This is a genomic window from Parabacteroides sp. KHUB-03 (assembly GCF_056640975.1).
In genome coordinates this window covers 1,823,871-1,939,213 of the sequence record NZ_CM153257.1, presented here as the reverse complement: position 1 = coordinate 1,939,213, position 115,343 = coordinate 1,823,871, and the positions used below count along the sequence as shown (strand labels likewise).

106 protein-coding genes, 1 pseudogene and 1 riboswitch (2 of these 108 cut by a window edge) are annotated in these 115,343 nt (G+C 38.9%); of the genes and pseudogenes, 67 read left to right on the top strand and 40 right to left on the bottom strand.

Annotation, left to right across the window (positions count from 1 at the left end; genetic code table 11):
* Window positions 1–511 carry the 3' portion of a glycyl-radical enzyme activating protein gene (locus ACYIB7_RS08435; protein WP_103982516.1) on the top strand. 395 nt of this gene lie to the left of the window's left edge, so 511 of the gene's 906 nt are visible here — the last part of the coding sequence; its start codon lies off the left edge, out of view; the stop codon is at window positions 509–511.
* Between the two features lie 36 nt (window positions 512–547).
* On the opposite strand, the gene ACYIB7_RS08430 is transcribed toward ACYIB7_RS08435, so the two are convergent.
* Entirely contained in the window at window positions 548–997 is a 450-nt protein-coding gene (locus tag ACYIB7_RS08430) for a NanQ anomerase/TabA/YiaL family protein (protein ID WP_103982515.1), read from the bottom strand.
* 118 nt (window positions 998–1,115) lie between these two features.
* On the opposite strand from ACYIB7_RS08430, the gene ACYIB7_RS08425 reads away from it, so the two are divergent.
* The 4 genes from ACYIB7_RS08425 to ACYIB7_RS08410 are packed head-to-tail and all read left to right on the top strand — an operon-like array spanning window position 1,116 to window position 6,662.
* Window positions 1,116–3,329, top strand: a complete 2,214-nt coding sequence (locus ACYIB7_RS08425) for a heavy metal translocating P-type ATPase (protein ID WP_480336755.1) — start codon at window positions 1,116–1,118, stop codon at window positions 3,327–3,329.
* A gap of 20 nt (window positions 3,330–3,349) precedes the next feature.
* On the top strand, window positions 3,350–3,559 hold the full coding sequence (locus ACYIB7_RS08420; RefSeq protein WP_099465315.1) for a heavy-metal-associated domain-containing protein: 210 nt from the start codon (window positions 3,350–3,352) through the stop codon (window positions 3,557–3,559).
* Between the two features lie 5 nt (window positions 3,560–3,564).
* On the top strand, window positions 3,565–4,215 hold the full coding sequence (gene trhA / locus ACYIB7_RS08415) for a PAQR family membrane homeostasis protein TrhA (protein WP_455627795.1): 651 nt from the start codon (window positions 3,565–3,567) through the stop codon (window positions 4,213–4,215).
* A gap of 50 nt (window positions 4,216–4,265) precedes the next feature.
* A complete protein-coding gene (locus ACYIB7_RS08410; protein WP_480336754.1) occupies window positions 4,266–6,662 on the top strand; it encodes a S9 family peptidase in 2,397 nt (798 codons plus the stop codon).
* A gap of 343 nt (window positions 6,663–7,005) precedes the next feature.
* On the opposite strand, the gene ACYIB7_RS08405 is transcribed toward ACYIB7_RS08410, so the two are convergent.
* The 4 genes from ACYIB7_RS08405 to ACYIB7_RS08390 form a co-directional block, all read right to left on the bottom strand.
* Window positions 7,006–8,325, bottom strand: a complete 1,320-nt coding sequence (locus ACYIB7_RS08405; protein ID WP_103982511.1) for a TldD/PmbA family protein — start codon at window positions 8,323–8,325, stop codon at window positions 7,006–7,008.
* Between the two features lies 1 nt (window position 8,326).
* Complete coding sequence (locus tag ACYIB7_RS08400) at window positions 8,327–9,859, bottom strand: TldD/PmbA family protein (RefSeq protein ID WP_480336752.1); 1,533 nt, start codon at window positions 9,857–9,859, stop codon at window positions 8,327–8,329.
* Window positions 9,860–9,865: 6 nt separating this feature from the next.
* Entirely contained in the window at window positions 9,866–11,101 is a 1,236-nt protein-coding gene (locus ACYIB7_RS08395) for an anaerobic sulfatase-maturation protein (protein ID WP_480336751.1), read from the bottom strand.
* A gap of 96 nt (window positions 11,102–11,197) precedes the next feature.
* On the bottom strand, window positions 11,198–12,199 hold the full coding sequence (locus ACYIB7_RS08390; protein ID WP_103982532.1) for an N-acetylmuramoyl-L-alanine amidase family protein: 1,002 nt from the start codon (window positions 12,197–12,199) through the stop codon (window positions 11,198–11,200).
* 154 nt (window positions 12,200–12,353) lie between these two features.
* Between ACYIB7_RS08390 and ACYIB7_RS08385 the strand changes: the two genes are divergently transcribed.
* On the top strand, window positions 12,354–12,584 hold the full coding sequence (locus ACYIB7_RS08385; RefSeq protein ID WP_099465309.1) for a hypothetical protein: 231 nt from the start codon (window positions 12,354–12,356) through the stop codon (window positions 12,582–12,584).
* Between the two features lie 64 nt (window positions 12,585–12,648).
* Here the strand turns inward: ACYIB7_RS08385 and ACYIB7_RS08380 are convergent, their stop codons facing one another.
* Together ACYIB7_RS08380 and ACYIB7_RS08375 are read right to left on the bottom strand one after the other, a co-directional pair.
* Window positions 12,649–13,218, bottom strand: a complete 570-nt coding sequence (locus ACYIB7_RS08380; RefSeq protein ID WP_480336748.1) for a 3'-5' exonuclease — start codon at window positions 13,216–13,218, stop codon at window positions 12,649–12,651.
* Window positions 13,219–13,419: 201 nt separating this feature from the next.
* Window positions 13,420–14,691: a type IX secretion system plug protein gene (locus ACYIB7_RS08375; RefSeq protein ID WP_103982507.1), complete on the bottom strand. Its 1,272-nt coding sequence runs from the start codon at window positions 14,689–14,691 to the stop codon at window positions 13,420–13,422.
* Window positions 14,692–14,823: 132 nt separating this feature from the next.
* On the opposite strand from ACYIB7_RS08375, the gene ACYIB7_RS08370 reads away from it, so the two are divergent.
* The 7 genes from ACYIB7_RS08370 to ACYIB7_RS08340 all read left to right on the top strand — a co-directional run bounded on the left by ACYIB7_RS08370 (window position 14,824) and on the right by ACYIB7_RS08340 (window position 21,237).
* The gene (locus ACYIB7_RS08370; protein ID WP_103982506.1) at window positions 14,824–16,173 is read left to right on the top strand and encodes a Na(+)-translocating NADH-quinone reductase subunit A; all 1,350 of its coding nucleotides are present in this window, start codon (window positions 14,824–14,826) and stop codon (window positions 16,171–16,173) included.
* A gap of 22 nt (window positions 16,174–16,195) precedes the next feature.
* Entirely contained in the window at window positions 16,196–17,407 is a 1,212-nt protein-coding gene (locus tag ACYIB7_RS08365) for an NADH:ubiquinone reductase (Na(+)-transporting) subunit B (RefSeq protein WP_480336746.1), read from the top strand.
* A gap of 8 nt (window positions 17,408–17,415) precedes the next feature.
* Complete coding sequence (gene nqrC, locus ACYIB7_RS08360; RefSeq protein WP_103982505.1) at window positions 17,416–18,228, top strand: NADH:ubiquinone reductase (Na(+)-transporting) subunit C; 813 nt, start codon at window positions 17,416–17,418, stop codon at window positions 18,226–18,228.
* 3 nt (window positions 18,229–18,231) lie between these two features.
* Window positions 18,232–18,861 carry an NADH:ubiquinone reductase (Na(+)-transporting) subunit D gene (locus ACYIB7_RS08355; RefSeq protein WP_099465303.1) on the top strand — a complete coding sequence of 210 codons (630 nt, stop codon included), beginning with the start codon at window positions 18,232–18,234 and terminating at the stop codon, window positions 18,859–18,861.
* 23 nt (window positions 18,862–18,884) lie between these two features.
* Entirely contained in the window at window positions 18,885–19,502 is a 618-nt protein-coding gene (gene nqrE, locus ACYIB7_RS08350; protein WP_099465302.1) for an NADH:ubiquinone reductase (Na(+)-transporting) subunit E, read from the top strand.
* Window positions 19,503–19,530: 28 nt separating this feature from the next.
* Window positions 19,531–20,820: an NADH:ubiquinone reductase (Na(+)-transporting) subunit F gene (nqrF, locus tag ACYIB7_RS08345; RefSeq protein WP_103982504.1), complete on the top strand. Its 1,290-nt coding sequence runs from the start codon at window positions 19,531–19,533 to the stop codon at window positions 20,818–20,820.
* A 198-nt stretch (window positions 20,821–21,018) separates the two neighbouring features.
* Window positions 21,019–21,237 carry a hypothetical protein gene (locus ACYIB7_RS08340; protein WP_103982503.1) on the top strand — a complete coding sequence of 73 codons (219 nt, stop codon included), beginning with the start codon at window positions 21,019–21,021 and terminating at the stop codon, window positions 21,235–21,237.
* A 414-nt stretch (window positions 21,238–21,651) separates the two neighbouring features.
* Here ACYIB7_RS08340 and ACYIB7_RS08335 read toward each other — a convergent pair whose 3' ends face one another.
* Entirely contained in the window at window positions 21,652–22,107 is a 456-nt protein-coding gene (locus tag ACYIB7_RS08335; RefSeq protein WP_103982501.1) for a type I restriction enzyme HsdR N-terminal domain-containing protein, read from the bottom strand.
* A gap of 46 nt (window positions 22,108–22,153) precedes the next feature.
* Between ACYIB7_RS08335 and ACYIB7_RS08330 the strand changes: the two genes are divergently transcribed.
* From ACYIB7_RS08330 to ACYIB7_RS08310, 5 genes are all read left to right on the top strand, one after another.
* Window positions 22,154–22,930, top strand: coding sequence for an AMP nucleosidase (locus ACYIB7_RS08330; protein WP_099465297.1), 777 nt, complete (start codon window positions 22,154–22,156; stop codon window positions 22,928–22,930).
* Window positions 22,931–22,942: 12 nt separating this feature from the next.
* On the top strand, window positions 22,943–23,965 hold the full coding sequence (holA, locus tag ACYIB7_RS08325) for a DNA polymerase III subunit delta (protein WP_103982500.1): 1,023 nt from the start codon (window positions 22,943–22,945) through the stop codon (window positions 23,963–23,965).
* An 833-nt stretch (window positions 23,966–24,798) separates the two neighbouring features.
* Entirely contained in the window at window positions 24,799–25,248 is a 450-nt protein-coding gene (locus ACYIB7_RS08320) for a helix-turn-helix domain-containing protein (RefSeq protein WP_200817935.1), read from the top strand.
* Window positions 25,249–25,309: 61 nt separating this feature from the next.
* The gene (locus tag ACYIB7_RS08315) at window positions 25,310–26,089 is read left to right on the top strand and encodes a dihydroorotate dehydrogenase electron transfer subunit (protein WP_480336742.1); all 780 of its coding nucleotides are present in this window, start codon (window positions 25,310–25,312) and stop codon (window positions 26,087–26,089) included.
* Window positions 26,077–26,988, top strand: a complete 912-nt coding sequence (locus tag ACYIB7_RS08310) for a dihydroorotate dehydrogenase (protein WP_480336741.1) — start codon at window positions 26,077–26,079, stop codon at window positions 26,986–26,988. Before ACYIB7_RS08315 ends, ACYIB7_RS08310 begins: the two co-directional genes overlap by 13 nt.
* Before the next feature lie 90 nt (window positions 26,989–27,078).
* On the opposite strand, the gene ACYIB7_RS08305 is transcribed toward ACYIB7_RS08310, so the two are convergent.
* The gene (locus ACYIB7_RS08305) at window positions 27,079–27,843 is read right to left on the bottom strand and encodes an exodeoxyribonuclease III (RefSeq protein WP_103982497.1); all 765 of its coding nucleotides are present in this window, start codon (window positions 27,841–27,843) and stop codon (window positions 27,079–27,081) included.
* 125 nt (window positions 27,844–27,968) lie between these two features.
* On the opposite strand from ACYIB7_RS08305, the gene ACYIB7_RS08300 reads away from it, so the two are divergent.
* Window positions 27,969–28,673, top strand: a complete 705-nt coding sequence (locus ACYIB7_RS08300) for an MgtC/SapB family protein (RefSeq protein ID WP_099465290.1) — start codon at window positions 27,969–27,971, stop codon at window positions 28,671–28,673.
* Window positions 28,674–28,678: 5 nt separating this feature from the next.
* Here the strand turns inward: ACYIB7_RS08300 and ACYIB7_RS08295 are convergent, their stop codons facing one another.
* From ACYIB7_RS08295 to serB, 3 genes are read right to left on the bottom strand one after another with little or no spacing between them, the layout of a single operon-like run.
* Complete coding sequence (locus ACYIB7_RS08295) at window positions 28,679–29,152, bottom strand: C-GCAxxG-C-C family protein (RefSeq protein ID WP_103982496.1); 474 nt, start codon at window positions 29,150–29,152, stop codon at window positions 28,679–28,681.
* A 26-nt stretch (window positions 29,153–29,178) separates the two neighbouring features.
* Window positions 29,179–29,481, bottom strand: coding sequence for a Dabb family protein (locus ACYIB7_RS08290; RefSeq protein ID WP_103982495.1), 303 nt, complete (start codon window positions 29,479–29,481; stop codon window positions 29,179–29,181).
* A gap of 18 nt (window positions 29,482–29,499) precedes the next feature.
* Window positions 29,500–30,726 carry a phosphoserine phosphatase SerB gene (gene serB / locus ACYIB7_RS08285; RefSeq protein ID WP_103982494.1) on the bottom strand — a complete coding sequence of 409 codons (1,227 nt, stop codon included), beginning with the start codon at window positions 30,724–30,726 and terminating at the stop codon, window positions 29,500–29,502.
* A 154-nt stretch (window positions 30,727–30,880) separates the two neighbouring features.
* Between serB and ACYIB7_RS08280 the strand changes: the two genes are divergently transcribed.
* Together ACYIB7_RS08280 and ACYIB7_RS08275 are read left to right on the top strand one after the other, a co-directional pair.
* Complete coding sequence (locus tag ACYIB7_RS08280; protein WP_103982493.1) at window positions 30,881–31,420, top strand: hypothetical protein; 540 nt, start codon at window positions 30,881–30,883, stop codon at window positions 31,418–31,420.
* A gap of 551 nt (window positions 31,421–31,971) precedes the next feature.
* Window positions 31,972–32,472 carry a thioredoxin family protein gene (locus ACYIB7_RS08275; RefSeq protein WP_103982492.1) on the top strand — a complete coding sequence of 167 codons (501 nt, stop codon included), beginning with the start codon at window positions 31,972–31,974 and terminating at the stop codon, window positions 32,470–32,472.
* A 73-nt stretch (window positions 32,473–32,545) separates the two neighbouring features.
* On the opposite strand, the gene ACYIB7_RS08270 is transcribed toward ACYIB7_RS08275, so the two are convergent.
* The 3 genes from ACYIB7_RS08270 to ACYIB7_RS08260 all read right to left on the bottom strand — a co-directional run bounded on the left by ACYIB7_RS08270 (window position 32,546) and on the right by ACYIB7_RS08260 (window position 36,366).
* Window positions 32,546–33,919 (bottom strand): aminopeptidase P family protein, encoded by a 1,374-nt coding sequence (locus ACYIB7_RS08270; RefSeq protein ID WP_103982491.1) that lies wholly within the window; start codon window positions 33,917–33,919, stop codon window positions 32,546–32,548.
* 66 nt (window positions 33,920–33,985) lie between these two features.
* Window positions 33,986–34,645, bottom strand: a complete 660-nt coding sequence (locus tag ACYIB7_RS08265) for a hypothetical protein (protein ID WP_480336738.1) — start codon at window positions 34,643–34,645, stop codon at window positions 33,986–33,988.
* A 263-nt stretch (window positions 34,646–34,908) separates the two neighbouring features.
* Complete coding sequence (locus ACYIB7_RS08260; protein ID WP_480336736.1) at window positions 34,909–36,366, bottom strand: MBOAT family O-acyltransferase; 1,458 nt, start codon at window positions 36,364–36,366, stop codon at window positions 34,909–34,911.
* Window positions 36,367–36,985: 619 nt separating this feature from the next.
* Here ACYIB7_RS08260 and ACYIB7_RS08255 point away from each other — a divergent pair.
* The 6 genes from ACYIB7_RS08255 to ACYIB7_RS08230 are packed head-to-tail and all read left to right on the top strand — an operon-like array spanning window position 36,986 to window position 40,833.
* Window positions 36,986–37,330, top strand: coding sequence for a hypothetical protein (locus tag ACYIB7_RS08255; RefSeq protein WP_103982488.1), 345 nt, complete (start codon window positions 36,986–36,988; stop codon window positions 37,328–37,330).
* A gap of 16 nt (window positions 37,331–37,346) precedes the next feature.
* Complete coding sequence (locus ACYIB7_RS08250) at window positions 37,347–37,760, top strand: ATP-binding protein (protein WP_103982530.1); 414 nt, start codon at window positions 37,347–37,349, stop codon at window positions 37,758–37,760.
* Between the two features lie 19 nt (window positions 37,761–37,779).
* Window positions 37,780–39,159 (top strand): [Fe-Fe] hydrogenase large subunit C-terminal domain-containing protein, encoded by a 1,380-nt coding sequence (locus ACYIB7_RS08245; protein WP_480336734.1) that lies wholly within the window; start codon window positions 37,780–37,782, stop codon window positions 39,157–39,159.
* The gene (locus ACYIB7_RS08240) at window positions 39,146–39,484 is read left to right on the top strand and encodes a DRTGG domain-containing protein (RefSeq protein WP_099465536.1); all 339 of its coding nucleotides are present in this window, start codon (window positions 39,146–39,148) and stop codon (window positions 39,482–39,484) included. The genes ACYIB7_RS08245 and ACYIB7_RS08240 overlap by 14 nt, the downstream gene beginning before the upstream one ends.
* Window positions 39,481–40,242: a PHP domain-containing protein gene (locus ACYIB7_RS08235; protein WP_480336732.1), complete on the top strand. Its 762-nt coding sequence runs from the start codon at window positions 39,481–39,483 to the stop codon at window positions 40,240–40,242. Before ACYIB7_RS08240 ends, ACYIB7_RS08235 begins: the two co-directional genes overlap by 4 nt.
* A gap of 60 nt (window positions 40,243–40,302) precedes the next feature.
* Window positions 40,303–40,833: a sensor histidine kinase gene (locus ACYIB7_RS08230; protein WP_480336730.1), complete on the top strand. Its 531-nt coding sequence runs from the start codon at window positions 40,303–40,305 to the stop codon at window positions 40,831–40,833.
* On the opposite strand, the gene ACYIB7_RS08225 is transcribed toward ACYIB7_RS08230, so the two are convergent.
* Window positions 40,830–42,224 (bottom strand): MltF family protein, encoded by a 1,395-nt coding sequence (locus ACYIB7_RS08225; protein ID WP_103982484.1) that lies wholly within the window; start codon window positions 42,222–42,224, stop codon window positions 40,830–40,832. The genes ACYIB7_RS08230 and ACYIB7_RS08225 overlap by 4 nt on opposite strands.
* Before the next feature lie 11 nt (window positions 42,225–42,235).
* Window positions 42,236–43,648 (bottom strand): 23S rRNA (uracil(1939)-C(5))-methyltransferase RlmD, encoded by a 1,413-nt coding sequence (gene rlmD, locus ACYIB7_RS08220; protein WP_103982529.1) that lies wholly within the window; start codon window positions 43,646–43,648, stop codon window positions 42,236–42,238.
* Window positions 43,649–43,834: 186 nt separating this feature from the next.
* On the opposite strand from rlmD, the gene ppdK reads away from it, so the two are divergent.
* From ppdK to ACYIB7_RS08155, 13 genes are all read left to right on the top strand, one after another.
* Window positions 43,835–46,555: a pyruvate, phosphate dikinase gene (ppdK, locus tag ACYIB7_RS08215; RefSeq protein WP_103982483.1), complete on the top strand. Its 2,721-nt coding sequence runs from the start codon at window positions 43,835–43,837 to the stop codon at window positions 46,553–46,555.
* Between the two features lie 162 nt (window positions 46,556–46,717).
* Window positions 46,718–47,662, top strand: coding sequence for a BF2992 family fimbrillin-A clan protein (locus tag ACYIB7_RS08210; RefSeq protein ID WP_103982482.1), 945 nt, complete (start codon window positions 46,718–46,720; stop codon window positions 47,660–47,662).
* A gap of 116 nt (window positions 47,663–47,778) precedes the next feature.
* Window positions 47,779–48,162: a LytTR family DNA-binding domain-containing protein gene (locus ACYIB7_RS08205; protein ID WP_099465612.1), complete on the top strand. Its 384-nt coding sequence runs from the start codon at window positions 47,779–47,781 to the stop codon at window positions 48,160–48,162.
* Between the two features lie 3 nt (window positions 48,163–48,165).
* The gene (locus ACYIB7_RS08200) at window positions 48,166–48,819 is read left to right on the top strand and encodes an FHA domain-containing protein (RefSeq protein WP_103982481.1); all 654 of its coding nucleotides are present in this window, start codon (window positions 48,166–48,168) and stop codon (window positions 48,817–48,819) included.
* A gap of 133 nt (window positions 48,820–48,952) precedes the next feature.
* Window positions 48,953–49,195 carry a hypothetical protein gene (locus ACYIB7_RS08195; RefSeq protein WP_480336727.1) on the top strand — a complete coding sequence of 81 codons (243 nt, stop codon included), beginning with the start codon at window positions 48,953–48,955 and terminating at the stop codon, window positions 49,193–49,195.
* Window positions 49,192–49,710, top strand: coding sequence for an FHA domain-containing protein (locus tag ACYIB7_RS08190; RefSeq protein WP_099465614.1), 519 nt, complete (start codon window positions 49,192–49,194; stop codon window positions 49,708–49,710). The genes ACYIB7_RS08195 and ACYIB7_RS08190 overlap by 4 nt, the downstream gene beginning before the upstream one ends.
* Window positions 49,711–49,724: 14 nt before the next feature.
* Window positions 49,725–50,528, top strand: a complete 804-nt coding sequence (locus tag ACYIB7_RS08185; RefSeq protein ID WP_103982480.1) for a PP2C family protein-serine/threonine phosphatase — start codon at window positions 49,725–49,727, stop codon at window positions 50,526–50,528.
* 43 nt (window positions 50,529–50,571) lie between these two features.
* Window positions 50,572–52,398: a serine/threonine-protein kinase gene (locus ACYIB7_RS08180; RefSeq protein WP_103982479.1), complete on the top strand. Its 1,827-nt coding sequence runs from the start codon at window positions 50,572–50,574 to the stop codon at window positions 52,396–52,398.
* 13 nt (window positions 52,399–52,411) lie between these two features.
* The gene (locus ACYIB7_RS08175) at window positions 52,412–53,353 is read left to right on the top strand and encodes a hypothetical protein (RefSeq protein WP_103982478.1); all 942 of its coding nucleotides are present in this window, start codon (window positions 52,412–52,414) and stop codon (window positions 53,351–53,353) included.
* Window positions 53,354–53,363: 10 nt separating this feature from the next.
* Window positions 53,364–55,511, top strand: a complete 2,148-nt coding sequence (locus tag ACYIB7_RS08170) for a Kelch repeat-containing protein (RefSeq protein ID WP_480336726.1) — start codon at window positions 53,364–53,366, stop codon at window positions 55,509–55,511.
* A 3-nt stretch (window positions 55,512–55,514) separates the two neighbouring features.
* Window positions 55,515–56,402: a serine O-acetyltransferase gene (locus ACYIB7_RS08165; protein ID WP_103982476.1), complete on the top strand. Its 888-nt coding sequence runs from the start codon at window positions 55,515–55,517 to the stop codon at window positions 56,400–56,402.
* A 45-nt stretch (window positions 56,403–56,447) separates the two neighbouring features.
* The gene (gene lacZ, locus ACYIB7_RS08160; protein WP_103982475.1) at window positions 56,448–59,564 is read left to right on the top strand and encodes a beta-galactosidase, LacZ type; all 3,117 of its coding nucleotides are present in this window, start codon (window positions 56,448–56,450) and stop codon (window positions 59,562–59,564) included.
* Between the two features lie 203 nt (window positions 59,565–59,767).
* Window positions 59,768–60,778, top strand: a complete 1,011-nt coding sequence (locus tag ACYIB7_RS08155; protein ID WP_480336724.1) for a hypothetical protein — start codon at window positions 59,768–59,770, stop codon at window positions 60,776–60,778.
* 21 nt (window positions 60,779–60,799) lie between these two features.
* Here ACYIB7_RS08155 and ACYIB7_RS08150 read toward each other — a convergent pair whose 3' ends face one another.
* Genes ACYIB7_RS08150 through ACYIB7_RS08135 form a run of 4 tightly spaced genes read right to left on the bottom strand, consistent with a single transcriptional unit; the run spans window position 60,800 to window position 65,590 of the window.
* A complete protein-coding gene (locus ACYIB7_RS08150) occupies window positions 60,800–61,885 on the bottom strand; it encodes an LptF/LptG family permease (protein ID WP_103982473.1) in 1,086 nt (361 codons plus the stop codon).
* 3 nt (window positions 61,886–61,888) lie between these two features.
* Window positions 61,889–63,019 (bottom strand): tRNA guanosine(34) transglycosylase Tgt, encoded by a 1,131-nt coding sequence (gene tgt, locus ACYIB7_RS08145; protein ID WP_103982472.1) that lies wholly within the window; start codon window positions 63,017–63,019, stop codon window positions 61,889–61,891.
* A gap of 36 nt (window positions 63,020–63,055) precedes the next feature.
* Entirely contained in the window at window positions 63,056–64,654 is a 1,599-nt protein-coding gene (locus ACYIB7_RS08140; protein WP_480336723.1) for a 4Fe-4S dicluster domain-containing protein, read from the bottom strand.
* A gap of 3 nt (window positions 64,655–64,657) precedes the next feature.
* Window positions 64,658–65,590 carry a DUF362 domain-containing protein gene (locus tag ACYIB7_RS08135; RefSeq protein ID WP_103982470.1) on the bottom strand — a complete coding sequence of 311 codons (933 nt, stop codon included), beginning with the start codon at window positions 65,588–65,590 and terminating at the stop codon, window positions 64,658–64,660.
* Window positions 65,591–65,673: 83 nt separating this feature from the next.
* Here ACYIB7_RS08135 and ACYIB7_RS08130 point away from each other — a divergent pair, with 83 nt between their 5' ends.
* From ACYIB7_RS08130 to ACYIB7_RS08065, 14 genes and pseudogenes are all read left to right on the top strand, one after another.
* Window positions 65,674–66,462: a hypothetical protein gene (locus ACYIB7_RS08130; RefSeq protein WP_103982469.1), complete on the top strand. Its 789-nt coding sequence runs from the start codon at window positions 65,674–65,676 to the stop codon at window positions 66,460–66,462.
* A gap of 98 nt (window positions 66,463–66,560) precedes the next feature.
* Window positions 66,561–67,448, top strand: coding sequence for an aldose 1-epimerase family protein (locus ACYIB7_RS08125; protein ID WP_480336722.1), 888 nt, complete (start codon window positions 66,561–66,563; stop codon window positions 67,446–67,448).
* A gap of 60 nt (window positions 67,449–67,508) precedes the next feature.
* Complete coding sequence (locus tag ACYIB7_RS08120) at window positions 67,509–68,801, top strand: L-cysteine desulfidase family protein (RefSeq protein WP_103982467.1); 1,293 nt, start codon at window positions 67,509–67,511, stop codon at window positions 68,799–68,801.
* 105 nt (window positions 68,802–68,906) lie between these two features.
* Complete coding sequence (locus ACYIB7_RS08115) at window positions 68,907–69,305, top strand: (2Fe-2S) ferredoxin domain-containing protein (RefSeq protein ID WP_099465630.1); 399 nt, start codon at window positions 68,907–68,909, stop codon at window positions 69,303–69,305.
* A gap of 26 nt (window positions 69,306–69,331) precedes the next feature.
* Window positions 69,332–71,125 carry an NADH-ubiquinone oxidoreductase-F iron-sulfur binding region domain-containing protein gene (locus ACYIB7_RS08110; protein ID WP_103982466.1) on the top strand — a complete coding sequence of 598 codons (1,794 nt, stop codon included), beginning with the start codon at window positions 69,332–69,334 and terminating at the stop codon, window positions 71,123–71,125.
* Between the two features lie 12 nt (window positions 71,126–71,137).
* On the top strand, window positions 71,138–72,928 hold the full coding sequence (locus ACYIB7_RS08105) for an NADH-dependent [FeFe] hydrogenase, group A6 (RefSeq protein WP_103982465.1): 1,791 nt from the start codon (window positions 71,138–71,140) through the stop codon (window positions 72,926–72,928).
* A gap of 3 nt (window positions 72,929–72,931) precedes the next feature.
* On the top strand, window positions 72,932–73,420 hold the full coding sequence (locus tag ACYIB7_RS08100; protein ID WP_480336720.1) for an NADH-quinone oxidoreductase subunit NuoE family protein: 489 nt from the start codon (window positions 72,932–72,934) through the stop codon (window positions 73,418–73,420).
* Window positions 73,421–73,542: 122 nt separating this feature from the next.
* Window positions 73,543–74,922, top strand: a complete 1,380-nt coding sequence (locus ACYIB7_RS08095) for a cytochrome c peroxidase (RefSeq protein WP_480336718.1) — start codon at window positions 73,543–73,545, stop codon at window positions 74,920–74,922.
* 21 nt (window positions 74,923–74,943) lie between these two features.
* On the top strand, window positions 74,944–75,405 hold the full coding sequence (locus tag ACYIB7_RS08090; protein ID WP_103982463.1) for a septal ring lytic transglycosylase RlpA family protein: 462 nt from the start codon (window positions 74,944–74,946) through the stop codon (window positions 75,403–75,405).
* Between the two features lie 143 nt (window positions 75,406–75,548).
* A pseudogene (locus ACYIB7_RS08085) lies at window positions 75,549–75,963 on the top strand (efflux RND transporter permease subunit); the annotation flags it as partial.
* 44 nt (window positions 75,964–76,007) lie between these two features.
* Complete coding sequence (locus tag ACYIB7_RS08080; protein WP_480336717.1) at window positions 76,008–76,685, top strand: response regulator transcription factor; 678 nt, start codon at window positions 76,008–76,010, stop codon at window positions 76,683–76,685.
* Window positions 76,682–77,860: a sensor histidine kinase gene (locus ACYIB7_RS08075; protein WP_103982461.1), complete on the top strand. Its 1,179-nt coding sequence runs from the start codon at window positions 76,682–76,684 to the stop codon at window positions 77,858–77,860. Before ACYIB7_RS08080 ends, ACYIB7_RS08075 begins: the two co-directional genes overlap by 4 nt.
* A gap of 166 nt (window positions 77,861–78,026) precedes the next feature.
* Window positions 78,027–79,025, top strand: coding sequence for a 2-hydroxyacid dehydrogenase (locus tag ACYIB7_RS08070; protein WP_103982460.1), 999 nt, complete (start codon window positions 78,027–78,029; stop codon window positions 79,023–79,025).
* Between the two features lie 100 nt (window positions 79,026–79,125).
* Entirely contained in the window at window positions 79,126–79,968 is an 843-nt protein-coding gene (locus ACYIB7_RS08065; RefSeq protein WP_103982459.1) for a patatin-like phospholipase family protein, read from the top strand.
* A gap of 63 nt (window positions 79,969–80,031) precedes the next feature.
* On the opposite strand, the gene thiC is transcribed toward ACYIB7_RS08065, so the two are convergent.
* From thiC to ACYIB7_RS08040, 5 genes are all read right to left on the bottom strand, one after another.
* Entirely contained in the window at window positions 80,032–81,735 is a 1,704-nt protein-coding gene (thiC, locus tag ACYIB7_RS08060) for a phosphomethylpyrimidine synthase ThiC (RefSeq protein ID WP_103982458.1), read from the bottom strand.
* A 10-nt stretch (window positions 81,736–81,745) separates the two neighbouring features.
* Entirely contained in the window at window positions 81,746–82,423 is a 678-nt protein-coding gene (locus tag ACYIB7_RS08055; RefSeq protein ID WP_480336715.1) for a thiamine phosphate synthase, read from the bottom strand.
* On the bottom strand, window positions 82,405–83,022 hold the full coding sequence (locus ACYIB7_RS08050) for a thiamine phosphate synthase (RefSeq protein ID WP_103982456.1): 618 nt from the start codon (window positions 83,020–83,022) through the stop codon (window positions 82,405–82,407). Before ACYIB7_RS08050 ends, ACYIB7_RS08055 begins: the two co-directional genes overlap by 19 nt.
* Window positions 83,019–83,864, bottom strand: coding sequence for a bifunctional hydroxymethylpyrimidine kinase/phosphomethylpyrimidine kinase (gene thiD, locus ACYIB7_RS08045; protein ID WP_480336713.1), 846 nt, complete (start codon window positions 83,862–83,864; stop codon window positions 83,019–83,021). The genes ACYIB7_RS08050 and thiD overlap by 4 nt, the downstream gene beginning before the upstream one ends.
* A gap of 20 nt (window positions 83,865–83,884) precedes the next feature.
* Window positions 83,885–83,979: riboswitch (TPP riboswitch) on the bottom strand.
* Between the two features lie 63 nt (window positions 83,980–84,042).
* Entirely contained in the window at window positions 84,043–85,335 is a 1,293-nt protein-coding gene (locus tag ACYIB7_RS08040; RefSeq protein ID WP_103982454.1) for a BamA/TamA family outer membrane protein, read from the bottom strand.
* A gap of 650 nt (window positions 85,336–85,985) precedes the next feature.
* On the opposite strand from ACYIB7_RS08040, the gene rlmB reads away from it, so the two are divergent.
* The 4 genes from rlmB (at window position 85,986) to ACYIB7_RS08020 (ending at window position 91,119) form a co-directional block, all read left to right on the top strand.
* Window positions 85,986–86,726, top strand: coding sequence for a 23S rRNA (guanosine(2251)-2'-O)-methyltransferase RlmB (gene rlmB, locus ACYIB7_RS08035; protein WP_103982453.1), 741 nt, complete (start codon window positions 85,986–85,988; stop codon window positions 86,724–86,726).
* Window positions 86,727–86,759: 33 nt separating this feature from the next.
* Complete coding sequence (locus ACYIB7_RS08030) at window positions 86,760–87,140, top strand: RidA family protein (RefSeq protein ID WP_103982452.1); 381 nt, start codon at window positions 86,760–86,762, stop codon at window positions 87,138–87,140.
* Between the two features lie 156 nt (window positions 87,141–87,296).
* Window positions 87,297–89,360 (top strand): hypothetical protein, encoded by a 2,064-nt coding sequence (locus tag ACYIB7_RS08025; RefSeq protein ID WP_103982528.1) that lies wholly within the window; start codon window positions 87,297–87,299, stop codon window positions 89,358–89,360.
* Window positions 89,361–89,370: 10 nt separating this feature from the next.
* Window positions 89,371–91,119, top strand: coding sequence for an N-acetylmuramic acid 6-phosphate etherase (locus ACYIB7_RS08020; RefSeq protein ID WP_480336710.1), 1,749 nt, complete (start codon window positions 89,371–89,373; stop codon window positions 91,117–91,119).
* Here the strand turns inward: ACYIB7_RS08020 and ACYIB7_RS08015 are convergent.
* Window positions 91,003–91,917, bottom strand: a complete 915-nt coding sequence (locus ACYIB7_RS08015; protein WP_480336709.1) for an ABC transporter permease — start codon at window positions 91,915–91,917, stop codon at window positions 91,003–91,005. The genes ACYIB7_RS08020 and ACYIB7_RS08015 overlap by 117 nt on opposite strands.
* 901 nt (window positions 91,918–92,818) lie before the next feature.
* On the bottom strand, window positions 92,819–94,633 hold the full coding sequence (locus tag ACYIB7_RS08010; RefSeq protein WP_480336707.1) for a YgiQ family radical SAM protein: 1,815 nt from the start codon (window positions 94,631–94,633) through the stop codon (window positions 92,819–92,821).
* Window positions 94,634–94,803: 170 nt separating this feature from the next.
* On the opposite strand from ACYIB7_RS08010, the gene ACYIB7_RS08005 reads away from it, so the two are divergent.
* Window positions 94,804–95,805 (top strand): malate dehydrogenase, encoded by a 1,002-nt coding sequence (locus tag ACYIB7_RS08005; protein ID WP_480336706.1) that lies wholly within the window; start codon window positions 94,804–94,806, stop codon window positions 95,803–95,805.
* Between the two features lie 90 nt (window positions 95,806–95,895).
* Here ACYIB7_RS08005 and ACYIB7_RS08000 read toward each other — a convergent pair whose 3' ends face one another.
* From ACYIB7_RS08000 to ACYIB7_RS07980, 5 genes are read right to left on the bottom strand one after another with little or no spacing between them, the layout of a single operon-like run.
* Window positions 95,896–98,388 carry a S9 family peptidase gene (locus ACYIB7_RS08000; protein WP_480336704.1) on the bottom strand — a complete coding sequence of 831 codons (2,493 nt, stop codon included), beginning with the start codon at window positions 98,386–98,388 and terminating at the stop codon, window positions 95,896–95,898.
* Window positions 98,389–98,399: 11 nt separating this feature from the next.
* A complete protein-coding gene (locus ACYIB7_RS07995; protein ID WP_480336702.1) occupies window positions 98,400–98,978 on the bottom strand; it encodes a class I SAM-dependent methyltransferase in 579 nt (192 codons plus the stop codon).
* On the bottom strand, window positions 98,975–99,784 hold the full coding sequence (gene ispE / locus ACYIB7_RS07990) for a 4-(cytidine 5'-diphospho)-2-C-methyl-D-erythritol kinase (RefSeq protein ID WP_480336700.1): 810 nt from the start codon (window positions 99,782–99,784) through the stop codon (window positions 98,975–98,977). The genes ACYIB7_RS07995 and ispE overlap by 4 nt, the downstream gene beginning before the upstream one ends.
* Window positions 99,785–99,803: 19 nt before the next feature.
* Window positions 99,804–101,237 (bottom strand): MFS transporter, encoded by a 1,434-nt coding sequence (locus ACYIB7_RS07985; protein WP_480336699.1) that lies wholly within the window; start codon window positions 101,235–101,237, stop codon window positions 99,804–99,806.
* A 20-nt stretch (window positions 101,238–101,257) separates the two neighbouring features.
* A complete protein-coding gene (locus ACYIB7_RS07980; RefSeq protein WP_480336697.1) occupies window positions 101,258–102,559 on the bottom strand; it encodes a bifunctional folylpolyglutamate synthase/dihydrofolate synthase in 1,302 nt (433 codons plus the stop codon).
* Between the two features lie 83 nt (window positions 102,560–102,642).
* Between ACYIB7_RS07980 and ACYIB7_RS07975 the strand changes: the two genes are divergently transcribed.
* Entirely contained in the window at window positions 102,643–102,897 is a 255-nt protein-coding gene (locus ACYIB7_RS07975) for a TIGR03905 family TSCPD domain-containing protein (protein ID WP_103982441.1), read from the top strand.
* 12 nt (window positions 102,898–102,909) lie between these two features.
* Here ACYIB7_RS07975 and ACYIB7_RS07970 read toward each other — a convergent pair whose 3' ends face one another.
* The gene (locus tag ACYIB7_RS07970) at window positions 102,910–103,593 is read right to left on the bottom strand and encodes a response regulator transcription factor (protein WP_480336695.1); all 684 of its coding nucleotides are present in this window, start codon (window positions 103,591–103,593) and stop codon (window positions 102,910–102,912) included.
* A 326-nt stretch (window positions 103,594–103,919) separates the two neighbouring features.
* Here ACYIB7_RS07970 and ACYIB7_RS07965 point away from each other — a divergent pair, with 326 nt between their 5' ends.
* The 4 genes from ACYIB7_RS07965 to ACYIB7_RS07950 all read left to right on the top strand — a co-directional run bounded on the left by ACYIB7_RS07965 (window position 103,920) and on the right by ACYIB7_RS07950 (window position 108,565).
* Window positions 103,920–105,245 carry a PhoH family protein gene (locus ACYIB7_RS07965; RefSeq protein WP_103982439.1) on the top strand — a complete coding sequence of 442 codons (1,326 nt, stop codon included), beginning with the start codon at window positions 103,920–103,922 and terminating at the stop codon, window positions 105,243–105,245.
* Between the two features lie 124 nt (window positions 105,246–105,369).
* Window positions 105,370–106,266 (top strand): cation diffusion facilitator family transporter, encoded by an 897-nt coding sequence (locus ACYIB7_RS07960; RefSeq protein ID WP_103982438.1) that lies wholly within the window; start codon window positions 105,370–105,372, stop codon window positions 106,264–106,266.
* 20 nt (window positions 106,267–106,286) lie between these two features.
* Window positions 106,287–107,588, top strand: a complete 1,302-nt coding sequence (gene guaD / locus ACYIB7_RS07955) for a guanine deaminase (protein ID WP_103982437.1) — start codon at window positions 106,287–106,289, stop codon at window positions 107,586–107,588.
* A gap of 173 nt (window positions 107,589–107,761) precedes the next feature.
* A complete protein-coding gene (locus ACYIB7_RS07950; RefSeq protein ID WP_234999274.1) occupies window positions 107,762–108,565 on the top strand; it encodes an endonuclease/exonuclease/phosphatase family protein in 804 nt (267 codons plus the stop codon).
* Window positions 108,566–108,640: 75 nt separating this feature from the next.
* On the opposite strand, the gene ACYIB7_RS07945 is transcribed toward ACYIB7_RS07950, so the two are convergent.
* From ACYIB7_RS07945 to ACYIB7_RS07930, 4 genes are all read right to left on the bottom strand, one after another.
* On the bottom strand, window positions 108,641–109,912 hold the full coding sequence (locus tag ACYIB7_RS07945; protein WP_103982436.1) for a phosphoglycerate kinase: 1,272 nt from the start codon (window positions 109,910–109,912) through the stop codon (window positions 108,641–108,643).
* 93 nt (window positions 109,913–110,005) lie between these two features.
* Window positions 110,006–110,470, bottom strand: a complete 465-nt coding sequence (locus tag ACYIB7_RS07940) for an alanyl-tRNA editing protein (RefSeq protein WP_103982435.1) — start codon at window positions 110,468–110,470, stop codon at window positions 110,006–110,008.
* Between the two features lies 1 nt (window position 110,471).
* Window positions 110,472–111,479 carry a virulence RhuM family protein/type II toxin-antitoxin system death-on-curing family toxin gene (locus ACYIB7_RS07935; RefSeq protein WP_234999276.1) on the bottom strand — a complete coding sequence of 336 codons (1,008 nt, stop codon included), beginning with the start codon at window positions 111,477–111,479 and terminating at the stop codon, window positions 110,472–110,474.
* A 65-nt stretch (window positions 111,480–111,544) separates the two neighbouring features.
* Window positions 111,545–112,081 carry a GNAT family N-acetyltransferase gene (locus tag ACYIB7_RS07930; RefSeq protein ID WP_480336692.1) on the bottom strand — a complete coding sequence of 179 codons (537 nt, stop codon included), beginning with the start codon at window positions 112,079–112,081 and terminating at the stop codon, window positions 111,545–111,547.
* Window positions 112,082–112,263: 182 nt separating this feature from the next.
* Between ACYIB7_RS07930 and panB the strand changes: the two genes are divergently transcribed.
* Window positions 112,264–113,091 (top strand): 3-methyl-2-oxobutanoate hydroxymethyltransferase, encoded by an 828-nt coding sequence (gene panB / locus ACYIB7_RS07925; protein WP_480336690.1) that lies wholly within the window; start codon window positions 112,264–112,266, stop codon window positions 113,089–113,091.
* A 4-nt stretch (window positions 113,092–113,095) separates the two neighbouring features.
* Here panB and ACYIB7_RS07920 read toward each other — a convergent pair whose 3' ends face one another.
* Window positions 113,096–113,242, bottom strand: a complete 147-nt coding sequence (locus ACYIB7_RS07920) for a hypothetical protein (protein WP_234999273.1) — start codon at window positions 113,240–113,242, stop codon at window positions 113,096–113,098.
* A gap of 190 nt (window positions 113,243–113,432) precedes the next feature.
* Between ACYIB7_RS07920 and ACYIB7_RS07915 the strand changes: the two genes are divergently transcribed.
* The gene (locus tag ACYIB7_RS07915; protein ID WP_480336688.1) at window positions 113,433–114,749 is read left to right on the top strand and encodes a cobyrinic acid a,c-diamide synthase CobB; all 1,317 of its coding nucleotides are present in this window, start codon (window positions 113,433–113,435) and stop codon (window positions 114,747–114,749) included.
* Between the two features lies 1 nt (window position 114,750).
* Window positions 114,751–115,317 carry a cob(I)yrinic acid a,c-diamide adenosyltransferase gene (locus ACYIB7_RS07910; RefSeq protein WP_103982431.1) on the top strand — a complete coding sequence of 189 codons (567 nt, stop codon included), beginning with the start codon at window positions 114,751–114,753 and terminating at the stop codon, window positions 115,315–115,317.
* A gap of 3 nt (window positions 115,318–115,320) precedes the next feature.
* On the opposite strand, the gene ybaK is transcribed toward ACYIB7_RS07910, so the two are convergent.
* Window positions 115,321–115,343 carry the final stretch of a Cys-tRNA(Pro) deacylase gene (gene ybaK, locus ACYIB7_RS07905; RefSeq protein ID WP_099465669.1) on the bottom strand. 475 nt of this gene lie beyond the right edge of the window, so 23 of the gene's 498 nt are visible here — the last part of the coding sequence; its start codon lies beyond the right edge, outside the window — the gene reads right to left on this strand; the stop codon is at window positions 115,321–115,323.

Here is a 115,343-nt window from a genome sequence, read left to right as displayed (position 1 = left end):
ACCGCTGATGCATCCCGATTTTTTATTGGAACTATTACAACGTTGTGGAAAGGAAGGTATTCACCGTGCTGTAGATACGACTTTGTATGCACGCCCTGAATTAGTTCGGCAAGTGATGGAACATACAGATCTTTTTCTTATCGACTTGAAACTGATGGATTCTTTTTGGCATAAGAAGTATTGTGGTGTGCCGAATGAATTAATTCTATCTAACCTGCGGATGGTAGCCGATGCCGGTAAAGAGTTCATTATCCGTATACCTTTGATTGAGGGTATAAATACAGATGAAGATAATATTCGTCAAAGCGCATCTTTCCTTGCTTCACTTCCGCAGCACCTTAAGGTTGTAAACCTACTGCCTTACCATGATATAGGTAAAAATAAACATGAGAAATTGGGTTCTGTTTATAATCCGGACCAATTTCCCATGTCAACTCCGTCAGAGAATCTACAACAGAAATGCGTAGAGATATTCCATTCGTACGGAATAAATGCAAAGATAGGGGGTTAATCGGTTACATCTTCTTTTTTCTTTAGCATACAGCCGTTATAATACTGGTATTTTAATCACTACTTTGCGGATGTTGCCTTGGCCGATGCCTGGCGCGTGGCCGTCTTCAGGAAAATAGATAACAAATTGTCCCGGATAAATCTTGGTGAAAGCGGTAGGACGATCTACATAAAAGGCAATGTCGTTGTCTTCGTTATAAGGAATCGACTCTTCTTTTAGCTCGCATCCGGCTTTCCATCCTATTTTCTCAACACCAAGCAACGGAGCTTGTATGTCGATATATTTTTTATGGGTTTCGATGGCGGCTTCTGCCTTTTCTTTGCCGAAAAGGCTTGCTATGGATGCTGTTATTTGCTTACCTTCCAGTTCATATTTGCCATCTTCTACTTTCGAAAAATCGGTTGATTTCAGGTAATCGAAAGCTTCTTTGAATAAAGGATGAAGACTTTCAAACCGTGCTGAATTACATAATGAATCTAGTATCATGGTATAATTTTTGTGTTTTTGTTTTTGGTAATTTTGTTGCCAAAGGTAACCATTTTCGGTGTACCTTTGTTATACATAATATAAATAAGGTGTAAAAGGTTATAAAGGATATTATATAATGAAAGACTTGGAAACAAAAGTTCTTCCGGTGTTGGAGATGAGTTGTGCCGTATGTGCCGGTAATGTCGAGAATACCGTAAAAGATTTGGTCGGCGTGGAGAAAGCTACTGTCAACTTTGCTGCCAATACGTTAAATGTAACTTACCATCCCGCTATAATCGATCTTAAACAGATAAGGGCTGCCATACAGGCGGCAGGATATGATCTGGTAATTGAAGAAGGAGATACAGAAGCTATACAGGAAGAAATGTCTCGTAGGCATTATTATAAATTGCGTCGTAATACGATAGGGGCGTGGTTGCTTTCTATTCCTTTGGCTTTGCTCGGTATGGTGTTCATGCATATGCCTTATGCCAACTGGATAATGATGGTACTGGCATTAACAATTATGCTCTTTTTCGGACGGTCATTTTATATAAATGGTGTCCGTCATGCGTTGCACGGGAGTGCCAATATGGACACTTTGGTTGCTTTAAGTACCTCTATAGCATTTGTATTCAGTTTGTTTAATACGGCCTATCCGCAATTCTGGTATGATAGAGGATTGGAACCGCATGTATACTATGAGGCATCCGGTGTAATTATCGCTTTTGTTCTTTTGGGGAAACTATTGGAAGAGCGGGCAAAGAATAGCACTTCTTCGGCCATTAAGGGATTGATGGGACTACAACCTAAAACGGCTCGTCGTGTTATAGACGGGAAAGAGGAAGAAGTACCTATTTCTTTGTTGCAGATAGGAGATGTAATTAGTGTCCGTCCGGGTGAAAAAATTCCTGTAGATGGTACATTGGTACAAGGGGCATCCTCTGTGGATGAAAGCATGCTCAGTGGAGAACCTATTCCTGTGGAAAAAACAAGCGGTGATCGGGTTTTGGCGGGAACTATCAATCAGAAAGGAGCTTTCACGATGGAAGCTACCGGCGTAGGTGGAGCTACGGTTCTGGCTCAGATTGTACAAATGGTGCAGGCAGCTCAGGGTAGTAAAGCTCCGGTTCAACGGATTGTCGATAAGATAAGTGCAGTCTTTGTGCCTGTAGTTGTAGGACTGGCGGTCGTAACGTTTGCGTGTTGGTTGTTGATAGGCGGCAGTAATTATTTCTCGTACGCTTTATTGTCGGCGGTCTCTGTATTGGTGATTGCTTGTCCCTGTGCATTGGGTTTAGCTACTCCAACAGCTCTGATGGTAGGTATAGGCAAAGGTGCCGAGCGGCATATTCTTATTAAAGATGCTTTTGCCTTGGAGAATATGTGTAAAGTGAATACCGTTGTATTGGACAAGACTGGCACTTTAACGGAAGGCATTCCCGAAGTAACGGATTCATTTTGGCCGGAAGGTTCCACACAACGATATTTGGATGTTCTATATACGGCGGAATTGAAGTCGGAACATCCTTTAGCTTCGGCTATTGTGCGTTCTACAGAAGCTTCCGGAGCGCAGACTTGTGATGTGGACAGCTTTGAAAGTATAACAGGCAGAGGAATCCGTGTGAATGTGGATGGCATGACTTACTGGGCTGGCAGTGCGGGGTTCTTGGAATTATTTGGTGCAACCGTATCTCATTTTACATCTGTACATATTGATAATTGGCAACAAGAGGGTAAAAGTGTTGTATATTACGGACGGAATGACGAAGTTCTGGCTGTAATGGCAATTGCCGATCGTATTAAACCGACTTCGGCTGCTGCTGTGAAAGAATTGACTAGGATGGGTATAGAAGTCCATTTACTTACCGGTGATAGTATCAAGACTGCAGAATCTGTAGCGTCTGCTTTAGGTATACGTTATTATAAGGCGGAAGTATTGCCTAATGACAAGGAGGAATATATAAAAGATTTGCAGAAAGCAGGTAAGCAGGTTGCTATGGTGGGTGATGGCATTAACGATTCGCAAGCCCTGGCACGTGCAGACGTTAGTGTTGCTATGGGGAAAGGTACTGATATAGCAATGGATGTAGCTATGGTTACTTTAATAACTTCAGATCTGCTGTTGTTGCCGGAAGCAATCCGTCTTTCCAAAAGTACGGTAAGGCTTATTCATCAAAACCTGTTCTGGGCCTTTATTTATAATTTGATCGGTATTCCCCTGGCTGCCGGAGTTCTGTTTCCTATAAACGGCCTGTTGCTGAATCCGATGCTGGCAAGTGCAGCTATGGCATTTAGTTCGGTATCGGTAGTGCTTAACAGCCTTCGGCTGAAGTGGAGTAAAATATAAACTTAAAAACAAATCGTATTATGTCTACATTGAAATTTAAGACGAATGCCAAATGTGGCGGTTGTGTGTCTGCCATTGGTGATAAGTTAAATAAGATTTTGAACCCGGGCAATTGGTCGATCGACCTGACGAAGCCGGAAAAGTTACTCATTGTAACAACCGAACTTCCTGCTACTACTATTATAGCTGCGGTAACTGAAGCAGGATTTAAGGCCGAACAGCTATTGTAAACGAGATGGTAAAACAACGACAAACCTACGGAGAAGAGCTAGCCAATGTGCTTACCCATGGTGCTGGTATGGTATTTGGGATGATAGCACTTGCTGTCTTAATATATAAAGCCGTTTATAGTGGCGATACATGGGCTATAGGGAGTGTGGCCGTGTATGCTGTATGTATGACGTTATCGTATGTTACTTCTACGCTTTATCATGCATCTGCCCATGCACGGCGTAAACGCCTGTTGAGGCGGTTCGATCATAGCGCTATTTATCTTCATATAGCCGGGACATATACTCCGTTTACATTGCTGGCTTTGCGTAATGAAGGATATTGGGGATGGAGCCTTTTTGCTACGGTTTGGATTGCTGCAATAATAGGAGTGTGGCTTAGCTTCCGCAAGATGAAGAAGAAAGACCATTTGAAAACCGTTTGTTATCTGGCAATGGGATGGGTAGTGGTTATTGCGTTCAAGCCGCTGGTAGATGTTTTCAGGCAAACCGGTTCTATGGATGTATTATACTGGCTTATTGCCGGAGGATTATCGTATACGGTTGGAACCATCTTCTTTTATTTGGATAGCCATAAGTATATGCACTCTATCTGGCACGTGTTTGTGTTGGGCGGATCTGTATGCCATTTCTTTGCTATATACAGCCTGATATAAATATTATTCCGTACTTTTGAGGTACGGAAACTTAAATCTGTTATAATATCATGAAAAAACAATTACTATTCGTGCTGCTTGCTGCCGGTATGTGCTACTTTCAGGAAGCAAAGTCACAAGAATTGCCCTCCGATGTAACGCCAAACTATACGTTGGCCCAACGTTTCACCGAAGATAAACTGAAGAATATGCTTTTCTCAACTACGGTGGATCCGCATTGGTTTCAGAAAGGAAATAGTTTTTGGTATGAGTATAAGACAACCAACGGCACAAACTGGTATGTAGTCAATCCTGCAACGAAGACAAAGCATCCGTTGTTTGATCTTGATAAGCTGGCTTCTGAAGTTACGGAAATAATGAAAACCCCGTTTACATCCCAGCACCTTCCCATACAAAAACTGGAAGCCCAAGCGGATGGTTCTACTTTTACGTTCCAGGTAAAGACCCCGAAAGACTCGGCCTATTTCTCATACAATTATAATACACGCAAACTGACAGAACTGAAAGATAAAAAAGAAGACAAATACCCTGAATGGGCTTCTATTTCTCCGGATGGCAAAACGGTGGTCTATGCCAAGGATATGAATCTGTATCGTATGTCGCGTGAGGATTATGAGAAAATAAAGAAAGACGGGAACGATAAATCCATTACAGAGATTCCTTTGACTACGGATTGTGTAAAGAGTTTCGGCTTTGGCGAACCTCGCAGCTTATTGAATACAGATACGCTTTGTAATGGCAAACGCCGTTATCCGGATGATTTGGTTTGGTCTCCCGACTCCCGCCATTTTGCCATTACACTGACCGATAGCCGTGCCGTTAAGGAGCTTTGGGTTATCAACTCCGTGGCAGAACCCCGTCCTACATTGGAAACCTATAAGTACCAAATGCCGGGAGAGGCAGAAGCTCCTGTTGAATACCTGCTTTTGTTTGACATGGATAATAACAGCTATAAGCAGATTGCTACATCTGCCTATAAAGATCAGACATTGCAGATTGCCCGTAAGCCTTTATTGGAGAAACAACGTGATATGAAGGAACAGTCCCGCTGCTGGGTGGGAGACAATAACCGTTTCTTCGTGACACGTTCGAGCAGGGATTTGCACCGTATTGATATATGCTCATATACGATTGGTGAAAGCGCTATCCGTCCTATAATAGAAGAACGTATGAATACCTATATCGAAGTCCGTCCGCTGGCCGCTATCAACAACGGAAAGGAATTGGTTCATTGGAGCGAACGCGATGGATGGGCGCATCTTTATTTATATGATGATCAGGGTAATCTGAAGAAACGTCTCACTTCCGGCCCCTGGCATGTAGACCAGATATTAAAAGTGGACGAAGCTAAACGCGTAGTCTATTTCCTGGCTAATGGAAAGGAGAAAGACGAGAATCCATATTACGAACATCTCTATCGTGTGAATCTGGATGGTAGCGGATTGCAGTTGATCTCCGCCGGCGATTACTTCCACGAAACCCGTATGGATGACGATTGCCAATACTTTGTAGATAACTATTCACGTGTTAATACTGTTCCGTCTTCCGACTTGTACGACAATACGGGACGTAAAATAATGTCGTTGGAACAGAGTGATTTCTCGCAGATGTTTGCTGCCGGCTATCAGTTTCCGCAACCTTTCAAAGTGAAGGCCGACGATGGCATAACCGACTTGTACGGGGTAATGTACAAACCTTTCGATTTTGATTCGACAAAAGTATATCCTATTATTGATTATGTATATCCCGGTCCACAGGTGGAGGCTACCGTGTACCCGTTTAAGGCCATGACGCCGCGTACCGACCGTTTGGCTCAGGCAGGCTTTATCGTTATCTCTGTTGGTAATCGTGGTGGACATCCCAGTCGCTCCAAATGGTATCACAACTATGGCTACGGCAACCTGCGAGACTATGGACTGGCCGATCAGAAGGCTGCTATCATGCAATTGGCCGACCGGTATAAATTTATTGATATCCATCGCGTAGGTATTCACGGTCATTCGGGTGGCGGATTTATGTCTACGGCGGCTATCCTGCAATATCCGGATTTCTTTAAGGTGGCAGTATCATGTGCCGGCAACCACGACAATAAGATTTACAACCGCTGGTGGAGCGAAACGCATCACGGCGTAAAGGAGGAAGTGACGGACAAAGGCGACACTGCTTTTGTGTACAATATCAAGAGCAACCCTGAAATAGCTAAGCAGCTAAAAGGCCATTTATTGCTTATTCACGGGGATATAGACAACAACGTACACCCGGGTAATACGCTTCGTGTGGTAAATGCTTTGATTCGTGCCAATAAACGTTTCGATATGCTTATTCTTCCGCAGCAACGCCACGGTTTTGGTGATATGAACGAGTATTTCTACTGGCGCCTGGTGGATTATTTCTCGCAGCATTTGCTGGGTACGTCTGAGACATCGGTAGATATACCGAACAGATAACAGACGGCTTACAATTCCAAACTCTTTGGAGTTATAAGTGCAGAGTCTTTGGAGTTATGGGTGCAGAGTCTTTAGAGTTATGGGTGCAAAGTCTTTAGAGTTATGCCTGCAGAGTGTTTGGAATTATGCCTGCAAAGTGTTTGGAATTATCAGTCGAAAAGGAAGGGGGTGTGTCAAAAGTCGGAATTAAGGAACGCAGACTACGCAGACGGAGCGCAGAGAAACGCAGACCGTATTGATTATTAATAAAATCAGTCTGCGTTTTTCTGCGTGTTCTGCGTTATCTGCGTCCGGTAATAGCGTTTTGACACACCCCCTACCTTTTCGTATAAGAAGTTCTTTTTTACAGTCCGCTAAAGTCTACCCCTTCAAATACCAGCGATGGTATCCTCCAGCTTGAAGATGTGCGCGGATCATTGCCTGCCTCTGCCAGATTGCTCCACAAAGTAAGCATGTTTCCTGTAACATTCATTTCGGAAACGGGTTGTGCAAGTTTCCCTTTTTCGACCAGAAAGCCTTCTATACCATATGAGAAATCTCCGGTTGTACTGTTACAGTTACCTCCGTTGAAACCGGTCACAAGGATTGCCTTATCTGCGGATGCAATCAATCCGTTTAAATCTTTGTCACCCGGTTGCAGAGCCAGAATGGAAGGAGAAGCAATAGTTGGTTCCATATCCATCTTGTTTGCCGTGTAGGTATCGATATAATATGTTTTAAGAATACCGTTTTCGAATACAGGCAGTTTCTTGGTTGCCACTCCTTCGCCGTCAAAGTAACGCGCCCCCGATGCCCGGATAAGATGTGGTTCATCCATTAATGTAATCTTTTCTCCGATTACTTGTTGATTCAGTTTATCAAGTAAAAAAGAGTTGCGTTGCTGGATAGAAGAACCATATAGTGCGTCAATTACGGGAGATAGGAGACGGGCCGAGTTCATGTTGTCTACAATCATCGTGTACTTGCCTGATGCTATCTTTTTCTGTCCCAGTTTCCGGAAAACACGTTCAAGGGCTTTTACTCCGATTCCTTCCTTCATTAAAGTATCGTAATAGAGGGAAGAATCATACCAATATGATTCGGGGCGGGCATCGCCTTCGCCGCGGATACTTACGCTTGCCACCAAACTAAAAGACGAACCGCATGCGTCTCCTTCAAAGCCGTTGCTGGCAACCATATATTTAAAGTCCTTTTCATCGCTGTACGAAGAATTGGCAGAGATAATGCGGTCGTCTTTTCCCATCATTTCTTCGCAGGTTTTCATAGCCAGGGCAACTTTGTCGTCCGGTTGGATAGAATCGAATTTGGGATCCAGCAACTGTAAGTCTGCACTGCCTCCTTTATAATAGAGGGAAGCATCCGGCAGGGTGCGTGCTTTATCTTCTGCCAGATAACGGGTAGAGTCGATTCCGTTACGGATAAACTTTTCCAATTCCTGCTTGTCCAGACGGTTCGTAGAAAATGAACCATAACGGCCGTCTACAAACAGGTGGATCACCAAACTGTTTTCCGAAGCCTGTTGCAGGCGGTCTATTTTCATGTCGCGAATTTCGAAAGAGCTGCTCGAACCATTGTACAGACTTACGCGCGATGCCTGGCAACCATTCTTTAACGCATATTCCATAGCCCACTGGGCTAGCTTTTTATTTTCTTTAGTTATCATATTAATTTTCTCCTCCTACAGTAAGTTTGCTAACTAAGGCAGACGGCATGCCACAGGTTACCGGACACGACTGGCCGTCCTTGCCACATGTCCACGTTCCGTTATCCATCTTGTAGTTGTTGCCAACCATTGTGATATTGGCTAGAGCTTTAGGCCCGTTGCCAATAATGTTGATATCTTTGATAGGTTGGGTCAGTTTTCCGTTTTCAATCAGATATCCGTCTTTTACGAAGAATGTAAAGTCGCCGGCGCCAATCTGTACTTGCCCGTTTGTAAAACTGGAAGCGTAAATACCTTTCTTGATTGTAGAGATCATCTCTTCCTCCGTTACGTTTCCGGCTTCCATGTAAGTGGCACGCATACGGGGAATAGGCATCTGACGGAACGATTCGCGACGGCCATTGCCTGTAGAACGGATTCCATAGTGCTTGGCACTGATGCGGTCGTGCAGGTAGCTTGTAAGAATACCTTCTTTTACGATGTATGTCTTTTGCCCTTCTATGCCTTCATCGTCTATATTTACAGAGCCGCGGTTAAACGGAATGGTTCCATCGTCTACCACATTGATATGCTCGTTGCATACTTTCTTATTTAGTTGATCGGAGAAGATGGATGTATTCTTCCTGTTGAAATCGGCTTCAAACGCATGTCCTATCGCTTCATGCAACAAGATACCTGAACCTCCGGCTCCCATTACAACGGGCATTTCTCCACCTTTAGGCTTGATGGCCTGAAAGAGTATAGACGTTTTATCTACTGCTTCTTTGGCTACTTCGTTAATAATATCATCTGCAAGGAATTCTGCTCCCATGCGGAATGCACGTGAGGCATACGAGTTTTCAATCTTACCATTGTCTTCCATAATACATACGGCTCCCAATGTTACCATAGGACGATAATCATAATACATCTGTCCTTCGGAGTTGCAGAACAGTATGTGTGAAGTCATGTCTCCTAATGAAGCCATTACCTTTTGCACCCGTTTGTCTAAAGCAAAAATAGCATCGTTCAGTTTTTGCAGGTAAGGCGTTTTCTCTTTAACAGCAATTTCGTCCCAGGGTGTTTGCACGCCGTAGAAATTGTTGACAATAGGTTCTTCTGTGAGTTTGACAGGACCTTTGGTAGCTGTACTATTTGCAATCCTGGCTGCTGTTTGGGCGGCTTTCAACATATCGTCAAGCGAAATGTTTTCTACGTATGCATAACCTGTCTGATCTCCGGAAAGTACACGTACACCCATTCCAAAGTCTATGTTGGAATAAGCACGGTTTACTGCTCCATCCTGCAAACTGATATTATTGCGGTAAGAGTGTTCAAAGAAAAGATCTGCATAATCTCCTCCTTTTTCCAATGCTGCGGACAGCACTTTTTTCATGTCGTTTTCACTTAAACCGAAATGGTTTAATGCAAATGAGATACCGGCCGCTTTATCAGCAGTGTTACCGGTACAACTTCCTAGAAAAGAGGGGGTCGCTAAAGAGCCAAGCATAACCATACCTCCTGTTTTAATAAAATCACGTCTGTTGTATTTCATATTGTTTTATATGTTACGTTCTTTTGCCCATTTCATTACATTTGCCGGCGGACGTTGTGCTAACAGTTCTTTTTTCATGAAGTCCATATAAGGAGCTACATGGTGGAAGAATTTCTTATAGCCTTTACACAAATAATTCAAGCCGGGTTCGCCGGATGTCGTATGCATGAAGCGGTTTTTGGGACATTCGCCATTGCAGGCAAAGAGGTACTCGCATTCTTTGCATTGTAATGGCAGCTTATCGTGTTTATCTGTTCCGAACTTTAGCTGGCGTTGGCTGTACATCATTCCTGTTAATGTCTGCGTTTGGATATTACCCAATTTATATTCGGGGAAAACAAAGTGGTCGCAGGCATATACATCGCCATTGAACTCCATTACGCCTGCATGTCCACAGTTCTTGGCAAGAGTACAGATTCCGGGTTGCTCGCCTATCCAGTTGGCTAGTGTGGAATCGAACAGTTGGATGTAGTATTTACCCACATCTTCTTTGAGCCATTCATCAAAAATGGTACACAGGAAGTTGCCCCACTTACCGGAGTCTACCGAGAATGATGCTAATTTGATATTCGCATCCTGCTGTTCGGGAGAAGTCAGTTGCGTGCCATCTGCGTGTTGCGAGAGGCGTTCTACAATGGGGGCAAACTGTATGTAACGGCAGTCTATTTCTTTAAAGAAATTGTAAAATTCAAGCGGGTAATCTACATTATAGTCGTTTACCACTGCCATTGCGTTGTATTCCACTCCGTGTTTTTTCAGCAATTCGATGCCTTTCATCACTTTGTAAAAGGAGGGAAGACCTTGCCGGTTTCGGCGGTATTCGTCATGAAACTCCTGTGGCCCGTCGATAGAGACACCTACAAGAAAGTTGTTCTCTTTAAAGAAGCGACACCATTCATCGTTCAGCAACGTTCCGTTTGTCTGGATACAGTTGTCTATCTGCCGGCCGTGGGCATACTTTCGTTGTAGTTCTAGTGCTTTTTTATAGAAGCTGATCGGACGCATTAATGTCTCTCCTCCATGCCAGGTGAAAAGGACTTGCTGCATGGTTTGACATTCCAGATATTCTTGGATAAACTTTTCCAGAAGTTGGTCTGTCATAATATGATTTTTAACTTCAGGGTACAACTTCCCTTTCTCCAGATAGTAACAATACTTACATGCTAAGTTACAAACTGAACCAACCGGCTTCAACATCACGTATACAGGTTTCGCAAACGGTGATATATAGGGATTATCCATAGGTGTTTTTATACGAATATGTATTGAATTACAAAGTTATGAAAAATATTAGATTAGCCTCTCATATACGTAATAAGTTAACCGAAAACAGTGGAATCATTTCTTTTTTATGGTTCGTTTGTAATCTGTTACAAATCCTTCGCATAACCAGTTGGCTAATGCCTGACGGTTGTCGCTAAGCACAAGGCGCTTTTGATCGTCACTGTTTTGTATATTACCCAGTTCTACAAACGCTGATACAGGAACCGTATGGTTGAGTACGTATAGGCTTCGTTTCTCGACTGTCCCTTTAAAACCTCGTCCCGGTTGATGCTTGTTGTACTTGCTGTTGAAAGTGGAACGGAGAGTTTTTGCCAGTTGTTTACTTTGTTCGCTTTTTAAAGAATGATAGAAAAATACATCGGTTTGTTTTCCCTTATGACGACTATCCACATGAATAAAGAGTGCCCGTCGATAAGATTCTTTATCTTTTTTATATAGTCCGTTAATCTTATTGCAACGTTGTTCCAGTCTTCTGAATTGGCTGAAAGGGATTGTGCTGCCCATACAAGTTTCTCGCTTGCTGTTGTTCAGGTATTTGGCGTTGCGTATGCCATCTTTGGGGTCTTGTATTATGATGTGTACTTTTGCTCCTTTCATTAATAAATTTCTGGCTAGCCGGAGCATGATATCGTAGGCATATTCATCTTCATGCAGCTCTGTTTTCCCGACTTTGCCAATAGCGCCCGGATCGGGACCTCCATGGCCGCTTACCAAATAAAAACATGCGTCTTTTAGTTCAGACGATGTTACGTTGTATCGTGCCAGTTCTTTACCGAATAACGGTTCGTAATTTTTGCGCCTGGTAACGGCTGTGTTCTTTTGTAGTGGAGGCAAGGTGTATTTTACACCCATACGCAGGGTGTTACCTTTCCCTAATTTGTTTTTATTTAATTCAATGAACTGTTTGTAATGCTCTTTGCCGGTACGGTTGTGTCGTTTGAGGAATAAAGTAATCCCTTCTCCTGATTTAGGAACTGCTTTCTCTTGTGCGCTTAATGTATATGCTGATATTAAAAATAGAACGATTAATACGAATGTTATCTTTTTAAAGGCCATACCCTGTTTTTTTTGTGCAGTAAAGATACGTATTTCTGTGTTAACAGGAACCAAAATGAATTATTAAAAGGAAAAAGCGCGGAACTATCTTACTGGCTTTTCTGTTTCATAGATATAAGAAATAATTATATTAATCATTTAAAATAAGTTGGTTATGAAAGATTTACTTTTAGGCTTAGGGCTTGGTGTTATTGTTGGGTATATGATCCGCCGTATGGAAGATCATGGTGATTTTGATTGTTTGCATGATGATCTGGATAAATTTGCCGATAAAACGAAACGAGCTGTTAAGAATGCGGTAGATGCCGGTAAAAATCAGGTAGAATATGTTAAAGATAGGGTTGAACATGTTACAGGTGCTGCGAAGAATAGTACATCAAATTAAGTAACGTAATAAATTGTTTTGTGAAGAGAATGCAGGAAGGATACTCCTGCATTCTCTTGTTTCCTTAAAATAGGGTAGTTAGTCTCTTGTATATCTCTTTGGTGATATAAATATCATACGAAGCATCATGAAGTTTTGTAGGGTCAAGCTTTATTCCTAATGTACGTGCTACGGTTTCTTGTTTGAAATCGGTCATGCTTGGACGTTTATCCAATAAGTGCTGGCTGGCTAATACCATTACATCTATCGAGTTTACCCAAAACCACGAATAAAAGAAATTGTCCCCGTTCTGAACGAAAAAAGCTTTTAGAAAATAATTGTCAAAAGAAGCATTGTTATAACCAACAAGGAAAAATTTGTCTTTCTTATCATACTTATCTACATATTTGGACAGCAAGCCTACAAATTTACTATATATTTCCCCCATTGGGGGATAAGACAGTATTTGTTCTTTGGTTACATTGCATATTTTCAGAGCTTCTTCTTCTATATCGCATTTCGGATGGGGGCATACATTGAAGTTGAAAGATTCTTTCGTAACGCCATCTATGATAATTTCTCCACTTAGTTGATGGATTCCGTTACGCCAGTATTTGATACCTGTTGTTTCCAGGTCGAAAAATAGTAGTTTCATAGTATTTGTGCCATGTTAGAAAATATAAATTTTCCGTAAAGGTAAGAATTTTATAGCATCCAATATGGTGCGGCGGGAAAATACAATGATATTATCTGCTACTTTGGTTATAGACAGGAGCGGAAACAACAATGATTTAGAAAAGATCCCGATGGTTTCGAAAAAACATCGGGATCTTTTTATAAAATCATCGGGACGGTTTTAAAATACCTGCATAGCGTTTTTAACTGATGTTACACCAATCAAACGATCATATCTTGTCCCCATCGGGTGATAATATACATAAATTGAATATTCGTTTTCCGTTTGATAGAAATTTCCTTCGATAGGAGCGGTTTCTCCAACAGTTTGCCCATCCGGAACAAACAGATATTGATAGTTGTAACTTCCTTGCTTTAATAATACAGCTTTTTCGTATTGGTTTGTTTCCGGGTTATAGTCCATTTTACTATTGTTGTCTAATACATTATTATATAGCTCTCCGTTTAAATAGACATTCCCTTCAGGGATTTCATCGCAAGCTAATGTGAAGTGAACTATAAAATAATCGGCTTCCGTGTCGGGATCATTACAGTTGCTGCAACGAATAAAAAAGCGTCCGTCCTGATCCTGGTCATACTGGTAACTTTCGCTGGTGCGTTTGTAATCTTTCATAAGTTCCACATTATAATACGGGTTGTGGAAAGTGATATTTTGTATATGCATACCGTTATATTTGTTGCTCAGAAACTCCATACGCCGGTATTCATTTCCTGCTTCAAATATGAGTTTTGGGTTGTTGGAATAGGTGATCTGGTTTTCCAGGATAGACATAGGTTGTAATCCTGTTACTGCATTATCGCGGCGATTGTCTTGGTACACCCATATTTTCAGGTCGGTTTGCGGATAAGGAATTGAAAAGTTTTTGTTGTTGATGGCAAAGCTTACCTGCTGGTGGCTTTGGTTTGTGTCAATGTCAGTGTTGCCACTAACGGAGGCAGAAACCCCAACGATAGGTTCTACAACAGAAAAACAAGCCGTAAATACTATTGCAGCGGGATTATCTTCCTTATATACTGTAAGAGCATAATTCCCTGATACTTTTGGTTGCACATCTTCATTCGGTATAAGAAGACGATAGTTGGTGTATTGTACGGTAGTACCCATTGAATTTGCAAAATCATCGATTGTCATACCTTGAAAACCATTCATGTATTCAATAGGAGAAAGGATAGACTTCGTCCAATCGGCATTACAATGGATCAAAGAATAAGCATAACGTACTCCTCCTGAATTCAATGCATCAAAATTTATTTCTATACGATCTTCTCCATTTAATTCGATACATGGATTAGAAAACATTTCTCCGGCAACCTTTACCTGGAGCGTTTTTATTTGCTTGTTGCTAACGTTTGTATAATACGTCGTTTGTTGTGCTTTCACCGGTATTCCGATGAAGCAGAGTAGCATTATTAGTGTACCAAATACTTTCATTTTCTTTATTATTTCTTTGCCGGTGCAAAATTATGGAATTATTTCTCTAATTATTTCTCTAAACCTGCTTTTAAGCATAAAAAAATGTTTACTTTTGCGGGAAAATTACATATAAACAATTTTAGTTGTATCATGGCAAATGTGATAAAGATTAAAAAGGGTTTAGACATTAATCTGAAGGGCAAAGCTTCGGATGTACTGTTAAACGGAGGAAATAGTGCCACGTATGCTATTGTCCCCGATTATTATAACGGTATTATCCCTAAAGTTGTTGTCAAAGTAGGAGATAAAGTCAAAGCAGGTTCTGTATTAATGATTGACAAGAACCGTCCCGAAATCAAGTTTGGTTCGCCAGTAAGTGGTGAAGTAACTGCCGTAAACCGAGGAGAAAAGCGTAAAGTGCTGAACATTGTTGTAAAGCCGGATGCGCAGATCGAATATGAAGAATTCGGCAAAAAGAATGTAGCCTCGCTGAATGGTGAAGAAGTAAGAGATGCTATCTTGAATGCCGGCTTGTGGCCTTGTATCAAACAACGTCCGTATGACATTGTTGCAACGCCTACCGATTTTCCGCGTGACATTTTTGTTTCTGCGTTTTATTCGGCTCCGTTAGCTCCAGACTTCGATTTTATTATAAAAGGACAAGAAGCTGATTTTCAGACAGGATTGGATGCTCTTGCTAAACTTACCACCGGAAAGGTATATGTTGGAATAAGGAGAGGTTCTTCCGTAAAAGCAAATAATGTTGAAATTATAGAAGTGGAAGGTCCGCACCCTGCAGCTAATGTAGGGGTACAGATTAATCATGTTAAGCCTATTAATAAAGGGGAAGTTGTTTGGACCGTTAATCCTGCTGATGTTATTATGATCGGACGCTTATTTAATAAAGGTGTTGCCGACTTTAGCCGCTTGGTTGCGATAACAGGTTCTGAAACGACAGAAAGAGGATATATCAAAACAATAGCCGGATGTACAATCGAAAGTCTTGTAAAAGGTAAGATATTGAATAATAATGAACATGTTCGTATTATCAGTGGCAATGTATTGACCGGTACTAAGGTTTTGAATGACGGCTATCTGGGTGCATACGATAATCAGATAACTATTATTCCTGAAGGTGATGATACTCATGAGTTCCTGGGTTGGGGTGTTCCCGGTTTTGGAAAGTATAGTACAAGTCATTCTTATCTGACCTGGTTGTCTGGCAAAAACAAAGAATATGTTATAGATGCCCGTATTAAAGGTGGTAAACGTGCCATGATCATGTCTAACGAGTATGATAAAGTATTCCCTATGGATATTTATCCGGAATATCTGTTGAAAGCGATTATTGCTTTTGATATTGATAAGATGGAAAACCTGGGTATATACGAAGTAGCTCCTGAAGATTTTGCTTTATGCGAATTTGTAGATACTTCGAAGATAGAAATACAGAAAATAGTACGCAATGGTCTTGACCTGATGTACAAGGAAATGAATTAATAACATTAAAAATTAGAATACATTGAAAGCGTTAAGGAATTATCTCGACAAGATTAAGCCTAACTTTGAGGAGGGCGGAAAGCTGGCGATGTTCCGTTCTGTGTTTGATGGTTTCGAAACATTTTTGTTTGTTCCGAATACAACATCAAAATCAGGCGTACATATTCATGACAGTATTGACTCAAAGCGCACAATGATAGTTGTTGTGATTGCTTTGTTGCCTGCTTTGCTTTTTGGTATGTATAATGTCGGCTATCAGCATAACTTGGCAGTAGGTGCTGATCCCGGATTTTGCATGACTTTTATTTTTGGTCTTTTGGCCGTATTGCCTAAGATCATTGTTTCGTATGTAGTTGGTTTGGGTATAGAATTTGCTGTTGCTCAGGCTAAGAAGGAGGAAATTCAGGAAGGTTTCCTTGTATCCGGTATCTTGATCCCGATGATTGTTCCGGTGGATACTCCACTGTGGATGATTGCTGTAGCTACTGCATTTGCTGTAATATTTGCTAAGGAAGTATTTGGAGGTACAGGTTATAATGTATTTAATGTGGCATTAGTAACCCGCGCATTCTTGTTCTTTGCTTATCCGGCAGCAATGTCCGGCGATCAGGTTTGGGTTCGTACCGCTGATACGTTTGGAATTGGAGGCGGTCAGGTTGTAGACGGATTCTCCGGTGCAACTCCATTAGGTCAGATTGCTGTTGCTCCGAATGATATGGTTGGTTCTTTCCAAGCCGTTGATGTTTTGGGACATCCGCTTACAACTATGGATGCATTTATCGGATTGATACCGGGTTCTATCGGTGAAACTTCTGTTTTGGCTATTTTAATTGGAGCAGCCATCTTATTAATTACAAAGATTGCTAGTTGGAAAACTATGATTTCTGTATTTGTTGGTGGAGCATTCATGGCTGCAATATTTAATATGATCGGTAGTACGGTAGCAATGGCTGTGACTCCTCTTGATCATTTGTTTTTAGGAGGTTTTGCTTTTGGTGCTGTGTTTATGGCAACAGACCCTGTAACATCAGCCCGTACGGAAACAGGTAAATATATCTACGGTTTCCTTGTTGGTGTTATGGCTATTATTATCCGTGCATTGAATCCTGGTTATCCTGAAGGTATGATGTTGGCTATCTTGCTGATGAACGTATTTGCTCCGTTGATCGATTATTATGTAGTGGAAGCTAATATTACCCACAGATTGAAACGTAGTATTACAATGAATAAATAAGAAGGAGTATGGCTACAAAGAAATTTAGATGTAAAGTATGTGGCTATGTCCACGAAGGAGATAAGGCGCCTGACGTGTGTCCTATTTGTGCAGCTCCTGCTTCAGAATTTGAAGAAGTAAAGGCTGAGAAGAAAGGAATAGACCGTAATAGTAATGCTTATACTATAATATATGCATCCGTAATGGTTGTATTAGTTGCAGTTGTGCTGGCTTTTACTTCTCAATCCCTGAGATCTTTCCAGCAAAAGAATGAAGAAAACGATAAGAGACAACAGATTCTTCGTTCTATTAATGTAACGGTTCCTGCTTCTGAAGCCGAAGCCAAATATAATGAATTGATTAAGGAAGCATTCTTAGTTAATGAAAATGGTGAAAAAGTAGAAGGTGACGCATTTAGCGCTGATGTGGTGAAAGCAGCAGCAGAACATGAGTATCCGGTATTTATTGCAAATGTAGACGGTAAAACCAAATATATTCTGGCTTTGCACGGTGCAGGGCTTTGGGGACCGCTTTGGGGTTACATCTCTTTGGACCAGGATAAGAATACAGTTTATGGCGCAGACTTTAGCCACCAGGGAGAAACTCCGGGTCTGGGTGCTGAAATTTCTAAGCCTGCGTTCAGCAAAGAGTTTGTTGGTAAACATATTTTTGTAGATGGTGTATTCAAGTCAATTGCTGTTGTCAAACCAGGAAAGAGTGTTGCCGGTCAGGATTATATTGACGGCATCTCCGGTGGTACAATTACAAGTAAAGGTGTTGATGCCATGTTGTTCAATAGTTTGAATGGCTATGTTAAGTTTTTAACTTCACAAAATCAGTAAAAAATGGGATTATTATCTAATAAGAATAAGGAAACGTTGTTAGGCCCGTTGAGTGCAAACAACCCCGTTATCGTTCAGATGCTGGGTATATGTTCTGCATTGGCTGTAACATCAAAACTGGAGCCGGCTATTGTAATGGGTATTTCAGTAACGGCTGTCGTGGCTTTTGCCAATGTAATTATATCACTGCTTCGTAATACGATTCCTAATCGTATACGTATTATTGTTCAGTTGGTAGTTGTTGCGGCTTTGGTAACAATCGTAAGTGAAGTTCTGAAGGCTTTTGCTTATGATGTCAATAAGCAATTGTCTGTATTTGTAGGTTTGATTATCACAAACTGTATTCTGATGGGACGTTTGGAAGCATTTGCTTTGGGTAATGGTCCGTGGGAATCTTTTCTGGACGGTATCGGTAATGGTTTAGGATATGCGTTGATTCTGATTATTGTTGGATTCTTTCGTGAATTACTTGGTTCTGGTACATTGCTGGGCTTCCAGGTTATCCCGCAGGCATTTTATGACTTCGGCTATGTAAACAACGGGTTGATGATTCTGCCTCCTATGGCCCTGATCGTTGTCGCCGTAATTATATGGGTTCACCGTTCACGTAACAAAGAACTACAGGAAAATTAAGAAACCATTAAACAGAAAATAGAATGGAACAATATTTAAGCACATTTGTCCGCTCAATCTTTGTTGACAACATGATTTTCGCATACTATTTGGGTATGTGTTCGTTCGTGGCTGTTTCTAAGAATGTGAAGACTGCTTTAGGATTAGGTATGGCGGTAACATTCATCCTTGTTTGTACATTGCCTATTAACTATATGCTTGAGAACTATGTATTGAAAGAAGGAGCGCTTAGTTGGTTAGGGGCTGATTTTCAGAATGTAAATCTGAGCTTCCTCTCATTTATCCTCTTTATTGCTACAATCGCTTCTTTTACACAGTTAGTTGAAATGGCTGTCGAAAAATTTTCACCGTCATTATATGCATCATTGGGTATATTTTTACCTCTGATCGCTGTAAACTGTGCTATCTTGGGTGGTTCGTTGTTTATGCAGCAGAAAGCATTCCCTAACGTGGGAGTTGCTACTGTTTATGGCTTAGGTTCTGGTATCGGATGGATGCTGGCTATTGTTGGTATGGCTGCAATCCGTGAGAAATTGACTTACTCAGATATCCCTAAACCATTGAAAGGTCTGGGTATTACCTTTATCATTACAGGTCTGATGGGTATTGCATTTATGTGCTTCTCCGGACTTAAGATCTAAGTATTAACGCATTAAATCAGAAATAAAGATGACTTTATTAATGTCTGGCGGACTTACTATTGCAACAGGGGCAGTTGTATTCCTTTTGGTTACACTGATCCTTGTAGGTGCATTGTTGTACGCTAAAGCAAAATTGGTACCGTCCGGTAATGTGAAGCTGGAGGTAAATGGGGAAAAAGAAATAGAAACTCCTATAGGTGGAACGCTGCTTGGCGCTTTGCAGAGTGGCGGTATTTTCTTGTCGTCAGCTTGTGGTGGTGGTGGTAAATGTGGACAGTGCCGTGCTCAGGTTATTGAAGGCGGTGGTGAAATTTTGCCAACAGAAAAGGGATTTTTCTCTCGTAAGCAGGTGAAAGATAATTGGCGTTTGGCATGCCAGTGTAAAGTAAAGGAAAATATGACTGTTCAGGTTCCGGATGAAGTATTCGGTGTTAAAGAATGGGAATGTGAAGTTATCAGCAATAAGAACGTTGCTACTTTTATCAAAGAATTTATCGTTGCTTTGCCGAAGGGAGAACACATGGACTTTATTCCGGGTTCTTATGCCCAGATTAAGATTCCTGCTTATTCTATGGACTATGACAAGGATATAGATAAGAACTTAATTGGCGACGAATATATGGGAGCCTGGAAAAACTTTGGTTTATTCGGCTTGAAATGTAAGAATGACGAGCCGACTATCCGTGCTTATTCAATGGCTAACTATCCGGCAGAAGGCGATCGTATCATGTTGACTGTACGTATTGCTACTCCGCCGTTCAAACCGAAAGATCAGGGTCCTGGATTCCAGGATGTAATGCCAGGTATCGCGTCTTCTTATATTTTTACCCTGAAGCCGGGTGATAAAGTGACTATGAGCGGCCCTTATGGTGATTTCCACCCGATTTTCAACTCTAAGCGCGAAATGATGTGGATTGGTGGTGGTGCCGGTATGGCTCCTCTACGTGCTCAGATTATGCATATGACGAATACTTTGAAGACTACGGATCGTAAGATGTCGTACTTCTACGGTGCCCGTGCATTGAATGAAGTATTTTATTTGGAGGACTTCCTGTCAATTGAAAAGGAATTTCCTAATTTTACATTCCATTTGGCATTGGATCGTCCGGATCCTGCTGCAGATGCTGCAGGTGTAAAATATACGGCAGGTTTTGTTCATCAGGTAATTTATGATACTTATTTGAAGGATCATGAAGCTCCTGAAGATATAGAATACTATATGTGCGGTCCGGGCCCAATGTCAAAAGCTGTAGAAAATATGCTTGATAATCTGGGTGTTCCGCGTGAGATGTTACACTTCGATGATTTCGGAGCTTAAAGATAAATCACGGTTTATTTATTACGGGGAAAGGAGAACATTCTTTCCCCGTTTTTGTTTCTAAAAAAAGCACATTACCAGATGTTTTTTTGCGGAAAAAGAAAATAAATTACCTTATTCTCCAAAAAACATGAAATATAATGCAGCGTTTAGCGTTATAATTACATCTAAGCTAATGTAGATTTAAAAGAAGTAGACATGAAGCCGTTGATATTATCATTTTTTGTAGTGTTATTGGGTTATTCTTTATTCTTTGATAAGGAGAAAGATATGAAACTACGTACTCCGGAACAGGTTATTACTACTACACCTGAAGCCATGAGATATGAATATAAATCAGATTCTATCGAGTTATATGCAAAGAAAATGAATTTGAATATACTGAAGATGATGGAAAAAAATAGTTTTTTTAATTAAAAACATCTTTTTGGTCAAATATTATTTGCTTGATAAATAAATATTGCTATGTTTGTTGCAATTTAATTAGTAACGTACAAAATATGCAATATTTTTCAACTCAATATATTCAAGATTCTCTGTGGTTTACTGTTTTGTCTATTGTGCAGAGTTTTATTTTGATACTATTCCCTTTCCCCGGACTGGAATTCCAAAATAAAACTTTCTCTTCTGAAACTATTTTCGTTTTTTCCGGAAAAGTAACAATCCGCGTTTTTTTGTCAGATATCTTTTTTAGGAAAAGCTATTTGCCTCCTCCTTATCAATGGTTGGGCTGACGAACCCTTATCCGTCTACAGTTTATGCGTTGAAGGATAAGGGGAGAGTCATTTTATAATGTGAATATTCTGTCTTTTTTTAAGGATAGAAAGTTTTTTATTTCCCCAAATCAGTATATTCGGGTATATCTTCCAGGAAAGTATATGTTTGTGTGTTGTAGTTAATTTTGCAACAGAAGTGGTGTATACCATTACTTACTGTCAGGTATTCTACCTTTAAAGCCATATTGTATCTTGCAATTTGGTCAAATACTTCTTTCGTTATTTCTATGTGAGGAGCTTTATATTCTATGATCATTAAAGGAATTAAAAAACGATTGTAGATTACTGTATCACAACGTTTTGACGTGTTGTTCAGTTTGATGGAAACTTCATTGGCCAAAAGTTCATGTGGAAACCCTTTTGTAGTAAAAAGATAATTAACAAAGTGTTGCCGTACCCATTCTTCTGGAGTGAGAGCTACGTATTTGCGTCTTACAATATCCAAAATCATGCGCTTCCCTTCTTTTTCAGCTATATTGACAGCGAATGTTGGTAAATTTAACGAGAGCATTTACTATATTTGCTAATTGATATTTTACCATCAAAGGTAGTTATTTATGAAAACAAAACAAGAAATCGTAGAAAATTGGTTGCCTCGATATACAGAGCGGAGGCTGGAAGACTTTACTAAGTATATTCTTCTGACGAATTTTACTAAATATGTCGAGATATTTGCTGATCATTTTAAAGTCCCGATTTTAGGATTGAAAAGTTCAATGCCTAACGCTTCGGCAGAAGGTATTACTATCATTAATTTTGGAATGGGGAGTGCGAATGCTGCAACTATAATGGATTTATTATCAGCTATAAAACCGAAGGCTGTATTATTTTTAGGCAAGTGTGGTGGCCTGAAAAAAGCAAATAACTTAGGAGATTACGTTCTTCCTATAGCTGCCATTCGGGGTGAAGGTACTTCTAATGAATATTTGCCGCCGGAAGTTCCTTCATTACCGGCATTTTCCATGTTACGTGCTATTTCATCCGCCATCCGTGATAAAGGGCGCGATTACTGGACGGGGACAGTATATACTACGAATCGTAGGGTTTGGGAGTACGATAGGGATTTTAAGGATTATCTGCGTTCAACACACGCTACAGGCATTGATATGGAAACTGCAACATTACTTACCGCCGGTTTTGCCAATGAAATACCGACTGGCGCTTTACTTATGATTTCTGATAAACCAATGGATGAAGGAGGGGTAAAAACCGAGGAAAGTGACCGGAAAGTGACACAAAGCTTTGTAGGTGAACATGTCTTGTTGGGAATAGAGGCTTTGTTACAGATAATAAATGGAAAGAAAACAATTCGTCATATTCGTTTCAGCTGGTAACATGGTATAAGGATGGCTAAAAAAGAATATAATTTTGAAGAAATCTGTAGGAATATAACTGCAAAAAAGTTTCAACCTGTTTATGTATTGATGGGTGACGAACCTTTTTTCATGGATAGAATTACTGATTTGTTGATAGACAGTGTTTTGGAAGAATCGGAGCGTGATTTTAACCAAATTATTATGTATGGTGCAGATACGGATGCTTCGGCAATAATCAATGCTGCACGTAGATTTCCTATGATGTCTAATTATCAGCTCATCGTTGTGCGCGAAGCACAAATGGTGCGGGATATAGAATTATTGACTAATTATGTAAAAAATCCATTAGCATCTACGGTTCTTGTTATAAATTATAAATATAAAAATCTGGATAGAAGGAAATCTCTAGCTGCAGCAGCGGAAAAAACAGGTGTTTTATTTGAGTCAAAAAAAGTACCGGATTACAAAATGCCTACTTTTATCATTTCATTAATGAAACAGCGGGCTATAGATATCGACATGAAAGCCTCTCAGATGCTCTCAGACTTCCTTGGAAACGATTTGAGCCGCCTGAATAAGGAATTGGACAAGCTGGCAATTTTATTGCCTGAAAAGGGCTTAAAACGCATCACTCCAGAAATGATCGAACAGAACATCGGGATAAGTAAAGAATATAATAATTTTGAATTAATAAAAGCCTTAGCTTCGAAAGATATACTTAAAGCAAATCGTATAGCGCAATACTTTGAAAAAAATCCAAAAAATAATCCGATACAAATGACACTTCCTGTGTTGTTTAATTATTTTTCTAATCTTTTGATTTGTTATTATACAAAAGATCGTTCGGAAGCGGGGCTTATGGCTGCATTAGGTTTAAGAGGTAATTTTCAGGTGAAGGATTATATTACCGGTCTAAGAAATTATCCTGCAATGAAAGTTTTTAATTTGATCGGGGATATACGAACTACCGACGCAAGATCAAAAGGTGTAGAGAATAGTTCTGCTACTGATTCGGATTTACTAAAAGAACTTTTATTTAAAATATTACACTGAGCCTATATTTTATCAATTTGAATAAGGAGGAAAGGGCACTTTTTCCAGAATAAAAGAAATAATTATTCTGAAAAAGTGCCCTTTCTTTTTATATTTCAGTTATTTACGCCATTTTTTACTTCTTGAGAATTTAATATTTACAACGGTCAACATAATTATACAGAAATACTGCCGATAATAGGGTGTTTAGGCTTTTTATCATTGTTAGTCTTATTCCCTTTTTTGTAAATAAGACAATATGACAGTAACTTTAAATAGGAGCATTCTCTTTTTGTTACAAATGTGATAAGGCTCACTCTTGATACAAATGTAAATGCAGTTACAAAAGTAATTCATATGATTGTGACGTTTACATAAATACAATCACACATTTGTGTTACATATGTATAGTGTATATATTAGTAAAGTAAACAGTATAAAAAGTTCAATTATTTATTTACGATATATTAAAGTATAAATAATCAAAAACCAGTATTTTATATAAGTTTATTGATTTTCTTATTTAAACTTTGCCTTTATTACTAATCTAAATGTAAACAAGAAGGCTTAATTACGCCTATTTATATATTATAATTATCACATAAACAATCGTTTATATACTATTCCTTAAGTTTTACTTTATGATATTTTACTAAGCTTTTTTAGATGTTTACAACCGTAGTGTATATCATTGTATATTTTATGTTACTGTTGTATCTGATTAGATTTATAAAAATAAATTGCACAAATGGAAATAATAATATATATTTGTGTCGTTCTACAAATGTGTATATCATTATTGTAAACAAGTCATATTGTCAGTGTTTTCATAACAATAATATCTATCAGAGATAATGAGAGATCGTATATTAAAACTAATGGAACGAGAAGGACTTACCCCTTCTAAATTTGCTGAATCTATCGGGATTCAACGTTCTGCTATGTCACATATTATATCAGGTAGAAATAATCCGAGTTTAGACGTACTTATTAAGATATTGGAGAGATTTACTTATGTAGATTCTGACTGGTTGTTATTTGGAAAAGGCGAAATGATAAGGGAACATGTATTAACAGAGCCGAATTTATTCTCTAATACTCCAATAAATCCGCCCGTAGTACAAGTTGTTCCCGAATATCGCAGGGAAAATGGGGTTGAGATACCTGTAAACACTTGTAAACAAGCTGTTGTTGAACAAGTTATACCAATAGAAAAACCTTCTAAAAATGTAAGTAAAATAATGATTTTTTATTCAGATAATACATTCGATACTTTTGTATCAGAAAAAAATAAGAAAGACTAGCTCAATATTGGGTATATATGCCATATTCATGTATCTTTGTACTCAAATTGAGTGATCATATATGAAGAAGTACATCTTAGATATGAAGGTTACTGAAAATCGTCGCCTTCATAAAAATTACTGCCTGCTAAAGCTAACCTCCGATCAGACTCTACCAGAAATGATTCCGGGCCAATTTGTGGAGGTTCGTGTAGATAACTCTCCTACGACATTTCTTCGTCGTCCTATTTCTATCAATTATATAGATAAGGAAACTAATGAGCTATGGTTGCTTATACAATTAGTTGGAGATGGAACCCGAAAAATGGCCGAATATCGTCCTGGGGATATTATCAACATTATTTTACCTTTAGGAAATGGATTTACCATTCCGGAATGTAATACTGAAAAAGTTTTACTGATTGGCGGCGGTGTCGGAACGGCCCCAATGCTATATCTTGGCGCTATACTAAAAAGTGCAGGATTGGAACCTATGTTTCTTTTAGGTGCTCGCTCAAAGGAAGATGTATTACAATTGGAACAATTTGAGCAATTTGGTACCGTATATGTTACAACAGAAGACGGCTCTTTGGGCGAAAAAGGATATGTAACCAATCATTCTATACTAAAAGCTCAACATTTTGATAGGATTTACACATGTGGACCTAAGCCAATGATGGTTGCTGTAGCTAAATATGCGGCATCTGAGTCTATTACATGTGAAGTTTCTTTGGAGAATACGATGGCGTGCGGTATCGGAGCATGTTTATGTTGTGTTGAAAAGGATAACGAAGGCCATCATGTGTGTGTGTGTACTGAAGGGCCTGTATTTAATATAAATAAGTTGACATGGCTGAATTGAATGTAAATATTGGTAATCTGGAGTTGAAAAACCCGGTTATGACTGCATCCGGAACTTTCGGATATGGTATCGAGTATGCCGATTTAATAGATATTACCCGTTTAGGTGGTATTTTTGTAAAAGGGACAACCATTCAATCTCGTGAAGGCAATAATTATCCGCGTATGGCAGAAACACCTGCAGGTATGTTGAATGCTGTAGGTCTTCAGAATAAAGGTGCTGATTATTTTGCTGAACATATTTATCCTGAAATTAAGGATATTGATACGCACATGATTGTAAATGTAAGCGGATCGTCCGTTGAAACTTACGTGCAATGTGCCGAAAAAATAGCAGAATTAGATAAAATTCCGGCAATAGAGCTGAATATTAGCTGCCCTAATGTGAAACAAGGCGGTATGGCTTTCGGGGTCACTTGTGGTGGAGCTGCAGAAGTAGTTCGCGCAGTCCGTAAGGTTTATCCTAAAACACTGATAGTTAAATTATCTCCTAATGTGACGGATATTACGGAAATTGCCAGAGCTGTAGAAGCTGAAGGTGCAGATTCTGTATCTCTTATAAATACGATGCTGGGAATGGCTATTGATGCGGAAAAGCGTAAACCGGTATTGTCTACAGTTACGGGAGGTTTATCTGGCCCGTGTGTGAAACCTGTAGCTTTACGTATGGTTTGGCAGACTTATAAGGCTGTAAAGATTCCTATTATCGGATTAGGCGGCATTTCAAATTGGAAAGATGCTGTAGAGTTTATGTTGGCAGGATCAACTGCCATACAGATCGGTACTTATAATTTTATAGATCCTACAGTTTCTGTTAAAGTAATTGATGGATTGAATGAATATTGTAATCGCCACGGTTTTAAATCTGCCAGCGAATTGATAGGTGCATTAGATGCTTAAAATAAATCCCATTCGGAAGGAATTTGGATTTCTCTCGAAAGAAATATGAATTTTATCCGAATGGGATCTTTTCTCCTTTTAGCTTTTTTCTTATTCCGTAATCTCCAAAACGGCCGGACAGTGATCTGAATGTACGGCATCATTTAATATGTAAGCATCTTTAAGTAAAGGCTTAACGGAATCTGTAACCATACAGTAATCTATACGCCAACCTTTATTTTTAGACCGCGAATTAAACCGGTAACTCCACCACGTATATTCTTGCTTATCAGGATGCAGAAACCTGAATGTATCGGTAAAACCAACTGATAGGAAGCGCGTCATCCATTCTCTTTCTTCTGGAAGAAATCCACTGTTTCTGGCATTCCTGACCGGATCGTGGATGTCGATAGGTTCATGGCATATATTATAGTCTCCGCATAAAATCAGATTAGGGCGCGATTTTCTCAATTCAACTACATAATTCTGGAAATCTTCCAGCCATATCATTTTAAAACCTTGTCTTTCATCGCCGCTGGTACCGGACGGATGATATACGCTTACAATAGAAAGATTGCCGAAATCAGCACGAATAAATCTTCCTTCATTGTCATATTTTTCTAGACCAATACCATATTCTACATGATCGGGATTCGTTTTTGTCAATAAGGCAACTCCGCTATATCCCTTTTTTTTAGCACTATAAAGAAAAGACTTATATCCCAGGCTTTCAAAGACTTCTGCCGGAAATTGTTCTGGCTGGAGTTTTGTTTCTTGTAGGCATAAAACATCAGGAGCCTCTTTGGCAAGCCATTCGGGCAGACCTTTTCCAACTGCTGCTCTTAATCCGTTTACATTATAGGTTATGATTTTCATATCTTTTTATCTTATAAATAAATATCTTGATCCAAAGATACGAACTTTCATCCATTTTATGTTGTTAGAAATCTGTATACACGATAGATTATTTCTATATATTTGCGTTAATAAAAGAAACAATTATGCTTGATCATTTGCAGGAAATACTTAATAGCACGGTTGTGACGCCTTATACGGCAACCGTACGATTGGCAATCAGCTTTTTTCTGGGCGCTATCATTGGTGTAGAGCGACAATTTAGAAGACGGGATGCAGGTATGCGTACCTTTACGCTGATTTGTATGGGTTCGGCAGCAGCAATGTTGATTTCTATTTGGATTCCACAATGTTATCCTAACTTTCTGAATGGCGATCCGGGACGAATTGCTGCACAAGTATTGACTGGCATTGGTTTCCTTGGTGCCGGCGCTATTATACAAAGCCATGGCAGTGTTCATGGTTTAACAACTGCTGCTTGTATTTGGGTGATGGCTGTTATTGGATTGGCTGTTGGAGCCGGTATGTTTCTGGCAGCAGGAATCGCAACGGCTTTTACGCTATTTGTTTTGGTTTCCTTGGAACGTTTAGAAAGAAAAATGTATCTGGATGGCGTAAATAAAGTGCTGACTATTAATTGCTCTACTTCAACTCCAGACTTAAAAGGCATACGGGAGATCCTTGAAAACAATAACATCTTTATTGTGAGTTTGTCTTACGAACATAATTATGATAAGAATACTTCCATAATTACTTATAAAGTAAATGTAAAATCCAAGTCTTCGTATAGCATTTTATTTGCTGAAATACGAAAACTTGGATATATATCCCAAATCAGATTATTGGCATAAAATGTCTATTCCAGCTCTCCTTTAAGCATCCTTCCGGCTATCCGCGCTGCATCTTCAACAAATTTGCCACACGGACGTTTGCTGTAATATTCGGATGTACGTAAAGAAGGAGTAGGGCTGTTTGATTCGGCTGCTGCTGCCGGAAGCAATTGGCGACAAATAATTGTTTGATGTTTTTCTTTAAACAATTCGGCCATTTTCTGTACCATTGCATAGTTTTTTGTACGTGCAGCCTGGTCAGAAGTATCTAATACCGGATATTTGAATCCAGCTAACATAGACATTGCGCTTACTGTTCCACAAACTTCGCGCATACGTCCCATGCCGCCTCCAAAAGAACCGGACATCATTTTAGCCATATCTAAAGTTAATTCAAAAACATCTGCATAAGCCAGAAAAACCGATTGCGAACAGTTATAACCAGAATTAAAATTTTCTACAGCTTGCTTTACACGTTCTTCAATGTCAAAGTCTTTCATAATAATACAAAATTAAAAGTTGATTATCAGAATTTATAATCAACGCAAGCTCTGTCTTCTTTAACCGGACCTATAATTCCTTTAGATACAGCAACATGTTCCGGATGGTTGGCATATGTGCTTACGTCTTCCAGGGTATCAAGTTCGGTAGTAAGAATTAGGTCCCATGTTTCTGCCGGGTTGATATTGAAATCTACGCGAATCATACGTAAAACATCTATCTTGTTAATCAAAGCTTCTAGTTTTTCTTTGATTTCTTGCATTTTTGCTTGTTTGTCAGCCGGAGTTGCAAACTCTTTTAACTTGAACATAACAATGTGTCTGACCATATCTTTATATTTTAATAGTTATATCTGCTCATCTAAGTATGAATCTTTATATCCCAGGAAATATAATATACCATCCAGCCCTATTGTGGAAATAGATTGCTTTGCCGTTGCTTTTACTTTAGGCTTTGCATGGAAGGCAATACCTAATCCTGCAATACTAATCATAGGAAGATCATTTGCTCCGTCGCCTACGGCCACAGTCTGGCGTATATCTACGTTCTCCACTTGCGCAATCAAACGGAGTAATTCTGCTTTGCGTTTACCATCTACTATATCGCCTAAATAGTTACCTGTTAGTTTGCCATCTGCGACTTCCAGTTCATTGGCGTATACATAATCTATGTTGTATTTCTGTTTCAGGTAGTTACCAAAATATGTAAATCCTCCGGAAAGAATTGCTATTTTAAATCCGACTTTCTTTAAAATATGCATCAAACGATCTACGCCTTCTGTTATAGGCAGGTTTTCTGCTATTTCTTGCATGACTGAAACATCCAATCCTTTCAGTAAAGCACAACGTTGGCGGAAACTTTCACAGAAATCAATTTCACCACGCATGGCTGCTTCTGTGATGGCTTTAACCTGATCTCCAACACCGGCACGTATTGCCAGTTCGTCTATGACCTCTGTTTCAATTAATGTAGAATCCATATCAAAACAAATCAAGCGGCGCATACGGCGGAACATACTTTCTTCCTGGAATGAGATATCTACTTCCTGTTCAGATGATAGCTTCATGAAATCAGCTTTCATTTGTTCTTTGTTTTTGGGCGTACCGCGAACAGAGAATTCTGCACTGGCTTTGGGTGTACGTGCATTTTCATCCAGCGGAATACGTCCGGTAAGTCGCTTGATATCATCTATATTCATATCCTGTTCGGCAACAATGCGCGAAACGCCTGCTATTTGTTTAGCCGTTAATTTACGACCTAAAATAGTAATAATATAACGGTTCTTGCCTTGCATGCCGACCCATTGGTTGTATTCGTCTTCCGTAATTGGCTTAAACCGGATATTCACGTCTAATTCATAACTTTTAAATAAAAGTTCCTTTAGTATTTCTCCGGAATTGCCTTCGGTACTTTGAAACAAAATGCCTAGTGATAAATGACTATGGATGTCGGCCTGGCCGATGTCTAAGATAACAGCATTGTTCTTGGCTAATATTTCAGTAAGGGCGGCAGTTACGCCAGGTCGGTCTGTTCCGTTTATATTAATCAGAATTATTTCGTCTTTTTGTACCATATTAAGATATTATAGCGCAAAGGTACATAAGAATTAGGTAAATATATGACATAGCATCGAACAAATTTCCCTATATTTGTTACATATAGAAAAAGGGATTGTTTAACTTAGAACCTGGCGACCTTAATAAGTCCTGACTGGCAGGCATATGTGTATGAGAATTCAGTTTGAGATAAGAGAGACGCTTCCCGAAATAATTGACGAAGTATTACATTCAGACAAATGGCTTACCCTTGTAAAGGAAGAAAAACATGGCTTGAAACGGGTTATTATAAAGGATCCGTATTTCGACTCGGAGGCTTCAATCGACATTTGGGAAGAAGAGGTCCATGTTACTACTGCCTGGTCTAATTATACCTATCGCATTTATTTACGTGGAAAAACTGTTTGGTGTGAGTATATCGGAGCTTACAGAGGCTTATTGGAGCAAAATCTCCTTCCATCGTTAACGCCAAAAGAGAATATACTCAATTCGGAAGTGCTGAATAGCTCTTTGTTTGGTGATAAAAAAGAAACGTTGAGAAACTATAGTGCGGAAAACTTAAAGTTGAAGAATTTTCGCCGTGATAATTTTGAAGGGGAAAATATTCTGGCCTCACCGCAAGATCATCCGAAGGTTGTATATGATGAATATATTAATGAAGGTGTGCCTTTGCCACCTCCTGAAAACATAAAGAAAAAGCCTGGTAATTAATTACCAGGCTTTTTTGTTCTATTTTACCCATATTTCCTGCCCGTTCAATATGAATTTATCAATGCCGTTTATGAATCTTTTCTCTTTGTTTTTTAATTCCGGACAGGCTATTATTTATCAGTTTCTATAGTATGATTTATTCTTTTGCCTCAGGTAAAAATCAATTTTCACCTGGGGCAAAATTAAATTTTAGCTAGGACAAAATTAATTTTCAGCAGCCCAAAAGAATAAATTATACTGTACTTTTTACTAAAAAGGCAGGAAAAGAAACACATAATATCCGGACTTGTAAATTAGAAATTGCTAAAAATATGCTGCAAAACAGTTAAATTTATGCTGATATATGCGATAAAACATATAAAAAAGCTTGTAAATAAGTAGAAATATATTATATAATTTGGTGGAAACCTATAATTAACTGTATCTTTGCTGCCGTTAAGGGTAAAGAATATGTTTCTTAGCGAAGAAACAGTCTTTATATACCTTCCTGAAAATCAGGAGTCGGAGTTTGTTTTTTCTTCTCCGATTAAGTTTAACGTAAAAATAACATTATGAAGATTAGAACTTATGTTCTCATTGCATCGGTTGCTTTCTTAGGAATGTCTGCCGGTTCAAAAGAAGCTAAGCTCACTGAGGGTGTGAATCCAGGTGATCTTGCTCCGAGAATAGAGTCTTTAGGAAATGAAAGCGATTTCAATTTCCGGAATCATTCAGGACGTTACACTTTGCTCAACTTCTGGGCGGCTTACGATGCTGAATCGAGGGCACGTAACGTGTTATTAGCGAATGAGGTTAACAAATTAGGTTCGGACAAAATTGCGATGCGTTCTGTTTCATTGGACGAAAAGACGTCTATATTTACTGAAACAGTAAAGGCTGATAAACTGGATTTATCTACGCAATTTCATGATGGACTGGGTAAGGAGTCGGAAATGTATCGGAAGTATAATCTCCAAAGGGGACTTAGAAACTTTCTGATTAACGACAAAGGAGTAATAGTAGCAGCTAACGTGACTCCGGAAAAACTTACTGAAGTGTTGAAGAAAATCTAAAGAAAGATTATTATCAAAAAGGCTGTCCTTTTAATTGAGGACAGCCTTTTTTATTTCTATGCTTGTCTAGTCCTTATCGGATAGCTTCTACTTCTTCGGTGTGCAAAGGTATCTTTTTACCTAGCAGGCGTGCGCCGTTTTCGGTAATCAGATAGTCTTCTTCGTTGCGGATACCGCTGAAGTCTTTATAAGTTGCTACTTTTTCGTAATTGATAAATTCGGTAAACTTATTCTGGCCTCTCCATAAGTCAATCAATTCGGGTATGAAGTAAACGCCCGGTTCAATTGTAAGGACAAAACCCGGTTCAAGTTTACGCCCCAGGCGTAAGGACTTGCGTCCGAATTCTGTGCTTTTGGGCTGTCCGTTGTAGCCTACGTATACTTCTCCAAGATTCTCCATGTCGTGTACATCCAATCCCATCATGTGCCCAAGACCACAAGGCATAAATAGTGCGTGGGCACCTGCTTTTACGGCTTCCATCGGATCGCCTTTTACAAAACCAAGGTCTTTCAGACGTTCCATAATTACTTTGCAGGATAATTCGTAGACATCTACAAAAGGAATACCGGGACGAAGAGCTGCAACGGCTGCTTCGTGGGCAGCTACCTGAATGTCGTATATTTCTTTCTGACGCGGCGTAAACTGAGAATCGGCAGGAATAGTTGATGACATATCACCTGCATAGCCCATTTCTGTTTCGGCACCGGCATCGAGCAATAGCATATCGCCGCTCTTAATCATGTGGCTGTGGTCATGATTATGTAACGTCTGTCCGTTTATCGTCGCGATAATAGGGAAGGAGAGTTCGTAATTGTTAGCATAGGCAACTTCGCCTACAGCTGCAGCTACATCACTTTCGCGTATTCCGGGACGTACGGTGCGCATTGCCGTTAAGTGCATATCTGCCGTAACGATACAAGCTTTTTCTATTTCTGCAATTTCTTCTTTACTCTTATAGTTACGCTGATTGACAACTCCATATATAAATGGTACGGATGGTTTTTCAGCTCCCGGACGAATACCTAACCAGGCCAGTAGCTTGATCTGATGTTCTGCACGATAAGGAGGTAAGTAATGAATTGCCTGGCCTTTTTGTTGTGCATCTTTCAGATATGTTTCTATTTCATTGAATGGTCTGACATCTTTGATTCCGGCACTTTCGCTCTTTTCTTTTAAAGTTGGCTGCGTACCCATCCAGACAATAGCATCGATTGTCAATTCGTCTCCGAAGATAATTTCACGATCATTGTCGATATCAATAATTGCTGCTAATCCGGCATACGGAAGTCCGAAGAAATAAAGAAAAGTAGAATCCTGACGAAAGTGATATGTGTTATCTGCATAATTCATTCCACACTCGTCATTACCCAGAAATAATAACAGACCGGAGCCCAGCGTCTGTTTTAATTTTGCCCTGCGGGCCATATAGATTTCTTTGTTAAACATAGTATTACGTTTTATATGTTGTTTTCAAAGATAGAAATAATCTTTTGAATAATTATGCTTTAGTAATCATTTGCGCTTTAAGTCTTCAATCAAACGTTGGGTTCTGATTAGACCACCTTCTTTTGTAAGATGGTACTGAGTGTCATAAAATAAGGAATCATTAAATACATAACGTTCCGGGTTGGATAGAAAAGGAATTCCTTGTTTTTGCAGTTCTTTTTGAATGGACAGAATCCGTTGAGAATCTAAGCTGTAATTATCTGCATGATAACATGGCGGTATTAAATATATTTTTACTCCTTTATGCTCTAGTTGCAAAATGATGCCTTTAATATCTTCAATTACTTTAGGACTGAAAGAGCTTGTGATTGGCGGGGCTGATATTAAATGATGCTTGAACTGCCAGTGTCCTATGTAATCTCCATATTCATTAAATTTTATTCGACTATAACGTTCAGGAGTTGCTTTATTTGTAAAGTGGTAGATTATATCTGTTATGACTCTCGAAATTAAAGAACTTGGAAATGCAACCCAGTCAGTTTGAAACACTAACTCTTTCCATTCTTTTTTAATTTGTAATAATTCAGACAAAGTTTCCTCTCCGTAATAACATTTAGGTGAAAACTGTTCATATTCGGGTATTATGACTAATATGTCTTTTGTTTTTAAATGAGAAATAACTTCTTTAAGCATATATTTCAGTCCTATGCCGGCACTTATACCCATATTAACAGGTTCTATATGTAGAGAATCTTTTATTAGTTCAGAATGTAATCCGAACGCAATGTTAGAACCTCCTATAAATACTATTTTAGGAGAAGAAATTTGAATTAAACGATTATGTTTATCAAAGTCTGACGCTATATAGGAGTCCGTAATATTTTTATTAGTATAGAATATTACTAATAAAATGATAAATAAAACGTAACATAACATAAAGATACAGCTACATTTAACCAAGAATACAAAGAACTTTTTCATAAGCTAAATTAGAATTGAAAATAAATAAAAGCAGATTGATCAAGTTGTCTAAATAAAAGAAGTATAATACCTATTAATATATAAATACATTTTTGGTATGTTTTGTTAGGAAAGAGTATCGCTATACCATAAGGTCTATTCCTATAAGTCCATTCTAAAATAAATAAGATAAAGATTGATAATAATGTAATTGCAGCTTGTGTTTGGGTTATCCCGATTCCTTGCATTTGGGGTACTGTAAATAACGACCAATCACACATCCCCTTCAAATACTCAAAGGCTTGCATAATTGTTTCTGCTCTGAATATAACCCAACCAATAACTACCAACAGGAAGGTTGTTGCCATTTGAATTATCTCTTTGAATGAAGGGAATAGTTTCCCTTCCGCAATTATATTTTTATATTTTCTGTTTTTGCCCAAAAGGAGCAGAGGTAAGAATAGCAACGCATGATAAGCTCCCCAGACAATAAACGTCCAGTTTGCGCCATGCCAGAAGCCGCTAACTAGAAAGATAATCATTGTGTTGCGAAATCCTTTCCATTTACCCGCACGGCTTCCGCCTAAGGGAATATAGATATAATCGCGGAACCAGGTTGTAAGTGAGATATGCCACCTGCGCCAGAATTCGGCGATATCTCTTGAGAAGTAGGGATAATTAAAATTTTGCATCAAATTGATTCCGAACAAACGGGCACAACCGATTGCTATATCCGAATAACCAGAGAAGTCACCGTAAATTTGTATTGTAAAGAAGAATGCCCCCATGAATAAGGCACTTCCACTCATCGTCTGGTAATTCTCGAAAATACCATTGGCAAATAAGGCACAATTATCCGCAACTACCATTTTCTTAAAGAATCCCCAAAGCATCTGGCGCATACCGTCTACTGCCTTGTCGTAGTCGAAGGTACGGGGACGGTTGAATTGCGGCAGCAGATTCGTTGCTCTCTCGATAGGCCCGGCCACCAATTGGGGAAAAAAGCTGATGTAAGCAAAGAAGGCAATCGGATCATGTGTCGCTTTTATTTTGTGTTGATAAACATCGATTGTATAGCTTAAGGCTTGGAAGGTATAGAAACTGATGCCAACAGGTAGAAGAATATCTAGCGTAACAAAGTCCAATTGTATTCCGAATGCTTTGAATAGAATCCCCAGATTCTCAGAGAAGAAGTTGAAGTACTTAAACAAGCATAGGATAAAGAGGTTCAGAGTAATATTGCTCGCACTAATCCATTTCTGTTTATTGCGATCACCTTCGTTTCGTTCAAGGTAAATACCACTTAGGTAGCTGCATAACGACGTGAAAGCAATAAGCACCAGGAACCTCCAGTCCCACCAACCATAGAATAGGTAACTAATAAAGATAACAAACAGGTTTTGCCATTTTAACGGTTTGAACACAAACCAATACCCCAGGAATACCAGCGGCAGGAAAATAAAGAATTCAAATGAATTGAATAACATAAGCAGAGTTGTGTCATATCTTATCTCAATTCCCTGACGATAAGCTAATAGAGTATTATAAATAAAGAGCGTGGGAACTGTCTTTATGTCTTATTTGTCATAGAGGTATCCCCATACCCACCGTACAAATAATAAACAACAGTCCCACGCCGATATGATATAACCCTCTCATCTCTGAGATGTTCATATACCACAGGCGTGAGCTATTTCTGTTGTTATTATTCCCGTACGGCTTCGAAAATTGGGGATTTTCTATGACAAGAATAATATCTTTAGAAACGCTCTTCGTTCTGATTTATGTCCTTCTGTAGCGGCTTATCTCTATAAGTCTACAGAATTAATGCAAAGATAAGCATTATTTATGGTTTGTATATGATGTCTGTTGTAGCATTTGATTCCTAATGGGTAAGAATTTATATTTTTGTACTCTAAAAGAAAACCAGTATATGTCAGACTTTTCTTATTATATGTTGATTGATAATTTAGGTTGGTTGGACAGGTTTACGGTAGTTATTGAGCGCCATCAGGTAAAAGATTAATAAGATTTTCACCGTACCAATCCCAACTAATCGAAATATTTCTTACATTGCCACTATGAATATAACCTTTGATAAGCATTATGAAAATTCAACGGATACAGGAACTTACCGAAGCGATTATTGTGTGTGGCTCAGATAAACCGGCTTGCGAGATAGATTGTGCCTTTGCAAGCGACTTAATGAGCGATGTGCTCACACTCGACTGTTGTGATGTTCTTTTGGTGACAGGCCTTTGTAATTTGCAAACGATTCGCACGGCGGAAGTTGCCGAGATAACCTATATTTTATTTGTGCGCGGCAAGAAAGTTACTCCGGAAATGAAACAACTTGCTGAAGAAAACAATATGGTTTTGCTTGAAACCGGACACTCTATGTATCATACGGTAGGAGAGTTATATGCAGGTGGACTTCCACCTATTTATTGATAAGGAGAAAAGCCGTATGCAATTTAGATTTGAACTGGAAGGAGGTAATTTTTCCAAAGCAGGATATGCTTCAAGTAATATAAAGAAAGTGCTTAAACAATTGTCTATCGATCCAAAAATTATCAAGCGTGTGGTGGTGGCTTTGTATGAAGCCGAAGTGAATATTGTTGCCCACGCATGGCGGGGTACGGTTGTGGCTGACCTGGATGCAGATAAGATTACATTGACCCTGGAAGATGAAGGTCCCGGAATACCGGATATAGAGTTGGCTATGAAGGAAGGATATTCTACTGCATCTTCTGCTGTTCGGGAAATGGGCTTTGGTGCAGGTATGGGATTGCCTAATATGAAGAAGAATGTAGATGAGTTGATAATAGATAGTAAAGTCGGTCGGGGAACGACTGTACGTATGGTTACACATTTCGGCTGAAGAAAGGAGGTTTACCCAAATGGAAGAAGAAAAGTTTTATCATGCACTTAAAATAGATAATGAGCGATGCATTGGTTGTACGCATTGCATGACGAAGTGTCCGACAGGTGCTGTCCGTATTCGTGACGGAAAAGCAATTATACGTAAAAACTGGTGTGTGGATTGTGGCGAATGCCTCAAGGCTTGCCCAACCGACGCAATTTATGTAGAGCAGGATGACTTTCAACGTATCTTTGATTATAAGAACCGTGTTGTATTGGTTCCGTCTGTCTTTATAGGGCAATTCTCCAAATATACAACCGAAAAGGAGATATTCAGTGCTTTATATGAATTAGGCTTTACCCATGTCTTTCAGGTAGAGTTCACTGCCGATATGATATATCGTGAGATGCTCCAACAGATGGAAAATGCTGATGAAAAGCCGGTCATCAGTTCTTTTTGTCCGGCCATAATACGTTTGATACAAGTTAGGTTTCCGGCTTTGGTGGATAACGTGCTTCTTGTAAAGTCTCCGGTAAATGCTACAGCCACTTATTATCATAAAGTTTTAGAGGAACAGGGCATACCATCCAATGAGATTGGCATGTTTTATATTACCCCTTGTGCCGCCAAGATCGCAGCACTAAAAGGAGCTGACGGTTATTCATCTACTATCAAGGGAGTAATTAATATGGACACCTTATATAATAAGGTATATCATATACTAAAAAACCGTCCGCGTGATTATAAACCCGAATGCCAGCTTCCTCCGACACTTACTAAAAAAGAAATGCGTTGGAGTCAGACCGGAGGTGAAGCAAAACACTTCTCCGGTCGCAGCCTTGCTATAGATGAAATACATAATGTAATTGATTTTCTGGAACGGATGGAGACAACCACAGAAGTGCGCAACGTGGACTTTCTGGAACTGAGGGCTTGCGATCGTAGCTGTGCCGGTGGGGTTCTTACATTCGCTAATCGTTTCCTTACGGCCGAACGTATTATGAAACGCTCTATGAAGCGTGACAAAGCACCACTTATATATGCAGCCGAGCAGAAAGAAGCGCTGGCTTATCTGAAACAACATATTACCATTCCACCTCTTAAACCCAATCCTAAATTGCTTTATAATGGTTCGATAGAAGAAATATTGAGTAAGATGGAGCAAGTACGTAAGCTAATGTGTTTTTTGCCAGGGATAGATTGCGGAGCTTGCGGAAGTCCCAATTGCCAGAGTTTGGCCGAAGATATTGTTCGTCACGAAGCACAGTTTAGCGACTGTATCTTTATGCAACGTAATATGGAGAAGCATGGTAAACTGGATCAGGAGCATGCTTTTCGCTTGGTAGAGAAAACATGGGGTAAAGATCGTTTAAACAAAGATTGTTATAAGAAAGGAGCTAAATATGAAGGTCAATGAGTTAGTAAAAGAATTAAGCCTGACTGTGTTTTGTGGTGAAAAAGGCCTCGAAGAAGAAATAACAGGAGGTTATACCAGCGACTTGCTTAGTGATGTGATGGGGCATGTAGACGAAGGCATGATCTGGATAACCATGCAGACACACCAGAATATTCTTGCTGTTGCTACCCTGAAAGATATATCGGCTGTTTTAATAGTAAACGGAGCTTCTCCTGATGAAGAAACGTTGCAAAAAGGTAGGGAAGAAGATGTCCCCGTACTTGGGACGTCGCTTTCCGCTTTCGAAGTAACCGGAAAAATATATCAATTATTGCTTAACGAATGAACCGGTATAAAGTAGATTTGCATATTCATACTTGTCTTTCGCCTTGCGGAAGCCTGGATATGAGCCCTCAGGTTATTGTGGAAACCGCGCTTTCGCGAGGTTTGGATGCTATAGCCGTGACGGATCATAATAGCACGTTGCAATGTCCCGAAGTACAAGCTCTGGGGAAAGAATTGGGTTTAAAGGTTTTTCCCGGGGTGGAAGTTACCACCCGCGAAGAAGCACATTGCCTTATACTCTTTCCATCGGAGGATGCTAGAGCCGCATTTCAACATTATTTGGATTTACATTTGCCGCCAATTCCGAATGATACGGAACGTTTCGGCGACCAGGTGTGGGTAAATCGCCGGGATGAAATCGTCGGAGAAATGCCTTATCTTCTTCTTTCCGCACTTGATCAAAGCATAAACCAGATAACAGCAAAGGCAAAGGCTTTAGGGTGTCTTGTTGTTGCAGCCCATATAGAACGTCCTTCATTTAGCTTGATTAGCCAACTTGGATTCATTGATCCGGCCATTTCTTTAAATGCAGTCGAATATAATGATAAATTGCGTTTTAAGGTTTTGTTAAATCAGCATTCATACTTACATGAATATGTTTGCTATTCTGCTTCGGATGCACATTATCCCGGACAAATAGGAACCAAGCCCTCTTTGTGGCAAACAGAGTATTTAACTTTCAATGATTTACGGAAAACTTATGCCGGAGATAAAGACTATAGTTTGTCTGCATCAGGACAAACCGATGAGATTGCATAGCTTGTTTCTTTCGGTAACACATTTGCTCTGCAGAGGATTAAAATAATTAAAACAGAATGAATGGATAATCTTTCTTTTCATATAACCGATATAACAGCCAATAGCATCCGTGCCGATGCAACCGAAATAGGTCTTTTGATTTCTGATAGCAAAGACGCCATAGAAATATGTGTAAAAGATAATGGTTGCGGAATGGATGCAGAAACATTGGCGCGAGTGACTAATCCGTTTTATACCACACGAACTACCCGAAAGGTAGGCCTGGGGCTTCCTTTTCTGATACAAAATGCAGAACAAACGGGCGGAAGTGTTTCAATAATATCCGAATTGGGGAAAGGGACAACTGTTACGGCCCGTTTTATTTCTACTAATATAGATTGTCCTCCGTGGGGAGATTTGCCGGCAACTGTGGCTATGTTGATTACCGGAAATCCGGATGTGAATATTTGTTTTAGTTACCAGTCAGGAAAAGAGTTTTTCGATTTAAGTACGAATGATATAAAAGAAGCTTTGGATGGTATGCCTGTCAGCCATCCAAAAGTGATGCTGTTCATAAAGGATATGATACGTGAAAATATAGGCGGTAACTAGCTATTTGTTTTCTCTTTGTAGTATTTATACCGTTGCATTACTTCCTGTACGTAATTATAGGTTTCCGAACCACGAAGATAGCCGTGTTTGCAAACCGGATCATTGTAATATTGCGGATCGCTTTTCAGCCGGACATATTCGGCAACATTACCGTCCCATTTATTAGGGTCTTTGCCATATTTTTCAGCCAAACGTTGGGCATCATAAACATGACCGATGCCGGCATTATATGAAGCCAATGTGAATTTCAGCTTTTCTTGTGGATCTTTTATGCTAGAAAAGCCTTGTCTGAACCGTCGTAAACAATCTACCCCGGTACGTATGCCTATTTCCGGATTCTTTAATTCGTGCGGAGTTACGCCTAAAGCTTTTGCAGTGTTTGGCATGATGCCCATAAGTCCTTCTGCTCCTGCCCATGAAACTACGGATGGATTGAAACGTGATTCCTGATAAGCAATAGAAGCAAGCAATTGCCAATCCCATCCGATATTGGCGGCATGCTTTCGGAATAATTGGTCGTATGGAGAAATATGTCCGTTTTTTACTTCCGGCAGTTCTGCCCTGAATGGTTCTTTGCTTAATTCAAAATAGCGTTTGGTCACGGCTTTAAAGGTAAAAGAACCGGATTTGTCGGATGCCCATTCATTGATGGCTTTGGCTAACTCCGGACTATTCTTGCGTACAGCCCATGCGGAGCGCTGCATAAAACTGACTTTCAGGTTTATATTGATATTCCAATAATAAGTTTTGTTTAGCCGGGCAGTGTTATCGTCGCTGATAGTATAGGGGATTTGCCCCTTTGAGACCATCTCTATAAGGTCTTCTGTCGTGACTGTATCTTTTTCAATATCCTTAATGTTTATTCCGCCACCAAGTTCTACGTCCAGATTATGTAGACGTTCGGAATATTTTGTATTGGGTTTGACGTAAATGTCTTTGCCTATCAATTGAGTGACATCGGTAAGTATAGTATCGCCTTTATTGGCTCGTTGCACCAGGACTTGGCTGGATTGTTCTTCGCGTCCGCAGAAAAGTACTTCTTGTTTTAGTTTGTTGGTTATTTGGATGGGATAGGCTACAACATCAGCTTCGCCGGCCTCAAGCATTTCTATTAACCGGGTAGCATTTTCGGCAACTTTGATATTGAGTTTTAAACCTTCGGATTTGGCGAAATCATTGATAAGATCATATTCGTAACCCATAGGTTGCATCTTGTATTGGAAATAGGAAGTAGAACTATACAGAGTAACAGCAGTGATTTCGCCTTTTTCTTTTAATTGTGTCAGATCTACAGGATGTGTATCAATATCCTCTTCTTTCCCTTGTTTGTTACTGTAGCAACTGCCCAAGAGAAACAAAAAGAGCAAGAAGGGGATACATTTTTTATACATTATATATATGTTTATTTCTTTTGAAGCAACACTACGTTTTCCACATGGTGCGTGTGAGGGAACATATCTACGGGCTGCACCTTTTTGACTGCGTATTTTACGCTAAGCAGACTTAGGTCGCGCGCCTGTGTTGCCGGATTACAACTAACATAAACGATTCGCTCCGGTTCGGCAAACAAAATGGTGTTGATCACATCATCATGCATTCCGGCGCGGGGCGGGTCTGTTATAATAACATCAGGACGTCCGTGTTGGTTTATAAAGTCTTGCGTAAGGATATTTTTCATGTCGCCGGCGTAGAATAATGTGTTTTCAATCTTATTCAGAGCCGAATTTACTTTTGCATCTTCTATAGCTTCAGGTACGTATTCTATACCGATCACCTTTTTTGCCTGACGAGAGATGAAGTTTGCGATGGTTCCAGTGCCGGTATAAAGATCGTATACCATTTCATTACCGGTAAGGCCGGCAAACTCGCGGGTTATCTTATATAGATTATAAGCCTGAGCGCTGTTCGTTTGATAGAACGACTTCGGGCCAACTTTAAATTTCAGGCCTTCCATTTCTTCAATAATATGATCCCTACCGCGGAATACAAGTACTTCCTGGTCGGTTATGGTGTCATTACATTTTTCATTGATTACATATAATAACGAAGTTATTTCCGGAAATTGTTCTGCAATATGCGACATTAATGCTTCGCGATGTTCTACATCTTCGTGATAAAAGCAAAGAACGACCATCAAATCTCCGGTAGAGGCAGTACGGATCATGAGAGTTCGTACAAAACCGTCCTGGTTGCGCAAGTCAAAAAACGGGAAACCTTCATGTGAGAGACAATATTCTTTAATACAGAGGCGTATACGGTTGGATATATCGTCCTGCAACCAGCATTTATGGATATCCAGCACCTTATCGAACATTCCCGGAATATGGAATCCGACACCGTTCATACATTCAAATGTAGCACCGGACTTTACTTCTTCTTCAGTTAACCATTTCTTATTGGAAAAAGTAAACTCCAATTTGTTGCGGTAGAAAGTGGTGTTTTCGGAACCCAGGATAGGAAGGATTTCTTCCATTTCTATTTTTCCGATACGTGTTAAATTGTCTATAACTTGTTTATGCTTATATTTAAGTTGTTCTTTATAAGGAAGATGTTGCCATTTACAGCCGCCACATACACCGAAATGTTCACAGAAAGGTTCTGTCCGGTTAGGAGAATATTCATGGAAATATACAGCTTTCCCTTCGGCATAACTGTGTTTTTTACGGGTAAGTTGAATATCTACAACGTCTCCAGGAGCAACAAAAGGAATGAATACTACCATGTCGTTTACCTTTGCAATAGCCTTTCCTTCTGCGGCTACATCCGTTATTGTTACCTTTTCCAGCAAGGGTAACTGTTTCTTATTTCTTGCCAATGTTGTTAAGTTTAAAATTTTCGCCACACAAATGTACATATTTACCTGATACGAATGGTAATGAGTGGTTATAAAACATATAAATTTATTTAACTTTATAAGTATAAGCTACTATTAAATAACATATATTTGTGGTATTGCAATGTTGAGATAGCAAAACTGAAATCTAAAATAATACTGTCGAATATGGAAAGAAAAAGAGTTTATACGTTCGGGAATGGAAAAGCCGAAGGTAAAGCAGATATGAAAAATCTGCTTGGTGGTAAAGGGGCAAACCTTGCCGAAATGAATCTGATTGGCGTTCCGGTTCCTCCCGGATTTACGATTACTACTGATGTTTGTTCTGAATACTATGAATTAGGAAAAGATAAAGTTGTAGAACTACTGAAGAAAGACGTAGAGAAATCTATTGCTAATATTGAAACTTTGATGAATTCTAAGTTTGGGGATGTAGAGAATCCGTTATTGGTTTCTGTTCGTTCCGGTGCACGTGCTTCTATGCCGGGTATGATGGACACAATCCTGAACTTGGGCTTAAACGATGATGTTGTAGAAGGGTTAACCCGCAAGACTGGTAATGCCCGTTTTGCATGGGATTCGTATCGTCGTTTTGTCCAAATGTATGGTGATGTGGTATTGGGCATGAAACCGACCAGCAAGGAAGACATCGATCCGTTTGAAGCGATAATCGAGGAAGTGAAGAAAGCAAAGGGCGTTAAATTAGATAATGAACTGGATGTTGAAGACTTAAAGACATTGGTGGCCAAGTTCAAGGCTGCAGTTAAAGCACAGACCGGACAAGATTTTCCGACTTCATCTTATGAGCAGCTTTGGGGAGCTATTTGTGCTGTATTTGACAGTTGGATGAATGAACGTGCTATTCTGTATCGTAAAATGGAAGGTATTCCGGCAGAGTGGGGTACGGCTGTTAATGTCCAGGCTATGGTATTTGGTAATATGGGTGAAACATCGGCAACAGGCGTATGTTTTTCTCGTGATGCAGGTAATGGAGAAGATTTATTCAATGGTGAATATCTGATTAATGCGCAAGGTGAAGATGTGGTAGCCGGTATACGCACTCCACAGCAGATTACAAAAATCGGTTCGCAGCGTTGGGCTGAACGTGCTGGTATTTCTGAAGCAGAACGGGTAGCTAAATATCCTTCTATGGAAGAGGCAATGCCTTCTATTTATAAGGAACTGGATATGCTTCAGACAAAATTGGAAGATCACTATCGTGATATGCAGGATATGGAATTTACCGTACAAGAGGGAAAACTATGGTTCTTACAAACCCGTAACGGTAAACGTACCGGATCTGCTATGGTTAAGATAGCCATGGATTTGTTGCGTCAGGGAATGATTGATGAAAAAACAGCCCTTTTACGTATAGAGCCTAATAAACTTGATGAATTGCTTCATCCTGTGTTTGATAAGAAAGCAGAGAAGAAAGCTAAAGTTTTAGTAAAAGGTTTACCCGCATCTCCGGGAGCTGCTACCGGGCAAATCGTATTTTTTGCTGATGATGCTGCAAAATGGTATGCTGATGGTAAAAAAATAGTCATGGTTCGTATTGAGACTTCTCCTGAAGACCTTGCAGGCATGGCTGTGGCTGAAGGAATTCTTACAGCCCGTGGTGGTATGACTTCACATGCTGCGGTTGTTGCACGCGGTATGGGTAAATGCTGTGTTTCGGGTGCAGGTGGATTAAACATAGACTATAAAAATAAAACAATGGAAGTGGGTGGTGTAACGCTGAAGGAGGGAGATTACATCTCAATCAACGGAACCACCGGCGAAGTATATCTGGGCGAGGTAGAAACAATGGCAGCCGAATTGTCGGGTGACTTTGCAGCATTAATGGATCTGGCAAATAAATACACCAGATTGCAGGTGCGTACGAACGCAGATACTCCGCATGATGCTTCTATAGCCCGTAACTTTGGTGCTGTAGGTATTGGTCTTTGTCGTACGGAGCACATGTTCTTTGAAGGCGAAAAGATTAAAGCTATGCGTGAAATGATTTTGGCCGATGATGCGGAAGGGCGAAAGAAAGCGCTGGAGAAGATACTGCCATACCAGAAAGAAGACTTTAAAGGTATTTTCAAAGCTATGGCCGGATGTCCGGTGACAGTTCGTCTGTTAGATCCTCCATTACATGAATTTGTGCCTCATGATTTGAAGGGACAAGAAGAGATGGCAAAAACAATGGGTGTTTCTGTTAAGGAAATCCAGAAGCGTGTGGAATCTCTTTGTGAACATAACCCGATGTTAGGCCATCGTGGTTGCCGTTTAGGTAATACATATCCCGAAATTACGGAAATGCAGACTCGTGCTATTTTAGGCGCTGCACTGGAGTTAAAGAAAGAAGGCATTGATACTAAGCCGGAAATTATGGTTCCTCTGACGGGTATTCTATATGAATTTAAAGAACAGGAAAATGTAATTCGTAAAGCTGCAGCCGACCTGTTTAAGGAAATGGATGACAGTATTGATTACAAGGTTGGTACAATGATTGAGATTCCGCGTGCGGCGCTAACGGCTGATCGTATTGCTTCATCTGCCGAGTTCTTCTCGTTCGGTACAAATGACTTGACACAGATGACATTTGGTTATTCTCGTGATGATATAGCTTCTTTCTTGCCGGTATATTTGGAAAAGAAGATTTTGAAAGTCGATCCGTTCCAGGTGTTAGACCAGAATGGTGTAGGACAATTAGTCCGTATGGCTACAGAGAAAGGTCGCACTATCCGTCCTGATTTAAAATGCGGAATTTGTGGTGAACATGGAGGCGAACCTTCTTCCGTTAAGTTCTGCCATAGGGTAGGATTAAATTATGTATCGTGTTCTCCTTTCCGGGTGCCAATTGCGCGTGTTGCTGCGGCTCAAGCAGCGTTGGAGGATTGAAAATAAAAAGAGAAAAAAAGAAAGGCTGTCTCAAATGAGACAGCCTTTTGTGTTTGAAAATTTATTTAAAGTGAAATAGAGTTGAATGCTTAACATTTTCATCGTGAACCAAACAGGGATCAGAAATGTATTATATAATATGAATTCTAAAAATGGTTTATTATGAAAAAGTACAAGATTGTAAGCTTGGTAGTATTTGTTTATATAGTTTTGCTGTTTGCGGGATGTTCTAAAAATACAATTATTTTTGAGGATGGTTGGGAAAATCCAAATAGTAATAACCCCGACGGAAAAGCATTGGTTACATTTAATGCAGCAGTAGAAGATCGTAATTTATTGACCAGGACAATGGCTCCTATGAAAAAGGGGATTCAGAACCAATTATATGCTTTTACTTCAACAAATGGAGATGGAGCTAAAGGAATACCATACGCTGAAGGGTTATATATAACATCTGCCCCCGGTGTGTTAACAGGTAATGATGGTTATAAGATGTATTTGGAATCCGGCATATATGATTTTTATGCTGTGTCTGACAACTTTTCTACAATACCTCCTAAGTTTACGTCTGGTCTGTCTGAGCCTTTGTTTAATGGCATTGACTATTTGTGGTGGCATAGTCCGGAACAAGATATCATGAGTAACCAGGTAAATATACCGATTATGTATTTACATGCAGCTACACAAGTTGTTTTTGAAGTATCGGGTGGCGAAGGAATAATTTTAAATAAGTTGGTCTCGGCCATGATTACTCCGCCGGAGACAGGAGCTCGTATGAATTTGTATACCGGAATTATTCCTCCTGCATCAATATATGATAAAGCGGATAAAATGGGTATAAACGGCTTGTTGGCTCAGTATATTATGCTTCCGCTGAAGACTACATCTCCAATGTCATTGACTTTGGAAGTAATGGTAAATAACGAGAGTACTTCTCGGATCTATAGTGTAAATGTCCCAGTTCCTAATGGAGAGTTACAATCAGGAGATTCTTATTTGTTTAATGCGATAATAGACGAAAACTCGGTGAATTTTTCTCAGGTTTCTATTAAAAGCTGGACAGAAGTGGATGAAACGGGGAAACCTCTTTATCCTACGTTGAAATGATGAATTTGTTTTCAAAGTAATTTGAATAATATTTATTTATTTCAAAATGTGCATGCGAAAGAAGAAAATGACGTATATTTGTTTCTTGATGAAAAAAGAAAAACAATATCTACGTTATGGAGCGGTATTTAATTATTAAGACAAGAGATGAACTGTTACGTATAAAAATAGGACAAATACTGTATTTTGAAGCCGACAGGAATTATACGAAATTATTATTATCGAATGGAATACAATTTACTTTTGCAATAAATATAGGTAAGATAGAAGAAATATTAGGGAAACAGGTTGCCGGGTGCAATGAAATATTGATGCGCGTTGGCAAAAGTCATATTATTAATAAAAATCATATATTGCAAATCAACTTACCTAAACAGAAATTATTATTACTTACGGAAGAAGGTAAGCCTCGGGAGTTAGTTATATCCAAAGATCCTTTGAAAGTTTTGAAAGATTCACTGGAAAAGGAGATGGGCAGGTCTGAAGAGGTTAAAGAATAAGGAATGGTAATTAAGATAGGAAAATCGGATGATAATGATTTTGTTGTTAATGATCCTCATGTAAGCAGGCACCATGCGCGCTTGATACGTGAAGAAGAGGGTTGTTGGCTGTTAGAGGATGCTAATTCGACAAATGGAACTTTTGTTAATGATTGCCAGATTCTAAAAAAACGAATTACACCTACTGATAAGATAAGGCTGGGAGATAGCTATATTGTGGTTCTTTCCGATATTCTGAAATTTAATAATGATTATAGTGAAGAGTTCGCCAAATTAAAGAAAATATATGATGATTATATTCAAGCAAAAGTTAAGATTCAATCATCCAATCAATTTAAAACAAGACTTTTTCAATCATTGCCATTTGCTCTAACCGGGGTTGTGGGAGTAATAATTGGTTTTTTAGGTAAAGGAAATCCAGAATTATTAATGATAAGTTTGTTTGTGACTGTTTGTGCTCCTACGATAGGAATATATTTAGGTGCAAAACAATCATCTAAGATACCTCAGCAATTGCAAGATATCGCCAATCAATTTAAAATAGATTATGTCTGCCCTAAATGCGGAACATTTTTAGGTGAAATACCATGGGAATCTTTAAAAAACAGGAAACAATGTCCAGTTTCAACTTGCAAGGCTAAGTGGGTGAGCAATTAACCGTTTGTATTCTAAATCCAGCTTTTTGTACAGTAAATCCAATCCTTTGATTATAAGAAAGAATTGGATATTTATTAATCCGTTACTTTTCCTACTTTTGTTTCCGGTAAAAACATTAAAAAGGGATAAGATTATGCAGGAAGAAGAATATACATTCGTTACTTTGGATAATAATGATGCCTTATTGGCAGATGCTATTGTAGTGGATGTAGACGGAGACAATGCTGGAATGCTGGATGCAGTAGTAATTGATGATAGTATAGATAGTTCTGATTTTATTACTTTATCGGATGATACTATAATGCTATCTGATGCTGACATGTTGGATATTAATACAACGGATATTGATAGCACAGATATTTCATTTATGATATGATTTCAGTCAAGTGTCCACACTGTCAGGTAGGATTAAAAGTAGACGAGGGGAAAATTCCCCTCGGAATAACTTCTTTTAAATGTCCCAAATGTAAGAAACCCATTCCTATTTCTTTTCTTTCAAAGGAAAATGTTCAGAATAATTTAAATGATTCTGAAACGATACTTGTGCAACCAATAAAGAATAGCACAGGTAAACTTACCATAGTTGCCGATACGGATACGCCGGAACAAGAATTTCTTCTTTATGAAGGTACAACGATTGTCGGGAGAAAATCGAATGCATCAAATGCTACGATTGGCATAATAACTACCGATCGCTCAATGAGCCGGGAACATATTAGGATAGAAGTGAAAAAAGATTCGAAAGGTGGTTATAAACATTATCTTTCAGACAATAATAGTAAAAACCATACGTTATATAATAGCAATTACCTAGGAGATGGAGAAGTTGTCGTACTTAATAATAATGACGAGATTATTATAGGCCGTACAGTTCTCCGGTTTAATGAATAAAACTCATTATTGCTATGAATATAACGATCGGTAAACCATATGCTGTTAGTGAAAAGGGTGGAAGGCTTAATAATGAAGATTCTATTTATCCATTGCCAGAAACAATAACTTCCGGTCAAAAATTATTTTTAGTATGTGATGGAGTCGGAGGTGCCGAGAAAGGGGAAATTGCCAGTTATCTGGCATGTGAGTCTTTCCAAACCTATCTTTCCGCATTTCAAGATGGAGATACTACCGAAGATCTTGTTAAAAAAGCCCTGCAATATACAGAAGCACGTTTTGACGATTATATAGCGTTGCATCCTGCAGCAAAAGGTATGGCAACTACTCTTACTATGCTTTATACAGGAACAAAAGGCGTTGTCATTGCGCATGTGGGCGATAGTCGTATTTATCAGTTCAGAGAAGGGGTAATAGTATATCAAACAGAAGATCATTCTTTAGTGAATTCTCTTTTTAAATTAGGTAAAATTTCAAAAGATGAAGTAAAAACTCATCCTCAAAGAAATGTTATTTTACGTGCTATACAGGGGGCTGATCATCCAACTGAAGCAGATGTTATTGTATTGGATGATGTACAAGCAGGAGATTACTTTTTTATGTGTACGGATGGTGTGCTGGAACATTATACAGATGAATTATTAGCTGCAGTTTTTGCAAAATACCATGATCCCGAAGAAATCAAAGATGCTATTATGGACACTTGCTATGGACGTACCCGGGATAACTTTTCTTTTTATATTATACCCGTTAATAATGTGCAAGAATCTCAAAGTGTAAAGCAAAATATTCTTAGTTTCCTTTATTCTTTTATATAAATAACGTACTTTTGGCAGATTAAAAAGAATTGCATTTGTAGTTATGAATCTGCCTAACGGATATCTTCTTCAAAACGGAAAATATAAACTTTCTCATGTTGTGGGTCAGGGAGGTTTTGGTATAACTTACAAAGGTGTATGGTTTACAGAACTAAAAGGGGCACTAGGAGCAATTAAAACTGAAGTGCCTATATGTGTGAAAGAATATTTCTTCAAAGATTACTGTTACAGGGATAATGATTCCCAAGCAGTAAAAGTTCACTCGGAAACAGGAAAAACTCTTTTTAACAAATTCAAAGAGAAACTTATTAAAGAAGCAAAAATATTATCGGATGTACATCATCCGTATATTGTAAATGTGCTTGAAGTTTTTGAAGAAAACAATACGGCTTATATTGTAATGGAATATATTTCGGGTAATTCTCTGAAATATATGATGGATAAAGAGGGAGTATTGCCTGAACCGATTGTTCTTAAGTATGTTCGTCAAATTGGGGAAGCTCTGCAATTTGTTCATGAGAAAAATATATTGCATCTGGATATTAAACCGAGTAATATACTTATTGACAAAGATGATAATGCACGGCTTATTGATTTTGGAGTGAGTAAACGTTATGATATAGAAGAGCAAGAAACGAGTACGACCATGCTGACTTTATCCAAAGGTTTTGCCTCAATTGAACAATACGATAATGAAGGGACTCAATTATTTTCTCCTTGTCCGGATATTTATTCTTTAGGGGCAACGATGTATAATTTGCTTACGGGAAAAATACCTACGGAATCCATACTTCGTGCTACTCGTCCTTTACAGAATCCTTCAGAAATAAATCCGGCTATAACACCTAAAACAGAATCTGCTATAATAAAGGCTATGCAGATTGTACCGACCGATCGTTTTCAGTCTATCTCTGAGATGCTTGAATCTTTAGACTTACCTGTAATAGAAAAGACAAAAACTCAATTATATTCGTCTCAGCCGGTAATGTCACAAAACGGAGATGAAACAACTGTTCTTTACTCTTCAAATACTATATCAGAAGAAGATGAAGATGCGACTATTGTAAGTGATCAGGCATTAACATCTAATCAGCTTCAGGGAAAGAAAAAGAAGAAGATTTTTTTAATTCCTGCATTTTTTATTATTTTTGCATTAGCAGGTAGTGCTGTTGCATGGTATGTATATAGGAATAAACCTTTGGTAAAAGATTTGACTGCATCAACAGATCAACAATCTGAAGAACAGCCTGTCGTATCAAATAATGTTTTACCTTTAGAAATAACAACGGAAGATAAACAAGAAGGACATAATGATATTTCCATACAAGAAAATCCTGTGAAACAAGAGGAAACTCTTAACCCGATTGTAACAGAGCCTGTCAAAGAAGATCATAATCAACAATTGGTGGTGCAAAAAAATGTAGAAGATGTACCAAAGACAGTTGTTCAGCCATCTGCTGCTGAAATAGATGCTAAATATTTAGCTATGATAGCGGCTGGTAAGGCTAAAATGGATGCTACTGATTATATTGGCGCTAAAAAAGAGTTTTTGAAGGCTAAAGATGTAAAACTTACAGAGGATGTAGTTCGACTCCTGATTGCTTGTGATACAAAACAAGAAGAAAAAGAACTAGCAGAACGTAAGGCTCTGTATCAGGAAATGATGACTTTTGGTAAATATAAAATAGTACGTAAAAAATCAACAGGTAAATATGGTGCCATTGATTCAAATGCAATAGAGCGTATTCCCTGTAAATATTTGAGTGTAGGAAAATCCGATAATGGCCGGGCTTTTGAGCGTATAGATAATTTGTATGATATTTATAATACAGACGGGGTATTGGTCAATGAAGGATTAACTTATTATTAGTTAGAATGATGTTATGAAAAGACTTTTACTATTAATAATATGCATTATATTCCCCTTAGGTTTGTTGGCTCAGCAGCAACAAACAGAATATAATAGGAAAGGAGATGATGCAATGAAGCGTCAGAATTATAGTGATGCTAAAATATGGTATGAAGAAGGTGTATCGCAATGTGACTCATACAGTATTAATCAATTGACCAAAATCTGGCTGAAGAATGAACGAATGCGTCCTTCCATGCGTAGTCTCATGAACAAATGTTTGAATTGTCTTAATGTGATGGCTACAGAGAACGATACGACTGCCATATCAAAATTGATTGTTTTTTATGAGAATGGAATAGGTACTCCGAAGAGTGAAGAATTGGCAACTTATTGGCATGAACGTTTAGAAACAATGCGTATACCGGTTATTTCAGCTACTAATGAACAAGCTCTGAAAAAAAAGAATATCTCTCGTGAACGTATGAAATTTTTCTTTGGATATTCTTATTCTATAGAGTCTCCATACGGACTGACAGTTGGCGGAGTTGCCCGTCGTTTAGGATGGTATGTCCGGTTTAAAACAAATATGTCTTTTAAAGATCATGCATCGGAATGCAACAATAATGGATTAATTGGTTCAATTATTGATTATTATAGTTTTACAAACAAGAAAAAAGTCAATAATTATGCAGGCACAGCGGGTATGGTTGTTAAGTGTACGCCTTGGTTATATACTACTGTCGGTTTGGGATATGGTGATAGGAGTGTTCTTTATGAGTATCAGGTTAAGAATGAGTTTACCGGTGCCGATGAACAAAAAGCTTGGGCTAAAAATATAGATGCTTCCTATAAAGGGATAGCAGCAGATTTAGATTTTATGATCAAATTTAATCATGTTTTTATCAGTGCGGGTTGTAACACGATTAACTTTAAATATATAGACTTGAATGCAGGTTTGGGATTCTTTTTCTAAAATAAATACGATGAAATATCTATATTCTATTATATCATTTTTTTTGATTACTAATATATTGTCAGGCTGTATTGAAGATCCGGATATGGAAACGGGTGTCAAGAATGCAAAGATTCCGACAGTTAATACACTCATTGATGATCAGCATACTATTGAAAAGCTAGCAACTACTGTTTCTTTTTATGCAGAGGTTGTTAGTGGAAACGGTTTACCTGTCGAAAAATATGGTGTATGCTGGGGATTGGAATCGGAACCTACAATAGAGAAGAATGATACTACTGTATGTGGTAAAGGATTGGGAAAGTTTAAAGGTATAGCCCATAAATTGAAACCTAATACTTTATATTATATACGTCCATATGCAATTAATGCAAAAGGGACGAATTATGGTAAAGAAATTACTGTTAATACGACAAAAGGTTTAGGTGTTGTTGCTACAGTTGTAGTAAGTGATAGTATAAAAGCAGAAAGCGTTATTTGTGGAGGTAAGATCGTAAATCATGGAGAAGGAATTATAAAAGATAGAGGGGTTTATTTAACTACACCAACGACTAAAGACTCTGTAATACCGATAATAATGAATGCAGATTCTTTTGTATGTAAAATAACTAAATTAGATACATCTACTATATATATTGTTAAAGCTTATGTAGAGAATGAATTCGGCATATTTGCAGGAGAGCCGCAGACATTTAAGACAACTAACGGGTTGCCTGTTGTAACTTCTCTCAAAGAGGTTGCAATAGGATTTACTGATGGTAGTTTTGAAGCGGAAGTTTCCAATGAAGGAGATTCGGCTGTAACAGTTCGTGGGCTATGCTGGGGATTTGTGTCGGGAACAATGTTGGAGAATGGGGATACCACTATAAATGGTGCCGGAAAAGGTAAATTTACTGGTAAAGCAACAAAACTTAAATCAGATAAGATGTATTACATGCGGGCATATGCAAAAAATGCTTATGGTACAGCTTACAGTAATGAAATATCTTTCTGGACAAAAAGTGATTTGCCACGTTTATCAGCGGTCGAAATAGCACGTACGGATATTGGGGGAACATTAAAAGTCTCCGCAGCAGTGTTGGATGAAGGAGCAATGAATGTTATAGAATCGGGTATATCTTATTCATTGACAAAAGATGATAAAGTAGGAAATACAAAGGTGGAGCTTTCTTCAGGTAAAAATTCTTATGAGGGTGAAATTTCTGGTTTGAAAGGAGGATCTACATATTATATCAGAGCATATGCTATTAATAAAGATGGAGTAATAACGTATGGAGAAGAAACATCATATACAACTCCTGATATATTTTCTGCCAGAAAAGTTTTTGAAGGTAATAACCAAATAGGAGGAGCTGTGGCCGTTACAGCAATGGGCTCTAGCGGATTAATTCTGGGTGGTGACATTGGAGCTGAAGCAACAAATGAATTCTGGGAGTACCGGGCATATAAAAATGAATGGTTACAACGAAATTCATTCCCTGTTAAGAGAAAATGGCAAACTGCTATTAATATAGGTTCTGCAGTGATTGCTTTTGGTGGTGTAGGTTCTGATAATGTAAGTACAAAAGATTTATATCTGTACTCCTTATTTACAAATTATTGGGAGCAAATAACATATGATGAAACGAATGCTCCCGATGCCAGATATCTGTCTGCAGGCTTTGCGTATAAAGACAGTGTCTTTATTGTTGGTGGAATACGTTCCGGTTCTATAACAGACGAAGTATGGTCTATTAAGCCAGCTAATGCAGAAAAATGGGTAAAGAAGAGCACTTTCCCCGAAAAACAATGTCGTGGAATAGCTGTTGTTATAGGAGATAAAATATATGCTGGCCTGGGAAATAAAGATTGGGTTACCCCGTCATACAGTAGGAAATTATATGTATCAACGGATGGGGCTAATACATGGAAGGAGTTAAATTCAATAAATGCAAACGTTCGTTGTGGTGTAGCTTTTGATAATAATATTTACGTAGTAGATGACGTTGGCTATATTTGGAAATATGATATAACCACTAATAGCTGGACCCTGAAATCTCAATTGCCGTCAGGTAACAGAGATATTTATTGCATGTATTCATTAGATGGTCTTATTTATTTGGGACAAGGTACTTCCGGTTCGTCAATCATAAGTTATGACCCCTCATGGGATAATTAATATATGAAAAGAATAGAGGCTTTAGAGCACATACAAAGCAATGTAAAATATCTGTCGGCTTTTGATTTACCGGAATATAAATATATTCCGTTACATCAGAAACCTTCACCTTCCATAGCTTCCGTCAGGGAAATAATGACTTTGTTACGGACTATTATTTTCCCCGGCTTTTTTGGTACCGAGCAGGAAGCACAAGTTGATTCTATCCAGTACTATATGGGGGTGAATCTTGAAAAAGTGTATGATTTATTACAGGAGCAGATATATAACGGACTCTGTTTTGAAGTTGAACGCTGCTGTGATTCTAAGGATCGTGCATCACAAATTGCGGTAGCTTTTATTGATAAAATCCCTCACATAAAGTATCTTCTATCTACTGATGTTAAAGCTATTCTGGATGGGGATCCGGCTGCAAAGAGCATTAGTGAGATCATTTTTTGTTATCCCGCCGTACATGCAATACTTTATCAGCGGGTTGCGCATGAATTACTAAGGTTAGGAGTACCAGTCTTACCCCGAATTATTACGGAAATGGCGCATTCCGATACGGGGATTGATATTCATCCGGGCGCACAGATAGGTGAATATTTCAGTATAGACCATGGTACAGGTGTGGTGGTAGGTCAAACTGCTATTATTGGCAACCATGTCCGGTTATATCAAGGTGTAACATTGGGAGCAAAAAGTTTCACGTTGGATGACGAAGGTTTGCCTATGGATGTACCCCGCCATCCGATTATAGAAGATCATGTAACAATATATTCGAATACTTCTGTTTTAGGAAGGATTAGAATAGGCCAGGGGTCAATTATCGGAGGTAATATTTGGTTAACCTATAGCGTTCCACCTAACTCCAAAATTCTTCAAACAAAAGCTATTAAAGACGAATAAAAAACAATATTTGTCTTTCTATTTAATAACCTATACTAACATTTCATGAAAAAAATTTCAATTATTTCCAGCCTGCTTCTTTTAACTATAGCAATGCAAGCGCAAACTAATTTTTGGGAAAATCCTAAATTAGTAAATGAAGGCGTGGAGAGGCCCCGGGCTACGTTTGTTCCTTATGAAGAAAAAAAAGAAGCTATGACCGGTGATAAATTTTGTACTCCATTTGTCCAATCTTTAAATGGAATATGGCGGTTTAAATTTAGTGCTAAACCTTCTGAACGCCCTATGGATTTTTATAGGACAGATTATAATGATAACCACTGGAGTAATATACAAGTCCCTTCAAACTGGGAATTGCAAGGATTTGGGATTCCGGTCTATACGAATATCCCATATATATTTCCGACAAATCCTCCTTATTTGGATAATGATGATTTACCTATAGGATCGTATCGCACGTCATTTAAACTACCTGAAGGTTGGGATAACCGTGAAATTATTCTTCACTTTGAATCAATTGCCGGTGCTGCAACCATATGGATAAATGGTAAAAAAGTAGGCTATTCCAAAGCTTCAAAAACGGCTGCTGAATTTGATATTACAAAATACTTGAAAATAGGAGAGAATCAATTGGCTGTGGAAGTATTTAAATGGAGTGATGCCTCTTATTTGGAAGATCAGGACTTTTGGCGTTTGGCAGGCATTGAGCGGGATGTCTATTTGATAGCCCGTCCCAAAATTTCTATCGAAGATTTTTTTGTTATCGGAGATTTGGATAAAGCATATAAAAACGGCGTTTTCAGCATGGATGTAAATATTCGTAATTTTACAGAACAACCTGCTGATAATTATAGTGTAGAAGTTGCCCTTTCAGATGAAGCCGGTAAAAATGTTTTTATTAAGAATGTATCAATACCTCAGATAGCAGCAAAAGGAGAGAATAAGGTTACTATTTCCCAGGTAATTAATAATCCGAAACAATGGAGTGCTGAGTTTCCTAATTTGTATGATGTAACCGTTACATTAAAAGATGTTTCAGGAAAAACTGTAGAGCTTACAGCTATTAAAACGGGATTCCGCAAAATAGAGATGAAAAATAGCCAGGTATATATTAATGGCACTCCTATTATTATTCGTGGTACGGATATTCATGAACATAATCCGGAGACAGGGCATACTCTTACAAACGAAACGCGCATACAAGATATTCGTCTTATGAAACAGTTCAACTTGAATGCAATCCGGATGAGTCATTATCCACAAAGTCCTGACATGTTCAAACTTTGCGATAAGTATGGTCTTTATGTTATAGATGAAGCTAATATTGAAGCACATGGTTTGGACGGTTTTGATACTTCCCGTCATCCTTCTTTCAGTAAAGATTGGTTAGGACAGCATATGGACAGGACACAACGTATGGTTGAACGTGATAAAAATCATCCATGTGTAATAGGATGGTCTACCGGAAATGAGAGCGATTTTGGTCCCAATTATATTGAAACATATAACTGGATGAAGGAGCGTGACCATACGCGTACCGTTCAATGCGAACGTGCTCCGGAAAGTGAACTTTATTCAGATATTATTGCCTGGATGTACACTTCCCCCGATAAGCTTCAACAGTATGCAGATCGTACTGATACAAACCGCCCGTGGATTCTTTGTGAATATGCCCATGCAATGGGAAATAGTACTGGAAATTTCCAGGAATATTGGGATATTATTTTGAAATCTCCTAAACTACAAGGTGGTTTTATTTGGGACTGGGTTGATCAGGGTTTGGAAACTACAGATCCAAATGGCCGTAAATATTACTATTATGGAGGTGATTTCGGTGGAGATCGCTGGGTAAATCAGGAAAATTTCTGTGCAAACGGCCTTATTAGTGCGGATCGTACTGTGCATCCGGGGTTATATGAAGTAAAAAAAGCATATCAAGGTATTTACTTTGAACCGATAGAAGTGGAGAAAGGTAAAATTAAGTTGGTTAATTACTATCAGTTCACCGATTTAAGTTATTATGATTATGTATGGTCTTTTCAAATAAATGACAAAATTGTTGCGACAGGAACTTTTGAAGTCTCAGGAAAACCAGGTAGTACAGTTCCCGTAATGATCGCATTACCTTCTTATACACCCAAAGCCGGCGAGGAATATTTTTTGAACTTGAAAGCCCTGCAACGTGAAGGTACAGAATTAATTCCTTCTGGCCACATTGTTGCATCAGAACAGTTGATGTTTCCTAATAGCAACTATTTTGGAAAGGAAACAAGTTCTAAGGGAAATTTAAAGATTCACAAAGTTGATAATATATTAACTTTTGAAAGCGAAGAAATCAAAGGTTCTATAAATTTAAAGAATGGTTTGCTATCCAGTTATAAGAATGGAGATGACGAACTTATTACTTCCGCTCCAGTACCTAATTTCTGGCGTGCTCCGACAGATAACGATTTTGGAGAGAATCTGCAGTTGATTACTAATATATGGCGTACAGCCGGTGATAACCGTAATTTGGTAAATATCGACGTGAAGGAACAAAATGCCAATGGTGTGGAAATAGTAGCTAAATATAAATTAAGATACATAGATGTAGATTACACATTATCTTATCTTATTATGAACGACGGAGCTGTAAAAGTAACTGGAGCTATAGATATGGGAACAAAAGATATGCCGGAGCTTCCTCGTTTTGGAATGAAGATGCAACTACCGGTTACGTTCGAAAATGTGTCATATTACGGACGCGGTCCGTTAGAAAACTATTGGGATCGTCAACGTTCCATGTTTGTGGGGCGCTACAATAACAAGGTAGAGGATATGGGCTTTGAATATATCCGTCCGCAAGAAAATGGTAACCGTACAGGTTTGCGTGTAGTAACTTTTACCGATAATAAAGGAAATGGTATTGAACTTGAAGCCGTAGGTCAGCCACTTAATTTTACGGTCCGTCATAATTTAGATGAAGATTTTGATCCGGGTCTGACTAAAAAACAACAACATATATCCGATATAGATCGTCGCGATATAGTTGCTGTAAATATTGATATGCAACAACGAGGTTTAGGAGGTGATGATAGCTGGGGGGCTAAACCTATGGATAAATATCGTTTACAGGATAATAAATATAGTTACAGCTATATTATACGTCCTGCGAGAAAATAATTAATTGGAATTTGTAAAACAGACGGGGAGTAAGAGGTCCATAAAACCTCTATACTTCCCGTTTTTTATTGAATAAAACGAAAAGATAGTGTTTGTATGTCATGAAACAACGATCAGTATAGTAATGCTATAAGAATTAGGATGATACTTCCGGAATATTTATCTTTACGGCTAGTTTAATATATGATTAAGTTGAAAGACATATGAAAAAAAGTTTGTTGTATTTATTTACCATAATATGTTCGCTATATTTTATTACAGCATGTAGTGATGATGAGAAGCCTGTAACATGGCAGGATATTTCTAAAACATATACAGGCAACCAGTTGGATTTGGGAACGTCTTTGATAGGTTCTGTTGGTTCTGTTAAGTTGGAAGCTGTATCTGCAGATAAAGTAAATCTGGTATTAACCGATATACTTCCCGGAGAAAATGAAGTGACATTATCTGCGATATTAATGAAAGGAGGGGAGTCATCGTCTTTTCCAGGTGATTTTATAATAAAGGGTATGGCTACCACTTCAACTGGTGAGCTTACTGTAAACGGTTATATTCTGAAAGGTATATTGAAATTGGATATTGTTCGCGAGATGACCTCTTCTGTTGTTGGTAATTGGGATCTGACAATACAAGATGGGAAAACGGCTGATGTGTTCATTTCCGTTAAAGGGACACCTTTGGATGATTTATTGAATAGTATGGGACCTGTTGTCGGCCAGTTATTGGCACAAAAAGTAGAAAAGGTCTCTGTTTTATTTGGAGAAAACGGACAATTAGTAGTTGGGTATAAAATGCCGGGATCGGATGCTATAGATCTTCCGCCTGCAGAAATAGCTCCTGTACTTGTAAATCTTTTGACATGGTATGAAAAAGACGGTATAGTATATATTGCTGCCCGTAAGGATATTGTAGATATTATTGTTGCTTTGATACCAAAATTGTCTGAGATTGATATTACTCCTTATCTGTCACTGCTGGAATTGAATGGTAGTTTTTATGTTTTACCTATTCATGCCACGATAGAGGCAAACAATGCCAGGTTATATGTTACAAAAGATTTTGTGCAAAAAGTATGGCCATTGATTAAAACATTAATACCTGCAGACAGTCAATATGCATTTCTGTTACCTATTGTTGATAGTGCTATTAACTCAGCACAGTCAATAGAGATCGGGTTAGGATTTACCACTCCTTGTATAATCCCGGCAGACTAAAACCAAACTCCTTTATTCTGGTTATCTCGGTGCTTTAAGATAGAGGTAAATAGCAATGAATGTATAAAGGATATTAGGAATCCAAGCTGCTACCATAGGACTAACATATCCATTAATAGCAAAAGTGGATGTAATGGTCATAAATAGAATGTATGAAAAACTTAATGCAAGGCCAATACCGATGTTCATACCCATTCCTCCTTTTATTTTTCGCGAAGAAAGAGATGCTCCAATAGTTGTCAGGATGAATGCTGCCATAATGGTAGCAAAACGTTTATGATACTCTATCTGGAAAGTTTGTATATTTCCGATACCGCGCTTTTTTTGACGTTCAATATAAGTATTTAATTCCGGGCTGGTCATTGTTTCGCAATCGTTTACAGATATGAGGAAATCGGAAGGAACAATTGTTAATGTCGTGTCCTTGCGAGTGCCTTGTGTAATATGTTCGCGCATACCGTCAAAATCGCGTATCATATAGTCGATAACTGTCCACTGATATAGAGAATCATACTTAATCGAATTTGCTGTTAAGCGGGATATTAATTTTTTATCATCAAAATTTTCCAATGAGAAACGATACCCCATATTTGATTTTCCGTCATAACGATCAAAATAGGCTATTACACCAGGTTCTACCTCCAATTGCATGTGGCTGACATATTCTTCTTTTTTGTTTCTGATATATTTATTCTGAAAATCGATACGGGTAATATTGGCCGGTGGAATAATAAATGCATTTAGGATAAATGTAACCAATGCAATGATTGTTGCTGAGATGGCGTAAGGGACCATAAGGCGCCTAAAACTCATACCACTAGCCAACATAGCTATGATTTCAGACTTGTCGGCCAGCCTTGAAGTGAAAAAAATTACAGCAATAAAAGTAAATAAAGGACTGAATAAGTTGGCAAAATAGGGTACGAAATTCATGTAGTAATCGAATATAATAGCCTTTAATGGTACGTCCGGATTAAGGAATTTATCGATTTTTTCATTTATGTCGAATACTACCGAGATTGAAATAATCAAGGCTATAGCGAAAATGTATGTTCCCAGGAATTGCTTGATAATATACCAGTCTATTCGCTTGAGTTTATATTTCATATCTTATAGTCTGTTAGATAATTGACGTACCATACCACTTTTCCATGTCGTAAAATCGCCTGAAATTATATGTTTGCGGGCTTCTTTTACCAGCCAAATATAAAAAGCAAGGTTGTGGATGGAAGCAATTTGTAATCCTAAAAGTTCGTTTACTTTTATCAGGTGATGTAAATATGCCCTTGAATAAAGCGTATCAACGTATGAATTTGCATCCGGATCGATAGGAGAAAAATCGTTCTCCCATTTCTTATTTCGCATATTCAATGTACCAAAGCGAGTGAAGATTTGTCCATTTCGCCCGTTACGGGTAGGCATTATGCAGTCAAACATGTCCACTCCGCGTTCAATGGCTTCCAGTATGTTGACCGGAGTTCCGACTCCCATTAGGTAACGGGGTTTGTCTTTAGGCAAAATCTCATTTACAACTTCGATCATTTCATACATTTTTTCTGTAGGTTCACCTACCGCTAGTCCTCCAATAGCATTTCCATCAGCTCCTTTTTGGGCGATGTTCTCGGCAGCACGCCGACGTAAATCTGTATAAACACAACCTTGTACAATAGGGAAAAGGCATTGACTATAACCATATTTAGGATCTGTACTATTGAAGCGTTCAAAACAACGATTCAGCCAGCGCTCGGTTAATTCAAGGGACTTTCTGGCATATTCGTAATTGGCATCTCCCGGACAGCATTCATCAAAAGCCATGATAATATCTGCGCCGATCGAGCGTTGTATATCCATTACCTTTTCCGGACTAAACATGTGTCTGGATCCGTCAATATGTGAACGAAACTCTGCACCTTCTTCATGCAACTTACGGTTATCTGATAATGAAAAAACCTGAAAGCCTCCGCTATCAGTCAGTATAGGACGATCCCAGCTATTGAATTTATGTAATCCGCCGGCTTGCTCCAGAATATGGATGCCGGGACGTAGATAAAGATGGTATGTGTTTCCTAAAATGATTTGTGCATTAACGTCTTCTTTTAATTCTGTCATGTGTACGCCTTTTACTGTTCCTTGTGTACCGACAGGCATAAAAATGGGCGTCTCAATTACACCATGATCGGTAGTAATTAATCCTGCCCTTGCATTTGATTTTGTATCGTTGTATTGTAATTCGAAATTCATGCTGAAAAATTTGTCGGCAAAGGTAGTGTTTTTCTATCAGAATCCGAAGTCTTCTACTTCTACCTTTTTTACCTCTTCCTCTTTAGGTTTTTCTACAAATTTATGTACTGTATTTGACTTTACAATAATAGCTCTCATCGGGCGTACCGGGCAGATGGACTCACAACCGCCACAACCGATACATAAATCAGGGTTTACATCAGGTATAGTCAACGTACCTTTATACGGAATCATGTGTACTGCTTGGGTCGGACAGTGCTCCGAGCAAGCACCACAGTCTGTACCTTCCGTTTTTACAATACAACGGTTAATAAAAAAGGTAGCAATACCTACTTGAGTAGTTGCTTTTTCTTCTTTAGTAAGAGGTTGTATTGCATGTGCGGGGCATACGTCAGCACATACAGTGCATTCATAATTACAGTAGCTGCTTATGTAAGCTAAATGAGGTTTCAGCATATAATCGAAACCATATTCTGTTCCTGCCGGACGGAGTACTTGACTGGGACATTTCACGACGCAAATATGGCAAGCTGTACATTTATCTTTAAACCGCTCCAAACTAAGTGAGCCGGGGGGAGTAACTGGCAGCCATTTTTGTCCCTTTCCGCAAGATGCTCCATTTCTGTTTCGCTTGCGTTTTCTTACTCCATTTGCTATAACGGATATTACAGGAAGACTTGCAGCAACAGTAGTAGCAGTAGCGATAAAAGTACGTCGACTATTAGTCTGAACCTCAGCACTATTAAGAGTTTGTGCTGTTTCTGTCTGGTTTATTTCTTTTTTGAATAAAGACCTGAAGCGATATTGTAATCCTCCTTTGGCACATGATGAAACGCAGTTGAAACAATCTACGCAGCGGGATGTATCAACCGTTAAATCCTGACTGTTGATAGCTTCTGCTTTACAAGTGTGTTCGCAATTTCCACAATGAGTACAAGCGTTTTTGTCGAAAGAGATGCTGAACAACGAGAAGCGGGATACCAAACTAAGAGAAGCTCCTATCGGACATAATGTGTTACAGAATAATCGTCCCCGGAATACAACCATAATTATGAATACGAATAGTGCTATGATTGCAGATATTAAACCGGCCGTGGTGACAGTGCTGATTGTTACATGGTATAATGAATAGTTATCCATCTTCATCAATACATCAGCCAAAAGATTGTTGCTCCACATAATAACAGGCCGGAATAAGTTTGTGGCTATACGTCCGAAGTTACTGTATGGGTCTAACAGTAAACAAAGTTCCATAATGCCCAATGCACCCATAACGATTGTAAATGCAAGTAGCGTATAACGTAAAACGTTTGCCGGTCTATGATATTTGAACCTGCGAACCCCGTTTTTTTTCTTTTTGCCTATACAATATATCCGATTGATGATATCTTGTAAAATTCCGGCAGGGCAAATTGTCGAACAATAAATACGTCCGAAAATCAGGGCCAGTATTAACTGTAATATAACAATTCCTCCCATACCGCTTAATATGGCAGGCATTAACTGAATATGTAATAATTTACCTGTTTTGTCGGGTAGTATGCCTGCAAAATCAATAAAAAACAGAAATATAGGTACGAAAAAGAGGATTGAGAGAAGTACCCGCAATCCTTTTAAGTAATTAGTTCGTTTCATCCTTTATATTTTTATACGTTTAATGGTTACCTTATCCAGATTGGTGGTTCCTAACTTTAGTTTTTCACCTTTTTCCAGATGACTGACGGCAGCCATATCGAGTTGTTTTACCTGATTAAACAATTTTAGAGCGGCAGTATCAACCGCTACTATGTTAGGAGATACAATTAATGATTTCAAAACGGCAACATCGGCAGCAGTTTTGCCTTGAGGGCCATTTTGATGCATGATGCGGTACGCATCTACAATATTTAATACCGGTTTCTTTTGCCATGTGCAGATGTCTGCTATGCATTGTTGTAAATCATTTTGATGGAAAAAGCGCCGGTCCCATACAATACCCATGTAGTTCTTCATGGCGCACGTCATTTTTGCACCTCCATGATTTTTTAATACAGGAACATTAATCCATACATCTGCTTCAAGCAGTGCTTCATGTATTTGAGCATTTTTTAAATTTACCCCGTTAGGTATAGCTACTTCTTTGTAATACTTTTCATCGTTTCCCGGCATTATTATTCCTCCTGCTTCTTTAACAGCAGCAGCGATACCGCTTGTTTCATAACATTTTTGCCAGTTGTCGCATGTATGGTCAAACACTGTCACTTTTTCTGCTCCGGCAGCAAAGCATTTTTTCACCAAAGCTTTTACTAATTTAGGATTTGTATTTCCTGCCATTTCGGGTGTCCTGTCCCAACCGATATTAGGTTTTATAACTACCTTTTGTCCTTTTTTTATATACTTTCCGATTCCTCCCAGGACATCTAATGCTTTTTCAAGCATCACTTCCGGTTCGCCTCCCATTACGGCAACCATATCAGGGACTTGCTCTACAGTTATAGTATTAGTGGAAAGGGCAGCATGTAAACCTTCAAAGTTTAAAGAAAATGCAGTACCTGCTATAACACTGGTCTTTAGGAAATCGCGACGTTTCATCTCTTAATAGTTTAGAATTACTTGAACAAAGGTAGTAATTATCTGATAATAGATTATCTTTGAGTGCAAAAAAATAATGATCTATGATTTTAAACACATATATTCCTTTGAGATCGTTTATAAATGGATGGAGCAGAAATAAGACTGATACAGAACTTATTTTTTCTGCTGTTAATCTGATGCATACATTTTCTTTTGAGGATTATGGTCTGGGGCTTCTTCGTAGAGCAATCGGTTTATATGAACAAAAAATGAATATCCATCCGGATAATAGTAAACAAGCAATTCCTTTTTTTCGGGAAAATAGACGAATGCTGGTTGGCCCTGAGATGGAAATGTATATTATTTCCATGTATGAGAATGATTTGGTACCGCCATACTTGCAGATGGCTGATAGTCCTATCCTGAAAATTTCATTAGACTATGAATCATTAGCCGAATATTGTTTATTGGAAAATTTATATCTGATACGTTGTAAATATGATGAAGAACTGTCTTTGCAGACCTTTGTCAAGCAATTAGAGAGAGAATACGATAAGTTCTTTTTTGACGAAGAACATACGGGATTTACGGCAGACTCCCGTTTCTTTTCTATGCTTTGTAATGCCTGCATGGAAGTAAAAAGGCCGGAAAAAATGGAAGAAAAGGAATGGAATGTTGCTTTATTCCGCCATCCTTCAGAAGCTGAATATGGTTTTGTGGAAGGAAAATTGACGCCTTTTATATCAATTCCTGTTCCTGTAAATTGTATAAAAAGGATTTCTTTGTTAAACAAAGACGGAGATATTTTGTCATTCAGTGCTTTGGCAAGTTTCCTTCAAAGTAAAGGTTTGGCTCCCGAATTATACCTGGAAGGATTGATAGAAGAGTGATATTATAAAATGATCGGGATGATTTTAAAAAAACATCGGGATCATTTTATAATATCATCGGGACGATTTGTTTTTTATAAATTGATAAAAACAGACATATGAAAACATTAACGGATGAACTACTTACAATTCAGGTTGCCGAACGTGGGGCGGAGTTGTCCAGTATCGTATCAAATAAAACGGGAAAAGAATACCTGTGGCAAGCCGATCCCGTTTTTTGGAAACGTCATTCTCCTGTACTTTTTCCGATAGTGGGAAGCCTATGGAATAATGAATACCGTTATCAGGGTATTACGTATAAGCTTTCCCAGCACGGATTTGCCAGAGATAAAGATTTTACGTTGCTCTCTGAATCTGCCACAGAAATTCGGTTTGGACTGGAAAGTAATGAAGAAACTTTGGAATTATATCCATTCCCGTTTATATTGGAAATAGGTTATTTGCTTCATGAAAATAAAATTGATGTATTGTGGAAGGTGAAAAATACCGGACATAAGGACATGTATTTTCAGATAGGGGCACATCCTGCATTTTATTATCCTGATTTTAATTCGGAAAAAGAAAAGAGAGGATATCTTTCTTTTGATAAAAAAGAAGGGGTGGAGTATATTCTTATATCAGAGAAAGGCTGTGTTTCACCGGATAAGTATTCTTTGGCTTTACAAGAGGGGCTGCTACCGTTGGATATCCATACATTTGATAATGATGCTTTGATATTTGAGGATAGCCAGTTAAAAAAAGTGGCATTGTTGGATAAAGACAGAAATCCATACGTGACATTACATTTTACTACGCCTGTAGTAGGATTATGGTCTCCTCCGGCTAAAAATGCACCGTTTGTCTGTATCGAGCCATGGTATGGGCGTTGCGATTCGGTTTATTTTAACGGTGATTATAAGGATAAAGATTGGATACAACACCTATTGCCCGGAGCAACATTTGATGCACATTATACGATAGAGATAGGATTAAAGGATAAATTGTAAAGGTTGCTTCCGGAATATTTGACTACCTTTGTTGCAATTTATTTAATTAATGTCATTACCATGGATCAAAATACTAAATCACAAATTATCGGTTTAATTCATCGTGAAGTTATACCTGCAATTGGCTGTACAGAACCTATTGCAGTTGCTCTCGCTGCTGCTAAAGCTGCAGAAACATTAGGAAAAGAACCTGAGAAAATAGAAGTGCTTTTGAGCGCCAATATTTTAAAAAATGCCATGGGGGTTGGTATTCCTGGAACAGGTATGGTTGGGTTGCCTATTGCAATTGCCCTTGGTGCTTTAATAGGTAAATCATCTTATGGCCTGGAAGTTTTACGTGATCTTAATGAAGAGGGTCTGAAAGCCGGTAAAATGATGGTGGATCGTAAATGTATACATATTTCACTTAAAGAGAATGTCGATAAGCTTTATATAGAAATAAATTGCTTTGCTGGAAATGATTCGTCAAAAGTGATTATTTGCCATGAACATACTCATATTATATATGTAGAAAAAAATGGAGATGTGCTGCAAGATTGCCGCGTTTCAGGGTCATCAAATGAAGATATGTGCAATGATAATGATTTGCGTTTATCTTTTTCTACAGTGTATGAGTTTGCAACAGAAATGCCATTGGATGAGATACGGTTCATTTTACAAACTGCCGAATTAAATAAAAAAGCGGCCGAAGAATCTATTCAAGGGAATTACGGGCATACGGTGAGTAAGACTGTTTCGGGAAAATATGGTAAAAAATATTTGGGAGAATCTACTTATACCCACATGTTAGCCGTAACGGCTGCAGCCTGTGACGCACGTATGGATGGTGCAATGATACCGGTTATGAGTAACTCTGGTAGTGGAAATCAAGGTATTGCTGCGACATTACCTGTTTTATCATTTGCCGAAGATATAAAATGTACGGAAGAGCAGTTGATCCGCTCTTTAATGTTAAGCCATTTAATGGTGATTTATATAAAACAGAGTTTGGGGCGCTTATCTGCTCTTTGCGGATGCGTAGTAGCTGCCACTGGTGCCAGTTGTGGTATAACATGGTTGATGGGCGGGAGTAAAATACAGATATCGTACGCTATTAAAAATATGATTGGTAATATTACCGGAATGATATGTGACGGAGCCAAACCCAGTTGTGCCATGAAAGTTTCCAGCGGTGTTTCTACTGCCATGCTTTCGGCATTGATGGCTATGGAGAATAAAGTAGTAACTTCCGTAGAAGGCATTATAGATGATGATGTAGATAAATCCATATCCAATTTAACAGCTATAGGCTCGCATGGAATGGAGGCTACAGATAAACTTGTATTGGATATTATGACAGGAAAATCTTGTTGATATAATCCTTTTTTTTATCCAAAATATGCATACTATTTAAGGAGAAATCCGTATGTTTGCTACACACCTTCTGTAGGTGATTGTTTCCCTTAAATAGTATGTACTATGAATAAAGTAAAGACATTAGATGATCTTCGTAAAATGCGTGACTCTTTTCGCGCATCTTTAGATTTGCGGGAAAAAAGTGACCATCCTGAAAAAATGATTCAGATAAAAATTTCGATGGCAACGTGTGGAATAGCTGCCGGAGCAAAAGATATAATGAATTATTTTATTGAAGTACTCGATAGGGAACATATAGACGCATTGGTTACTCAAACCGGATGTATGGGGTATTGTTATGCCGAACCTACTGTCGAGATATTGGTTCCGGGGAAAGAACCTCTGGTATTCGGGTATGTAAATAAGGCAAAGGTGGATGAAATTATATCTCAATATATACGATATGGAATATTAGTAGACGGAATCATCCCTGTTTCTTATACAGCTGTTAAACCTGAATAATAAATACATTTCAAATACTAGAAAGAATGGCACAATACACTAATTATATTTTGGTGTGTGGTGGTACCGGTTGCCGCGCATCCCAAAGTGAAAAGATCATAGGAAATCTGAAAGCTGCTGTAGAAAAAAACGGATTACAGAAAAATGTACAGGTAATCCGCACCGGATGCTTTGGTTTCTGTGAAAAAGGCCCCGTCGTAAAAATGATTCCGGATAATACATTTTATGTGCAAGTGCAACCGGGTGATGCCGACGAACTTGTTAAAGAACACCTTGTAAAGGGGCGGAAAGTAGAACGGTTACTTTATGTAAACCCGGAAACAAATGAGCAGATTTTAGACTCCAAACATATTGATTTTTATAAAAAACAACTTCGTGTTGCATTACGTAATTGCGGTTTTATAAATCCTGAGAATATAGATGAATATATAGCCAGGGACGGCTATGTGGCATTAGGAAAAGCAATTACGGAAATGACTCCGGAAGAGGTAATAAAAGAAATTATGGATAGTGGACTCCGTGGCCGTGGTGGTGGTGGTTTTCCTACGGGCTTGAAATGGCAGATAACACGAAAAGTACAGGCTTCTCAAAAATATGTTGTTTGTAATGCCGATGAGGGTGATCCGGGAGCATTTATGGATCGGTCTATATTAGAAGGTGATCCTCATTCGATTGTGGAAGCTATGGCTATTAACGGATATTGTACCGGAGCTAACAAGGGGCTCGTATATATTCGTGCAGAATATCCTTTAGCCGTGGAGAGGTTGATGATTGCTATTAAGCAGGCAAAGGAATACGGTCTGCTAGGAGATAATATATTTGGTAGTGGTTTTTCATTTGATATTGAGATACGATATGGTGCAGGAGCATTTGTTTGCGGTGAAGAAACAGCATTAATTCATAGTATGGAAGGCTTACGCGGTGAAGCTACCGTAAAGCCTCCGTTTCCAAGCGAGCAAGGATATAAAGGTTATCCGACGAATGTCAATAATGTAGAGACGTATGCAAATATTCCGGTTATTTTACTGAAAGGAGCAAAATGGTTCAGTAGTATCGGTACGGAAAAGAGCAAAGGTACAAAAGTATTTGCTTTAGCTGGAAAAGTAAATAATGTCGGTCTGATAGAAGTTCCGATGGGAACTACTTTGAGGGAAGTAATATTTGGAATTGGCGGAGGTATTAAAGATGGTAAAAAGTTTAAAGCTGTTCAAACCGGAGGACCTTCCGGAGGATGTTTGACAGAAAAACATCTGGATCTGCCGATTGACTATGATAATCTGTTGGCTGCCGGTTCTATGATGGGATCAGGAGGAATGATCGTTATGGATGAAAATGACTGTATGGTTGCCATGGCAAAATTTTATCTTGATTTTACAGTAGAAGAATCATGTGGTAAATGTGCCCCGTGCCGTATAGGAAACAAGCGTTTGCATGAGATTCTACAAAAAATAACTTCAGGTAACGGAACGGAAGATGATCTGGATAGATTGCGTAATCTGGCAATGGTTATAAAAGATACGGCTTTGTGCGGATTAGGACAAACTTCTCCTAATCCTGTCTTATCCACTATGGATAATTTTTATGACGAATATCTGGCACATGTACATGATCATCGTTGCCCTTCTCATCAATGTAGAGAGCTTACCCAGTATTATATCAATCCGGAGAAATGTAAAGGTTGTACATTATGTGCCCGCGTTTGCCCCGTACATGCAATTACCGGAGATCGGAAAGTACCACATGTTATAGACTTGCAAGTATGTATCAGGTGCGGAACTTGTATGGACAAATGTAAGTTCGATGCGGTATATGTACATTAAATTCAGATAATCATGGAAACTGTAAAATTAATTATAGATAAGAAACAGGTTGAAGTTTCAAAAGGTACTACAATATTGGATGCGGCTAAAAGCGTAGGCATACAAATACCTACACTCTGTTATATGAAACTGGAAGATTTGCATTATGAAAATAATCCGGGAGCCTGCCGTATTTGTGTAGTTGAGATAGAAGGACGTCGTAATCTGGCTCCGTCCTGTAAAACAGAATGTATCGAAGGAATGGTCGTAAAAACCCATACGCCACGCGTTATGAATGCCCGTAAAACTGTAATGGAGTTAATTTTATCCAATCATCCGGCAGAGTGTCTTACTTGTAGTAGTAACGGACATTGCGAATTGCAGGTTATTGCACACGATTTAGGTATAAGAGAAATACGGTATGCAGGCGAACAATCTAAATTCCAGATAGACCGTTCGCCTTCTATTGTCCGGAATATGAATAAATGTATCATGTGCCGCCGTTGTGAAACGATGTGTAATTCAATACAAACAGTGGGGGCACTGACTGCAGTGAACAGAGGGTTTAATGCTGCTGTGTCTACAGCGTTTGAACGCGATATTGCTGGAAGTACTTGTTCCTATTGCGGCCAATGCGTGTCCGTTTGCCCTGTTAATGCATTAAGTGGTAGAAATACGCAGCAACCGGTGTTGGACGCATTAGCTGATCCTGCAAAAATAGTAATTGCCCAAACGGCTCCGGCTGTACGTACTGCATTAGGCCGGGATTTCGGCTTTGAGCCGGGCACTCTTGTAACGGGAAAGATGGTTTCTGCTCTTCGCCAGTTGGGTTTTGATTATGTGTTTGATACTGATTTTGCCGCCGATCTGACTATTATGGAGGAAGGTACTGAGCTATTACAACGTTTGGGCAAATATCTGAATGGGGACGAAAAAGTAAAGATTCCAATGATGACAAGTTGTTGTCCCGGATGGGTAAGTTTTGTAGAACAACATTTCCCTGAATTAAGAGAAAACCTTTCAACAGCAAAAAGTCCGCAACAAATGTTTGGAGCAATAGCAAAAAGTTACTTTGCTAAAATATTAGGAATAGATCGCAAGAATTTGGTGGTCGTCTCTATTATGCCGTGTCTGGCGAAAAAATATGAAGCCAGTAGACCTGAGTTTTCGGTTGATGGCAATCCAGATGTCGATATTTCTATTTACACCCGCGAATTAGCCCGGCTGATTCGTTATGCCAATATTGATTTTAATGAGTTACCCGATAGTGATTTTGATCATCCTTTAGGAGAGTCTACGGGAGCAGGTATTATTTTCGGGACAACGGGAGGCGTTATTGAAGCAGCCTGTCGTACGGCGTATGAATTATTTACAAAAAAGGTATTACACAAGGTTGATTTTGAAGAATTGCGGGGTATGGAAGGCATCAGAAGTGCTACCATTGATTTTGAAGGCGTACCTGTTAAAATAGGAATTGCACATGGTTTGGGTAATGCCCGGAAGTTAATAGAAGAGGTAAAAAATGGCACTTCACCTTATCATGCGATAGAAGTTATGGCTTGTCCGGGGGGTTGTATAGGAGGAGGAGGGCAACCATTCCATAGAGGACGTATGGAAGTGTTGCGTAAACGTGCAACAGCTCTTTATCAGGAAGACGTAAACAAACCTCTCCGTAAAAGTCATGAAAATCCATATATACAAAAACTGTACAAAGAATTTCTGGGAGAACCATGCGGTCCATTGGCCCATAAATTATTACATACACACTACATTGACAGGAAAGAGATCGTAGGGCTGTATATGCAAACTGATAAAAGAGATTAAGCTATGGATACAATACATTTGCCACAAACGAAAGTTGAAGAATTACATACTATATGTGCAGAACATAACAATGACGCAGGAGAACTGATTAATATACTACATGCAGCCCAGGGACTGTTTGGATATTTGCCAAGAGAGGTACAGGAGATAATAGCTGCGGACTTATGGTTGCCCGTTTCCCGCGTATATGGAGTTGTTACTTTTTACTCATTTTTCACTATGACTCCGAAAGGTAAATATCCCATATCCGTATGTTTAGGTACAGCATGCTATGTGCGTGGTGCTGAAAAAGTGATGGACGAATTTCAGCGGCAGTTGGAAATAAAAGTAGGAGAGACAACATCGGACGGGCTTTTTTCTTTAGACTGTTTACGTTGTGTAGGAGCTTGCGGTTTAGCTCCGGTCGTTACAATAGCAGGAAAAGTCTATGGACGTATGACTCCGGAAAAGGTCAGGGATGTACTTTCTGAGTACTATATGCTGGGTGAATAGTTAATAGACAAAAACAATGACTCGATAGAATTATTCTATCAAGATTTTTTAATATTTATAAAAGGTCTGTTAATAGAATATTCTACCTTTGCGTCAAATAAATCTAAAACAACCAATTAATTATGCGTAACACTATTTTTTGTAAAATTACGGCATTACCGATCGGATTACTTTCACTGGCATTTAGCATTTCCAGTTGTAGTACCACCGATTACAAAAAGTATGCTGGTGATGAAGCTAAGCAAGTAGCATCTATTATTCGCGAAAATGGATGTTTGCAGTGTCATGCAGAAAATGCTCCAGTTCCATTTTATGGAAAATTGCCTTTTATAGGATCAGTAGTTAAAGCTGATATGCTGGAAGGTACACGCTACCTGGATCTTACTGCAATGGTGAATGCCTTGGAAAACGGTCTGCCAGTATCGGAAGTAGATATGGCCAAGGTAGAAAATACAGCTCTTAGTGGAACTATGCCTCCTGCAAAGTATTATACAATGCCCATGCATTGGGGAACGAATCTTGATAGTGAAGAGAAAGCGGTTATCATATCATGGGCAAAGAATGTCCGTAAAAATAGTTTTCTATCACCCACAGTTGCAGAAGAGTTTGCAAATGAACCGGTGCAGCCGTTAATGACTTCTATTCCGACAGACTCTGCAAAAGTAGCTTTGGGATTTGCTTTATATCATGATACACGTTTATCTGGAGATAATACAATTTCGTGTGCTACCTGCCACGGATTAAACACCGGAGGTGTAGATCGTAAACAATATTCGGAAGGGATTAAAGGACAACTTGGAGGCGTAAATGCACCGACTGTATATAATGCAGCTTTAAACTGCCTGCAGTTCTGGGATGGTCGTGCTGTCGACTTAAAAGAGCAGGCTGCCGGCCCTCCGTTAAATCCGGTTGAAATGGGTAGTATTTCTTTTGATGAAATCAGTGATAAACTAGCTGAAGATAAGGATTTTAGTAAAAAATTCTTAGCCATATATCCGGAAGGGTTTAACCAGTCTACAATTACGGATGCAATTGCAGAGTTTGAAAAAACATTGCTTACACCGAGCCGTTTTGATAAATATTTGATGGGAGATAAAGATGCTCTTACTGCAGATGAATTGGAAGGTTACCAACTATTCAAAGACAATAAATGTGCTACTTGCCACGTTGGTATAAATATAGGAGGACAGTCCTTTGAATATATGGGTATTAAAAAGAACTATTTTGATTATCGCGGTACAGGTTTAACAGATGGTGATAACGGACGTTTTGCTGTAACAAAAAATGAGTCTGACCGTCATAAATTCAAAACTCCTACACTACGTAATGTAATGATTACTTATCCGTATATGCATGATGGTAGTATTAAAACTGTAGAAGATGCCATTCGTGTTATGCATCAATTCCAGATAGGCAAAAATATTACTGATCCGGAAATTAAGAAGATTATAGCATATCTGAATACATTGACCGGCGAATATAACGGAACAATGTTACAGTAATGTAATACAAAAATAACAAGTATGCCCTTTCGCTTAGTCTATATCATCTTTTTACTTGCTGCTTATCAGAGCAGTGAAAAAATATGGGGACAAGAGGAGGGGCTTGCTTCTTATTATCATGAGCGTTTCCATGGCCGCAGATCTGCCAGCGGACGTTTGCATGATAGTGGTGAGTTGGTAGCTGCTCATCGTACTTATCCCCTAGGCACTTTTTTGAGAGTGACAAATTTGTCTAATATGAAAAGTGTTATAGTTTGTGTGACCGATCGCGGTCCATTCCGAAAAAAACGTATTATAGACCTTTCACCGGCTGCTGCCGAAATATTGGATTTTATAAAAAAAGGCATCACAAAAGTAAGATTAGAGGTAGTTCCTGCTGCATTAGATTTGAGATACCTTGATTTGATTTATCCGAAAATACCTTATTTGGAAACCAGTCATTTACGAATCAATCCTCCTTATAAAGTAAAATTTACAAAATAGCGTCTAATCAAATTCTAATTTCAACTAAGAGCATTCTAACGTGATAGATAAAGTTGCAGACAAGTATTTTTATAAGTGTCATAGAAATCTACAAACTCAAGAAGACAGATATTACGTTTACGAAAATTTTTATTTATCCCTTTTATGAAGATGAACGTAAATTCAATATAATGGTTCGTTACGAATCTTCATTCCGGAGAAGTGAAGAGGAAATTGGAAAGATTCTTGTACCGGCACGTGATGGTACAATGGTTCCAATAAAAGAACCAGCCGATATTCGAACGATAACAGGACTGCTTATCATATATCGTGAAAATCATACACGTTTCTGTACAGTGAAGTTTTCTGTACGAGGACGTGATATGGGAACGGCTGTTGCCGGCGGCACTTAGCTATGGTATCGGATCGGAGATCCAGCGTCCGTTAGCTATTGTTATCATCGGTGGACTTATAGGCGCAACATTTTTCACTTTGTTCGTCTTTCCTTTGATGGTAGAAGCTTTTTATCGTCGTATGATGTATGATAAAAACGGAAAATTACTGCAACGTAGGTTGTAATATTATATCTTTGCAAAACAGGTAGTTTAAGAAAAGAATTAAATATGGCTAAAATATTATTGGTAGAGGACGAAGTTAATATAGCCTCATTTATAGAACGGGGACTAAAAGAGTTTGGCCATGATGTGCATGTTGCTTATGATGGTGCTACCGGATGGGAATTGATCCAAAAAGAGAGTTTTCAGCTTTTAATTCTGGATATTATTATGCCGAAGATAAATGGATTGCAGCTGTGCCGCCAATACAGGCAATTATATGGATACCAGTCTCCTGTTGTGATGCTTACAGCTTTAGGAACGACCGATGATATAGTCAGTGGCTTGGATGCGGGTGCAGATGATTATCTGGTTAAACCTTTTAGCTTTCAGGAATTGGAAGCCCGTATTAAAGCCCTGTTACGCCGTTCGGGCAATGAAATGCCAACCCATGCTCTTTGCTGCGGTAGCCTATCTTTAGATCCGACAGGTCACCGGGCTTTTCGCGATAATACGGCAATTGATCTTACAGTGAAAGAATTTCGCTTGCTTGAGTATTTTATGCAAAACCAAGGCGTGGTTCTTAGCCGGCTCAATTTGTTAAAGCATGTTTGGGATAAAGATTTTGATACGAATACAAATGTTGTAGATGTATATGTGAATTATCTTCGTGCCAAAATAGATAAAGACTTTGAACATAAGCTTATTCATACGGTTGTTGGGGTCGGATATATGATGGAAGCATGAAAATAGGCAATAAAATAACATTGTTTTATACAGCTATTACTGTAGGCATAATAATGCTGGTTGTCGTTGTTTTCTACTTTGTATCAGCCAATTATATCACACGTCTTTATTACTCGTATTTAACGGAAAAAGCATATGCCACAGCCGCAAAGCATTGGGAAAAGGACGAGGTAGATACAGATAGTTATGCCAGGATTCAACAACATTATGAAGAAACTCTTCCTGTGGCTACGGAAATACTGTTGAATGCAGATAGTATTGCCGACACGCATACAACACTGGAACGTTATCTTTCAGAAAAAGAAATTAAGGAATTATACAATGGTGAAGTAATCAACTTTAGCCATGATTTTAAGGTTGGTACTGCTGTTTATTATCCGGATAACGAAGGCAATTTCATAATTCTTGTAATATCCAATAATCAATATGGAAGTGAAATCCAGAAACGTATAGGCGGATTATTGCTGATCTTATTGCTTATTGGTATTATCCTTATATATCTGGTAGGGAAGCTTTATGCTATTCGTATGGTGGATCGGATAGATGCAGCATATCAGAGTGAAAAATCATTTATCGGCAGCGCTTCCCATGAGTTGAATAATCCGTTAACTGCGATACAGGGAGAATGTGAAATCAGTTTGTTGAAAGAACGCACACCAGAAGAATACCAAGCCGCATTAGAACGTATAGCGGCGGAAACAAAACGGATAATTACATTGATGAAGCATCTTCTATTTCTTTCTCATGGCGATAAAGAAATTGTGAAAAATGCCCGTGAAAATATTCCTTTAGCAGACTTTTTGATGCGATTTGTGGATGGCCGTATAGGTTTTTGCACAGATAATTTTGCATATACATTCCAAGCAAATCCATATCTGCTGAAAATAGCAATCAGCAACCTCTTGAATAATGCGTGTAAATATTCTAAAGATACACCTGTCGAAATGCGTTTAAACGGAGCTATACTTGAAATTACAGATCAGGGCATAGGCATTCCAGCTGAAGAGATAAAGCGTATTTATCAACCGTTTTACCGTGCTAGTAATACACGTGAATATGCAGGACACGGTATTGGTCTTAGTCTTTCCATGCGGATACTGACCACGTATGGAGCAAAAGTTGATATTATTTCAGAAGAAGAAAAAGGGACTACTGTTCGGATTGAATTTCCATAATGGAATCGGAGCTGGTTAAAAGTCCTTTAGCCGGTCCTGCTATTTTTACCGATTCAGGTGTAACGCCTTGTGCTTCTTCCTGGCTAATAAGTCTGCGATCTGTTAAACGTGCCGTAATTACAGAACATTCATATCTGTAAATCAGTTATTATTAAAAACAGATATTATGGCATATAAAATTGCGCTTTTCGGTGCTAAACCGTATGATATAGCTTCGTTTGATAAAATAAACGAACAGTATAACTTTGACATACGCTACTTTAAAGGACATTTAAACAGGAATAACGTGGTCTTGACTCAAGGCATGGATGTGGTATGTATTTTTGTTAATGACACTGCTGATGCCGAGGTAATAAATGCTATGGCTTCCAATGGAGTAAAGTTGCTGGCTTTACGTTGTGCAGGTTTTAATAATGTGGACCTGTCTGCGGCAAAAGATAAATTGCCCGTCGTACGCGTTCCTGCTTATTCACCTTATGCTGTAGCAGAATATACGTTGGCATTAATGTTATCGCTAAATAGGAAGATACATAGGGCTTACTGGCGTACAAGAGACGGTAATTTCTCGTTGAATGGCTTAATGGGATTCGATATGCATGGTAAAACGGCCGGTATTATCGGAACCGGAAAGATTGCAAAGATATTAATCCATATTTTAAAAGGACTGGGCATGCACATTTTAGCCAACGATTTATATCCTGACGAGAAATATGCTGTTGAAGAAGGATTTACTTATGTTCCATTAGATGAATTATATAAACGTGCAGATATTATATCGCTCCATTGTCCGTTGACAGAACAAACACGTTATATCATAAATGATGACTCTATTTCTAAGATGAAGGACGGAGTAATGATTATTAATACAGGTCGTGGACAACTGATCAATACAAATGCATTGATTGAAGGTTTGAAAGAAAAGAAAGTGTCGGCTGCAGGCTTGGATGTTTATGAAGAAGAAGGTGACTATTTCTATGAAGATAAGTCCGATAAAATTATTGATGATGATGTTTTGGCAAGATTGCTCTCATTTAATAATGTGATTGTTACTTCCCATCAGGCATTTTTTACGAAAGAGGCTTTGCACAATATTGCTGAAACGACATTCAAAAATATCGATGATTTTCGCAAGGGGCTTCCTCTAATCAATGAAGTTACAAAGTAATATTCTATAAGGAGATTATTATTTATCGCTGATTTATTATATTTTTGTGGCCATTGTCCGGTGTGAGCCAGGCAATGGCTTTTTAATGAAAATACGATTTATGAAAATAGATAAACAAACCGGTTTAGTCTTGGAAGGAGGAGGGATGCGTGGTATATTCACCGTAGGTGTATTAGACTATTTTATGGATAATAATATCCGTTTCTCTTACACAATTGGTGTTTCTGCCGGAGCAAGTAATGGCATTTCGTATGCATCCTGGCAACGGGGACGATCCCGTTTCAGTAATATAGATTTACTTAAAATATATAATTATATAGGCTTACGCCGTTTACTGCAAGGCAAAGGTTATATAGATCTTGATTTTTTGTTTTATACATATCCCGAAAAGTATTATCCTTTTGATTATGATACATATTTTCGTTCTTCCGAACGCTTTGTTGTGGTTACAAGTAATTGTTTAACAGGAAAAGCTGAGTATTATGAAGAAAAAAAAGATCCTAAAAAACTGCTTGATGTATTAAGAGCATCTTGTTCCTTGCCGGTTATGTGTCCTGTAGCTCACGTAAACGGGATTCCTATGGTAGACGGAGGTGTTTGTGATGCTATTCCGGTTCGTCGGGCTATAGAGGACGGTTACAAAAAAAATGTCATTATTCTAACTCGCAATAAAGGCTATAGGAAAGCTAATAAAGATTTTTATTTACCCGGATTCATTTATCGTAAATATCCGGCAATAAGGGAACAGCTGAAGTTACGTTATCGTAGTTATAATAATGTTTTAGATTATATCGATCAATTAGAAGCGGAAGATAAGGCTATTGTTATTCGTCCTCAAAACCCAATCACTGTTGGACGTACGGAACGGGACGTTAAGAAACTATCTGAATTATATGATGAAGGATATGAATGCGGGCGCATGATAAAAAGAGGTGACTTTTGAAATCAATATTTTTGTCTTGATATTTCAAAAGTCACCTCTTCTAAAGGACAACAAATCTAAAGATTAATCCTTGCATTTGCTATGTACATCCTTGCTAATCCTCATAGCACAGAAATTAGGACCACACATCGTACAATACTCTCCATCAGTTACAGCACTTTCTTTATAGTACTGCAATGCACGCTCCGGATCAAGGGCCAGATTGAACTGGTCTTTCCAACGGAAATCGAAACGGGCTTTACTTAAAGCATTGTCACGCACTTGTGCGCCAGGATGTCCCTTTGCCAAATCAGCTGCATGTGCAGCAATTTTATATGCAATAACACCGTTGCGCACATCTTCTTTATTTGGCAATCCCAGATGCTCTTTAGGAGTAACATAACAAATCATAGCTGTGCCGTGCCAAGCAATCTGTGCACCACCGATGGCAGAAGTTATATGATCGTAACCTGGAGCGATATCGGTCGTTAAAGGGCCTAGTGTGTAAAAAGGTGCACCATGACAGGCATATTGTTGCTCTTTCATATTTTCGTGTATTTTATTCATCGGCACATGTCCCGGTCCTTCAATAATAACTTGCACGAATTGATCCCAGGCTACTTGTGTCAATTCTCCCATTGTATGCAATTCGGCAAATTGAGCAGCGTCGTTGGCATCGTAAATAGAGCCAGGCCGTAAACCGTCTCCTATAGATACGGCAACGTCATAAGCTTTTAATATTTCGCATATCTCAGAGAAATGAGTGTAAAGAAAATTCTCTTCATTATGAATCTGCATCCATTTGGCCATAATTGAACCGCCTCGTGAAACAATTCCGGTCAGACGCGTCTGCGTCAATTCTATGTGTTTTTTTAATAAACCTGCATGAATTGTAAAATAGTCTACACCTTGTTCTGCCTGTTCTATTAGAGTGTCGCGGTAAATTTCCCAGGTCAGATTTTCTACACATCCGTTTACTTTTTCTAATGCCTGGTAAATAGGCACGGTTCCCATTGGTACCGGACAGTTTCGAATAATCCATTCACGTGTTTCATGGATGTTGTCTCCGGTGGAAAGATCCATCAAAGTATCGCCACCCCATTTGCAGCTCCAGACAGCTTTCTCTATCTCTTCATCTATACCGGATGAAAGAGCCGAATTGCCGATATTTGTATTGATTTTGACAAGAAATTTTTTACCAATAATCATTGGTTCTGCTTCCGGGTGATTAATATTGGCCGGAATAATGGCACGTCCGGCTGCTATTTCTTTACGAACAAAATCCGGTGTTATATATGATTTCAGTCCCAATGCTTCAATCTGTTGGTTTTCGCGAATGGCAACATATTCCATTTCCGGTGTTATGATGCGTCGTTTGGCATAATACATCTGAGTGATATTTTTCCCTTCTTTGGCTCGATAGGGCAAATGGCGCTTGGGAAAACGGATTGAGTCGAGTGTTTGGTTTTCTAATCTTTCACGGCCATATTCTGAGGTAAGCTCACTTAACTGGATTAAGTCACGGCGACGTTCATACCAGTCTTCACGAATACGGGGAAGACCGGCATTAATATCAATTGATATTTTGGAATCCGAATAAGGACCGCTTGTGTCATAAACAATCACCGGATTATTCTTCTTGCATATCTTTTCGCCGTTATCGTCTATCGTCACGGTATCTAACAGCTTGATTTTACGCATACCTACCTTAATTTTATTAATCTCTCCCGGAATATATATTTTCTCAGAAGAAGGATAAGATACACGCATGTTTTTCTTTGTTGCCATATATTTAAGTTTAATATTTATCTCCGCAATATTTTTTTATCTCAGATAAGAATTTCCGGGTCGATTCTATAGGATCCGGAGCATTAACAATAGATCCTGATACGGCAATTCCATCGACACCTGCATCAAATAAAGGACCAACATCTTCTAAACGGATACCGCCTACAGCGACAATAGGAATCATACATCCGGATTCTCTGCACTCATTTATTATTTTACGATACCCTTCCAGACCTAAAATAGGACTTAATTTCTTTTTCGTTTCTGTATAACGATAAGGCCCCAATCCTATATATGAAGCCCCTTCTTTATCTGCATGCAATATGTCTTCCAAAGTATTGGCAGTAGCGCCTATATGAGAAATAAGGCTCCAATGACAGCTATCTAAAATTTGCCGGGCTTCAGATAAAGGCATATCCTGTTTACCCAAATGAATAGCCCTGGCGTGACTTTCCATAGCCATCTCCAGATTATCATTCATACAAAAGATATATTCGGGATCCGATATTTTAAGTTGGGAAATTGCCCTGGCAATTTCTATGTCAAATTTATCTTTCATACGGAGTTGCAACCAAGTTCCTCCGCCTTCATAAAACATTTTAGCCTGATCCAATTCTGTATATTTGCCGGAACAATTTGTAATGAGCATCAGACGGTTTGTATTTTTTATCAATGAATAGCCAGACATAATTCTAATGATTTGAATCGTTTTATAATATTATTTACTTCTTTTTCAGAAGGAGATTGGCCCCATAATGCTCCTAATACTGCTACGCCTCCGAAAGCTATATCTTTGAGCTGCGGTATAGTGGAAATGTCAATGCCTCCCAGTGCAATTACTTTCTCATTAATCAGACCTGTTTTTGATGCTTGCCATAGTATGTCTAAAGGAAAGCCATTTCCGTAACCTTGCTTGGATATACTTTGAAAAATAGGGCTGAGAAACCGGTAATCAAATTTTGCATTCTCTGATATTTCCTGCAAACTATGGCATGAACAACTTATGCTTCCCGAAAATCCGTTGGGAATAGTATTGTTTCTTCTATTTAGATGGATTCCTTTAAAATGATAAGGATTACCGTTTGCAACCAGTCCAAATTGATCGTGTAAAACAATATGTGAGTAATATTGAGAAGGTATTTCCAAGATCAACTTCTCTAATGCAGATCGGCTACAATGCGGTTTCCTGAGATGCAAACATCCCATTCCTTCCCTAAACAGATTGGAAAGGATTTCTCCTTCGCCACAGAAGAAATATGGTGTTGTTATAACAAACAATTTTTTCATCCGTGTAATTTTATTTTCTGTAAAGGCACCGGAGAAAAGAAGTGATTCGTTGCACCATGTCCATTACCGACACAGACATCAGCTCCTTCTGCTAAAGCGTTCGTAATGTATATTTTTGCCATACGTACAGATTCCTGTAAATTATTGCCAAGAGCTAAATATGCAGCTATGGCCGATGACAAGGTACAACCGGTACCATGTGTATTATTCGTATGAACTGTTTGAACTTCAAGATGTATTGGAGCCAAATCCGGCATGATAAGAATATCCTTTGTCGTTATACCGGCCAGATGCCCGCCTTTTATAAGAACTGAGCGACATCCCATCTCTTGTAAACAACGGGCAGCTTTTTCCATATCCTTTTCATCTTTAATATTGATACCGGATAAATATGCTGCTTCATCAACATTGGGAGTAACCAAGGCTACGTTAGGAAATAATTCATCGATAAGTACATGTATTGCATTATCTTCCAAAAGCTTCTTCCCACTTGTTGAAATCATAACAGGATCTAATATTGTATAAGCGGGAGCAAAGATTTTTATTGATTCTGCAACAATATGGATGGCTTCTTTATTATGAAGCATACCTATTTTGACAGCATCTATTGTGAAGTCCAGAAAAACGGCATCTATCTGTTTTTTCAATAAATCGGGAGTAACGGCTTGTATTCCGTAAACAGTTTGTGTATTCTGTGCTGTTATTGCAGTGATAACCGATATTCCAAATACACCCAATGCAGAAAATGTTTTCAAATCTGCTTGTATTCCTGCTCCACCACCACTATCGGATCCTGCGATAGTTAGTGCTGTTGGATAACGAAAAATATTGTTTCTATCCATTTTTCTTATCAAAAAGGAGGGAAAAAGCCTCTGTGCTTTCCTACGACGGCATTACCCGTATCAGGTTCGAGGGTATGATCTCAGCCCATACAGTTTGGCACCCCTTTATGTAATACAAAGGTATAAAGATTAAAGAATATTACAAAAAAGAAGTGTTAAATTTAAGAAAGTGTCCTTTTTAGAACGCTTCTGTCATATTCATATAAACGGCCATACCTTTTTGGTTCGGATCTTTACCTACATCCAGCCGGAAATTCTTCCCCGGTTGCATCTGTATACGAAGACCAACTCCGTAGTTAAATTTCCATTTACTCCAATCTACAACAGGAGCATTTCCTATAGTACCTGTTCCTATCCATCCCACGAAACCACATTTTGCCCAAAAGTTTCCGCTTTTGTATTTTTCTACACTACCGAACATGTGACGATATTCAAGTATGGCATAAGCCATTGTCTTATCACGGTATTTCCCCCAGTAATAACCACGTAAATCAAAAGGAGAACCGAATGACGGTAACTCGGTAAACGGAATATCACCCACACTTATCAATGAGCGTGCAACCCATGCTAAAGTACTTCGGGGACGAAAAACCTGCTGGAATTGACGATATTCCAGATCAAACATTCCATAATTGTATGCACCTCCGAAGTATTTGCTGTATACCCTGGCTATACCACTAAGTAACATACCGGAACTAGGGGTTGCAACATCATTCCGGGTATCATATTGTATTAAACCGCCAAGACCTATGTTAACATATTTCAGTTTGAATTTCTGAAAATAAGGATCCGCCTGCATAACCGGATTAATGTCTGTAGATTTCGTATAATTGATATCAAATAAAGCACCTGTATATAAATGGGGTTTGATTTCCCATACAAAGCGGGGATAAAGCTGGAAATAGCTTTTATGGAACTTGGTGGTAGAATCGCTTTTTTCAGTGTGTTCTATGTTTTCATAACCTTTGCCAAAGTAATGGGACGGCTCATTTCTATATCCGTAACTAATATAAATACGGAACTTATTCTCATTAAAAAATAGAGTACCTGCACCGGCAAACACCATTGTCCCGTTTAATGTAATATTGAATCCGGCCGGAATAAAAGAACGTTGTGAAATTGTATCATTCTTATTTAATCTGAAGCTTGCCAATACAGCTCCACCCACACCTAATGACGCTTCAGGTGTATATGACGGGCCGCCAAGTATAGACCACCAGACATTTTTCTTTGCACGTATGGAATCTTTACGCAACTGTTTATAGTAACGGTTACGTTGCTTCTCATTCATTGGCTTACCATCTATCATAAGAGGTTCAGGTGACGGAGGGGCAATGATTGTGTCTTGTGAGGTTGCTGAAATATTGCTGACGGAAGATTGAGACGAATTTATCCCCTGTTGCGCATATAACGATTGCAAAGATATCATCCCGATTATTCCTGCAAAAATGAGAAATCCTTTGTAAAACATTTACTGTCTTTTTATTTTGAGCTGCAAAAATACAAAATAGGAATGATATCTTTATTAGTTTAAATATTTAATAACAAAGTGGGGACACAGAACTTTGTCATTATCCCATACCTGTATATAATAATTTACAGATATGGAATAATTGTAACATATATACCTGTAATTATAGCAGAGGTTATAACCCCGGATATATTAGTTACCCATTCATAGTTATGACTTTTGTAATTTATAGTTATGGTATTAGAAAATCATAACTATAAATTACAAAAGTCATAATACGACAGTCCTGATACATAATTGGAGTGCTTACTTATCCTTTATAAAAGACAAATAGCAATTATTAATTATGGAAATCTGTTTAAATAATAATTTTCCGCAAGACGTAAATCCAGTGGCCTGAACGGATGCGGAGAGAAGAGAATTTTAAAGAGTGGGTTGTTAATAATGTCTCTGATATTTTATTAAGGATACTTTGTTCTTTTTGTAATAACGATTCGAGTTGGTGTGAAGCAATGGTAGAAATAGTTTCGGATATATAACTTTCAAAGAGTAATAAAAGTTAGTGTATTCTTTGTATATTTGCACAACGTTGTGAAATATTATACAACTTGAACCAATAAACATTTGATATTCAATTAAGAATATAATACATGAAAGAGAACGAAATGGTTTTTGGCATACGTGCCGTAATCGAAGCTATACAGGCAGACAAAGAAATTGATAAAATATTAGTAAAACGAGAATTACAAAGCGATCTTTCCCGTGAACTGTTTGGAGTATTAAAAGGACGTGATATTGCAGTACAACGTGTTCCGGCTGAGCGTTTGGATCGTTTGACCCGTAAGAATCACCAGGGTGTGATTGCGTTTATGTCTGCCATAACCTATCAAAAGCTCGAAGATATAATTCCATTCTTATACGAACAAGGAAAAAATCCTTTCATAGTATTATTGGATGGTGTGACTGATGTACGTAATTTCGGAGCTATAGCCCGCACATGCGAATGTGCAGGTGTTGATGCGATTGTTATTCCTGCGAAAGGTAGTGTTACAGTGAATGCCGATGCGATAAAGACTTCGGCTGGAGCCTTACATGTTTTACCCGTATGTAAGGAAAAAAGTATAAACCAATCAATCCGTTTTTTACAGGAAAGCGGCGTCAAAGTTTATGCTGCCAGTGAAAAAGCAACAGAAAATTATACTGATATACACTATGAAGGCCCTGTCGCAATTGTAATGGGAGCCGAAGATACAGGTGTTTCAATGGAGAACCTCCGTATTTGCGATAGCATGATAAAAATCCCTCAGTTTGGAACTATAGGATCCCTAAATGTATCTGTAGCATCCTCTATACTGATATACGAAGTGGTACGTCAACGAATGAAAGAATAGGAGAGAACTATTTATTCTAAATATATATATACAATGAAAAAAGTTATTGCAACAACTAAAGCACCGGCAGCTATAGGCCCTTATAGCCAGGCTATACAGGTAGGAAATATGCTGTTTGCTTCAGGACAGTTAGGCATTGACCCTGCTACGGGAAACTTTGTAGAAGGAGGAGTAAAAGAACAAACTTTTCAGGCATTTAAAAATGTTCACGCTATCCTGGCAGAGGCCGGTTATAGCATTAATGATGTGGTTAAGACTACCGTGTTTTTAGCAGATATGGGAGATTTTGCAGCAATGAACGAAGTGTATGCTTCGCAGTTCGATGGCTCTTTTCCTGCACGTTCAGCCGTTGCCGTTAAAACCTTACCTAAAAATGGTCTGGTAGAAATAGAAGTAATTGCCGTTAAGGCTTAATTATAATTTAGAGGGAGTGCTTCAAGACAATCTGGATGTATTCCCTCTGTTCATTTTAGAATAAACCGCAAAATAACAGTTAGAATGAAATCAAATAACCACAAATTATTACCATACATACTTGTTTTTTTACTAGCCTTTTTAAGCCACAACGTAATGGCGCAAACTGCTATAAATATATGTGCTCATGCGGACAATGATCTTTTTCAGTTACTTACTAAAGAAACGTTTAATGTAAAACGTTTTGACACTCCTGCCCAAGCAATAGAAGAAGCAACAAAAGGAAGCGGTGTTATTATAACCGCAACAGAATATCCCAATCAACCAACAGTTATCAACCAGGATCTTTATAAGCTGGCTAAACAGAAGCAATTAAGGTTATATGTGGAGTTTATCAATGATTATCCAGGTGTGCAGATAACAAAAGATATTTATGCAGGTAAATTGGAACGGGGTGTTATTTCTTCCAAATTCTTTTCTACGTTAAAACCAATGAGCTTGTTGGCATTAAATGATTGCCACATATATAAAGCGGCAGTAAAAGATCCTTATATTTCGTATGCAAAAGTTGCAGGGTTCGATATTGCACAGTACGGTTTGACAGATACGGAAGTTTTTCCCCTTTTATTCAAGGAAAAAAATACGATGATAGCAATGTCGTGCCTGTCTAATTTTAAAACTGCCCGATATGCTCCTAACGCTTCATGGAAATCCGTATGGGAGCAAATACTATCCTGGGTTGCTAACAAAAAAAATATAACTCTGTCAAAGTGGGAGTCTGACCCGCAACCATCTTATTCCGAAGATGCTATATTGCCGGCTGATGCCCGTGCTGTTTCTATACGTAAAGGCACCGAGTGGCTGTATAACGGACGCTTTTTTATACATCCGTCGTGGAAAGCCCGTGCACAGGAAATACAAGGTGACGGGCTAATGCCTGTTGGTCCTCCGGTTCCTCCCTGCGAACTGGTGGGTAATGGTTCCGACGGTATTCTGGAAGGACATGCTTCTACTATTTATTATGATGGTACAGAACAATATCGTTATTGGTTACGAAATGACGTACAAGGAGAAGTCGCCTTTTTACTGGCTTCTGCCGGCAATCTGCTGAATGACAAAAAATATGAAAGAACTTCAGAACATCTGATGGATTATATGTTTTATGAAGCGAACTTCAGGAAAGGTCCGCGTGCAGATAAAAACAGTCCGTCTTATGGCCTTTTAGGCTGGTCTGAAACACATCCGTATGTATTCTATAATGATGATAATGCCCGTTCTTTGTTAGGCGTAATAGGGGCTTCGGCTTATCTGAAAAACGAACGTTGGAATAAGTTTGTGGTAGAATGTATACTTGCAAATTTAAGGATATGCAGCAAGCAAGGTTTCCAGGGAGGACGGTTAGAAGAGCCGGATATATTGGAAAAAGGTTGGAAATATTATGGCGAACGCGACTACACCAATCCGCATCCCCATTTCGAATCGTGGATGTGGGCTTGTTATCTGTGGTTATACGACAAAACCGGATATAAGCCTTTGTTGGAAAAAGCAAAATCAGGCATTCGTATTACAATGGAGTCTTATCCTGATAAATGGGGATGGACAAACGGCATTCAGCAGGAACGTGCACGTATGGTATTGCCATTAGCGTGGCTGGTTCAGGTAGAAGATACACCGGAGCACCGGGCTTGGCTAGATACAATAGTACAGGAAGTATTAAAGAACCAGGTAGAATGTGGTGCCATTCGTGAAGAGTTAGGCAGTAGTTCTACCGGAATGTTTGGCGGTGCTAAATCTAATAGCGACTATGGATTGCATGAAGCTCCTCTGATTGCAAAAAACGGCGACCCTGTAGCAGATATGCTATACACATGCAACTTTGCTTTCTTCGCTTTAAACGAAGCTGCACATGCAACCGGAAATCCTCAATACAAGGAAGCACTTCTGAAGCTGTCGGACTTTTTAATCCGTATTCAGGTAAAAAGCAAGAACCATAAAGATCTGGACGGAGCATGGATGCGTGCTTTCGACTATAACCGTTGGGATTATTGGGCTTCAAATGCCGATGCAGGATGGGGAGCATGGTCTACACTTACGGGATGGATCCAGAGCTGGATTGTCGGCACACAGGTTTTAGTTGAAAAGGACCGGTCGTATTGGGACTTTACACAAAGCATAGATGTCTCAAAGGAAATGAAAGAAGCAATGTGGATGATGGAATAAAATACAGTATATGAAACGCATATATTTAACTTTGGATATTGGAGGCTCCTGGATAAAAGGTCTTGCCGTACCTTATATGAAGTGCATAAAAGAGTACAAGATCGATCCTAAAGAAATAAAAAGGGTAAAAAGTCGTCTGGGAACGGATAAGACTGTTGATGACTTTATTGAAGCTCTTCAGGAATTGATGGATATTTTAGTGTGCCCTGATTGTGAAGTATGTGCTATTGGGATTTCCACTGCCGGAATAGTAGATTATGCAGGAACCCGGGTCTTGTTTTCTGCAGATCATCTGGCTCCGTTGAAAAATAATAAATGGATTGAATGGCTGAAAGATAAATATCAGGTACCTGTTGTGTTATCAAATGATGCGGATGCTGCTGCGGTAGGAGCATCCGTAGCCGGATATCTTGAAGGCTATCGTACTGTTGGCATAATGCCTATCGGTACAGGATTAGGATTCTCCCTTTGGAGAAACGGACGCAGATGGACTCCTTCTTATAGCCAACCGTTATTGGGTAGTATAGAAACACCCGATGGCAGTTATGATCAACTGGCCAGTGCATCTTTGCTTGCATCCGTGCATCCTGATAATAATTTGGTTGCAGTTTTTAAAGAGGCTGCATATAAAGAAAAAACAGATGAATATCTGGAACGTTTGGTACAAATAATACGGACGACCTATTATCTGTTCCGGACAGATCTCATACTGATAGGAGGCGGGTTGGCCCATGCGGTACAAGCAGCAGGTTATCCTTTGGCTGAACAGATTACAACAAGATTACAGGCATCTCCGGTTTTGACCGGAGATATTATAGAAGTCCGTTTAGTGCAGGAAGCAAATGAATTACCTTTACTGGGTGCATTATTAATTGCGGTGGGAGAACAATACGCCCAATCATTACGATGCATTCCCGAATATAAAAATCTTGTTACAGAAGAGCCGTATGATCCTTCTCTTCAATTGCATAAAATGGACACAGCAGATTTAGCATCCCTTTTATGGAAAACCGAGCAGGAGGCCGGAACAGCCTTGTCTGAGTCATTATCGGATATTGCAGAAGTGGCAGACGTAATAGCAGAACGCCTGAACAACGGTGGACGTCTTATATACGTAGGTGCCGGAACGAGCGGACGATTGGCTGCTGTCGATACGGTGGAAATAGCTTGTACTTTTGGTTTCCCACGTGAACGTGTTCTTACATTAATTGCCGGAGGAGTAGCTGATGCTGCTATTGACATCGAGACAAATTTTGAAGAAGATGCCAGTTGCGTACCCGAAATGATATTGGCAAACGTTTCGGAAAAGGATGTTGTTATTGGCATATCTGTTAGTGGAAGTGCATACTTTGTCCAATCCGCATTAGCTTATGCAAAGACTATTGGTGCTTATACGGTCTTTATACAGGAAAAAGAGGTTGTGTCTGTTCCGTTTAGCGATAAAGTTATAGCCTTGCATACCGGTAATGAGGTTATTGCAGGCTCTACCCGGATGAAAGCCGGTACAGCCACAAAGAAAGTACTTAACTTCATCTCTACCATCGCAATGATACGACTAGGCAAAGTATATGGAAGTTATATGACGGAAGTGGAATGTATCAATAATAAGCTCATTAAGCGGGCAAAGAAAATATTACACATCTTATTCCATATGTCGGAAGAAGAAGCTATGCGGCAACTGGAAATCCATAATTACAGATTGAATGATGTGATAAAAAGCAGATTCGCGGATGCGTTGGCGAAAAAGGTCGAGATGTAGATAGCGAACATCGCTCACTGGCATCATTTGCAGTTCTATTTTGGTGTTTGCGTCTAACTGTAACGGAAAATTACGCAGTTGTCCGGCCAACCCATCAACATCTGTATATGGAGGAAGCTTTACATACATTTGCAAAGTAGCAAATGACCATATCTGTTTCACAGAACTTTCAATGAAAGATTTCTGTTTTTGTAAATCCTCGATATATAGTATCGCATCAAACGGAAGATTCGTATTTGGCGGAGGATCTTTCACAACTGCGGTAACTGTATAGGGTGGATGCCAATCAAGTAAGGTACTCTTTATTTGTTTTCCAATAGCTTTTTCCGCATCTCCAAACATACGTACGGCCACCGTTTCCGAAAGGACTATATTATTTGTAATTTGTAGCGGTTGTGGATTACCACAGATAACAGCCTGAGGAAAAACACTGAAAAAAGTATTGTCCGCAAAGATCGTATGCAACCGGATGTACGGCATTTTTTCCGAACTGCAATTATTTTGCTCGACAAAGAAAACGCTCGAAGCTTGCATTGCCGGAAACTGATCTTGCAGTTTTCTCTCTAAAATACCCGAAACCAGTTCGTTTACTTTGCCCGACTGTTTATCCACTGAATAAATGCGGTAAATATGATCCGAACCAGGATAGAAACTGTCGTAGGAAGTCTCATAGCGCATCCAGTAAAGAGCCGGGACAAAACAGGCTAGTGCAAAAGCTAAACTCAGAATGCCGGTAAGCGATTGTGTTTTATATTTCCATAAATTGCGGAATGCGATTTTTAAATATAGTATTACCATAAAGTCTGTTTAAAATTATTTGAAATAAAATTCCAGAGATATACCAGACCGATTTAAAGCAAACAAGGCGACAATATATAATAAAAGTATTGAATTAACAAACTGGATAAAGAATATAATTTGTACATGATAACCCACGACCGGCAAGACTGTTATTCGTACCGGGAAAAACAGTATAATATACCCTCCACTTTGTCACCTTCTGTCACTATCTTCGGGGCTTATTCCTAAATTGCAAAACGATCTGGTATCGGGTGTAAATTACTGATAAATATATTATTGTTCTGTTATTACGGGATTGTATCTGCAACGCTTTAGTGCTTCCGGCGAACACTTTTTTATTACTTTTGGCTTGACCCAAAAGTAACCAAAAGGTCAAGGCTGCACCGTCCGGGCTACTCCGGCAAAAGACTTTGCTTAACCAGCGGAACTCGCTTCGCTCAGACAGCCGCTGGTTTCGTCGCTACGTCTTTTACCTGCGTTTGACGTCCAGCCGCTGATGCCGGAAGTGAGAAAGCAGAGCTTTCTTTTGGGATGGCCGATAGAGCCTGCTCTTTTATGGCTTTAGCCTGGTTTCAATTGCCGTCTGCTTCAGCGGACGGACTAAAAGGGGATATATCTGTATTGGCTTTAGCCAAACCCTTTTCTGGAAATTCTATATTGTCTGTATGCAATAAATTGCTTATTCAGGCATTAGGAAAAGTGTTCGCGGAAGTGTTAAAATGAAATCTGTGGATAATTTTTCGGATTTTGAAACACCCCCCGAAGATAGTGACAGAAGGTGACAAAGTGAACCCTTAAACGACCTTTTATTGAGACCCATATATGACAGTATTTGGGTAGGCAACTGAACTGAATAGGGTAGGTATCCGAATTAAATGAAAAGCAGACAAGGAAAAACTTATCTGCCGAACAGTTTATTAATTAAATCCTTTCTTCCCAGTTTTTGCAATGCTTGAGTTATTTGCCGGCGAAACTCAGGTTTGTACCAGAAAAAGAATTGTCGTTGTGCCAGTTTTTGTTCTTTACTGCGTGCCGTAAAGATTTTCTCCAGCGTATAAGGATGATAGCCGGTGTAATACATCTCGGTAGCCAGCGTCATAGGAGTAGGAGTAAAGTCCTGCACCTGCTCCAACTGAAAATGTAATCCTTTTGTTAAAACTGCCAGTTCGGCCATATCTGTTTCCGTACAACCCGGATGGCTGGATATAAAATAGGGTATAAGCTGTTGTTTTAAGCCCTGTCTTTGATTTACCTTGTCAAATATCTTTTTAAACTGTCCGAACAATTGGAAAGACGGTTTGCGCATTTGTTTAAGTACTTCGTCTTGTGTGTGCTCTGGTGCCACCTTTAAACGACCGGAAACATGACGGGCAATTAATTCTTCCGTATAAGTCTGTGCAGACCGGTTTAAGTCTTCATCCGTATAACGATGTAAAAGCAAATCATAACGTACCCCGCTTCCTATAAAAGAACGTTTGATTTCCGGCAAACTGTCCACGGCTTTATATATTTCCAGTAAAGGCGTATGGTCGGCATTCAGGTTTTTACATACGACAGGGAATATGCAGGACGGTTTTTTACATTGGCTGCATATTTTCTCGTCTTTGCCTTTCATACGGTACATATTGGCCGACGGACCGCCCAGATCGCTCAAATAACCTTTAAAGCCGGGCATTTCCGTTATCGCTTTCACTTCTTTCAGTATGGACTCTTTACTTCGTGAAGAAATAAATTTGCCCTGATGGGCAGATATAGTACAGAAAGCACATCCCCCGAAACAACCCCGATGCACATTCACCGAGAATTTAATCATCTCGAAAGCCGGGATTATTTTTCCTTTGTATTTAGGATGGGGAAGACGCGTATAAGGAAGATCGAACGAAGCATCCAACTCTTCTTCCGTCATTGGTGGGAAAGGAGGATTTACAACAATGGTCTTTTTCCCGACAGCCTGTAAAATACGGGATGCGTTGTATTTATTTGATTCTTCTTCAATATGTTTAAAATTTTTTGCCTGTTTTAATTTATCACGCAGACACTCTTCGTGCGAATAAAGTTCTATATCACCAGGCTGTAGTTCTGCCTTATCCGACAAATAAACGGTTTGACGGATATCTTTTATAGAATGGAATGATTCCCCGGCTTGCAGGCGGCGAACTAATTCCCTTATTGGTTTTTCACCCATTCCATATATCAATAAATCAGCAGGACTGTCGGCCAAAATGCCCGGCCTCAGTTTATCTTGCCAATAGTCATAATGCGTAAGCCGACGCAAAGAAGCCTCTATACTACCTAATACGACAGGAATATCGGGATATAACTCTTTTAATATTTTTGTATAGACAATACTCGGATAGTCCGGTCTCATTCCAGCCCGGCGGTCTGGTGTATAAGCATCATCGCTGCGTAAACGCTTATTCGCCGTATAATGGTTAATCATTGAATCCATCGCTCCGGCTGATACGCCGAAAAAGAGGCGGGGAGTACCCAGTTTCCTGAAATCTCTGTAGTCGCCACGCCAATCCGGTTGCGGAACAATAGCTACACGCAGTCCTTCGGCTTCTAATATCCGCCCTATAACGGCAGCACCAAAAGAAGGATGGTCCACATAGGCATCTCCACTGAATAAGATTACATCCACATAATCCCATCCTCGCAATTCAACTTCTTTTTTGGTTGTTGGCAACCATGCGTCCGGTTTAAATGTTTTCATGATGCAAAGGTACTAAATTGTAGTTATATCTGATCATGGTTATAACTTCTGCTTATGGAGTATTCATTTTTATGATTGGTATACATGATTTAGAATCTTTACATTTGTTGCCGGAAAGAAAATAGCAGGCAAATAAACAGTTATTAATATATAATTTAAAATCAGATCTTATGAAGACGCTAACAGACGAAAAACTCACCATTGTAGGTGCTGCAGGTATGATTGGTTCAAACATGGCACAGACAGCCATTATGATGGGATTAACTTCAAACCTTTGCTTATATGATCCCTACGCTCCTGGATTGGAGGGCGTTGCCGAAGAATTGTTCCACTGTGGTTTTGAAGGTGTTAATATTACATTTACCTCTGATATAAAAGAAGCTTTAACCGGAGCTAAATATATTGTAAACTCAGGTGGCGCTGCCCGTAAAGCCGGTATGACACGTGAAGATTTGTTGAAAGGTAATGCTGCTATCGCAGAAGAATTCGGTAAGAATGTAAAGAAATATTGTCCGGATGTTAAACATATTGTTGTAATTTTCAATCCTGCTGATATTACAGGGTTAATTACGTTATTATATTCCGGTTTAAAGCCGTCACAGGTTACCACTTTAGCTGCTTTGGACAGTACCCGTCTGCGTAGCGAACTGGCCAAACATTTTGGTATTTCTATGGATTTGGTTAACAATTGCCGTACCTATGGAGGTCATGGCGAACAAATGGCTGTTTATGCGTCTACAGCAGAAGTAAACGGTAAGAAACTAACCGATATTATCGGTACTGCCGATTTGACAAAAGACCAGTGGACAGAAATCCAGGCAAAAGTGACTAAAGGTGGTGCAAATATTATTGTTTTGCGCGGTCGTTCTTCTTTTCAGAGCCCGTCTTATGTTTCAATTGAAATGATTGCGGCAGCTATGGGTGGCAAACCATTCCGTTGGCCTGCCGGAGCATACGTGTCAAACGGCAAGTTCGATCACATTATGATGGCTTGGGAAACATCTATAACAAAGGATGGTGTTGCATTGAAAGATGTCAAGGGAACTCCGGAAGAAGATGCGGCTCTGGCAAAAAGCTACGAACATCTTTGTGCTTTGCGTGATGAAGTAATTGCTATGGGAGTTTTGCCTCCGGTATCGGAATGGCATGCATTAAACCCGAATATTAAGTAATACGTTTTTCTTATAATATACTTCACATTGCATTACAATCCTGCCGGTCTCATCTGACTGACAGGATTGTTTTTTATTTCATGCGGAAAGTTATAATTTCCTTTCCGGATACATAGCTGCCCACCATTCCGGTTCATCTTTCAGCCATTTGGCAAACCAGGCAAAGATAGTATTTTGCCATCCTATACGTTTGCTGTAGCCTACAATGCCGTGGTTCTCTCCGTCTACCTGAACAAACTCTACTGTTTTGCCCAGTAGTTTAAGGGCAGCAAACATCTGAATGCTTTCCCCGACAGGAACGTTTGTATCAGCGTTACCATGCAAAAGTAAAAGGGGGGTATTTATCTTGTCTGCATTAAATAACGGACTTTGTTTTGTGAAAAATTCCGGATTATTCCATGGATAAGTACCTTTGTTAGCTACGGAACAATAGCCAAATCCCCAGTAACCTTCACCCCAATAACTGCTTAATGCACTAATACCTGCATGGCTGACAGCTGCAGCAAAGATAGTTGTCTTGGTCTGTAAATACTGTGTCATAAAGCCTCCATAGCTGGCACCAATACAGCCTATTTTCTTTTCATTCACGAAAGCGTGCTGTTTACAAAACTCTTTTGTTCCCTGAATAATTTCATCGGCCGTTTTTATGCCCCAGGCATTAACGTGGCGGGCAGCAAATTCTTGTCCGAAACCAGTAGTACCACTAGGATTTAGCGTATAGACAACATAACCCAAAGCTGCATACATGTGCATTGAATAGCGCATTTCCAACATACGGTTTGTGGGCGATGTACCTCCATAATAGTAAACGATCATTGGATATTTCTTGCCGGGATCGAAATGGGGAGGCAAGTAATAACGTCCTTGAATGGTAGTTCCGTCAGTTGATGTAAAATTCCAGTCATGCACTTCACCCAATGCAATGTCTTTCAGTTTATCGGAAGAAAGATCGTAAACCAAACGGCTCTTTCCGCCTTTCAGATCATAAGTATAGAGGCGGTTTGCATTAGAAACGCTTTGTCCATAGAAGAACAATACAGGAGCGTTATCAGCCAATGAATAGCCTGTAATAATATCTTCGGTTAAAGCAATCTGTTTGATTTTTCCATTAGCCGGATTACAAGAAAAAAGGCGCTGGAAATCCTGGTCTTCTGCCTGGATATAGATTTGTCCGTCATAACGATTCCATACTGCATCTATTACATTAGGATTAAATTCTTTTGTTAAGGGAGTTGCTTTATGATTGGCCAAGTTATAAAGGAAAAGTTGCCCGTCATAATCATTCGACAATTGCCCTTCTTTGATATTTAAGCCTATACCTTCGAATGCATCACCGGAACCGGCCACCAAAAGCTGTTTTCCGTCAGGAGAAAAAGCCGCCTGATTAACATAAGGTTTTTTTTCCCAGATGGTATCAATTGCCATTGTTTGCAAATCCATTCTATATAATGAATTACGTCCGTGAGGCAAAGATGTATATACATTATCGTTGACACTGAACAGCAGATAACGGCTGTCGGCACTTATGTCATTAATATACGTACTTTGGTAACCAAAAGTCAGTTGTTCATAAAGCCCCGTGTGAAGATCATACCGCCAGATAAACGAACGGTCGCGGAAACCAGGCAAACGATCTCTGGGTTCCAACACGCGGATCAATTCGTTACCTTCTTTAGGCCCCTGTTCTTCGATAGTAAAAAAGAGAGATGCTTCATTCGGAGCAACTATAAAATGTCCGTCCGGCAGATCATTTACCAGAATATTTTCTTTCATTGTTGCCGGGTCCACGGTTACAAGCTCTTTACCTTGCAGACCTTTGCGCGTATAATAGAATAAATTGCTCTCAGGCATCCAACGGGCATTGGTAAGAAAACCGTTATCCTGCAACAATATGCGTCCGGTTGAAGCATCCATTAACTGCGTATATGATTCGCTTTTGCCTTCAGGGAAACGATTTACATACTTTACCAAAGCGTATTTACCGTTAGGTGAAACACCTATTCCCCTGAAATCCTGACCTTCCATTATATTGTTCAATGTATAACGCTTTTCAGGGTTTAACGAAGCTGTAACTACTGCATCTTCCTTACTTTTAAATATTGTTTTAAAAGAAGGTTTGCATGTATCAGTTTCTGCAGTCAGGTATTTAATAACAATTTCATAACGGCGCGGCTCCATGACCAGTTCAGAAGTAGACCCTACAGATTTGTTATTGACATATACGTCAAAGGCGCCGTTGCCTGTTACTTCTAGTGTACCTTTCACATATCTGTCACTATTTAAAAAGAAAGAAAACAGATGAAGGGCATATCCTTTTTGCGAGGCCGGGAAAGAAACAGACCCGGCTGTGTCTGCCTGAAGTATTTCGGGAGAAGACAATGCCCGATCGAACGGCAGTGTGGATTTAAGTAGATTTTTTGCTTCAAACGGCTTCCCGTTTACATTTACGGTGTCAACCATAAACGGTTTGTTTACCACAATAGGGCCGGCATATTTGTATTGCATTACCTTTATATTGGTGGCTGCCTGAAGTGTTAGTGCAGCAAACAATAATACCGGAATTAAATAAGTTCTTTTTTTCATATATATTATATTTACAATTTGCGTAAACCGCTTACCAAATAATAGTCATCGGAATCGTATATAGAGTGTATAGTGAAATAAGGTTGCATCCAATCCGCCAATTCTTTTGCTGCTGGTAAACCGAAAGACAATTTGCCGGCATGCTTGTTATGATGACTGTTTATCTTATTACGTCCTTCACTATGGCAAATAACAAGCTCTCCATCCGGAACAAGAAGGTCTGCCAAATGAGAAATTGTTTTTTGCTGGTGTTCAAAATGAGGAAAAACGCTATAAGCAATGATATAATCAAACAATTCTTCCTTCATATCCAATACATTTGCATGGCGGAAGTCTACAATTGAAGTTGCATATTTGCTTTTCGCCATTTCAATCATTTGTCCGGAAATATCTATAGCTACAATACTAGCGGGAGAATAGGGAAGGAGATACTTTTCGAGTACACCCGTCCCGCATCCTATATCCAGAATACGTAAGCCTTTGTGCAGAGTGGTTTGTTCCAGTATCGTGTTAATCTTATCCGCATCATGCGTACAAAGTTCATCCCAACGATCGGCTAAGGAATCAAAAAAGCTTGCTATTTCATTCATTCCATTGCTCCTTCCCAAATATAGCAGTCCTTAAAGTATTCCTTTAAATCCGTTGGAGATTCGAATAATCCGAATACAGATGAACCGGAGCCGGACATAGAAGCATAAACAGCCCCCCTGGCATACAAAGTTTGTTTGATTTTCTCTATTGCCGGATATTTTGGAAACACACTGCCTTCAAAATCATTTTTCATGCTATTTCTCCATTCGGACACAGGTTGTTTGATAATCTCTTTTAATGAAATATCAGGTTCCGCAGGAGTAACCAACGAATAGGCTTCGGGGGTTGATACTGCCACTTCCGGCTTTACCAGGCATAAATAGTATCCTTTTAATGAAAGAGATACATGTTCAAACTGATTACCTGTTCCATTCGCAAACACAGGTGTATTACGAATGAAAAACGGACAATCGGCACCAATATGTGAAGCTATTCTTTCTAACTCATCATCCTGTATATTTAATTTGCAAAAATCATTGATCAGCTTCAGCATAAAAGCGGCATCGGCAGAACCTCCGCCCAATCCTGCACCAAAAGGAATGGCTTTTAGCAAATGAACTTCCAGTGGTGGAATTTCATACTTTCCCTTTAATATATTCAAAGCCTTAACAACCAGATTTTTTTTAACTGGAGCATCAACAGGAATACCGGTTTGATGAAAAGAAAAGGTTTTGGCTATTACTATTTCCAGGGCATCCTTTACAGGAACCGGATAAAATACGGTTTCAATATTATGATAACCGTCCGGACGTTTACTTACAATATTCAGTCCCAGGTTTATTTTGGCATTCGGAAAACAAATCATATTTATTGATATTTTTGTATTATGGTTCTGCAATCATTTCTTCTGCAATGATTTTAGCTTCTTCTTCCGGTTTTTTAATATTGGGTAATTCCAATCCGTAACCTTTGATCCTGTCTTCACGCTTCAATAATAATGCAATCATAAGGGCTAAGATACCGAAACAAGTAAATATCATCATCGGAATAGTGTAATCGTATGTCGGTTTTTTATTTACATATCCGGTAATACAATATTTATCAAGGACTTTGCCGATAAGATACGGAACTCCCATCAATCCCCAGTTTTGTACCCAGAATATCAGAGCATAAGCCGTACCCAGTTTATTTTCGGGGATGATTTTCGGAACAGAAGGCCACATAGCCGATGGTACCAGGGAGAAAGCAATTCCCAACAAAAGAATCAGTCCGAGTGCGATAACCCAGTTGTTTAATGCAGGAATAGAGAACATGAAGTGTATGAATACCAACATGATTGCACCAACAATCATAATTGTAGCGCCTTTTCCTTTACGGTCATACAGGTTACCGAAAAACGGAGTAAGCAGAATATTTCCGAATGGTAATAAAGCGGGAATCACACCAGACCATTCAGGATCGATACCAAACTTATTGATCATTAAACTCGGAGCATATTTCAAAAATGGGAATACGGCAGAATAAAATAGTACGCATAAAAGAGCTACGTACCAGAATCCTTTCATTGAAATAATGGAAAAGATGTCTGAGAAACGGAACGGCTCTTCGGCTTCTTCTTCCGTATTTTCCAGTTCTTCGTCGCGGCGTTTATCCATTACCACAAATACGATGAACGACAACAGACCTATACATAATAATATTAATCCGATTAAAATCGGCATGCTGATAGAGTTGTTGAATGCTTTACATAACAATGGAGTAACACCTATGGCCAACCCTGTTCCGATACGTGCACAAGCCATCTCCAATCCCATGGCAAGAGCCATTTCTTTACCTTTAAACCATTTTACAATAATCTTGGAAACGGTGATACCGGCAATTTCCACTCCAACACCAAATATTGCATATCCCAGTGAAGCTACCAGTAATGTATATCCCCATTCTGTTCCCAAAATAGTTACTGTCGCACCGTCGAAATTATGTGAGATACCAAACCATTTAATGAATACACCAACAATCATAATACAGGTTGCCATAAGGCCGGTAAAACGTACACCCATTTTGTCAAGGATCATTCCCCCGAATATCAACATAAGGAAAAATACATTAAACCATCCGTATGCACTGGTAAATTTACCATAATCATCTCCTGACCATCCTAAACCGCCTCCACCTACAGGCGTTTGAAGTAAATCTTGGAGTGGAGCCATCATGTCCGTAATAAAATATCCGCAAAGCATGGTGAATGCCACAAGCGCCAAGACGCTCCAGCGGGCCGTTTTAGACTCACTTAGTTTTCTTTGAATCTGTTGTGTCATAATATTTGATATGAATTAAGTTATTCGTTTGTTTGAAATAGGGGAATAGCATCGGCAACGATAAAGGTGCTGCCTCCAATAAAAACCAGGTCATCTTTGCCAGCCTTTTTTAAAGCTTTTTCCACAGCTTCCCGAACGGTCTTGCAAGTAATACCAGATAAGCCGTGTATGGATGCTTTCAAAGCAAATTCCTGTGCCGGCATTGCACGTTCTACAGATGCTTGTGTAAAAAAGTAGTTAGCCTCTTTAGGCATCATGGATAATACTCCGTCTACGTCTTTATCGTTTACCATACCTATTATCATGTAAAGATTTTTATAATGTTTGGCTATGCCTTCCAATTGAGAACTCAAATAGTTCCAACCTCCTATATTATGTCCTGTATCACAGATGACTTTCGGTTTGTCTTGCAACTTTTGCCAACGCCCCATTAGCCCGGTTAATGTCGTTACATGGCTAAAACCCTCCCGGATTGCTTCTATCGGAATGTTTATACCGGAACGGGTTAAAAGACTGAGTGCCGCCAATATTGTACGGTTATTTTTGCATTGCGAGAAACCGCCCAATTCTCCGTGCAGTTTCCCGAATTCCAATGAATCAATCTCCCAGCCATCTTCTGTCCGTATCGCATTATTTATTAATTCCACACTTTGAGAAAAGTAAATGGGTGAATTTTGTTTGCGGGCTGTTTCTCTGAATACTTCTGCCACGGAAGAATCTAATCCTTCTCCGATTAAAACAGGAATCCCAGTCTTAATGATCCCTGCTTTTTCTGCAGCGATCTTCTCTACTGTATCACCCAGAAACCGGGTATGATCAAGGCTGATATTCGTTATAATACTTAAGACAGGAGATATTATATTAGTACTATCCAGTCGTCCTCCCATACCAACTTCGATAATGGCATAATCGACCTTTTCATTACGGAAATAATCAAATGCGATAGAGGATGTAAGTTCAAAAAATGAAGGATGGAGAGATTCGAAAAAGGGGCGGTGGCGTTCAACAAAACCGGTTACATATTCTTTAGATATTTTTTTTCCATCGACTCGGATACGTTCCCTGAAATCTACCAAATGAGGGGAGGTATACAAACCTACTTTATATCCTGATTGCTGTAAAATAGCAGCCAGCACGTGACAGACCGAGCCTTTGCCATTTGTTCCTGCCACATGAATCGTCCGGTATGATTTATGTGGATTTCCTAAGTAATTATCAAGAGCTATACTTGTTCCAAGACCCGGTTTATAAGCAGAAGCACCGCTGTGCTGGAATACCGGAATACTGGTATACAAATAGTGTAATGTATCTTCGTATGTCATGTTTTTGTGATTTGTATTGTGCAAAAGTAGTCAATTTTATTTTACCTTTGCCTGCTGTTAATAAAAATGAAGAATAAAAGGAAATGGAACAACAACGTGTTGTGTACGCGCCTCAGGGGGATGTTTGCTCAAAGATGATGCTAATTGATGTCCAGGGCGATGTAATAACCAATGTACAAATTATAGGTGGTTGCCATGGTAATGCCCAAGGGATATCTGCCCTGCTTGTGGGAATGAATGTAAATGAAGCAATCAATCGAATGGAAGGGATAGACTGTCATGGACGCGGTACATCCTGTCCGGACCAACTGGCACAGGCTTTAAAAAAGTGTATTTGAACCATTATATCGTTAGTTTATAATCATTTTATATCCTATTCCGCGTACATTTAATATTTTAATTGACGGGTCGCGAGATAATTTATGCCTTAATTTGGTAATAAATACATGCAGGCTGCGCGAATTGAAAAACGAATCATCTCCCCATAAGTCCAGTAGAACCTCCTTCATTGGTAATATTTGATTGATATTTTCACACAACCGTTTTAATATTTCCGACTCCCGGTTACTAAGCAACTCTTTATCATCACAGAAAGAAAGAGTTTGGGTAATAGAGTCAAATTCATATTGTCCGATACGGAAATATGTCTCTTGTGGCTGCTTTACGGTTATTTTATGCAAAAGGGCTTTTATACGTACGATCAGTTCTGCTATGCCGAAAGGCTTCTTTAGATAATCATTTCCCCCTAATTCAAAACCTTCTACTACATCATTTGCCGAAGAACGGGCAGACAAGAATAATACAGGAATTGTACAATCGTGCTTTCGTATTTCCCGAACCATCGTAAACCCATCCATTTTAGGCATCATGATGTCTGATACGATAACATCCGGTTTAGTTTCCTTGTAACGGGCAATACCTTCTTCTCCATCGGCAGCTAATATGATTTCAAATTCTTTACCATCCAGCGTGTCTTTTATAATCATGGCAAGTGTAGCCTCGTCTTCTACCAGCAGTACTTTTATCTTGTTCATATTCCTGTTTTATTTTTGATTAATGAAATGAAGAGTGAAAGTAGAACCTTTAACCGGCTTGCACCTGTGATTTAATCTCTTCATATCTGTGAGCCGGTTAATAATTCACGAAGAAAAAATAAAACAGACTGTTAATGTCATTAAAATGCCGGCATAATAAGATAAATAAGCTTTATAAGATAGTTTTCTCCTATAAAACTTTTCATTCTAACGAACATTCATATTTTAAAATAAGTATATTTGTAGGGAACGCAGATAATATATGTTCTTTTAGGAACATTCATGTTTTGTCGTTCAATGTTGAATAATCATTAAATCGAAAGGTTATGGGAGCAAAGAAGAATTTTGTGCTGGATACCAATGTTATCCTGCACGATTACAAATGTATTGAGAACTTTCAGGAGAATGATATTTATTTACCTATTGTGGTGCTTGAAGAACTGGATAAGTTTAAAAAGGGAAGCGACCAGATAAATTATAATGCGCGTGAATTTGTACGCGAACTGGATGCATTAACCAGCAACGATCTCTTTTTGAAAGGAGCTTCATTAGGACCGGGAAAAGGAACACTTCATGTTGTAACCGGGGATAAATACCAGGAGAAAATAGCTCTTTCATTTCCGGAAAAGACGGCAGACCACCGCATTCTTTCCTGCACATTATCTATTGCGGAAAAGAATCCGAAGATCAAAACAATACTTGTTACCAAAGATGTAAACCTACGGATGAAAGCTCGTTCACTGGGTATTCAGGTTGAAGACTATATTACGGATAAAGTAATTAATGTAGATATTTTTGAACGTGCCCAGGATACTTATGAGAATATTGATCCCGATTTAATTGATAAAATATATTCTTCAGCAGACGGTGTTGATTCCGATTTACTGGAAATCAAATCAAAACTAGACCCGAATGAATGCTTTATATTAAAGAGTGTACGAAACTCTGTACTAGCTCGTTATAATCCGTTTACGGATAAAATAAAGAAGGTAGACAAAGGTACAAACTACGGTATTCAACCTCGTAACGCGGAACAAAGTTTCGCTTTTGAAATATTGAATGATCCGAATATTAAACTGGTAGGATTAACAGGAAAGGCAGGTACCGGAAAGACTTTGCTAGCTTTAGCTTCTGCCTTAAAACAGGCAAATACATATAAGCAGATATTACTGGCTCGTCCCATAGTGGCTTTAGCAAATAAAGATATAGGATTCCTTCCGGGGGATGAAAAACAGAAAGTAGCTCCCTATATGCAACCTTTGTTCGACAATTTGAATGTAATTAAAGCCCAATTTGCACCCGGAAGCCCGGATACGCGCAAGATTGATGATTTACAAAAGAATAATCAACTGGTCATCGAAGCACTAGCATTTATCCGCGGACGCAGTTTATCTGAGACATTCTGTATTATAGACGAAGCTCAAAACTTAACTCCTCATGAAATAAAAACAATTATTACCCGTGCAGGAGAAGGCACAAAAATGGTATTCACCGGAGATATCCAACAAATTGATTCGCCCTATTTGGATGCCCAGAGTAACGGTTTAGCTTATATGGTTGATAAAATGAAAGGACAAGAATTATTTGCTCACGTCAACCTTATAAAAGGAGAACGCAGCCAATTATCCGAATTGGCATCAGATTTGCTTTAAAAATTATACAGTTGACATGGGAAATGGTTGAGTTGAGAAGCTCTTTTTGCCGTTTACATGTCAACTGTTATTTATTCCCACCTAACTATTCCCTATCTTTGGAGCTCTATTTAATGTCTTTATTATGGAAATTCAAACTCGTAAAAAAGAAATAATGAAGGTGACGTTGGTTGGCTCCGTAGGGAACTTTCTATTAGTTATCTTTAAATTTATTGCCGGATTTGCAGGGCATAGTAGTGCTATGATTGCAGATGCCGTACACTCGTTATCCGATTTTGTTACGGATATGATTGTATTGCTTTTCGTTAATATATCTTCCAAGCCGAAAGATGAAAGTCATGACTATGGACATGGTAAATATGAAACATTAGCCACATCAATTATCGGTATTGTTTTGTTATGTGTAGGAGTAGGGCTCTTTTGGGAAGGAGCCAATAAGATATACGACTTTTATTTCAGAGGCGAAACATTGGAAAGTCCCGGTAACATTGCGTTGATAGCTGCCATTGTTTCAATTATCATAAAAGAAGCACTTTATCAGTATACAATCTTAGTAGGTAAACGCCAGAACAGTCAGGCAGTTATTGCTAATGCATGGCATCACCGTTCGGATGCTTTTTCATCTATAGGGACCATGGTAGGTATTGGTGGAGCAATTCTTTTAGGTGAGAAATGGCGCGTTTTGGATCCATTAGCTGCCGTTATAGTGAGTATCTTCATTGTTAAGGTTTCATTTGAATTGGTAATGCCGGCTATTAATGATTTATTAGAAAAGTCGTTGCCAAAAGAGGTCGAAGACGAAATTCTTTCTATAGTTACTGAATCTCCGGAGGTAAAAAATCCTCACAATTTGCGCACGCGCCGCATAGGGAATGATATTGCAATTGAAATACACATTCGTATGGATGGCCAAATGACAGTTGCACGTTCTCATACAATTATGTGTGAAATAGAAAGAAAGCTTCGCCAACGATTTGGTTCTGCTACTCATATCGGTTTACACGTAGAACCAATAAAATAAAGATTTAGACGAGGTAGAAGATGAATAAAGACATACAGTTATTTCGTGGAGAAGTTTTTTATTTTACAGATTCTCCATTAGAAAGGAAAGATGCTTATTATTACTACCCGGACGGAATACTAGTAGTTTCCGAAGGGAAGATTGTAGAGTCAGGTAATTATGATGTAATACATACCCGTTATCAGGGAATCCCCGTAACAGATTATTCGGGTAAATTGATTATGCCGGGTTTTATCGACTCGCATATTCATTACTCCCAATCAGAAATTATAGGTATGTATGGTTGCCAGTTGTTGGATTGGCTGAATGATTATACTTTTCCGGCCGAAGAAGCATTTTCTTCACCTGAACATGCCGAACAAATAGCTCGTTTTTTCATCCGGGAGCTATTAAAGAATGGTACGACTACATGTATGGCCTATGCAACTGTACATCCTATATCGGTAGAATCCCTTTTTGCCGTAGCATCCGAATACAATATGTGTATGCTGACAGGTAAAGTACTGATGAACCGAAATGCCCCCGAAAACATATTAGACACAACCGGAAAAGGAGAAACAGAAACGCGTTCATTAATAGAATCATGGCATAGGAAAGGACGTAACCGGTATGTCATTACTCCTCGTTTTGCTATCACCAGTACGCTGGACCAATTAGAAAGTGCCGGACGTTTGCATGCCGAATATCCGGATACCTATATACAAACCCATTTATCAGAGAATAAAGACGAGATAGCTTCCGTGCTTTCATTATGCCCGGAACACTCGGATTACCTGGAAGTTTACGAACGAACAGGATTGCTGACAGATCATACGGTTTTCGGACATTGTATTCATTTATCAGCAAAAGAATGTGAACGTTTGGCTTCTGCCAAAGCTATTATAGCTCACTGTCCGACTTCCAATTTATTCCTAGGAAGCGGACTATTCAATATGCCCCAAGCCAATTATTATAATTTGCAAACTACATTAGCCACCGACGTAGCAGGTGGAACTTCCTTTTCAATGCTGCGTACTATGGGCGAGGCCTACAAAGTACAGCAATTAAACGGCTATCCTATATCTTCGTTGGAATTATTATACAAATGTACATTAGGCTGTGCAAAAGCTTTACATCTGGAAAATGAGATAGGAAATTTTAAACCCGGTTGTAATGCCGATTTCATTGTAGTGGATTATGCTTCTACCTCATCCCAGCAATTACGCAAAGAGCATCTGGTACGTATTGGAAAATGGAACATAGAAAATAAACTCTTCGGTTTACAGATATTAGGAGATGACCGCGCTATTCAGGCTACTTATTTAATGGGTGTCCAGGTTTAGCAATCTATTTAAAATATACACCTAACATATTTGCTTTAATAAATAAATTAATTATATTTGTCCGTCTGTTATTGTAAAATGTTTTACAATATAAAAGGTGTTATATTTAAATATAATAGGTTGGTTAGGTTTAAGAATAGATAACTGAATGTTTCAAAAAGGAGAATACTATTATGATTAAATCACTATTCAAAACATTGGCTGTTGCTTTAGTAGGCTTTTCTTCATTGAATGGAATATATGCGCAGGATGTACGTGATAAAGTATCTTATGGCGATATTAAGCCTAAAGCTCCATCTTCATTACGTTTTATGAGTTACAATATCCGTATTGGCATAGGGATGGATAACGAAGTAGATATTGCACGGGTTGCAGAAGTAATCAAACGTGTTAATCCAGACGTTGTTGCTCTTCAGGAAGTGGATAGTGTAACAGAAAGGGTTAATTGGGCAAATCAAATTATGCAATTATCGGAATTAACAGGTATGTACCCAATCTTCGGTCATGCAGTAGACCGTTCCAAAGGCAAATATGGCATAGGTATGCTTACCAGAACCAAACCGGAAAGTATCCGGAAAGTACCTTTGCCCGGCGATGAAGAACCCCGTTTATTAATCATTTCAGATTTTAAAGATTATGTTGTATGCAGTACGCATTTTTCGTTGGTAGAAAAAGACCGTGTAACATCGGCCGGTATTTTAATTAAAGAGTTAGAAGGGATAAAGAAACCAGTATTGATAGGGGGAGACTTCAATGCGAAACCGGGTAGTAAGCCGGTAGAGATCATGAAAAGTAAATTTGATCTATTGAGTAGCGAAAGCTTCATTACTTATCCATCTGACACTCCGAGAGTATGCTTGGATTATGTTTGGGGATTGAAGCAGAAAGGTTACAAATATAACGTTACTCAGAGCGTGTCTATTAATGAACCAATGGCGTCAGACCACTTGCCGCTTGTTACAGACATAAAGCTCTAACAATAGATTTATTAGGGGGAGAAAAAATAAGGGTAGACGTGATGTCTACCCTTATTTTATTTATATGAACTTTTCTTATTTATAAGATTCGCCCTTAACAGCAGCAATACCCGGAAGAACTTTACCTTCGATTGCTTCCAGCAAAGCACCACCACCTGTAGATACATAAGACACACCATCTACCAAACCGAACTTATTAACACATGCTACAGAATCGCCTCCGCCTACTAATGAGAAAGCACCATTCTTAGTAGCTTCTACGATAGCGTTACCTACTGCACGTGAACCGTCTGTGAAGTTTTCAAATTCGAACACGCCTGTAGGACCGTTCCAAAGGATTGTTTTAGACTTTTTGATAACATCGGCATAGATTTCTATCGTCTTAGGACCTATATCAAGGCCTTCCCAACCATCAGGAATTTCATTTACGTTCGCATAAGCAGTTTTAGCGTCGTTACTAAATGAATCGGCTATTTTAGCATCAACGGCCAATACAAGATTCACACCCTTTTCTTTTGCTTTCTTTATCAGATCAAGAGCAAGATCCAACTTATCGTCTTCAACAATAGAATTACCAATCTTGCCACCTTGTGCTTTAGTGAAAGTATAAGTCATTCCACCAGTGATGATCAGGTTATCTACCTTATTCAACAGGTTTTCGATGATTTCGATTTTTGAAGAAACCTTAGAACCACCCATGATAGCTGTAAACGGACGCGCAATGTCGTTCATTACTTTTTCAACGGCTTTCACTTCTTTTTCCATCAAGTAACCGAACATCTTATTGTCTGTATCGAAGTAGTCTGCAATCAATGCCGTAGAAGCATGCGCACGATGAGCTGTACCGAATGCATCATTTACATAGCAATCAGCATAAGAAGCTAATCTCTTTGTAAATTCTTTCTGGCTTTCTTTAACGGCTTTCTTGGCAGCTTTCTTTTCTTCATCGGAAGCATCCTCAGCCAAACCTCTCGGTTTGCCTTCTTCTTCTGCGTAGAAACGAAGGTTTTCAAGCAACAATGCTTCGCCCGGTCTTAAAGCAGCTGCTTTAGCGCCGGCTTCTTCGCCAATACAGTCATTAGCAAACTGAACTTCTACACCTAATAAATCGGAGAGGTGTTTCTGAATATGTTTCAAAGAGTACTTGTCAGTAACGCCTTTTGGACGGCCCAGGTGAGAACCGATAATTACACTACCACCATCAGCCAATATCTTCTTTAAAGTAGGAAGAGCAGCGCGCATACGAGTATCGTCTGTGATGTTGAAGTTTTCATCCAAAGGAACATTGAAGTCAACTCTTACAAATGCCTTTTTTCCGGCAAAATTGAAATTGTCAATTGTTTGCATAACTATTGTATTTAAATTCAGTATTAAAATGTATCGTTTAACCGCGTGCAAACTTACGCAAAAATATTTTATTTAGGTGTTACATTTATATAATTATTCGGTCAGTTTGAATCTCAATCTAAGCCGCCCTTCGGCATAATCATAATTAAGCAATTTAAAATGGCCGATTTCGGATGTGTTGTTTACATGAGTCCCGATACAGGCACAAGCATCATAATCTCCAACCCTTACAATACGTAGTGTTTCGCTTGCTTCCTCGGGCAATTTACTTAAATCTACAATTTTTCCGGCATCTTCACGAGACATATAGTCTATTGTTACAGGCAAATGTTGATCAATTACATTATTGACCTGTTGTTCTACTTCCGCCATCATCTCCGCAGAAGGTTCTTCCGTAAGTTGATAGTCGCATTTACTCTTTTTCCGCTCGATATGTGCATTCTTTGAGCGCGGACACCCAAACATACGCACCATTGTCTGATTTAAAATATGTTCGGCAGTGTGCATAGGTGGATATTCTTGTTTGTTGTGTTCGTTAAGTTGGATCTCTTGTTCCATATTAATTATTTTGATTGATTAAATTTACTACTACTTTTACCATAATGTCTTTTTCTTCTGTACGGCTTTCTGCAATCATTAAGGTGAGGGCGACTAATGTATTATCAACGATACGTTTTTTTCCGCTTGGATGGTAGAGTATTCCGTTGTTTTCCATGAACCAAAGGAATAGCATAGCTGCAATTCGTTTATTACCATCACTGAAAGAATGATTCTTTGTTACCAGATAAAGTAGCATGGCTGCCTTTTCTTCAATACTGGGATAAAGTTCTATGCCATCGAATGTCTGGTAAATGGTTGAAATCGAACTTTTGAATGATTGGTCTTTTTCATGTGCAAACAGTTCGCTTTCCCCGAATTTCCCTTTTAGGCTTCGAATGGCTTCTATTGCGTTTTCATATGTGGCATGAAATCTATCTCCTTTTGTCGTATCCTCGATGATGAGTTGCTGATAATCGTATTTATCTAAAGTATCGAGGGCATAGACATAATCGGTTACGACAGCTAATAAACCTTTGGACTGGTCGGATGTTAGCTGTTCTTGGTTTTTGAGCGTATTACCGAGGATACGAACGATGTCTTTTAGCTCTTGATAATGTTCTAATTTTATCTTTTGGTTGATGGCATAACCTTTAATAAGATAGTCTTTCAATATTTTGTTGGCCCAGATACGGAATTGGGTACCACGTATTGAATTAACTCGATAACCGACCGATATTATCATGTCTAAATTGTAAAAAGGAATATATCGGGTTACTTTCCTTTTCCCCTCTGTACGAACTTGTGCAATTTTTGCACAGGTTGGTTCTATCTCTAGTTCATGGCTCTTGTAAATGTTGTTTATATGACGCACAATAGATGTACGGTCTGTTTGGAATAACTCGCTCATCTGCGCTTGCGTCAACCAAACGGTATCTTTTTCCATTTTAACATCCAGCTTGATTTCTCCATCTTCCGTTTGATAAATGATAATATCGTTTAAGGATGGGTTAAAATCAATGGTGTGCATAGGTGGATATTCTTGTTTGTTGTGTTCGTTAAGTTGGATCTCTTGTTCCATAATTGTTTTCAAAATTATATTTCTCTCTCCAAAATACTATATATGTTTATATCTGCATATTCGCCGGAAGATAATAGTTCTCCATGACGGATGGTACCTTCCATTTTAAAACCAAGGCGTTGGGGGATTGCGTTACTAGGATGATTACCTACAGCACAACATATCTGGACACGGTGCATATTTCGTTCGCGGATAGCCCATCGGCTAAGGTATTTTACACTTTGTGTCATTATTCCCTGTCCCTGATACTCAGGCAACAACCAATAGCCAATCTCTGTCCGGTGATTAACATTATCCGTATTTACAAAACCGATAAGACCGCAAAACTCTTTTCCCTTCTCTATCATAAATACAATATTTCTGTCTTGATATGGAACAGATAGAGTTGCATGCAGAAAAACTGCTTCATCTTCAACCGTATGCAATTTAGGAACAAATGGCAACCATGTTTTCAGATAATCCCTATGCAAATCTATTGCCTGCCAGATTGTTTTTGCATCTTCCAAAGTTGCTTCGCGGATTGAATAGTTTTCATTGATTTTTGCTTTCATATCTCATTCTCATATTATAAAAGCAAAGATATAAGGTTATTTTGTCCGGTAAAAATTATCCCGATGATTTTATAAAATGATCGGGATGATTTATAAAAGTGATACTGATGATTTTTCTTTATTTATATTTTGTAAAAGTATTATCCGTACCTTTGCCGACTGTAACACTAAAAGAAAAAATTATGTCAGTTGCAAAAAGGGACTTAGAGGATAATAGAAAGGTAACAACCCATCGCCTGATGGAAATGAAGCAGCGCGGAGAAAAAATCTCAATGCTGACAGCTTACGATTTTTCAATGGCTACACTTATAGATCAGGCAGGTATGGATGTAATTTTGGTGGGAGATTCCGCTTCTAATGTAATGGCAGGTAACACAACAACCTTACCAATTACGCTGGATCAGATGATCTATCATGGTAAGTCCGTGATGAAAGCGGTTAAACGTGCTCTTGTAGTTGTAGACCTGCCGTTCGGAACCTATCAGGGGAATTCCAAAGAAGCATTAGCTTCTGCCATCCGTGTAATGAAAGAAACACATGCCGATTGTATCAAACTGGAAGGAGGGTCGGAAGTAAAAGAGTCTATTGAACGTATTTTATGTGCCGGCATTCCTATTATGGGGCATTTGGGATTAACTCCTCAGTCCATTAATAAGTTTGGTACTTATACTGTTCGTGCCCGTGAAGAGGCAGAAGCCCAAAAACTAATTGATGATGCTCATTTATTAGAGGAAGTAGGTTGTTTTGCCTTGGTATTAGAAAAAATACCGGCTGCATTAGCTGCTCGTGTAGCTTCCGAACTAACAATTCCGGTTATTGGCATTGGTGCGGGAAATGGAGTAGACGGGCAAGTCTTGGTAATGCATGACATGTTAGGTATAAATCAAGGTTTCTCGCCTCGTTTTCTACGTCGTTATGCAAACCTTGCCGAAGATATAACCCGTGCCGTACAAGCATACATAGAGGATGTGAAAACACAAGATTTTCCAAACGAAAAAGAACAATACTAGACTTTTACCACAACATAACATTAACCGAAGCTCCTAAAGCTAAGGCGTTTAATGTTTTATGAGTTTCATATTGTACTGCTTCTCCTTCCTGGTTAGTCGAATAAGAAACAAACCGGGAAGGAGAACAGTTATAATCTATAAATACTCTCACACCAAGATTTTGCTTGACAATATATATACAGGCCAAAAAAAGAAGGATTACGTTTATAATCGAAAAATTCAAAGCTAAGGTTATTCCTGATAATATCCCTGTCCTTGAAGATCAAATCTGCCAGATAATAGGTAATATAAGGATGTTACTATAAAATGAATTTTGTCTATATTTGCTTAAAATGTACGATATGAAATATCATTTACTAATCGGAGGAGTTTCTTCTGGGAGTGGAAAGACTACTTTTACATTAGGATTATTACGGGCATTGAAGAAACGCCGTATGCAAGTACAACCTTTCAAATGCGGACCGGACTATATCGACACCCAGCACCATACAATGGCATCAGGACGCCCATCTGTAAATCTGGACTATTTTATGATGTCCGAAAAACACATGCAAGAACTATATAGCCGGTATACATCTGATGCCGATATTGCAATAACCGAAGGAGTTATGGGACTGTTTGACGGTTTTGACGGTATGAAAGGAAGCAGTGCCGAAGTTGCACATTTATTGGATATTCCAGCTATTTTAATTGTAAATGCTAAAAGTACAGCATATTCTTCCGCTGCCCTTTTATACGGCTTCAAACACTTTTACAAAGGAGTCAGAGTGGTTGGTGTTGTCTTTAATTTTGTGTCGTCTGATACACATTACGAATATTTGAAGCAGGCTTGCAAGGACGTTGGAGTAGAAGCTCTGGGATATTTACCTAAGCAGCCGGATATAAATATTCCCAGCAGGCATTTAGGACTTTCGCTGGAAAATGATTTCTGTTTTGAATCGTTTGCCGATCAAATAGCTGACATCGTAGAACAACATGTAAACATAGATCGTCTACTTGAGTTAACGCCATGCAATGTACTTTCTGAAATTAAAGAAAATATTGCACCAATAAATGAAAACTTCCGTATTGCTGTTGCTCAGGATGCAGCATTTAATTTTGCATACGAAGAAAACCTCCGGTTTTTGAACCGCATAGGGAATATTTCCTATTTCAGCCCACTAAAAGATATATGTCTGCCAGAAGCCGACTTCGTTTATTTGCCGGGAGGATATCCGGAATTATTTCTTGAAAAGCTCAGTAAAAATTATTCTATGCTGGCGTCAATAAAATCTTATGCTGAAAACGGAGGAAAGCTGCTTGCCGAGTGTGGGGGAATGATGTATCTCTGCAAACATATAGTAGGAATGGATGGAAAAAGCTATCCGATGGCTGACCTATTGCCTCAAAAAGCAACAATGGAAAATATGAAACTAACTCTGGGTTATCGCACTTTACTGTATAATGGATATGAATTAAAAGGACACGAGTTTCACTATTCTCACACATTCCCACTGGCAGATACTTTACATTCGGTAGCAAAAGCTTATACGGCAAAAGGGAAGGAGGCAGATACTCCGTTATATCGTTATAAAAATGTATTGGCCGGTTATACTCACTTATATTGGGGAGATTCATCCTTAAATACTTGGTTTATTAATTATCTGAAAGAAAAATAAAATGAGAATTTATACAAGAGGTGGAGACAAAGGTCATACCGGCATTCATGGTGGAGAGCGGGTGGATAAAGATGACATACGGATAGAAGCCAATGGAACATTGGATGAATTGAACGCCCAGATAGGGATTGTCCGGACATTACTTCCTGGCGAACATGACTGGCAGGAATTGTTGGGAAGAATTCAAAGAGAAATGATGACAGTTATGTCTAATGTGGCAACTCCTTCTACAATCCGGGCAAAGAATCCTAATAAAATATCAGAAGACCTAGTCCTTTTTTGTGAAAAACAGATAGATATGTTGTCAGAAAAAATGGGAGAGAACAGCTATTTCGTATTGCCGGGAGGTACTCCTGTATCCGCACATTTGCATTTGGCCCGTACAATTGTACGTAGAGCCGAACGCCGTTTATGTACATTGAATCGTAAAGATCCGGTTCCTCCTCTTATCATGCAGTTCGTAAATCGCTTATCCGATTTGTTTTTCGCTATGGCACGGTATGACATATTCTGTCAGGGTGGAACAGAAGAACGTTGGCACTCGTTTCTTTATAAACGAGGCCGGTAAAAGCTATTCTTCTTCCGACACAGCAA

Excerpts from the sequence above, each read along its gene's own strand:
- ACYIB7_RS08430 (WP_103982515.1), bottom strand. The coding sequence starts at position 997 with ATGATACTAGATTCATTATGTAATTCAGCACGGTTTGAAAGTCTTCAT.
- ACYIB7_RS08425 (WP_480336755.1), top strand. The coding sequence starts at position 1,116 with ATGAAAGACTTGGAAACAAAAGTTCTTCCGGTGTTGGAGATGAGTTGT.
- ACYIB7_RS08420 (WP_099465315.1), top strand. The coding sequence starts at position 3,350 with ATGTCTACATTGAAATTTAAGACGAATGCCAAATGTGGCGGTTGTGTG.
- trhA (WP_455627795.1), top strand. The coding sequence starts at position 3,565 with ATGGTAAAACAACGACAAACCTACGGAGAAGAGCTAGCCAATGTGCTT.
- ACYIB7_RS08410 (WP_480336754.1), top strand. The coding sequence starts at position 4,266 with ATGAAAAAACAATTACTATTCGTGCTGCTTGCTGCCGGTATGTGCTAC.
- ACYIB7_RS08405 (WP_103982511.1), bottom strand. The coding sequence starts at position 8,325 with ATGATAACTAAAGAAAATAAAAAGCTAGCCCAGTGGGCTATGGAATAT.
- ACYIB7_RS08400 (WP_480336752.1), bottom strand. The coding sequence starts at position 9,859 with ATGAAATACAACAGACGTGATTTTATTAAAACAGGAGGTATGGTTATG.
- ACYIB7_RS08395 (WP_480336751.1), bottom strand. The coding sequence starts at position 11,101 with ATGGATAATCCCTATATATCACCGTTTGCGAAACCTGTATACGTGATG.
- ACYIB7_RS08390 (WP_103982532.1), bottom strand. The coding sequence starts at position 12,199 with ATGGCCTTTAAAAAGATAACATTCGTATTAATCGTTCTATTTTTAATA.
- ACYIB7_RS08385 (WP_099465309.1), top strand. The coding sequence starts at position 12,354 with ATGAAAGATTTACTTTTAGGCTTAGGGCTTGGTGTTATTGTTGGGTAT.
- ACYIB7_RS08380 (WP_480336748.1), bottom strand. The coding sequence starts at position 13,218 with ATGAAACTACTATTTTTCGACCTGGAAACAACAGGTATCAAATACTGG.
- ACYIB7_RS08375 (WP_103982507.1), bottom strand. The coding sequence starts at position 14,691 with ATGAAAGTATTTGGTACACTAATAATGCTACTCTGCTTCATCGGAATA.
- ACYIB7_RS08370 (WP_103982506.1), top strand. The coding sequence starts at position 14,824 with ATGGCAAATGTGATAAAGATTAAAAAGGGTTTAGACATTAATCTGAAG.
- nqrC (WP_103982505.1), top strand. The coding sequence starts at position 17,416 with ATGGCTACAAAGAAATTTAGATGTAAAGTATGTGGCTATGTCCACGAA.
- ACYIB7_RS08355 (WP_099465303.1), top strand. The coding sequence starts at position 18,232 with ATGGGATTATTATCTAATAAGAATAAGGAAACGTTGTTAGGCCCGTTG.
- nqrE (WP_099465302.1), top strand. The coding sequence starts at position 18,885 with ATGGAACAATATTTAAGCACATTTGTCCGCTCAATCTTTGTTGACAAC.
- nqrF (WP_103982504.1), top strand. The coding sequence starts at position 19,531 with ATGACTTTATTAATGTCTGGCGGACTTACTATTGCAACAGGGGCAGTT.
- ACYIB7_RS08340 (WP_103982503.1), top strand. The coding sequence starts at position 21,019 with ATGAAGCCGTTGATATTATCATTTTTTGTAGTGTTATTGGGTTATTCT.
- ACYIB7_RS08335 (WP_103982501.1), bottom strand. The coding sequence starts at position 22,107 with ATGCTCTCGTTAAATTTACCAACATTCGCTGTCAATATAGCTGAAAAA.
- ACYIB7_RS08330 (WP_099465297.1), top strand. The coding sequence starts at position 22,154 with ATGAAAACAAAACAAGAAATCGTAGAAAATTGGTTGCCTCGATATACA.
- holA (WP_103982500.1), top strand. The coding sequence starts at position 22,943 with ATGGCTAAAAAAGAATATAATTTTGAAGAAATCTGTAGGAATATAACT.
- ACYIB7_RS08320 (WP_200817935.1), top strand. The coding sequence starts at position 24,799 with ATGAGAGATCGTATATTAAAACTAATGGAACGAGAAGGACTTACCCCT.
- ACYIB7_RS08315 (WP_480336742.1), top strand. The coding sequence starts at position 25,310 with ATGAAGAAGTACATCTTAGATATGAAGGTTACTGAAAATCGTCGCCTT.
- ACYIB7_RS08310 (WP_480336741.1), top strand. The coding sequence starts at position 26,077 with ATGGCTGAATTGAATGTAAATATTGGTAATCTGGAGTTGAAAAACCCG.
- ACYIB7_RS08305 (WP_103982497.1), bottom strand. The coding sequence starts at position 27,843 with ATGAAAATCATAACCTATAATGTAAACGGATTAAGAGCAGCAGTTGGA.
- ACYIB7_RS08300 (WP_099465290.1), top strand. The coding sequence starts at position 27,969 with ATGCTTGATCATTTGCAGGAAATACTTAATAGCACGGTTGTGACGCCT.
- ACYIB7_RS08295 (WP_103982496.1), bottom strand. The coding sequence starts at position 29,152 with ATGAAAGACTTTGACATTGAAGAACGTGTAAAGCAAGCTGTAGAAAAT.
- ACYIB7_RS08290 (WP_103982495.1), bottom strand. The coding sequence starts at position 29,481 with ATGGTCAGACACATTGTTATGTTCAAGTTAAAAGAGTTTGCAACTCCG.
- serB (WP_103982494.1), bottom strand. The coding sequence starts at position 30,726 with ATGGTACAAAAAGACGAAATAATTCTGATTAATATAAACGGAACAGAC.
- ACYIB7_RS08280 (WP_103982493.1), top strand. The coding sequence starts at position 30,881 with ATGAGAATTCAGTTTGAGATAAGAGAGACGCTTCCCGAAATAATTGAC.
- ACYIB7_RS08275 (WP_103982492.1), top strand. The coding sequence starts at position 31,972 with ATGAAGATTAGAACTTATGTTCTCATTGCATCGGTTGCTTTCTTAGGA.
- ACYIB7_RS08270 (WP_103982491.1), bottom strand. The coding sequence starts at position 33,919 with ATGTTTAACAAAGAAATCTATATGGCCCGCAGGGCAAAATTAAAACAG.
- ACYIB7_RS08265 (WP_480336738.1), bottom strand. The coding sequence starts at position 34,645 with ATGGGTATAAGTGCCGGCATAGGACTGAAATATATGCTTAAAGAAGTT.
- ACYIB7_RS08260 (WP_480336736.1), bottom strand. The coding sequence starts at position 36,366 with ATGTTATTCAATTCATTTGAATTCTTTATTTTCCTGCCGCTGGTATTC.
- ACYIB7_RS08255 (WP_103982488.1), top strand. The coding sequence starts at position 36,986 with ATGAAAATTCAACGGATACAGGAACTTACCGAAGCGATTATTGTGTGT.
- ACYIB7_RS08250 (WP_103982530.1), top strand. The coding sequence starts at position 37,347 with ATGCAATTTAGATTTGAACTGGAAGGAGGTAATTTTTCCAAAGCAGGA.
- ACYIB7_RS08245 (WP_480336734.1), top strand. The coding sequence starts at position 37,780 with ATGGAAGAAGAAAAGTTTTATCATGCACTTAAAATAGATAATGAGCGA.
- ACYIB7_RS08240 (WP_099465536.1), top strand. The coding sequence starts at position 39,146 with ATGAAGGTCAATGAGTTAGTAAAAGAATTAAGCCTGACTGTGTTTTGT.
- ACYIB7_RS08235 (WP_480336732.1), top strand. The coding sequence starts at position 39,481 with ATGAACCGGTATAAAGTAGATTTGCATATTCATACTTGTCTTTCGCCT.
- ACYIB7_RS08230 (WP_480336730.1), top strand. The coding sequence starts at position 40,303 with ATGGATAATCTTTCTTTTCATATAACCGATATAACAGCCAATAGCATC.
- ACYIB7_RS08225 (WP_103982484.1), bottom strand. The coding sequence starts at position 42,224 with ATGTATAAAAAATGTATCCCCTTCTTGCTCTTTTTGTTTCTCTTGGGC.
- ppdK (WP_103982483.1), top strand. The coding sequence starts at position 43,835 with ATGGAAAGAAAAAGAGTTTATACGTTCGGGAATGGAAAAGCCGAAGGT.
- ACYIB7_RS08210 (WP_103982482.1), top strand. The coding sequence starts at position 46,718 with ATGAAAAAGTACAAGATTGTAAGCTTGGTAGTATTTGTTTATATAGTT.
- ACYIB7_RS08205 (WP_099465612.1), top strand. The coding sequence starts at position 47,779 with ATGGAGCGGTATTTAATTATTAAGACAAGAGATGAACTGTTACGTATA.
- ACYIB7_RS08200 (WP_103982481.1), top strand. The coding sequence starts at position 48,166 with ATGGTAATTAAGATAGGAAAATCGGATGATAATGATTTTGTTGTTAAT.
- ACYIB7_RS08195 (WP_480336727.1), top strand. The coding sequence starts at position 48,953 with ATGCAGGAAGAAGAATATACATTCGTTACTTTGGATAATAATGATGCC.
- ACYIB7_RS08190 (WP_099465614.1), top strand. The coding sequence starts at position 49,192 with ATGATTTCAGTCAAGTGTCCACACTGTCAGGTAGGATTAAAAGTAGAC.
- ACYIB7_RS08185 (WP_103982480.1), top strand. The coding sequence starts at position 49,725 with ATGAATATAACGATCGGTAAACCATATGCTGTTAGTGAAAAGGGTGGA.
- ACYIB7_RS08180 (WP_103982479.1), top strand. The coding sequence starts at position 50,572 with ATGAATCTGCCTAACGGATATCTTCTTCAAAACGGAAAATATAAACTT.
- ACYIB7_RS08175 (WP_103982478.1), top strand. The coding sequence starts at position 52,412 with ATGAAAAGACTTTTACTATTAATAATATGCATTATATTCCCCTTAGGT.
- ACYIB7_RS08170 (WP_480336726.1), top strand. The coding sequence starts at position 53,364 with ATGAAATATCTATATTCTATTATATCATTTTTTTTGATTACTAATATA.
- ACYIB7_RS08165 (WP_103982476.1), top strand. The coding sequence starts at position 55,515 with ATGAAAAGAATAGAGGCTTTAGAGCACATACAAAGCAATGTAAAATAT.
- lacZ (WP_103982475.1), top strand. The coding sequence starts at position 56,448 with ATGAAAAAAATTTCAATTATTTCCAGCCTGCTTCTTTTAACTATAGCA.
- ACYIB7_RS08155 (WP_480336724.1), top strand. The coding sequence starts at position 59,768 with ATGAAAAAAAGTTTGTTGTATTTATTTACCATAATATGTTCGCTATAT.
- ACYIB7_RS08150 (WP_103982473.1), bottom strand. The coding sequence starts at position 61,885 with ATGAAATATAAACTCAAGCGAATAGACTGGTATATTATCAAGCAATTC.
- tgt (WP_103982472.1), bottom strand. The coding sequence starts at position 63,019 with ATGAATTTCGAATTACAATACAACGATACAAAATCAAATGCAAGGGCA.
- ACYIB7_RS08140 (WP_480336723.1), bottom strand. The coding sequence starts at position 64,654 with ATGAAACGAACTAATTACTTAAAAGGATTGCGGGTACTTCTCTCAATC.
- ACYIB7_RS08135 (WP_103982470.1), bottom strand. The coding sequence starts at position 65,590 with ATGAAACGTCGCGATTTCCTAAAGACCAGTGTTATAGCAGGTACTGCA.
- ACYIB7_RS08130 (WP_103982469.1), top strand. The coding sequence starts at position 65,674 with ATGATTTTAAACACATATATTCCTTTGAGATCGTTTATAAATGGATGG.
- ACYIB7_RS08125 (WP_480336722.1), top strand. The coding sequence starts at position 66,561 with ATGAAAACATTAACGGATGAACTACTTACAATTCAGGTTGCCGAACGT.
- ACYIB7_RS08120 (WP_103982467.1), top strand. The coding sequence starts at position 67,509 with ATGGATCAAAATACTAAATCACAAATTATCGGTTTAATTCATCGTGAA.
- ACYIB7_RS08115 (WP_099465630.1), top strand. The coding sequence starts at position 68,907 with ATGAATAAAGTAAAGACATTAGATGATCTTCGTAAAATGCGTGACTCT.
- ACYIB7_RS08110 (WP_103982466.1), top strand. The coding sequence starts at position 69,332 with ATGGCACAATACACTAATTATATTTTGGTGTGTGGTGGTACCGGTTGC.
- ACYIB7_RS08105 (WP_103982465.1), top strand. The coding sequence starts at position 71,138 with ATGGAAACTGTAAAATTAATTATAGATAAGAAACAGGTTGAAGTTTCA.
- ACYIB7_RS08100 (WP_480336720.1), top strand. The coding sequence starts at position 72,932 with ATGGATACAATACATTTGCCACAAACGAAAGTTGAAGAATTACATACT.
- ACYIB7_RS08095 (WP_480336718.1), top strand. The coding sequence starts at position 73,543 with ATGCGTAACACTATTTTTTGTAAAATTACGGCATTACCGATCGGATTA.
- ACYIB7_RS08090 (WP_103982463.1), top strand. The coding sequence starts at position 74,944 with ATGCCCTTTCGCTTAGTCTATATCATCTTTTTACTTGCTGCTTATCAG.
- ACYIB7_RS08080 (WP_480336717.1), top strand. The coding sequence starts at position 76,008 with ATGGCTAAAATATTATTGGTAGAGGACGAAGTTAATATAGCCTCATTT.
- ACYIB7_RS08075 (WP_103982461.1), top strand. The coding sequence starts at position 76,682 with ATGAAAATAGGCAATAAAATAACATTGTTTTATACAGCTATTACTGTA.
- ACYIB7_RS08070 (WP_103982460.1), top strand. The coding sequence starts at position 78,027 with ATGGCATATAAAATTGCGCTTTTCGGTGCTAAACCGTATGATATAGCT.
- ACYIB7_RS08065 (WP_103982459.1), top strand. The coding sequence starts at position 79,126 with ATGAAAATAGATAAACAAACCGGTTTAGTCTTGGAAGGAGGAGGGATG.
- thiC (WP_103982458.1), bottom strand. The coding sequence starts at position 81,735 with ATGGCAACAAAGAAAAACATGCGTGTATCTTATCCTTCTTCTGAGAAA.
- ACYIB7_RS08055 (WP_480336715.1), bottom strand. The coding sequence starts at position 82,423 with ATGTCTGGCTATTCATTGATAAAAAATACAAACCGTCTGATGCTCATT.
- ACYIB7_RS08050 (WP_103982456.1), bottom strand. The coding sequence starts at position 83,022 with ATGAAAAAATTGTTTGTTATAACAACACCATATTTCTTCTGTGGCGAA.
- thiD (WP_480336713.1), bottom strand. The coding sequence starts at position 83,864 with ATGGATAGAAACAATATTTTTCGTTATCCAACAGCACTAACTATCGCA.
- ACYIB7_RS08040 (WP_103982454.1), bottom strand. The coding sequence starts at position 85,335 with ATGTTTTACAAAGGATTTCTCATTTTTGCAGGAATAATCGGGATGATA.
- rlmB (WP_103982453.1), top strand. The coding sequence starts at position 85,986 with ATGAAAGAGAACGAAATGGTTTTTGGCATACGTGCCGTAATCGAAGCT.
- ACYIB7_RS08030 (WP_103982452.1), top strand. The coding sequence starts at position 86,760 with ATGAAAAAAGTTATTGCAACAACTAAAGCACCGGCAGCTATAGGCCCT.
- ACYIB7_RS08025 (WP_103982528.1), top strand. The coding sequence starts at position 87,297 with ATGGCGCAAACTGCTATAAATATATGTGCTCATGCGGACAATGATCTT.
- ACYIB7_RS08020 (WP_480336710.1), top strand. The coding sequence starts at position 89,371 with ATGAAACGCATATATTTAACTTTGGATATTGGAGGCTCCTGGATAAAA.
- ACYIB7_RS08015 (WP_480336709.1), bottom strand. The coding sequence starts at position 91,917 with ATGGTAATACTATATTTAAAAATCGCATTCCGCAATTTATGGAAATAT.
- ACYIB7_RS08010 (WP_480336707.1), bottom strand. The coding sequence starts at position 94,633 with ATGAAAACATTTAAACCGGACGCATGGTTGCCAACAACCAAAAAAGAA.
- ACYIB7_RS08005 (WP_480336706.1), top strand. The coding sequence starts at position 94,804 with ATGAAGACGCTAACAGACGAAAAACTCACCATTGTAGGTGCTGCAGGT.
- ACYIB7_RS08000 (WP_480336704.1), bottom strand. The coding sequence starts at position 98,388 with ATGAAAAAAAGAACTTATTTAATTCCGGTATTATTGTTTGCTGCACTA.
- ACYIB7_RS07995 (WP_480336702.1), bottom strand. The coding sequence starts at position 98,978 with ATGAATGAAATAGCAAGCTTTTTTGATTCCTTAGCCGATCGTTGGGAT.
- ispE (WP_480336700.1), bottom strand. The coding sequence starts at position 99,784 with ATGATTTGTTTTCCGAATGCCAAAATAAACCTGGGACTGAATATTGTA.
- ACYIB7_RS07985 (WP_480336699.1), bottom strand. The coding sequence starts at position 101,237 with ATGACACAACAGATTCAAAGAAAACTAAGTGAGTCTAAAACGGCCCGC.
- ACYIB7_RS07980 (WP_480336697.1), bottom strand. The coding sequence starts at position 102,559 with ATGACATACGAAGATACATTACACTATTTGTATACCAGTATTCCGGTA.
- ACYIB7_RS07975 (WP_103982441.1), top strand. The coding sequence starts at position 102,643 with ATGGAACAACAACGTGTTGTGTACGCGCCTCAGGGGGATGTTTGCTCA.
- ACYIB7_RS07970 (WP_480336695.1), bottom strand. The coding sequence starts at position 103,593 with ATGAACAAGATAAAAGTACTGCTGGTAGAAGACGAGGCTACACTTGCC.
- ACYIB7_RS07965 (WP_103982439.1), top strand. The coding sequence starts at position 103,920 with ATGGGAGCAAAGAAGAATTTTGTGCTGGATACCAATGTTATCCTGCAC.
- ACYIB7_RS07960 (WP_103982438.1), top strand. The coding sequence starts at position 105,370 with ATGGAAATTCAAACTCGTAAAAAAGAAATAATGAAGGTGACGTTGGTT.
- guaD (WP_103982437.1), top strand. The coding sequence starts at position 106,287 with ATGAATAAAGACATACAGTTATTTCGTGGAGAAGTTTTTTATTTTACA.
- ACYIB7_RS07950 (WP_234999274.1), top strand. The coding sequence starts at position 107,762 with ATGATTAAATCACTATTCAAAACATTGGCTGTTGCTTTAGTAGGCTTT.
- ACYIB7_RS07945 (WP_103982436.1), bottom strand. The coding sequence starts at position 109,912 with ATGCAAACAATTGACAATTTCAATTTTGCCGGAAAAAAGGCATTTGTA.
- ACYIB7_RS07940 (WP_103982435.1), bottom strand. The coding sequence starts at position 110,470 with ATGGAACAAGAGATCCAACTTAACGAACACAACAAACAAGAATATCCA.
- ACYIB7_RS07935 (WP_234999276.1), bottom strand. The coding sequence starts at position 111,479 with ATGCACACCATTGATTTTAACCCATCCTTAAACGATATTATCATTTAT.
- ACYIB7_RS07930 (WP_480336692.1), bottom strand. The coding sequence starts at position 112,081 with ATGAAAGCAAAAATCAATGAAAACTATTCAATCCGCGAAGCAACTTTG.
- panB (WP_480336690.1), top strand. The coding sequence starts at position 112,264 with ATGTCAGTTGCAAAAAGGGACTTAGAGGATAATAGAAAGGTAACAACC.
- ACYIB7_RS07915 (WP_480336688.1), top strand. The coding sequence starts at position 113,433 with ATGAAATATCATTTACTAATCGGAGGAGTTTCTTCTGGGAGTGGAAAG.
- ACYIB7_RS07910 (WP_103982431.1), top strand. The coding sequence starts at position 114,751 with ATGAGAATTTATACAAGAGGTGGAGACAAAGGTCATACCGGCATTCAT.